The organism is Bacillus sp. FSL R5-0560, from assembly GCF_037966305.1.
GTDB lineage: Bacteria > Bacillota > Bacilli > Bacillales > Bacillaceae > Bacillus > Bacillus mojavensis.
In genome coordinates this window covers 35,001-150,343 of record NZ_CP150195.1, presented here as the reverse complement: position 1 = coordinate 150,343, position 115,343 = coordinate 35,001, and the positions used below count along the sequence as shown (strand labels likewise).

The 115,343-nt window shown below is 43.5% G+C and carries 121 protein-coding genes, 11 tRNA genes, 6 rRNA genes, 2 pseudogenes and 2 other annotated features (1 of these 142 only partly in view); of the genes and pseudogenes, 1 reads left to right on the top strand and 139 read right to left on the bottom strand.

What is annotated here, in order from left to right:
* The 126 genes and pseudogenes from NST56_RS00875 to metG form a co-directional block, all read right to left on the bottom strand.
* Window positions 1-373, bottom strand: the beginning of a protein-coding gene (locus tag NST56_RS00875) for an energy-coupling factor ABC transporter ATP-binding protein (RefSeq protein ID WP_010332784.1). Its footprint begins 473 nt before the window's first position; the window shows 373 of its 846 coding nt (coding positions 1-373); it begins with the start codon at window positions 371-373; the stop codon falls past the left edge of the window.
* Between the two features lie 128 nt (window positions 374-501).
* Window positions 502-864, bottom strand: coding sequence for a 50S ribosomal protein L17 (gene rplQ, locus NST56_RS00870; RefSeq protein WP_003225836.1), 363 nt, complete (start codon window positions 862-864; stop codon window positions 502-504).
* 77 nt (window positions 865-941) lie between these two features.
* Window positions 942-1,886 (bottom strand): DNA-directed RNA polymerase subunit alpha, encoded by a 945-nt coding sequence (locus NST56_RS00865; RefSeq protein ID WP_010332783.1) that lies wholly within the window; start codon window positions 1,884-1,886, stop codon window positions 942-944.
* 176 nt (window positions 1,887-2,062) lie between these two features.
* Window positions 2,063-2,458 (bottom strand): 30S ribosomal protein S11, encoded by a 396-nt coding sequence (gene rpsK / locus NST56_RS00860; protein WP_010332782.1) that lies wholly within the window; start codon window positions 2,456-2,458, stop codon window positions 2,063-2,065.
* A gap of 20 nt (window positions 2,459-2,478) precedes the next feature.
* Complete coding sequence (rpsM, locus tag NST56_RS00855; RefSeq protein ID WP_003156545.1) at window positions 2,479-2,844, bottom strand: 30S ribosomal protein S13; 366 nt, start codon at window positions 2,842-2,844, stop codon at window positions 2,479-2,481.
* A gap of 22 nt (window positions 2,845-2,866) precedes the next feature.
* Complete coding sequence (rpmJ, locus tag NST56_RS00850; protein ID WP_003156543.1) at window positions 2,867-2,980, bottom strand: 50S ribosomal protein L36; 114 nt, start codon at window positions 2,978-2,980, stop codon at window positions 2,867-2,869.
* A 32-nt stretch (window positions 2,981-3,012) separates the two neighbouring features.
* Complete coding sequence (infA, locus tag NST56_RS00845) at window positions 3,013-3,231, bottom strand: translation initiation factor IF-1 (RefSeq protein WP_003156508.1); 219 nt, start codon at window positions 3,229-3,231, stop codon at window positions 3,013-3,015.
* Window positions 3,209-3,451: pseudogene (locus tag NST56_RS00840) on the bottom strand (KOW domain-containing RNA-binding protein); the annotation flags it as partial. The gene infA and the pseudogene NST56_RS00840, both read right to left, overlap by 23 nt.
* Before the next feature lie 102 nt (window positions 3,452-3,553).
* Window positions 3,554-4,300 (bottom strand): type I methionyl aminopeptidase, encoded by a 747-nt coding sequence (gene map, locus NST56_RS00835; RefSeq protein ID WP_010332781.1) that lies wholly within the window; start codon window positions 4,298-4,300, stop codon window positions 3,554-3,556.
* Window positions 4,297-4,950: an adenylate kinase gene (locus NST56_RS00830; RefSeq protein ID WP_010332780.1), complete on the bottom strand. Its 654-nt coding sequence runs from the start codon at window positions 4,948-4,950 to the stop codon at window positions 4,297-4,299. The genes map and NST56_RS00830 overlap by 4 nt, the downstream gene beginning before the upstream one ends.
* Before the next feature lie 54 nt (window positions 4,951-5,004).
* On the bottom strand, window positions 5,005-6,300 hold the full coding sequence (gene secY, locus NST56_RS00825) for a preprotein translocase subunit SecY (protein ID WP_010332779.1): 1,296 nt from the start codon (window positions 6,298-6,300) through the stop codon (window positions 5,005-5,007).
* 1 nt (window position 6,301) lies between these two features.
* Window positions 6,302-6,742, bottom strand: coding sequence for a 50S ribosomal protein L15 (gene rplO / locus NST56_RS00820; RefSeq protein WP_003225819.1), 441 nt, complete (start codon window positions 6,740-6,742; stop codon window positions 6,302-6,304).
* Between the two features lie 30 nt (window positions 6,743-6,772).
* The gene (rpmD, locus tag NST56_RS00815) at window positions 6,773-6,952 is read right to left on the bottom strand and encodes a 50S ribosomal protein L30 (RefSeq protein WP_003156497.1); all 180 of its coding nucleotides are present in this window, start codon (window positions 6,950-6,952) and stop codon (window positions 6,773-6,775) included.
* A gap of 13 nt (window positions 6,953-6,965) precedes the next feature.
* On the bottom strand, window positions 6,966-7,466 hold the full coding sequence (rpsE, locus tag NST56_RS00810; RefSeq protein WP_003156493.1) for a 30S ribosomal protein S5: 501 nt from the start codon (window positions 7,464-7,466) through the stop codon (window positions 6,966-6,968).
* A gap of 24 nt (window positions 7,467-7,490) precedes the next feature.
* A complete protein-coding gene (rplR, locus tag NST56_RS00805; protein ID WP_010332778.1) occupies window positions 7,491-7,853 on the bottom strand; it encodes a 50S ribosomal protein L18 in 363 nt (120 codons plus the stop codon).
* A gap of 32 nt (window positions 7,854-7,885) precedes the next feature.
* Complete coding sequence (rplF, locus tag NST56_RS00800; RefSeq protein ID WP_010332777.1) at window positions 7,886-8,425, bottom strand: 50S ribosomal protein L6; 540 nt, start codon at window positions 8,423-8,425, stop codon at window positions 7,886-7,888.
* Window positions 8,426-8,455: 30 nt separating this feature from the next.
* Window positions 8,456-8,854: a 30S ribosomal protein S8 gene (rpsH, locus tag NST56_RS00795; protein ID WP_010332776.1), complete on the bottom strand. Its 399-nt coding sequence runs from the start codon at window positions 8,852-8,854 to the stop codon at window positions 8,456-8,458.
* A 31-nt stretch (window positions 8,855-8,885) separates the two neighbouring features.
* Window positions 8,886-9,071 (bottom strand): 30S ribosomal protein S14, encoded by a 186-nt coding sequence (gene rpsN / locus NST56_RS00790; protein ID WP_003156488.1) that lies wholly within the window; start codon window positions 9,069-9,071, stop codon window positions 8,886-8,888.
* Window positions 9,072-9,093: 22 nt separating this feature from the next.
* On the bottom strand, window positions 9,094-9,633 hold the full coding sequence (rplE, locus tag NST56_RS00785) for a 50S ribosomal protein L5 (protein WP_010332775.1): 540 nt from the start codon (window positions 9,631-9,633) through the stop codon (window positions 9,094-9,096).
* Between the two features lie 25 nt (window positions 9,634-9,658).
* Window positions 9,659-9,970, bottom strand: coding sequence for a 50S ribosomal protein L24 (gene rplX / locus NST56_RS00780; RefSeq protein WP_003156486.1), 312 nt, complete (start codon window positions 9,968-9,970; stop codon window positions 9,659-9,661).
* A 36-nt stretch (window positions 9,971-10,006) separates the two neighbouring features.
* Window positions 10,007-10,375 carry a 50S ribosomal protein L14 gene (rplN, locus tag NST56_RS00775; protein WP_003225805.1) on the bottom strand — a complete coding sequence of 123 codons (369 nt, stop codon included), beginning with the start codon at window positions 10,373-10,375 and terminating at the stop codon, window positions 10,007-10,009.
* Window positions 10,376-10,416: 41 nt separating this feature from the next.
* A complete protein-coding gene (gene rpsQ / locus NST56_RS00770; RefSeq protein ID WP_003178345.1) occupies window positions 10,417-10,680 on the bottom strand; it encodes a 30S ribosomal protein S17 in 264 nt (87 codons plus the stop codon).
* Between the two features lie 22 nt (window positions 10,681-10,702).
* A complete protein-coding gene (gene rpmC / locus NST56_RS00765; RefSeq protein WP_003156482.1) occupies window positions 10,703-10,903 on the bottom strand; it encodes a 50S ribosomal protein L29 in 201 nt (66 codons plus the stop codon).
* Window positions 10,893-11,327 (bottom strand): 50S ribosomal protein L16, encoded by a 435-nt coding sequence (rplP, locus tag NST56_RS00760; protein WP_003225801.1) that lies wholly within the window; start codon window positions 11,325-11,327, stop codon window positions 10,893-10,895. The genes rpmC and rplP overlap by 11 nt, the downstream gene beginning before the upstream one ends.
* Before the next feature lies 1 nt (window position 11,328).
* Complete coding sequence (gene rpsC / locus NST56_RS00755; protein WP_010332773.1) at window positions 11,329-11,985, bottom strand: 30S ribosomal protein S3; 657 nt, start codon at window positions 11,983-11,985, stop codon at window positions 11,329-11,331.
* Between the two features lie 3 nt (window positions 11,986-11,988).
* Window positions 11,989-12,330: a 50S ribosomal protein L22 gene (rplV, locus tag NST56_RS00750; protein ID WP_010332772.1), complete on the bottom strand. Its 342-nt coding sequence runs from the start codon at window positions 12,328-12,330 to the stop codon at window positions 11,989-11,991.
* 16 nt (window positions 12,331-12,346) lie between these two features.
* A complete protein-coding gene (gene rpsS / locus NST56_RS00745; protein ID WP_003156472.1) occupies window positions 12,347-12,625 on the bottom strand; it encodes a 30S ribosomal protein S19 in 279 nt (92 codons plus the stop codon).
* Window positions 12,626-12,682: 57 nt separating this feature from the next.
* Window positions 12,683-13,516 carry a 50S ribosomal protein L2 gene (gene rplB, locus NST56_RS00740; RefSeq protein WP_010332771.1) on the bottom strand — a complete coding sequence of 278 codons (834 nt, stop codon included), beginning with the start codon at window positions 13,514-13,516 and terminating at the stop codon, window positions 12,683-12,685.
* A gap of 31 nt (window positions 13,517-13,547) precedes the next feature.
* On the bottom strand, window positions 13,548-13,835 hold the full coding sequence (gene rplW / locus NST56_RS00735) for a 50S ribosomal protein L23 (protein ID WP_003225793.1): 288 nt from the start codon (window positions 13,833-13,835) through the stop codon (window positions 13,548-13,550).
* A complete protein-coding gene (rplD, locus tag NST56_RS00730; protein ID WP_003242004.1) occupies window positions 13,835-14,458 on the bottom strand; it encodes a 50S ribosomal protein L4 in 624 nt (207 codons plus the stop codon). The genes rplW and rplD overlap by 1 nt, the downstream gene beginning before the upstream one ends.
* Before the next feature lie 27 nt (window positions 14,459-14,485).
* The gene (gene rplC / locus NST56_RS00725; RefSeq protein WP_010332770.1) at window positions 14,486-15,115 is read right to left on the bottom strand and encodes a 50S ribosomal protein L3; all 630 of its coding nucleotides are present in this window, start codon (window positions 15,113-15,115) and stop codon (window positions 14,486-14,488) included.
* 39 nt (window positions 15,116-15,154) lie between these two features.
* Complete coding sequence (gene rpsJ / locus NST56_RS00720) at window positions 15,155-15,463, bottom strand: 30S ribosomal protein S10 (protein ID WP_003156464.1); 309 nt, start codon at window positions 15,461-15,463, stop codon at window positions 15,155-15,157.
* A 256-nt stretch (window positions 15,464-15,719) separates the two neighbouring features.
* Window positions 15,720-16,661: an alpha/beta hydrolase gene (locus tag NST56_RS00715; RefSeq protein ID WP_339179313.1), complete on the bottom strand. Its 942-nt coding sequence runs from the start codon at window positions 16,659-16,661 to the stop codon at window positions 15,720-15,722.
* Window positions 16,662-16,753: 92 nt separating this feature from the next.
* Window positions 16,754-17,944, bottom strand: coding sequence for an elongation factor Tu (gene tuf, locus NST56_RS00710; protein WP_010332768.1), 1,191 nt, complete (start codon window positions 17,942-17,944; stop codon window positions 16,754-16,756).
* A 119-nt stretch (window positions 17,945-18,063) separates the two neighbouring features.
* Entirely contained in the window at window positions 18,064-20,142 is a 2,079-nt protein-coding gene (fusA, locus tag NST56_RS00705; RefSeq protein WP_010332767.1) for an elongation factor G, read from the bottom strand.
* A 52-nt stretch (window positions 20,143-20,194) separates the two neighbouring features.
* A complete protein-coding gene (gene rpsG / locus NST56_RS00700) occupies window positions 20,195-20,665 on the bottom strand; it encodes a 30S ribosomal protein S7 (RefSeq protein WP_003225784.1) in 471 nt (156 codons plus the stop codon).
* A 41-nt stretch (window positions 20,666-20,706) separates the two neighbouring features.
* Window positions 20,707-21,123, bottom strand: a complete 417-nt coding sequence (gene rpsL / locus NST56_RS00695; protein ID WP_003156445.1) for a 30S ribosomal protein S12 — start codon at window positions 21,121-21,123, stop codon at window positions 20,707-20,709.
* A 114-nt stretch (window positions 21,124-21,237) separates the two neighbouring features.
* A complete protein-coding gene (locus tag NST56_RS00690) occupies window positions 21,238-21,486 on the bottom strand; it encodes a 50S ribosomal protein L7ae-like protein (protein ID WP_010332766.1) in 249 nt (82 codons plus the stop codon).
* 178 nt (window positions 21,487-21,664) lie between these two features.
* Window positions 21,665-25,264, bottom strand: coding sequence for a DNA-directed RNA polymerase subunit beta' (gene rpoC / locus NST56_RS00685; protein ID WP_268447480.1), 3,600 nt, complete (start codon window positions 25,262-25,264; stop codon window positions 21,665-21,667).
* Window positions 25,265-25,325: 61 nt separating this feature from the next.
* On the bottom strand, window positions 25,326-28,907 hold the full coding sequence (gene rpoB, locus NST56_RS00680) for a DNA-directed RNA polymerase subunit beta (RefSeq protein ID WP_010332764.1): 3,582 nt from the start codon (window positions 28,905-28,907) through the stop codon (window positions 25,326-25,328).
* A gap of 245 nt (window positions 28,908-29,152) precedes the next feature.
* The gene (locus NST56_RS00675) at window positions 29,153-29,758 is read right to left on the bottom strand and encodes a class I SAM-dependent methyltransferase (RefSeq protein WP_106021663.1); all 606 of its coding nucleotides are present in this window, start codon (window positions 29,756-29,758) and stop codon (window positions 29,153-29,155) included.
* Window positions 29,759-29,848: 90 nt separating this feature from the next.
* Window positions 29,849-30,220, bottom strand: coding sequence for a 50S ribosomal protein L7/L12 (rplL, locus tag NST56_RS00670; protein WP_003156436.1), 372 nt, complete (start codon window positions 30,218-30,220; stop codon window positions 29,849-29,851).
* A 44-nt stretch (window positions 30,221-30,264) separates the two neighbouring features.
* On the bottom strand, window positions 30,265-30,765 hold the full coding sequence (gene rplJ, locus NST56_RS00665; protein WP_010332762.1) for a 50S ribosomal protein L10: 501 nt from the start codon (window positions 30,763-30,765) through the stop codon (window positions 30,265-30,267).
* A 64-nt stretch (window positions 30,766-30,829) separates the two neighbouring features.
* Window positions 30,830-30,969 (bottom strand) — a sequence feature (ribosomal protein L10 leader region).
* Window positions 30,970-31,017: 48 nt separating this feature from the next.
* Window positions 31,018-31,716 (bottom strand): 50S ribosomal protein L1, encoded by a 699-nt coding sequence (gene rplA, locus NST56_RS00660; protein WP_003225765.1) that lies wholly within the window; start codon window positions 31,714-31,716, stop codon window positions 31,018-31,020.
* Window positions 31,717-31,810: 94 nt separating this feature from the next.
* Complete coding sequence (rplK, locus tag NST56_RS00655; RefSeq protein WP_003156430.1) at window positions 31,811-32,236, bottom strand: 50S ribosomal protein L11; 426 nt, start codon at window positions 32,234-32,236, stop codon at window positions 31,811-31,813.
* Window positions 32,237-32,403: 167 nt separating this feature from the next.
* Window positions 32,404-32,937 (bottom strand): transcription termination/antitermination protein NusG, encoded by a 534-nt coding sequence (gene nusG, locus NST56_RS00650; RefSeq protein WP_010332761.1) that lies wholly within the window; start codon window positions 32,935-32,937, stop codon window positions 32,404-32,406.
* Window positions 32,938-33,120: 183 nt separating this feature from the next.
* On the bottom strand, window positions 33,121-33,300 hold the full coding sequence (secE, locus tag NST56_RS00645; protein ID WP_010327716.1) for a preprotein translocase subunit SecE: 180 nt from the start codon (window positions 33,298-33,300) through the stop codon (window positions 33,121-33,123).
* 33 nt (window positions 33,301-33,333) lie between these two features.
* A complete protein-coding gene (rpmG, locus tag NST56_RS00640) occupies window positions 33,334-33,483 on the bottom strand; it encodes a 50S ribosomal protein L33 (RefSeq protein ID WP_003156421.1) in 150 nt (49 codons plus the stop codon).
* A gap of 92 nt (window positions 33,484-33,575) precedes the next feature.
* Window positions 33,576-34,232: an RNA polymerase sporulation sigma factor SigH gene (sigH, locus tag NST56_RS00635; protein WP_003225758.1), complete on the bottom strand. Its 657-nt coding sequence runs from the start codon at window positions 34,230-34,232 to the stop codon at window positions 33,576-33,578.
* A 62-nt stretch (window positions 34,233-34,294) separates the two neighbouring features.
* Window positions 34,295-34,807 carry a ribosome-dependent mRNA decay endonuclease Rae1/YacP gene (rae1, locus tag NST56_RS00630; RefSeq protein ID WP_010332760.1) on the bottom strand — a complete coding sequence of 171 codons (513 nt, stop codon included), beginning with the start codon at window positions 34,805-34,807 and terminating at the stop codon, window positions 34,295-34,297.
* Between the two features lie 6 nt (window positions 34,808-34,813).
* Window positions 34,814-35,563, bottom strand: a complete 750-nt coding sequence (gene rlmB / locus NST56_RS00625; RefSeq protein WP_010332759.1) for a 23S rRNA (guanosine(2251)-2'-O)-methyltransferase RlmB — start codon at window positions 35,561-35,563, stop codon at window positions 34,814-34,816.
* Window positions 35,556-35,979, bottom strand: a pseudogene (locus NST56_RS00620) (mini-ribonuclease 3). The gene rlmB and the pseudogene NST56_RS00620 overlap by 8 nt, the downstream one beginning before the upstream one ends.
* Before the next feature lie 3 nt (window positions 35,980-35,982).
* Window positions 35,983-37,383: a cysteine--tRNA ligase gene (gene cysS / locus NST56_RS00615; RefSeq protein ID WP_168746774.1), complete on the bottom strand. Its 1,401-nt coding sequence runs from the start codon at window positions 37,381-37,383 to the stop codon at window positions 35,983-35,985.
* Window positions 37,380-38,033: a serine O-acetyltransferase gene (cysE, locus tag NST56_RS00610; protein ID WP_010332756.1), complete on the bottom strand. Its 654-nt coding sequence runs from the start codon at window positions 38,031-38,033 to the stop codon at window positions 37,380-37,382. The genes cysS and cysE overlap by 4 nt, the downstream gene beginning before the upstream one ends.
* Window positions 38,034-38,114: 81 nt before the next feature.
* Window positions 38,115-38,345, bottom strand: a binding site (T-box leader).
* Between the two features lie 2 nt (window positions 38,346-38,347).
* Window positions 38,348-39,799 (bottom strand): glutamate--tRNA ligase, encoded by a 1,452-nt coding sequence (gene gltX / locus NST56_RS00605; protein ID WP_010332755.1) that lies wholly within the window; start codon window positions 39,797-39,799, stop codon window positions 38,348-38,350.
* 88 nt (window positions 39,800-39,887) lie between these two features.
* Window positions 39,888-40,364: a 2-C-methyl-D-erythritol 2,4-cyclodiphosphate synthase gene (gene ispF, locus NST56_RS00600; RefSeq protein WP_010332754.1), complete on the bottom strand. Its 477-nt coding sequence runs from the start codon at window positions 40,362-40,364 to the stop codon at window positions 39,888-39,890.
* The gene (gene ispD / locus NST56_RS00595; protein ID WP_010332753.1) at window positions 40,357-41,055 is read right to left on the bottom strand and encodes a 2-C-methyl-D-erythritol 4-phosphate cytidylyltransferase; all 699 of its coding nucleotides are present in this window, start codon (window positions 41,053-41,055) and stop codon (window positions 40,357-40,359) included. The genes ispF and ispD overlap by 8 nt, the downstream gene beginning before the upstream one ends.
* Window positions 41,056-41,069: 14 nt before the next feature.
* Window positions 41,070-42,170: a PIN/TRAM domain-containing protein gene (locus tag NST56_RS00590; protein WP_168746772.1), complete on the bottom strand. Its 1,101-nt coding sequence runs from the start codon at window positions 42,168-42,170 to the stop codon at window positions 41,070-41,072.
* 119 nt (window positions 42,171-42,289) lie between these two features.
* Complete coding sequence (disA, locus tag NST56_RS00585; protein WP_003242042.1) at window positions 42,290-43,372, bottom strand: DNA integrity scanning diadenylate cyclase DisA; 1,083 nt, start codon at window positions 43,370-43,372, stop codon at window positions 42,290-42,292.
* A gap of 3 nt (window positions 43,373-43,375) precedes the next feature.
* Window positions 43,376-44,752 (bottom strand): DNA repair protein RadA, encoded by a 1,377-nt coding sequence (gene radA / locus NST56_RS00580; RefSeq protein ID WP_010332751.1) that lies wholly within the window; start codon window positions 44,750-44,752, stop codon window positions 43,376-43,378.
* Between the two features lie 91 nt (window positions 44,753-44,843).
* A complete protein-coding gene (gene clpC, locus NST56_RS00575; protein ID WP_010332750.1) occupies window positions 44,844-47,276 on the bottom strand; it encodes an ATP-dependent protease ATP-binding subunit ClpC in 2,433 nt (810 codons plus the stop codon).
* On the bottom strand, window positions 47,273-48,364 hold the full coding sequence (locus NST56_RS00570; RefSeq protein WP_168746771.1) for a protein arginine kinase: 1,092 nt from the start codon (window positions 48,362-48,364) through the stop codon (window positions 47,273-47,275). Before NST56_RS00570 ends, clpC begins: the two co-directional genes overlap by 4 nt.
* A complete protein-coding gene (locus NST56_RS00565) occupies window positions 48,364-48,921 on the bottom strand; it encodes a UvrB/UvrC motif-containing protein (protein ID WP_326218816.1) in 558 nt (185 codons plus the stop codon). Before NST56_RS00565 ends, NST56_RS00570 begins: the two co-directional genes overlap by 1 nt.
* Before the next feature lie 13 nt (window positions 48,922-48,934).
* Window positions 48,935-49,399 (bottom strand): transcriptional regulator CtsR, encoded by a 465-nt coding sequence (gene ctsR, locus NST56_RS00560; protein ID WP_010332747.1) that lies wholly within the window; start codon window positions 49,397-49,399, stop codon window positions 48,935-48,937.
* A 243-nt stretch (window positions 49,400-49,642) separates the two neighbouring features.
* Window positions 49,643-49,758, bottom strand: a 5S ribosomal RNA gene (rrf, locus tag NST56_RS00555).
* Between the two features lie 53 nt (window positions 49,759-49,811).
* Window positions 49,812-52,739, bottom strand: a 23S ribosomal RNA gene (locus NST56_RS00550).
* Between the two features lie 169 nt (window positions 52,740-52,908).
* A 16S ribosomal RNA gene (locus NST56_RS00545) occupies window positions 52,909-54,458 on the bottom strand.
* Window positions 54,459-54,632: 174 nt separating this feature from the next.
* Window positions 54,633-54,708 (bottom strand) — tRNA-Ala (locus NST56_RS00540).
* A gap of 7 nt (window positions 54,709-54,715) precedes the next feature.
* Window positions 54,716-54,792: transfer RNA gene (locus NST56_RS00535), tRNA-Pro, on the bottom strand.
* 23 nt (window positions 54,793-54,815) lie between these two features.
* Window positions 54,816-54,892 (bottom strand) — tRNA-Arg (locus tag NST56_RS00530).
* Between the two features lie 9 nt (window positions 54,893-54,901).
* A tRNA-Leu gene (locus tag NST56_RS00525) sits at window positions 54,902-54,987 on the bottom strand.
* Between the two features lie 14 nt (window positions 54,988-55,001).
* Window positions 55,002-55,076, bottom strand: a tRNA-Gly gene (locus NST56_RS00520).
* A gap of 40 nt (window positions 55,077-55,116) precedes the next feature.
* Window positions 55,117-55,199, bottom strand: a tRNA-Leu gene (locus tag NST56_RS00515).
* A gap of 7 nt (window positions 55,200-55,206) precedes the next feature.
* Window positions 55,207-55,282: transfer RNA gene (locus NST56_RS00510), tRNA-Lys, on the bottom strand.
* Window positions 55,283-55,319: 37 nt separating this feature from the next.
* Window positions 55,320-55,395 (bottom strand) — tRNA-Thr (locus NST56_RS00505).
* Window positions 55,396-55,398: 3 nt separating this feature from the next.
* Window positions 55,399-55,474: transfer RNA gene (locus NST56_RS00500), tRNA-Val, on the bottom strand.
* Between the two features lie 22 nt (window positions 55,475-55,496).
* Window positions 55,497-55,612: ribosomal RNA gene (gene rrf, locus NST56_RS00495) — 5S ribosomal RNA — on the bottom strand.
* Between the two features lie 53 nt (window positions 55,613-55,665).
* Window positions 55,666-58,593 (bottom strand): 23S ribosomal RNA (locus NST56_RS00490).
* Between the two features lie 169 nt (window positions 58,594-58,762).
* Window positions 58,763-60,312 (bottom strand): 16S ribosomal RNA (locus NST56_RS00485).
* The 16S, 23S and 5S rRNA genes sit together here with 9 tRNA genes alongside, the layout of an rRNA operon.
* A 310-nt stretch (window positions 60,313-60,622) precedes the next feature.
* Window positions 60,623-62,122 carry a lysine--tRNA ligase gene (lysS, locus tag NST56_RS00480; protein WP_010332730.1) on the bottom strand — a complete coding sequence of 500 codons (1,500 nt, stop codon included), beginning with the start codon at window positions 62,120-62,122 and terminating at the stop codon, window positions 60,623-60,625.
* Window positions 62,123-62,213: 91 nt separating this feature from the next.
* Window positions 62,214-63,215 carry a tRNA dihydrouridine synthase DusB gene (gene dusB, locus NST56_RS00475; protein WP_339179289.1) on the bottom strand — a complete coding sequence of 334 codons (1,002 nt, stop codon included), beginning with the start codon at window positions 63,213-63,215 and terminating at the stop codon, window positions 62,214-62,216.
* A 13-nt stretch (window positions 63,216-63,228) separates the two neighbouring features.
* Window positions 63,229-63,447, bottom strand: a complete 219-nt coding sequence (locus NST56_RS00470; protein WP_010332728.1) for a helix-turn-helix transcriptional regulator — start codon at window positions 63,445-63,447, stop codon at window positions 63,229-63,231.
* Window positions 63,399-63,902, bottom strand: coding sequence for a 2-amino-4-hydroxy-6-hydroxymethyldihydropteridine diphosphokinase (gene folK, locus NST56_RS00465; protein WP_168746770.1), 504 nt, complete (start codon window positions 63,900-63,902; stop codon window positions 63,399-63,401). The genes NST56_RS00470 and folK overlap by 49 nt, the downstream gene beginning before the upstream one ends.
* Window positions 63,899-64,261: a dihydroneopterin aldolase gene (folB, locus tag NST56_RS00460; RefSeq protein WP_010332726.1), complete on the bottom strand. Its 363-nt coding sequence runs from the start codon at window positions 64,259-64,261 to the stop codon at window positions 63,899-63,901. The genes folK and folB overlap by 4 nt, the downstream gene beginning before the upstream one ends.
* Window positions 64,254-65,111, bottom strand: coding sequence for a dihydropteroate synthase (gene folP / locus NST56_RS00455; RefSeq protein WP_010332725.1), 858 nt, complete (start codon window positions 65,109-65,111; stop codon window positions 64,254-64,256). Before folP ends, folB begins: the two co-directional genes overlap by 8 nt.
* Window positions 65,112-65,125: 14 nt before the next feature.
* Window positions 65,126-65,974 carry an aminodeoxychorismate lyase gene (pabC, locus tag NST56_RS00450; protein ID WP_339182017.1) on the bottom strand — a complete coding sequence of 283 codons (849 nt, stop codon included), beginning with the start codon at window positions 65,972-65,974 and terminating at the stop codon, window positions 65,126-65,128.
* On the bottom strand, window positions 65,974-66,558 hold the full coding sequence (gene pabA / locus NST56_RS00445) for an aminodeoxychorismate/anthranilate synthase component II (RefSeq protein WP_168746768.1): 585 nt from the start codon (window positions 66,556-66,558) through the stop codon (window positions 65,974-65,976). The genes pabC and pabA overlap by 1 nt, the downstream gene beginning before the upstream one ends.
* Window positions 66,559-66,571: 13 nt before the next feature.
* On the bottom strand, window positions 66,572-67,981 hold the full coding sequence (locus tag NST56_RS00440) for an anthranilate synthase component I family protein (protein ID WP_168746767.1): 1,410 nt from the start codon (window positions 67,979-67,981) through the stop codon (window positions 66,572-66,574).
* 162 nt (window positions 67,982-68,143) lie between these two features.
* A complete protein-coding gene (gene cysK / locus NST56_RS00435; RefSeq protein ID WP_010332721.1) occupies window positions 68,144-69,070 on the bottom strand; it encodes a cysteine synthase A in 927 nt (308 codons plus the stop codon).
* A 75-nt stretch (window positions 69,071-69,145) separates the two neighbouring features.
* Complete coding sequence (locus NST56_RS00430) at window positions 69,146-70,039, bottom strand: peptidyl-prolyl cis-trans isomerase (RefSeq protein WP_010332720.1); 894 nt, start codon at window positions 70,037-70,039, stop codon at window positions 69,146-69,148.
* A gap of 48 nt (window positions 70,040-70,087) precedes the next feature.
* Window positions 70,088-70,963: a redox-regulated molecular chaperone HslO gene (gene hslO / locus NST56_RS00425; protein ID WP_339179281.1), complete on the bottom strand. Its 876-nt coding sequence runs from the start codon at window positions 70,961-70,963 to the stop codon at window positions 70,088-70,090.
* A gap of 11 nt (window positions 70,964-70,974) precedes the next feature.
* Window positions 70,975-71,751, bottom strand: a complete 777-nt coding sequence (locus NST56_RS00420; RefSeq protein WP_101865154.1) for a type III pantothenate kinase — start codon at window positions 71,749-71,751, stop codon at window positions 70,975-70,977.
* Between the two features lie 187 nt (window positions 71,752-71,938).
* Window positions 71,939-73,852, bottom strand: coding sequence for an ATP-dependent zinc metalloprotease FtsH (gene ftsH / locus NST56_RS00415; RefSeq protein ID WP_010332717.1), 1,914 nt, complete (start codon window positions 73,850-73,852; stop codon window positions 71,939-71,941).
* 97 nt (window positions 73,853-73,949) lie between these two features.
* The gene (hpt, locus tag NST56_RS00410) at window positions 73,950-74,492 is read right to left on the bottom strand and encodes a hypoxanthine phosphoribosyltransferase (RefSeq protein WP_010332716.1); all 543 of its coding nucleotides are present in this window, start codon (window positions 74,490-74,492) and stop codon (window positions 73,950-73,952) included.
* Window positions 74,493-74,494: 2 nt separating this feature from the next.
* A complete protein-coding gene (gene tilS / locus NST56_RS00405) occupies window positions 74,495-75,907 on the bottom strand; it encodes a tRNA lysidine(34) synthetase TilS (protein WP_339179275.1) in 1,413 nt (470 codons plus the stop codon).
* Window positions 75,908-76,010: 103 nt separating this feature from the next.
* The gene (locus NST56_RS00400) at window positions 76,011-77,033 is read right to left on the bottom strand and encodes a serine/threonine-protein kinase (RefSeq protein ID WP_339179272.1); all 1,023 of its coding nucleotides are present in this window, start codon (window positions 77,031-77,033) and stop codon (window positions 76,011-76,013) included.
* Window positions 76,999-77,736 carry a VWA domain-containing protein gene (locus NST56_RS00395; protein ID WP_339179269.1) on the bottom strand — a complete coding sequence of 246 codons (738 nt, stop codon included), beginning with the start codon at window positions 77,734-77,736 and terminating at the stop codon, window positions 76,999-77,001. The genes NST56_RS00400 and NST56_RS00395 overlap by 35 nt, the downstream gene beginning before the upstream one ends.
* Window positions 77,737-77,820: 84 nt before the next feature.
* A complete protein-coding gene (gene spoIIE, locus NST56_RS00390) occupies window positions 77,821-80,304 on the bottom strand; it encodes a stage II sporulation protein E (protein ID WP_268506019.1) in 2,484 nt (827 codons plus the stop codon).
* 199 nt (window positions 80,305-80,503) lie between these two features.
* Window positions 80,504-80,575, bottom strand: a tRNA-Glu gene (locus tag NST56_RS00385).
* Between the two features lie 9 nt (window positions 80,576-80,584).
* Window positions 80,585-80,661 (bottom strand) — tRNA-Met (locus NST56_RS00380).
* A gap of 167 nt (window positions 80,662-80,828) precedes the next feature.
* Complete coding sequence (locus NST56_RS00375) at window positions 80,829-81,215, bottom strand: S1 domain-containing RNA-binding protein (RefSeq protein ID WP_003218379.1); 387 nt, start codon at window positions 81,213-81,215, stop codon at window positions 80,829-80,831.
* An 80-nt stretch (window positions 81,216-81,295) separates the two neighbouring features.
* Entirely contained in the window at window positions 81,296-81,673 is a 378-nt protein-coding gene (divIC, locus tag NST56_RS00370; RefSeq protein ID WP_010332711.1) for a cell division protein DivIC, read from the bottom strand.
* A 17-nt stretch (window positions 81,674-81,690) separates the two neighbouring features.
* Window positions 81,691-82,326, bottom strand: a complete 636-nt coding sequence (gene yabQ / locus NST56_RS00365; protein WP_010332710.1) for a spore cortex biosynthesis protein YabQ — start codon at window positions 82,324-82,326, stop codon at window positions 81,691-81,693.
* The gene (gene yabP, locus NST56_RS00360) at window positions 82,323-82,625 is read right to left on the bottom strand and encodes a sporulation protein YabP (protein ID WP_004264638.1); all 303 of its coding nucleotides are present in this window, start codon (window positions 82,623-82,625) and stop codon (window positions 82,323-82,325) included. Before yabP ends, yabQ begins: the two co-directional genes overlap by 4 nt.
* 78 nt (window positions 82,626-82,703) lie before the next feature.
* Window positions 82,704-82,964: an RNA-binding S4 domain-containing protein gene (locus tag NST56_RS00355; protein WP_010332709.1), complete on the bottom strand. Its 261-nt coding sequence runs from the start codon at window positions 82,962-82,964 to the stop codon at window positions 82,704-82,706.
* Between the two features lies 1 nt (window position 82,965).
* On the bottom strand, window positions 82,966-84,435 hold the full coding sequence (gene mazG / locus NST56_RS00350) for a nucleoside triphosphate pyrophosphohydrolase (RefSeq protein ID WP_339179260.1): 1,470 nt from the start codon (window positions 84,433-84,435) through the stop codon (window positions 82,966-82,968).
* A complete protein-coding gene (locus NST56_RS00345) occupies window positions 84,425-86,023 on the bottom strand; it encodes a polysaccharide biosynthesis protein (protein ID WP_339179257.1) in 1,599 nt (532 codons plus the stop codon). Before NST56_RS00345 ends, mazG begins: the two co-directional genes overlap by 11 nt.
* A 181-nt stretch (window positions 86,024-86,204) precedes the next feature.
* Entirely contained in the window at window positions 86,205-86,741 is a 537-nt protein-coding gene (gene spoVT, locus NST56_RS00340) for a stage V sporulation protein T (RefSeq protein WP_010332706.1), read from the bottom strand.
* A 136-nt stretch (window positions 86,742-86,877) separates the two neighbouring features.
* Window positions 86,878-90,411: a transcription-repair coupling factor gene (gene mfd, locus NST56_RS00335; protein WP_326204042.1), complete on the bottom strand. Its 3,534-nt coding sequence runs from the start codon at window positions 90,409-90,411 to the stop codon at window positions 86,878-86,880.
* 69 nt (window positions 90,412-90,480) lie between these two features.
* Window positions 90,481-90,711 carry an anti-sigma-F factor Fin family protein gene (locus NST56_RS00330; protein WP_010332704.1) on the bottom strand — a complete coding sequence of 77 codons (231 nt, stop codon included), beginning with the start codon at window positions 90,709-90,711 and terminating at the stop codon, window positions 90,481-90,483.
* Window positions 90,712-90,771: 60 nt separating this feature from the next.
* A complete protein-coding gene (pth, locus tag NST56_RS00325; RefSeq protein ID WP_229150221.1) occupies window positions 90,772-91,338 on the bottom strand; it encodes an aminoacyl-tRNA hydrolase in 567 nt (188 codons plus the stop codon).
* A 105-nt stretch (window positions 91,339-91,443) separates the two neighbouring features.
* Window positions 91,444-92,061 carry a 50S ribosomal protein L25/general stress protein Ctc gene (locus NST56_RS00320; RefSeq protein WP_168746755.1) on the bottom strand — a complete coding sequence of 206 codons (618 nt, stop codon included), beginning with the start codon at window positions 92,059-92,061 and terminating at the stop codon, window positions 91,444-91,446.
* Window positions 92,062-92,147: 86 nt separating this feature from the next.
* Window positions 92,148-93,101, bottom strand: a complete 954-nt coding sequence (locus NST56_RS00315; protein WP_010332701.1) for a ribose-phosphate diphosphokinase — start codon at window positions 93,099-93,101, stop codon at window positions 92,148-92,150.
* A gap of 22 nt (window positions 93,102-93,123) precedes the next feature.
* A complete protein-coding gene (glmU, locus tag NST56_RS00310) occupies window positions 93,124-94,494 on the bottom strand; it encodes a bifunctional UDP-N-acetylglucosamine diphosphorylase/glucosamine-1-phosphate N-acetyltransferase GlmU (protein ID WP_010332700.1) in 1,371 nt (456 codons plus the stop codon).
* A gap of 191 nt (window positions 94,495-94,685) precedes the next feature.
* Window positions 94,686-94,979, bottom strand: coding sequence for a septation regulator SpoVG (spoVG, locus tag NST56_RS00305; protein WP_003218346.1), 294 nt, complete (start codon window positions 94,977-94,979; stop codon window positions 94,686-94,688).
* A gap of 194 nt (window positions 94,980-95,173) precedes the next feature.
* Window positions 95,174-95,551, bottom strand: coding sequence for a 2-iminobutanoate/2-iminopropanoate deaminase (gene ridA, locus NST56_RS00300; RefSeq protein WP_003226738.1), 378 nt, complete (start codon window positions 95,549-95,551; stop codon window positions 95,174-95,176).
* A complete protein-coding gene (gene purR, locus NST56_RS00295; protein ID WP_168746753.1) occupies window positions 95,548-96,405 on the bottom strand; it encodes a pur operon repressor in 858 nt (285 codons plus the stop codon). Before purR ends, ridA begins: the two co-directional genes overlap by 4 nt.
* Window positions 96,406-96,460: 55 nt before the next feature.
* Window positions 96,461-97,330 (bottom strand): 4-(cytidine 5'-diphospho)-2-C-methyl-D-erythritol kinase, encoded by an 870-nt coding sequence (ispE, locus tag NST56_RS00290; protein ID WP_268445226.1) that lies wholly within the window; start codon window positions 97,328-97,330, stop codon window positions 96,461-96,463.
* 147 nt (window positions 97,331-97,477) lie between these two features.
* Window positions 97,478-97,663: a small, acid-soluble spore protein, alpha/beta type gene (locus NST56_RS00285; RefSeq protein WP_010332697.1), complete on the bottom strand. Its 186-nt coding sequence runs from the start codon at window positions 97,661-97,663 to the stop codon at window positions 97,478-97,480.
* A 161-nt stretch (window positions 97,664-97,824) separates the two neighbouring features.
* The gene (locus NST56_RS00280) at window positions 97,825-98,085 is read right to left on the bottom strand and encodes a Veg family protein (RefSeq protein WP_010332696.1); all 261 of its coding nucleotides are present in this window, start codon (window positions 98,083-98,085) and stop codon (window positions 97,825-97,827) included.
* 201 nt (window positions 98,086-98,286) lie between these two features.
* Window positions 98,287-99,159, bottom strand: a complete 873-nt coding sequence (prtG, locus tag NST56_RS00275) for a sporulation-specific protease PrtG (protein ID WP_010332695.1) — start codon at window positions 99,157-99,159, stop codon at window positions 98,287-98,289.
* Window positions 99,160-99,319: 160 nt separating this feature from the next.
* On the bottom strand, window positions 99,320-100,198 hold the full coding sequence (gene rsmA / locus NST56_RS00270; RefSeq protein WP_229150218.1) for a 16S rRNA (adenine(1518)-N(6)/adenine(1519)-N(6))-dimethyltransferase RsmA: 879 nt from the start codon (window positions 100,196-100,198) through the stop codon (window positions 99,320-99,322).
* Complete coding sequence (gene rnmV / locus NST56_RS00265; protein WP_339179247.1) at window positions 100,191-100,751, bottom strand: ribonuclease M5; 561 nt, start codon at window positions 100,749-100,751, stop codon at window positions 100,191-100,193. Before rnmV ends, rsmA begins: the two co-directional genes overlap by 8 nt.
* Before the next feature lie 144 nt (window positions 100,752-100,895).
* Complete coding sequence (locus tag NST56_RS00260) at window positions 100,896-102,119, bottom strand: G5 and 3D domain-containing protein (RefSeq protein WP_229150235.1); 1,224 nt, start codon at window positions 102,117-102,119, stop codon at window positions 100,896-100,898.
* Window positions 102,120-102,364: 245 nt separating this feature from the next.
* Window positions 102,365-103,132: a TatD family hydrolase gene (locus NST56_RS00255; RefSeq protein WP_010332691.1), complete on the bottom strand. Its 768-nt coding sequence runs from the start codon at window positions 103,130-103,132 to the stop codon at window positions 102,365-102,367.
* A gap of 78 nt (window positions 103,133-103,210) precedes the next feature.
* A complete protein-coding gene (metG, locus tag NST56_RS00250; RefSeq protein WP_326197401.1) occupies window positions 103,211-105,205 on the bottom strand; it encodes a methionine--tRNA ligase in 1,995 nt (664 codons plus the stop codon).
* A gap of 496 nt (window positions 105,206-105,701) precedes the next feature.
* On the opposite strand from metG, the gene abrB reads away from it, so the two are divergent.
* Window positions 105,702-105,992: a transition state genes transcriptional regulator AbrB gene (gene abrB / locus NST56_RS00245; RefSeq protein WP_003226760.1), complete on the top strand. Its 291-nt coding sequence runs from the start codon at window positions 105,702-105,704 to the stop codon at window positions 105,990-105,992.
* Between the two features lie 49 nt (window positions 105,993-106,041).
* Here the strand turns inward: abrB and rsmI are convergent, their stop codons facing one another.
* From rsmI to NST56_RS00180, 13 genes are all read right to left on the bottom strand, one after another.
* On the bottom strand, window positions 106,042-106,920 hold the full coding sequence (gene rsmI / locus NST56_RS00240; protein WP_026014644.1) for a 16S rRNA (cytidine(1402)-2'-O)-methyltransferase: 879 nt from the start codon (window positions 106,918-106,920) through the stop codon (window positions 106,042-106,044).
* Window positions 106,895-107,194: a GIY-YIG nuclease family protein gene (locus tag NST56_RS00235; RefSeq protein WP_339179241.1), complete on the bottom strand. Its 300-nt coding sequence runs from the start codon at window positions 107,192-107,194 to the stop codon at window positions 106,895-106,897. The genes rsmI and NST56_RS00235 overlap by 26 nt, the downstream gene beginning before the upstream one ends.
* A complete protein-coding gene (locus tag NST56_RS00230; RefSeq protein WP_010332688.1) occupies window positions 107,181-107,924 on the bottom strand; it encodes a tRNA1(Val) (adenine(37)-N6)-methyltransferase in 744 nt (247 codons plus the stop codon). The genes NST56_RS00235 and NST56_RS00230 overlap by 14 nt, the downstream gene beginning before the upstream one ends.
* Before the next feature lie 60 nt (window positions 107,925-107,984).
* Window positions 107,985-108,344, bottom strand: a complete 360-nt coding sequence (yabA, locus tag NST56_RS00225) for a replication initiation-control protein YabA (RefSeq protein WP_010332687.1) — start codon at window positions 108,342-108,344, stop codon at window positions 107,985-107,987.
* A gap of 14 nt (window positions 108,345-108,358) precedes the next feature.
* A complete protein-coding gene (gene ricT, locus NST56_RS00220; RefSeq protein ID WP_010332686.1) occupies window positions 108,359-109,186 on the bottom strand; it encodes a competence/sporulation regulator complex protein RicT in 828 nt (275 codons plus the stop codon).
* A gap of 2 nt (window positions 109,187-109,188) precedes the next feature.
* Window positions 109,189-110,178, bottom strand: a complete 990-nt coding sequence (holB, locus tag NST56_RS00215) for a DNA polymerase III subunit delta' (protein ID WP_010332685.1) — start codon at window positions 110,176-110,178, stop codon at window positions 109,189-109,191.
* An 11-nt stretch (window positions 110,179-110,189) separates the two neighbouring features.
* A complete protein-coding gene (locus tag NST56_RS00210; protein ID WP_010332684.1) occupies window positions 110,190-110,630 on the bottom strand; it encodes a YaaR family protein in 441 nt (146 codons plus the stop codon).
* Between the two features lie 12 nt (window positions 110,631-110,642).
* Entirely contained in the window at window positions 110,643-110,972 is a 330-nt protein-coding gene (gene darA, locus NST56_RS00205; RefSeq protein WP_003218295.1) for a cyclic di-AMP receptor DarA, read from the bottom strand.
* A gap of 74 nt (window positions 110,973-111,046) precedes the next feature.
* Window positions 111,047-111,685, bottom strand: a complete 639-nt coding sequence (gene tmk / locus NST56_RS00200; RefSeq protein ID WP_010332683.1) for a dTMP kinase — start codon at window positions 111,683-111,685, stop codon at window positions 111,047-111,049.
* Window positions 111,682-113,121: an aminotransferase class I/II-fold pyridoxal phosphate-dependent enzyme gene (locus tag NST56_RS00195; protein ID WP_339179233.1), complete on the bottom strand. Its 1,440-nt coding sequence runs from the start codon at window positions 113,119-113,121 to the stop codon at window positions 111,682-111,684. The genes tmk and NST56_RS00195 overlap by 4 nt, the downstream gene beginning before the upstream one ends.
* An 84-nt stretch (window positions 113,122-113,205) precedes the next feature.
* Window positions 113,206-114,363 carry a toxic anion resistance protein gene (locus NST56_RS00190; RefSeq protein WP_339179230.1) on the bottom strand — a complete coding sequence of 386 codons (1,158 nt, stop codon included), beginning with the start codon at window positions 114,361-114,363 and terminating at the stop codon, window positions 113,206-113,208.
* An 18-nt stretch (window positions 114,364-114,381) separates the two neighbouring features.
* A complete protein-coding gene (locus NST56_RS00185; protein WP_268445223.1) occupies window positions 114,382-114,996 on the bottom strand; it encodes a 5-bromo-4-chloroindolyl phosphate hydrolysis family protein in 615 nt (204 codons plus the stop codon).
* Between the two features lie 142 nt (window positions 114,997-115,138).
* The gene (locus NST56_RS00180; protein WP_024123601.1) at window positions 115,139-115,333 is read right to left on the bottom strand and encodes a sigma factor G inhibitor Gin; all 195 of its coding nucleotides are present in this window, start codon (window positions 115,331-115,333) and stop codon (window positions 115,139-115,141) included.
* Window positions 115,334-115,343: the final 10 nt, after the last annotated feature.

Here is a 115,343-nt window from a genome sequence, read left to right as displayed (position 1 = left end):
AATCTACTCTCTCAATCATTTCTTCCCGCGGTACACCATTGTTTTCTAAACCAAAAGCCACATCATCGCGAACTGTCGTTCCGACAAATTGGTTATCCGGATTTTGAAAGACCATACCAATCTTCTTACGCACTTCCCACACTGACTCCTCTGTCAGTTGAATCCCAGCAACCTTTATGTCGCCTGATTCAGGAAGGATTAAACCATTCAATGCCCGGGCCAGTGTTGATTTCCCTGAACCGTTATGACCTACAATTGCAAGCCATTCACCCTCATACACCTGCAGGGAGACGCTATCTAGTGCTCGTCTTTCTGCGTCTTTCCGATATCGAAAAACGATATCCTCTACCGATATCAACTGATTTTGATTCACGGACAACCGGCCTCCTCTCAGCTCATACTCTGCTTGTCTCTCTATTGAAAAAGTTGAAGTATCTAAAAAAAGGGCATAGATCCAGTTAGAAACTGTCCCGCCCTTCTTTAGATACACAAAATATGTGATTAAACCAATTCGATAATTGCCATTGGTGCTCCGTCACCACGGCGAGGACCAAGCTTCATAATACGTGTGTATCCACCTTGGCGCTCCTCGTAACGAGTTGCAATGTCAGAGAATAATTTTTGAAGTGCATCTTGGTTATTTTCTTCGTTAGCAACCTCGTTGCGGATGTATGCAGCAGCTTGACGGCGAGCGTGAAGATCACCGCGTTTGCCAAGCGTGATCATTTTTTCAACTACAGAGCGAAGTTCTTTCGCACGTGTTTCAGTTGTTTCGATTCTTTCATTGATGATCAAATCAGTTGTAAGATCACGAAGCATAGCCTTACGCTGTGCACTCGTACGTCCTAGTTTTCTGTATGACATATGATGTCCCCTCCTTTATTGGAATGCTTTTTCTGAATTATAAACACACGAAAATCCTAGTTCACAAGGGAAACTAGTCAATCGTCTTTGCGAAGTCCGAGTCCAAGTTCTTCTAGTTTCGCTTTCACTTCTTCAAGTGATTTGCGTCCTAGATTACGAACTTTCATCATATCTTCTTCCGTCTTGTTCGCAAGCTCTTGAACCGTGTTGATACCCGCACGCTTTAAGCAGTTGTAAGAACGAACAGAAAGATCTAGTTCTTCAATCGTCATTTCAAGAACTTTCTCTTTTTGATCTTCTTCTTTTTCAACCATGATTTCAGCATGCTGAGCTTCGTCAGTTAAACCAACGAATATATTAAGGTGTTCAGTTAAAATCTTTGAACCAAGCGCAATTGCTTCTTTTGGTCCAGTGCTTCCATCAGTCCAAACATCAAGTGTAAGTTTGTCATAGTTTGCAACCTGGCCTACACGAGTGTTCTCTACTTGATAAGATACACGAGAAACTGGCGTATAGATTGAATCGATCGGAATCACGCCGATAGGCTGATCGTCTCTTTTGTTTGCGTCGGCAGGCGTATACCCACGTCCTCTTTGAGCAGTAAGGCGAACTCGGAAACTCGCATTCTCACCCAGAGTCGCGATATGAAGATCAGGATTTAAGATCTCTACATCACTATCGTGTGTAATATCAGCTGCTGTTACAGTTCCATCACCCTGTACATCAATTTCTAGCGTCTTCTCTTCATCAGAGTAGATTTTCAATGCAAGCTTTTTAATGTTTAAGATAATCGTTGTAACATCTTCCACAACGCCTTCAATTGTCGAGAATTCGTGCAGTACACCATCTATCTGGATTGATGTTACAGCGGCACCAGGGAGTGAGGATAAGAGGATACGACGTAAGGAGTTACCCAGAGTTGTACCATATCCACGCTCAAGTGGCTCTACGACAAACTTACCAAATTTGGCATCGTCGCTGATTTCAACCGTTTCGATTTTTGGTTTTTCAATCTCGATCATTACTTAAAACCCTCCTTCAAAACGTCGAAACCTCGAATAGAATCATATGAGATTCCATCCGAAATTCCCCATTGTTTAGTCCCGTATGTGCTCAGGCAACGAGTCGGTGCATTCGTTTAATAAATAACTGTATCATAACCCATTATTGACAGGGACACAAAATCTATACAAACAAATTACACGCGGCGACGTTTTGGTGGACGGCATCCGTTATGAGGAACAGGAGTTACGTCTCTGATAGCAGTGACTTCTAATCCAGCAGCTTGAAGCGCACGGATAGCAGCTTCACGACCTGAACCAGGGCCTTTAACAGTAACCTCAAGAGTTTTAAGTCCATGTTCGATTGAACCTTTAGCAGCTGTTTCTGCAGCCATTTGCGCAGCAAAAGGAGTAGATTTACGAGAACCTCTGAATCCTAGAGCTCCGGCACTAGACCAAGAAAGAGCATTACCATGAGTGTCAGTGATCGTAACGATCGTGTTATTGAAAGTTGAACGAATATGAGCAATTCCAGACTCAATATTCTTTTTCACGCGACGTTTACGCGTGTTAGATTTACGAGCAGCAGCCATTGTTTAGGTACCTCCCTTACTTATTTTTTCTTGTTAGCTACAGTACGACGCGGACCTTTACGAGTACGCGCATTGTTTTTAGAGTTTTGTCCGCGAACAGGCAAACCTCTGCGATGGCGGATTCCGCGGTAGCTTCCGATTTCGATCAGACGCTTAATGTTAAGAGAAACTTCACGGCGAAGGTCACCTTCTACTTTCAGTTTGTCAATAACATCACGGATTTTACCAAGTTCTTCTTCAGTAAGATCACGCACACGAGTATCTTCTGAAACACCAGCCTCTTTCAAGACTTGCTGAGCCGTTGTGCGGCCAATTCCGAAGACATATGTTAAAGAAATAACAACACGTTTGTCACGTGGGATATCTACACCAGCAATACGAGCCATTCTCTGGGCACCTCCTTATAAATTATCCTTGTTTTTGTTTATGCTTTGGATTTTCACAGATCACCATTACTTTTCCTTTTCTGCGAATAACTTTACATTTTTCGCAGATTGGTTTAACTGATGGTCTCACTTTCATGTGTTTCCAACCTCCTTCAGTTTCCGGAGTGCTTATTTGTAACGGTACGTAATCCTGCCACGAGTTAAGTCATATGGAGATAATTCTACCGTAACTTTGTCTCCAGGTAAAATGCGAATGAAGTGCATGCGGATTTTACCAGATACGTGAGCCAAAACAGTGTGTCCATTCTCGAGTTCAACTTTGAACATCGCGTTTGGCAATGTTTCAACTATCGTACCTTCCACTTCAATTACATCGTCTTTCGCCATTCAAGTGTTCTCCCTTCTTCAAATCAGTAACTTGCTTTCTGACAAATTTCAAAAGAGAAAATCTCAGTTTTCTGTTTGTCACACGCCCTGTTTCGTTTATACTGTTCTGAACTTCCGGAGATACGCAATCATAAAGGGTAAAATGATTGATATTCTTTTTCTTAGGAGAATGAAATGTACGCTTTTCTCCGTCTGCTATTAGTACATGATGATCAACAATTCCACCGAAAATGGCAAGATGAATTCGTTCCTGCCAATGTTAAACCGAACCTTCTGCCCTATCAAGCCGGAAAAACATCTGCTTTCGGAATGATGTTATCATCTAGACCTTTGTCAGTATATCAAAACCCGTTTCCGTAATCGCAATTGTATGTTCAAAATGAGCACACTTTTTCCCATCTACCGTTACAACCGTCCAGTTATCAGCCAAAGTTTTCACATAGCGGCTGCCAGCGTTCACCATAGGTTCAATAGCGAGAACCATGCCAGGTTTGAGCCGTGGTCCTTTGTTGGGCGGACCGTAATGAGGGATTTGCGGGTCCTCATGCAAGTCTTGACCAACACCATGTCCGACATACTCCCTAACAACTGAAAACTGCTCATTTTCGACATACGTTTGTATTGCGTGGGAAATATTCGACAAACGTTCACCTGGTTTTGCTTCCTGCAAGCCTTTATATAAAGATTCCTCTGTCACTTCCAGAAGTTTTTTATCATCATCGCTGATGGTTCCTACCGGATATGTCCATGCAGAGTCACCATGATAACCATTTAATTTAGCACCGATATCAATACTGATGATGTCACCGTCACGCAGCACCCTGCTGCCAGGAATGCCGTGAACGAGTTCTTCATTCACTGATACGCAAATGCTCCCGCGAAACCCATTATACCCCTTAAAAGATGGGATTGCACCCTGCTTCTTAATAAAACGTTCGGCAATTTGATCCAATTCTTTTGTCGAGATTCCTGGTTTAATGTGCTTTTTTAACTCTTCGTGAGTCAAAGCCACGATTCGCCCTGCTTCCCGCATGATACCAAGTTCACGAGGGGTTTTACAGATAATCATTTTTTTAATCCTCCAAGAAGATCCTTCACATCTGCATAAACATCTTGAATGTCCTGCTGGCCATTCACGTTTACAAGATAACCTTTCTCAGAATAGAAATCGAGTAAAGGCTGAGTCTGCTTCATGTTTACCTCAAGCCGTTTAGAGACTGTTTCCTCATTATCATCTGCCCGTTGATAGAGTTCGCCTCCGTCTTTATCACAAACACCCGGCGTTTTCGGCGGATTAAATACTAAATGATAGGTTGTGCCGCAAACACTGCAAATTCTGCGTCCAGTCAGACGTTCCATTAAAGAATCTTTATCAACTTTAATGTTAATGACATAATCAATCGGCTTGCCGTATTCTTCAAGAATTTCTTCAAGAGCTTCGGCTTGAGCGACTGTTCGCGGAAATCCGTCCAGAAGAAAACCTCTTTCACAATCATCTTTGCCAAGTCTTTCTTTGACAATTCCAATTGTGACTTCGTCAGGTACGAGCTCTCCCTTATCAATATAAGATTTTGCTTCGAGTCCGAGTGATGTTTCCTCTTTCATAGCAGCACGGAACATATCTCCTGTTGAGATGTGAGGTATTCCATAATCCTCAACAATTCGTTCGCCCTGTGTACCTTTACCGGCACCAGGAAGCCCCATTAAGACTAAGTTCATTCGGATTTCCCCCGTCCTCTCTTAATTAAGAGGGAATGGATAAATCCATTTCCTCTAGTTTTTCATAAATCCACGGTAGTTTCGTTTCACCAACTGGCTTTCTAGTTGTTTCATTGTCTCCAAGGCTACCCCGACAACAATTAACAAAGATGTTCCGCCAATTTGTGCACTTTGAGGCAATCCAGCGAATTGAATGAAAAAGATAGGAAGAATGGAAATCACGGCTAAGAATAAAGCACCCACAAACGTAAGTCGATACAAAATGCTCGTAATTCTATCTTGAGTCATTTTCCCTGGACGAACCCCCGGGATATAGCCACCCTGTTTTTTAAGGTTATCAGCCATTTGTTCAGGATTAACCTGGACAAAAGCATAAAAGTACGTAAAGGCAATAATTAACGCAACATATATAGTCATACCCACCGGATGTGTATTGTCAAAGTTGGCTTGAATCCACTTTGTCACATCGTTTGTTCCAAAGAATGACGCGATCGTACGCGGCGTTATTAAAAACGCAACCGCAAAGATTACAGGAATAACCCCGGCAGGATTCACTTTCAATGGAAGGTGTGTAGACTGACCTCCGCCAGCAGGTGAACGACCTGTGCCTTTAGCATATTGAATCGCAATTTTCCGTACGGCTTGCTGAATGAAAATAACTCCAACAATAACTGCTAAAATCGCAATCACAAGAAGAGCGACTTTCACAATATGAATAAACAGCTGATCGTCGCTGCCGACAAATTGAGTCTCATATATTTGTCCAACCGTTTTCGGAATACTAGATACAATCCCCGCGAAGATAATGATCGATATTCCGTTGCCTACTCCATGAGATGTGATTTGTTCCCCAAGCCACATTAAAAAGGCAGTTCCGCCAGTGAGTACTAAAGCGATGATCAGATATGTGGATACGCCGGATTTTTCAATTAGCAATCCGTTAGCTAAATTGTTAAATCCGTATGACATACCCAGCGCTTGGATAAATCCAAGGACAATCGTAAAGTATCTTGTGAACTGAGCCAATTTACGGCGGCCAACTTCACCTTGCTTAGACCACTCTGTAAACTTCGGCACAACATCCATCTGAAGCAGCTGGATGATGATTGAAGCTGTGATATAAGGAGTAATCCCCATTGCGAAAATAGAGAATTGGTAAAGCGCACCGCCGCCAAATGTATTAAGAAGATCAAATACACCCATTTGAGACTGTGCCTGTAACACATCAGCGTTAACATACGGCACAGGAATAAACGCACCTATGCGAAAGACGATAAGCATGAGTAAAGTGAATATGATTTTATTCCGGATATCACTCACACGCATAAAGTTGGAGATTGTTTTAAACAAGTTAGATCACCTCAGCTGTACCGCCAGCAGCTTCAACAGCTTCTTTCGCAGAAGCAGAGAATTTATTGGCTTTTACAGTTAATTTTTTCTCTAATTTACCGTTGCCAAGAATCTTTACTCCTGCATTAAGTTTGCTTATAACACCAGTCTCAAGAAGAAGTTCAGGAGTGACTTCCGTTCCTTCTGCAAAACCGTTCAATTTGTCTAGGTTGACTACAGCGTATTCCTTACGGTTAATGTTAGTAAAGCCGCGTTTAGGAAGACGTTGGAATAAAGGCATTTGTCCCCCCTCGAACCCTGGGCGTACACCGCCGCCAGAACGAGCGTTTTGACCTTTGTGACCTTTACCAGCTGTTTTACCGTTGCCAGAACCAATACCACGACCTACGCGATTACGCGTTTTGCGTGAACCTTCTGAAGGTTTTAATTCATGAAGTTTCATTAGGACACCTCCTTATCCGATCAATTATTTTTATTGTTCTTTAACAGAAACTAAATGAGATACTTTATTAATCATACCACGAATCGCAGCGTTGTCTTCATGAACAACAGTTTGGTTTGTTTTCTTTAAACCAAGTGTTCTCACAGTAACGCGTTGATCTTCCGGGCGACCGATTACACTTCGTTTGAGGGTAATTTCTAATTTAGCCATTAATATTCCCTCCTTATCCTAACAGTTCTTCTACAGATTTTCCACGAAGCTTCGCAACCTCTTCAGCGCGCTTAAGTTCACTTAAGCCTTGAAGTGTTGCACGAATCATGTTGATCGGTGTGTTAGAACCTAGAGACTTAGAAAGGATGTCAGCTACGCCAGCAAGCTCAAGTACCGCACGTACAGGGCCTCCAGCGATAACTCCAGTACCTTCAGAAGCAGGTTTTAACAAGATGTTACCTGCACCGAAACGTCCGATGATTTCATGTGGAATTGTAGTTCCAACCATTGGTACTTCAATTAAATTCTTTTTCGCATCTTCAACAGCTTTGCGGATTGCTTCTGGTACTTCTTGCGCTTTACCAGTACCGAATCCTACGTGTCCGTTTTTGTCACCGACAACGACTAGAGCTGCGAAGCGGAAACGACGACCACCTTTAACAACTTTCGCTACGCGGTTAACCGTAACTAAGCGTTCTTCTAACTCTAATTTGCTTGGGTCAATACGACGCATAATCATGTGTCCCTCCTTCTTTTATTAAAATTTAAGTCCAGCTTCACGAGCGGCATCAGCCAAAGCTTTTACACGTCCATGGTATAAGTATCCGCCACGGTCAAATACTACGTCAGAAATGCCTTTTTCAGCAGCGCGTTTTGCAACTAATTCTCCAACTTTAGCAGCAGCTGAAGTATCTCCAGTGCTTTCAACGTTCAAGTCTTTATCGAGAGTAGATGCACTAGCAAGTGTTACACCATTTACATCATCGATGATTTGAGCGTAAATGTGCTTGTTTGAACGGAAAACGTTCAGACGCGGTCTTTCAGCAGTACCAGAAAGTTTAGCGCGAACACGAGCGTGTCTTTTAAGACGAGCAGCATTTTTGCTAGTTTTCGTAATCATCTAGGTCACTCCTTTCTTCACTTTAAGCGATCTTACTTAGCAGATTTACCTTCTTTACGGCGAACAACTTCACCTTCGTAGCGGATTCCTTTACCTTTGTAAGGCTCTGGAGAACGGACAGCGCGAATGTTAGCAGCAATAGCTCCTACGCGTTCTTTGTCTGTACCTTTAACGACTACTTTCGTTTGAGAAGGAACTTCGATATCGATGCCTTCCTCAGGGACGATCTCAACAGGGTGAGAGTATCCAACGTTTAAAACAAGTTTATTTCCGGATTTAGACGCACGGTAACCGACACCGACTAATTCCAAACCTCTTTCAAATCCTTTAGATACGCCCTCCACCATGTTGCCAAGCAGACTGCGAGTTGTACCATGCAGAGCACGGTGCTCTTTTTGATCAGAAGGACGAGCGACTGTAAGCACATTGTCCTCTATTTTAATCTCCATATCAGGGTGAAACGTACGAGTTAATTCTCCTTTTGGTCCTTTCACAGCTACAGTATTGTTATCATTTAACGTTACTGTAACATCAGAAGGAATCTCAAGTAGCTTCTTACCTACACGAGACATACCAAACACCTCCATTCATGTTAAACTTTTTTACCAAACGTATGCTAATACTTCTCCACCAGCTTGTTTTGCACGGGCTTCTTTGTCCGTTAAAACGCCATGTGATGTAGAAAGAATTGCGATTCCAAGACCGTTAAGTACACGAGGTACTTCATTAGATTTAGCATAAACACGCAAACCAGGTTTGCTGATTCTTTTAAGACCAGTGATTACGCGCTCGTTGTTTTGTCCGTATTTCAAGAAAACGCGGATGATACCTTGTTTGCTGTCTTCTACGAACTCAACGTCACGAATGAAACCTTCACGCTTTAAAATTTCAGCAATTTCTCTTTTCAATTTAGAAGCAGGAATTTCAAGCTTCTCATGACGTACCATGTTTGCATTACGAATACGAGTCAGCATATCTGCAATTGGATCTGTCATAACCATTATATAATTACCTCCTTCCCTTTCTTGGGGATTACCAGCTGGCTTTTTTCACGCCAGGAATTTGTCCTTTATATGCAAGCTCACGGAAACAAATACGGCAAAGTTTAAATTTACGAATGACTGAATGCGGACGTCCGCAGCGTTCACAGCGAGTGTACTCTTGTACTTTAAACTTTGGTGTACGTTGTTGTTTCGCAATCATTGACTTCTTAGCCACGATTTCGCCTCCCTTTCATTGATTATTTCTGGAACGGCATACCTACTTGAGTTAATAGCTCACGAGCCTCTTCATCAGAATTAGCAGTCGTTACAATAACGATGTCCATTCCGCGAACCTTTGTTACTTTATCGTAGTCAATTTCAGGGAAGATTAACTGTTCTTTGATACCAAGTGTGTAGTTACCGCGACCGTCGAAAGATTTTTTAGAAACCCCACGGAAGTCACGCACACGCGGTAAAGATACAGAAATAAGTTTATCAAGGAAATCATACATGCGCTCTCCGCGAAGAGTTACTTTCGCACCGATAGGCATTCCTTCACGAAGACGGAATCCAGCAATTGATTTCTTCGCACGAGTAACGACAGGTTTTTGACCTGCGATAAACGTTAATTCTTCAACAGCACTGTCGATTGCTTTTGCGTTTTGAACAGCATCACCAACACCCATGTTGATTACGATTTTTTCAATTTTAGGCACTTGCATAACTGAGTCATAGCTGAACTTAGTCATTAAAGCAGGTGCAATTTCTTTATTGTACTTTTCTTTAAGGCGGTTCATGAGATAGACCTCCCTTCCTTTAATACTATTTATCTAGAACTTGCCCAGATTTTTTTGCCACACGAACTTTTTTGCCATCTTCCACTTTGTATCCTACGCGAGTCACTTCACCTGTTTTAGGATCGAGCGGCATAACGTTTGATACATGAATTGGCGCCTCTTGATTAGAAATACCGCCTTGAGGGTTAGCTTGAGTTGGTTTAGAGTGTTTCTTTACCATGTTAACACCTTCAACTAAAACGCGGTCCTTTTTAGGGAAAGCAGCAAGGATTGTTCCTTGTTTACCTTTATCTTTACCAGAGATAACCATAACTTTATCGCCTTTTTTTACATGCATCCTGATCGCACCTCCTTGAGTAAGGCATTTATTTCATTAGATAACTTCTGGAGCTAGAGAAACAATTTTCATAAAGTTGTTTTCACGCAATTCACGAGCAACTGGTCCGAAGATACGAGTTCCACGCGGGCTCTTGTCGTCACGGATGATAACACATGCATTCTCATCGAAGCTGATGTATGAACCGTCACTTCTGCGCGCTCCACTTTTAGTGCGAACGATAACAGCTTTTACGACTTCACCTTTTTTGACAACGCCTCCTGGTGTTGCTTGTTTAACCGTGCAAACAATTACATCACCAATATTAGCTGTTTTACGACCAGAACCACCAAGAACTTTAATAGTAAGTACTTCACGTGCGCCAGAGTTGTCAGCTACTTTTAAACGAGTCTCTTGTTGAATCATTTTTTGTTACCTCCCTTCGGAAAGAAGAATTCCGAACTTTATTAGATAATAACAGCTTCTTCGACAACTTCAACTAGACGGAAACGTTTAGTTGCAGACAATGGACGAGTTTCCATGATCTTTACGATGTCACCGATTTTCGCTTGATTATTTTCATCATGTGCTTTGAATTTCTTTGAGTATTTTACGCGTTTACCGTAAAGTGAATGTTTCTTGTATGTTTCAACAACAACAGTGATGGTTTTATCCATTTTGTCAGAAACAACACGGCCTTGGTAAACTTTGCGTTGGTTACGTTCGCTCATGCTCACGACCTCCCCTCAGTGATTATTTATTAGCAGCAATTTCTCTTTCACGAATCACAGTTTTCATGCGCGCGATAGCTTTGCGCACTTCACGAATGCGAGCAGTATTTTCAAGTTGTCCTGTCGCTAATTGAAAGCGAAGATTGAAAAGTTCTTCTTTAAGAGACTTTACTTTTTGTTCAATTTCAGCAGTGGTAAGGTCACGAATTTCATTAGCTTTCATTTGATTCACCACCAATTTCTTCACGTTTTACGAACTTCGTTTTAATTGGCAATTTGTGAGATGCAAGACGAAGCGCTTCACGAGCAACCTCTTCAGATACACCAGAAATTTCAAATAAAACTTTGCCCGGTTTTACAACAGCTACCCAACCTTCTGGAGCCCCTTTACCGGATCCCATACGTACCTCTAGTGGTTTAGCAGTGTAAGGTTTAGAAGGGAAAATTTTGATCCAAACTTTACCGCCACGTTTCATGTAACGAGTCATCGCAATACGGGCAGCTTCGATTTGACGGTTAGTGATCCAAGAAGCTTCTAGAGCTTGGATACCGAACTCACCGAAATGTACTTCAGTACCGCCTTTCGCACGGCCACGCATTTTTCCGCGATGCTCTCTGCGATATTTAACGCGTTTAGGTAATAACATATTATTTTCCTCCTTCCTCAGTTTTCTTCTTAGTAGGAAGAACCTCTCCACGATAGATCCAGACTTTCACACCAAGCTTACCATAAGTAGTGTCAGCTTCAGATGTTGCATAGTCAATGTCCGCACGTAATGTGTGCAATGGAACAGTTCCTTCACTGTAGTATTCAGAACGAGCGATATCTGCACCGCCAAGACGACCAGAAACCATTGTTTTCACACCTTGTGCTCCAGCACGCATTGTGCGTTGGATTTGTTGCTTCTGCGCACGGCGGAAAGAAACACGGTTTTCTAATTGACGAGCGATGTTGTCAGCAACTAGTTGTGCATCAAGATCTGCTCTTTTGATTTCAAGAATGTTAATGTGTACACGCTTGCCAGTTAGGCTGTTAAGGGCTTTACGAAGTGCTTCAACTTCAGAACCGCCTTTACCGATAACCATACCAGGCTTAGCTGTGTGGATCGTAATGTTAACACGATTTGCTGCGCGTTCGATTTCAACTTTAGAAACAGAAGCGTCAGAAAGTCGTTTGCTAATGTATTCACGAATTCTTAAATCTTCGTGCAGGAAGTCAGCGTAATCTTTACCAGCGTACCACTTAGATTCCCAATCACGAATGACTCCGATACGAAGACCGACTGGATTTACCTTTTGACCCACTACTTATCCCTCCTTCTTTTCTGATACAACGATTGTAATGTGGCTCGTACGTTTGTTGATTTGGCTCGCACGTCCCATAGCACGTGGGCGGAATCTTTTTAACGTAGGGCCTTCATCAACGAATGCTTGAGTAATAACCAGGCTATTAGCGTCCATTTCGTAGTTATGCTCAGCATTTGCAATAGCGGATTTTAATACTTTCTCGATAATTGGAGAAGCAGCTCTCGGTGTTAGGTTCAAGATTGACACTGCTTCACCTACTTGCTTGCCTCGAATCAGGTCCATTACTAGACGTGCTTTACGAGGAGCAATACGGACTGTTCTTGCAACAGCTTTAGCTTGCATTTAAAAGCCTCCTCTCTTAGCGTCTTGTTTTTTTGTCATCACTAGCATGACCTTTGTACGTACGAGTTGGAGCGAATTCACCCAACTTGTGCCCTACCATATCTTCAGAGATGAATACAGGCACGTGTTTACGTCCGTCATAGACTGCGATTGTGTGACCAATAAACTGTGGGAAAATAGTAGAACGACGAGACCAAGTTTTAACGACTTGTTTCTTGTCAGTTTCATTTAATTTCTCGATTTTTGTCATCAAGTGTCCATCGACAAATGGTCCTTTTTTCAAGCTGCGAGCCATTTTGGAACCTCCCTTCGTGATTGCACTACGGTCCGATATGAACCGTAGACAACCCCGTTATTTATTTTTACGACGACGTACGATAAATTTATCAGATTTGTTCTTTTTCTTACGTGTCTTGAATCCAAGAGTTGGTTTGCCCCATGGAGACATTGGTGATTTACGTCCGATTGGCGCACGTCCTTCACCACCACCGTGTGGGTGATCGTTAGGGTTCATTACAGAACCACGAACTGTTGGACGGATGCCTTTCCAGCGAGAACGTCCAGCTTTACCAATGTTGATAAGTTCATGCTGTTCGTTACCTACTTGACCGATAGAAGCACGGCAAGCAGAAAGAATCATGCGAACTTCTCCAGAGTTAAGACGTACAAGAACGTATTTGCCTTCTTTACCAAGAACCTGAGCAGATGTACCAGCTGAACGTACAAGCTGTCCGCCTTTACCAGGTTTTAATTCAATGTTATGCACAACTGTACCAACAGGGATGTTGATAAGTGGTAGTGCATTACCTACTTTGATGTCAGCTTCTGGACCTGACATGATTTCAGTACCCACTTGAATTCCTTTAGGAGCAAGAATGTAACGTTTTTCTCCGTCTGCATAGTTGACTAGAGCGATGTTAGCTGAACGGTTTGGATCGTATTCAACTGTAGCAACGCGTCCAGGTATACCATCTTTATCGCGTTTAAAATCGATAACACGGTATTGGCGTTTATGTCCGCCACCTTGGTGACGTACAGTCAATTTACCTTGGTTGTTACGTCCGCCTTTTTTGTGAAGGGGAGCAAGCAAGGATTTTTCCGGCTTGTCAGTCGTGATTTCAGCAAAATCTGAAGTTGTCATGCCACGACGTCCATTAGAGGTCGGTTTATACTTTTTAATCGCCATTTTGAATTTCCCTCCTTCTTTTTACAGATAATTAAGCTTCAAAAATTTCGATTTCTTTGCTGTCTGCAGTAAGTTTCACGATCGCTTTTCTGCGACGGCTAGTCATACCAGTGTAGCGTCCGACACGTTTTGATTTACCTTTGTAGTTCATGATGTTGACTTTGTCAACTTTCACACCAAAGATGCTTTCAACCGCGTCTTTCACTTCTGTTTTGTTAGCTCTTACATCAACTTCAAAAGTATATTTCTTTTCAGCCATTAAATCAGCCGAACGTTCAGTAATGACGGGGCGCTTTAGAACATCACGAGGATCTTTCATTATGCAAGCACCTCCTCTACTTTTTCAACCGCTGCTTTTGTAATCAGAAGCTTCTCGTGGTTGACAACGTCTAAAACGTTGATTCCGTTCGCTTCAACTACAGTAACTCCAGGAATGTTGCGAGCAGATAAAGCCACTGCTTCGTTAGCATCCGCAGTTACGATTAAAGCTTTTTTCTCAACAGATAACCCTTTAAGGATAGCTGCCATTTCTTTTGTTTTAGCCGTATCAAGAGTAAGATCTTCAAGAACGATGATATTGTTGTCGTTCACTTTAGAAGACAATACTGATTTGATTGCCAAGCGGCGAACTTTTTTAGGTAATTTATAAGAATAGCTGCGTGGTGTTGGGCCGAATACGACACCACCTCCGCGCCATTGCGGTGAACGGATAGAACCTTGACGGGCACGTCCAGTACCTTTTTGACGCCATGGTTTACGACCTCCGCCGCGTACTTCAGAACGATTTTTTACTTTATGAGATCCTTGACGTAAGGAAGCTCTTTGCATAAGAATAGCGTCGAATACAACACTTTCATTTGGCTCAATTCCAAATACAGAAGCGTTTAATTCGATGTCACCAGCAGTAGAACCGTTTTGGTTGTATAATGCTACTTTTGGCATGATCAATTTCCTCCTTTCCTAAGAGAGTTATTTAGATTTAACAGCACTTTTAACAGTGATTAAAGATTTTTTCGGACCAGGCACGTTACCTTTGATCAAAAGAAGATTGCGTTCTGCATCAACTTTTACGATTTCAAGGTTTTGAACAGTGATTTGCTCTCCGCCCATACGTCCAGGTAATAATTTACCTTTGAATACACGGTTAGGATCTACAGGTCCCATTGAACCAGGACGACGGTGGTAGCGTGAACCGTGAGACATAGGTCCGCGAGATTGTCCGTGGCGCTTGATTGCACCTTGGAAACCTTTACCTTTAGATACTCCTGTTACATCTACAATTTCTCCAGCAGAGAAAATTTCAACCTTGACTTCCTGACCAACTTCATACGCATCCATTTCCACTCCGCGTAATTCTTTTACGAAGCGCTTAGGAGCAGTTTCCGCTTTTGCAACGTGTCCTTTTTCAGGTTTGTTAGAAAGCTTTTCACGCTTGTCGTCAAAACCAAGCTGGATTGCTTCGTAGCCATCGTTTTCAGCTGATTTCTTTTGAAGAACAACGTTCGGAGCAGCCTCAATAACAGTTACCGGAATAAGATCACCATTTTCAGCGAATACTTGCGTCATACCAATTTTTCTTCCTAAGATTCCTTTGGTCATTCGTCACACCTCCTATTAAGATCATTCTATATTTTAGAATTAAAGTTTAATTTCAATATCGACACCAGATGGTAAGTCTAATCGCATGAGTGCATCAACAGTTTGTGGTGTTGGGTTCACAATGTCGATTAAACGTTTATGTGTACGCATTTCAAATTGCTCACGAGAATCTTTGTATTTGTGCACCGCACGCAGGATTGTGTAAACTGATTTTTCAGTTGGCAACGGAATCGGACCAGATACGCTGGCACCAGAACGTTTTGCCGTTTCAACAATCTTCTCTGCAGATTGATCAAGGATTCTATGATCATATGCTTTCAAACGAATACGAATTTTTTGTTTTGCCATTATTTTCCCTCCTTTTCGCCTACTTCACGTTAGACAGTTCTCCGTGAGAAAAACCTGAACACCTTGCCATGGCAAAGCGGCCGGGTGTGTCAGCAACCTCTCACTTCATCGCAGTCAAAGACCAACATACACCATTATACAGAAAATAGACGTATGTTGCAAGACTTATTTAGAATATGCATGATTTGCACACTTTTAGTATTATACATGTGTTTTTCTTATTTATCAAGAAGCGAGTGAATAAGGGAATTTTCTTCTATTTTTTGTGGTACACTGCGTGTTTACTCAGAGTATTGGCAAATAATGAAGGCTCCTCGATATGCGGCGTGTGGGCGGAGTTTTTAAAATAATGCCAGTGCTTTTCAGGAGCATCAACAAATCGATAATACTGTTTCGATATTTCAGCAGGAACGATCAAATCATGACTGCCTGAAATGAAGAAACACGGTACTTTAATAGAAGAAACTGATTTGAAAGCATCAAAACGATGTAAATCATCAGATAAATTCTTCGCACTGAAACGATGTCCTCTGATGAAACGAGAGATGTTTTTTATTCCATACTCATTGCCAGCAAGCAATTGACACAATACTGTAAGAATGTGTCGGCGATGATGAGTGAATCCTCCCCTGCTCAATTCAATGCAGACTCGAAAGATGAAATGATGAATCTTCTTGTTCCAAGGTGGCGGGCCAAGTAAACCTAAGGTTAATGATAGAAAGCGATTTGAATTACATACAGAATGATAGGCCATTTTTTCTTCCAGCTGAGTATTAGTGACCTGACTGATTCCATAGTAAGCGTGAAAAAGATCCGGCCTCTCTTGCAGTACATGAAGAGCCAGCAGCGATCCCCAGGAGTGTCCTGCAAGGTACACTTTTGTTTTTGAAAAATGATCTAAGAGCCATTCAGTAACTTGAATCGTGTCTTTAATGATTTGACTGATTGTCATTGAACTTTGTGGAATTTGTTTAGTATAGGAAAGACCTGAACCCCTTTGATCCCAATTTACAACTGTAAAGTGCTGTTCCAGTTCCCTTTGAAAGTTCCTGATAAATCCGATTTGGGATGCTCCGGGTCCACCATGTAAGAAAAGCAGCAATGGGTTCGATATATCATTTCCATTGATCATGAGCATTTGCTTCGTATTATCGATTCTCAGTTCTTTCATGAAAGAAATTGATGTGTTTTCACTCATAACCCATAGCTCCTCAAATAGAATAAACCTTATTATAAAACAAAAAAGCATAAAAAAAACGAGACCCAAAGGGCCTCGTTTTCAATATACTATTACTCAGTGATTGTAGAAACAACGCCTGAACCAACAGTACGTCCGCCTTCACGAATAGAGAAACGAGTTCCTTCTTCGATAGCGATTGTAGAGATAAGCTCAACGTTCATTTCAGTGTTATCTCCAGGCATAACCATTTCTACGCCTTCTGGAAGATGGATGATACCAGTTACGTCAGTTGTACGGAAGTAGAACTGAGGACGGTAGTTAGAGAAGAATGGAGTATGACGTCCACCCTCTTCTTTAGAAAGAACGTAAACTTCAGCTTTGAATTTGCTGTGTGGAGTGATTGTACCTGGTTTAGCAAGTACTTGACCACGTTGGATATCTTCACGAGCTACACCGCGAAGAAGGGCTCCAATGTTGTCTCCAGCTTCAGCGTAATCAAGAAGCTTACGGAACATTTCAACACCAGTAACAGTTGTTTTGCTGTTTTCTTCTTGAAGACCGATGATTTCAACTTCGTCACCGACTTTAACTTGTCCGCGTTCTACACGTCCAGTAGCAACTGTTCCACGACCAGTGATTGAGAATACGTCCTCAACTGGCATCATGAATGGTTTTTCAGTGTCACGTTCTGGAGTTGGGATGTACTCATCAACTGCATCCATAAGTTCGAAGATTTTAGCTTCGTACTCAGCATCTCCTTCAAGAGCTTTAAGAGCAGAACCTTTGATAACTGGTACATCATCACCAGGGAAGTCATATTCGCTAAGAAGATCGCGAACTTCCATTTCAACTAGTTCAAGAAGCTCTTCGTCGTCTACCATGTCGCATTTGTTTAAGAATACAACGATGTATGGTACACCAACGTTTTTAGAAAGAAGGATGTGCTCACGAGTTTGTGGCATTGGGCCATCAGCAGCAGATACTACTAGGATAGCTCCGTCCATTTGCGCAGCACCAGTGATCATGTTTTTAACATAGTCAGCGTGTCCTGGGCAGTCAACGTGTGCATAGTGACGAGTTTCAGTTTCATACTCAACGTGTGCAGTAGAGATTGTGATACCGCGCTCACGTTCTTCTGGTGCACCATCAATTTGATCGTACGCCATAGCTGTACCTTTACCAGATTTCTTATGAAGTACTGTTGTGATAGCAGCAGTTAAAGTTGTTTTACCATGGTCAACGTGTCCAATTGTACCGATATTGGCATGTGATTTGGAACGGTCGAATTTTTCTTTAGCCATTCTAAAATCCTCCTTAAGAGCTTTTAATTAGTAATGTATAGAGTGATAGGAAGTGAAAGAAAGCTTTCACTTCCTCATCTTACAATAGTAGTTATACTTGAGTTAAGAGGCAAAATCAATTATTCGCCTTTATTTTTTTTGATAATTTCTTCAGCAATGCTCTTCGGCACTTCTTCGTAGTGATCCATGTGCATAGTGAACGTACCGCGACCTTGCGTGTTAGAACGAAGGGCAGTAGCGTAACCGAACATTTCAGCAAGAGGAACCATCGCACGAACAACTTGCGCGTTACCGCGAGCTTCCATACCTTCTACGCGTCCGCGACGAGAAGTAACATCACCCATGATGTCTCCCATGTATTCTTCAGGAATAACCACTTCTACTTTCATGATTGGTTCAAGAAGAACTGGGTTACATTTGCTGACTGCATTTTTCAATGCCATAGAAGCAGCAACTTTAAATGCCATTTCGTTTGAGTCAACATCATGGTAAGAACCATCAAAAAGTTTTGCTTTAATGTCGATAAGCGGGAATCCAGCTAATACACCATTTTCAAGTGAATCTTCTAGACCTGCTTGAACAGCTGGGATGTATTCACGAGGAACAACCCCACCGACAATCGCATTTTCGAATTCAAAGCCAGCGCCTTCTTCGTTTGGTTCGAATTCAATCCAAACGTGACCGAACTGACCGCGTCCACCAGACTGACGTACGAATTTACCTTCAACTTTTGCACCGGAACGGAATGTTTCACGGTACGCAACTTGAGGTGCACCAACGTTAGCTTCTACTTTGAATTCACGCTTCATACGATCAACAATGATATCAAGGTGAAGCTCACCCATACCAGAGATGATTGTCTGACCAGTTTCCGGGTTTGTTTGAGTACGGAAAGTTGGATCCTCTTCAGCAAGTTTTGCTAAAGCGATACCCATTTTATCTTGGTCAGCTTTTGATTTAGGCTCAATTGCAACGTCGATAACTGGTTCTGGGAATTCCATTGATTCAAGGATAACTAGATCCTTTTCGTCACATAGAGTATCTCCAGTAGAAGTATCTTTTAGACCTACAGCAGCTGCGATATCTCCTGCATATACAGTAGAGATTTCTTCACGGCTGTTGGCGTGCATTTGAAGGATACGTCCAACACGCTCACGTTTGCCTTTAGTTGAGTTTTTCACGTATGAACCAGAATCAAGTGTTCCAGAGTACACACGGAAGAACGTCAGCTTACCAACGTAAGGGTCAGTCATAACTTTAAATGCTAGTGCAGAGAATGGCTCTTCATCAGAAGAATGACGCTCAATCTCTTCATTTGTATCAGGACGTATACCTTTGATTGCAGCAACGTCTGTTGGTGCAGGAAGGTAGTCAAGAACAGCATCAAGTACTAATTGAACACCTTTGTTTTTGAAGGCAGAACCAACAAGAACAGGGTAGAATTCAACATTTAATGTACCTTTACGGATACCTGCTTTTAACTCGTCAATAGTGATTTCTTCACCCTCAAGGTATTTGTCCATAAGCTCTTCATCAAGCTCACATACAGCTTCAATGAGGCTGTTGCGAAGCTCTTCAGCTTGCTCTTTGTACTCTTCAGGGATTTCTTTCGCGTCAGAACGAGTTCCAAGGTCATCTTCGTAGAAATACGCAACGTTTTCTACTAGATCAATGATACCTTCGAAGTTGTCTTCAGCACCGATCGGCAATTGAATTGCATGAGCGTTAGCTTGAAGACGATCTCTTAAAGTTCCTACAGAGTAAAGGAAGTCTGCACCGATTTTGTCCATTTTGTTAACGAAAACGATACGCGGTACTCCGTAAGTTGTTGCTTGACGCCAAACAGTTTCTGTTTGAGGCTCAACGCCAGACTGTGCGTCAAGTACAGCAACAGCACCATCAAGTACACGAAGAGAACGTTCAACTTCAACTGTGAAGTCTACGTGTCCTGGAGTATCGATGATGTTTACGCGGTATCCTTTCCACTGTGCAGTTGTCGCAGCGGAAGTGATTGTGATACCACGCTCTTGTTCCTGCTCCATCCAGTCCATTTGTGAAGCTCCTTCATGAGTTTCACCAATTTTGTGGATACGACCAGTATAGAACAAGATACGTTCTGTAGTAGTCGTTTTACCGGCATCAATGTGAGCCATGATCCCGATATTACGAGTTTTGTCTAAGGAGAACTCTCTTGCCATTGGGTAATTTCTCCTTCCTTATTGGGAAATTGTGTTTTTTAGTATATAAATCCTACCAACGATAGTGAGCAAATGCTTTGTTTGCTTCAGCCATCTTATGCGTATCTTCACGTTTCTTAACAGCAGCACCAGTGTTGTTAGCTGCGTCAAGGATTTCGTTAGCTAAACGCTCTTCCATCGTTTTTTCTCCGCGAAGACGAGCGTAGTTAACTAACCAGCGAAGTCCAAGAGTAGTACGACGTTCAGGACGAACTTCTACAGGAACTTGGTAGTTCGCACCACCTACACGGCGTGCTTTTACTTCAAGTACAGGCATGATGTTTTTCAATGCTTGTTCGAAAACCTCCATTGCATCATTGCCAGTACGTTCTTTAATGATATCGAATGACTTGTATAGGATTGTTTGAGACTTACCTTTTTTACCGTCGATCATCATTTTGTTGATTAGACGAGATACAAGCTTAGAGTTGTAAATCGGATCAGGTAAAACGTCTCTTTTTGCTACAGGACCTTTACGTGGCATCTGAATATCCTCCCTTCTCAAATTATACGTTTATTCGTTTATTATTTTGCTTTAGGACGTTTCGTACCGTATTTAGAACGGCCTTGCGCACGGTTTTCAACTCCAGCAGTGTCAAGCGCACCACGAACGATGTGGTAACGTACCCCTGGTAAGTCTTTTACACGTCCGCCGCGGATAAGTACAACACTGTGCTCTTGCAGGTTGTGACCGATACCAGGAATGTAGGCAGTAACCTCAATTCCGTTAGTTAAACGAACACGAGCATATTTACGAAGTGCTGAGTTCGGTTTTTTCGGTGTCATTGTACCAACACGAGTACATACCCCGCGTTTTTGTGGAGAAGATACATTAGTGTGCTCTTTTTTAAAGCTGTTGTATCCTTTGTTAAGTGCAGGAGACTTTGAGTTTTCTACTTTACTCACGCGTCCTTTGCGAATTAGCTGATTAATTGTAGGCATGTTTTGTTCCTCCCTTCATTACGTTTTATAACCCACATACCCAGGTGGTTCATCAATAGGCAAAAAACAATGTCTTTACACAAGAATAAATCTCACGCAAAAACAAAAAGTACGTTATAACATAATGGCAACAGCTGCTGCTCCTACTTCAATTCCGCAGGCTTTGCCGAGCTTTTTCATGGATTCAACCATTGAGACAGCAATCCCTTGATCTTTCGCTAGTGTTATTACACTTGACGTAAGAATAGGATCTGCGTCTATTGCAACGACTACTTCCTTTACTGAACCTCGTTTTAGAGCTTTCACTGTTTGCTTCGTACCAATAATAATTGATTTGGCCTGTGATACTTTATCATAAGACATAAACATATCCTCCAAAGTAACAGGTTTATTCGAGCACCTTGGTTATATTATCATTCTAGGAGACGAATGTCAACAAGGTATGACATTTTTTAGTTTCTATCTTCTCATAGAGTGATTTTTTTATTTGAATATGACTGCTGAAAGACTGTTTTGCAGTCTCTCAGCAGCATAATATCAGTTATTCAACCGGAATCATGTCCTCAGTCGATTGAACATTTGAAACAGGTTTTGCTTTTCGGTATTTCATCATTCCAGTACCAGCCGGAACAAGCTTACCGATGATAACATTCTCTTTCAGGCCGAGAAGTTCATCACGCTTACCTTTGATCGCTGCGTCTGTAAGGACACGTGTTGTCTCCTGGAAGGAAGCAGCAGATAAGAATGAATCCGTTTCAAGAGAAGCTTTGGTAATACCGAGTAAGACAGGACGGCCTGTAGCAGGACGTTTGCCTTCCAGCAATACCTTTTTGTTCGCTTCAGTAAATTGGTGAATATCAAGTAATGAGCCAGGAAGCACATCAGTATCACCGGCATCAATCACACGTACTTTACGAAGCATTTGGCGAACCATTACTTCTACGTGTTTATCGCCGATTTCAACACCCTGCATACGGTAAACCTTTTGAACCTCATGAAGAAGATACTCTTGAACAGTAGTCAGGTCAGTCACTTTAAGAAGTTCTTTCGGATCGATTGAACCTTCTGTCAGCACTTGGCCGCGAGTAATTTTATCTCCTTCCGCTACTTTTAAGCGGGAGTTATATGGTGCCGTATAAGAGCGTGTTTCAACTGCGCCTTGAACCACAATTTCCTGCTGTTTGTCGCGAACTTCATTGATTTCAACGACTGTACCGTCGATTTCGGTAATTGTTGCCTGACCTTTTGGATTACGCGCTTCGAAAAGCTCTTGGATACGCGGAAGACCTTGTGTGATATCGTCTCCTGCAACCCCGCCTGTATGGAATGTACGCATTGTTAACTGTGTACCAGGCTCACCGATTGATTGGGCAGCGATGATGCCGACTGCTTCACCGACTTCTACATCGGTACCAGTCGCAAGGTTTCGGCCATAGCATCGTTTACATACACCATGAGGCGTATTACATGTGAAGGCAGAACGGATCCACACTTCTTCAATGCCGGCTTCTACAATTTCAATCGCTTTATCCTCATCAATCAGTTCGTTTTCGTTTACAAGCACTTCACCTGTTTCAGGATGTTTCACTTGTTTTCTTGCAAAACGGCCGATTAAGCGTTCTTCTAAGCGCTCAATGATTTCAGTGCCTTCTCTAAGCGGTTGAGCAAGGATGCCTCGGTCAGTTCCACAATCAGTTTCACGAATGATAACATCCTGTGCAACGTCAACAAGACGGCGTGTAAGGTAACCTGAGTCAGCAGTTTTAAGGGCGGTATCGGCAAGACCTTTACGCGCACCGTGAGTGGAGATAAAGTACTCCAATACTGTCAGACCTTCACGGAAACTAGATTTGATTGGTAACTCAATGATACGTCCAGCCGGGTTGGCCATCAGGCCGCGCATTCCGGCAAGCTGAGTAAAGTTAGACGCGTTACCACGGGCACCAGAGTCACTCATCATGTAGATCGGGTTGAGCTCATCAAGTGATTTCATCAGTTTGCCTTGGATAACATCTTTTGCAGAACTCCAGATAGAGATGACTCTCTCATAGCGTTCTTCTTCAGTGATCAGACCACGGCGGAACTGCTTCATAACGTTATCAACTTTGCCTTGTGCTTCTTCAAGAATTTCTTGTTTATCATCGAGAACGACGATGTCAGAAACCCCAACTGTAATACCAGCTTTTGTTGAATATCTGAAACCTAGGTTTTTCATGCGGTCAAGCATTTTAGACGTTTCCGTAATGTGGAATCGTTTAAAGATTTCCGCGATGATTTTACCCAGAATACCTTTTTTAAACGGTGCATTGATTGGCTGCTGTGCGATGGCAGCTTTTACATCGGCACCTTTTTCTAAGAAGAAACGGTCAGGTGTTTTCTCTTCAATGTTGCTCTTCGTTGGTTCATTCATGTAAGGGAATGATTCTGGAAGAATTTCATTGAAGACCAGTTTACCGACAGTTGTAATTAACAATTTTGAGCGCTGCTCTTCGGTAAATGTCACGTTCTTAAGGGAGTTCGCTGCAACAGCCACTCTCGTATGAAGATGAACATATCCGTTTTGATAAGCAAGAAGCGCTTCATCCGTATTCTTGAAGACCATACCTTCACCGACAGCACCGGCACGCTCTAGAGTCAGGTAATAGTTACCCAGTACCATATCCTGAGACGGTGTTACAACCGGTTTACCATCTTTAGGGTTCAAGATGTTTTGAGCGGCAAGCATCAAGATGCGTGCTTCAGCTTGAGCTTCTGCAGATAATGGTACGTGAACCGCCATTTGGTCACCGTCAAAGTCAGCGTTATAAGCTGTACATACGAGCGGGTGAAGACGGATTGCGCGTCCTTCAACAAGTGTTGGTTCAAACGCTTGGATACCTAATCTGTGAAGCGTAGGGGCACGGTTCAGAAGTACCGGATGCTCCTTGATAACTGATTCTAGTACATCCCATACTTCAGGCTGTACGCGCTCAATTTTACGTTTCGCACTCTTAATGTTGTGAGCAAGACCCTTTTCAACAAGCTCTTTCATAACGAAAGGTTTGAAAAGTTCGAGCGCCATTTCCTTCGGTAATCCGCATTGGTACATTTTCAAATGAGGACCAACGACGATTACAGAACGTCCGGAGTAATCGACACGTTTACCAAGAAGGTTTTGACGGAAACGTCCTTGCTTCCCTTTCAGCATATGAGAAAGAGATTTTAATGGTCTGTTACCAGGACCTGTTACAGGGCGTCCGCGACGGCCGTTGTCAATTAAAGCATCGACAGCCTCTTGAAGCATACGCTTTTCGTTTTGAACGATAATGCTAGGCGCACCAAGGTCTAAAAGGCGTTTCAAACGATTGTTACGGTTGATGACACGACGATAAAGGTCGTTCAAATCAGAAGTCGCAAAACGTCCGCCATCAAGCTGAACCATCGGTCTGAGCTCAGGAGGAATAACAGGAAGCACATCTAGGATCATCCAAGAAGGCTTGTTTCCTGAGTTACGGAAGGCTTCTAACACTTCAAGGCGTTTGATCGCACGAGTACGACGCTGTCCTTGAGATGTTTTCAGCTCTTCTTTTAACATATCAACTTCTTTTACAAGATCGATATCTTGAAGAAGTTTATGAATCGCTTCAGCACCCATAGATGCTTGGAACTTATTGCCGTACTTATCAAGATACGCACGGTATTCCTTTTCAGATAGAAGCTGTTTCTTTTCAAGCGGTGTATTTGCCGGATCAGTTACAACATAAGAAGCAAAGTAAATAACTTCTTCCAATGCACGAGGCGACATATCCAACACAAGACCCATACGGCTTGGAATACCTTTGAAATACCAAATGTGGGAAACTGGGGCAGCCAGTTCAATGTGCCCCATTCTCTCACGACGGACTTTAGCCCGTGTTACTTCAACTCCGCAGCGGTCACAAACTACGCCTTTATAACGAACTCGCTTGTACTTCCCGCAATGACATTCCCAGTCCTTAGTCGGTCCGAAAATGCGTTCGCAGAATAGACCGTCCTTTTCAGGTTTTAACGTACGATAGTTTATCGTTTCAGGCTTTTTCACTTCACCAAAAGACCATGAACGGATTTTATCCGGTGAAGCAAGACCGATGTTCATATACTCAAAATTGTTCACATCTAGCAAGGGGCCTACCTCCCTTTTTATCTTCGGATTAACCGATGTCACTTGCCTTTATAACTAGAGATTATTCTTTTGTTACTACATCGCGTTCAACGTCTGCAGATGCTGTTTCTTCCGGCTCTTCATCACCTGATAACGCCAGGCCGTCAGCTTGTTTTGCATCTTCTTCGTCTTCTAAATCTCTCATTTCTATTTCTTCTTCATCGCTAGAAAGGATTTTCACATCCATACCTAAACTTTGAAGTTCTTTAATTAATACTTTGAATGATTCCGGAACACCAGGTTCAGGAACGTTGTCGCCTTTAACAATGGCTTCGTATGTTTTCACACGTCCAACCACGTCATCAGACTTAACAGTCAGAATCTCTTGAAGAGTGTACGCTGCACCGTAAGCTTCAAGTGCCCAAACCTCCATCTCACCAAAACGCTGTCCGCCAAATTGAGCTTTACCGCCAAGAGGCTGCTGCGTAACAAGTGAGTAAGGACCTGTAGAGCGTGCATGAAGTTTATCGTCAACCATGTGAGCCAGTTTAATCATGTACATGATACCAACAGATACACGGTTATCAAACGGCTCTCCGGTACGTCCGTCGTAAAGAACAGTTTTAGCGTCACGAGACATTCCGGCTTCTTCAAGTGTTTCCCAAACATCCTCTTCACGCGCTCCGTCAAATACCGGTGACGCAATGTGGATGCCGAGGTAACGAGCGGCCATACCCATGTGAAGCTCTAATACCTGCCCGATGTTCATACGTGATGGTACGCCCAGCGGGTTAAGCATGATATCAATTGGTGTGCCGTCAGGAAGATAAGGCATATCTTCTTCAGGAAGAATCTTAGAGATAACACCTTTGTTACCGTGACGACCGGCCATTTTATCCCCTTCAGAAATTTTACGTTTCTGAACGATATATACGCGCACTAACTGGTTTACACCTGGAGGAAGTTCGTCTCCGTCCTCACGGTTGAAGACTTTAACATCGTGAATAATTCCGCCGCCGCCGTGAGGCACACGAAGAGAAGTATCACGAACCTCGCGGGCTTTTTCACCAAAGATGGCGTGAAGAAGGCGCTCTTCTGCAGTAAGTTCTGTTACACCCTTAGGCGTTACTTTACCAACAAGAAGATCTCCGTCTTTTACTTCTGCCCCGATACGGATAATTCCACGGTCATCAAGATTGCGAAGCGCATCTTCACCGACGTTTGGAATATCGCGAGTGATTTCTTCAGGCCCAAGTTTTGTATCTCGTGCTTCTGATTCATATTCTTCAATGTGAATAGATGTATAAACATCATCTTTCACAAGGCGTTCACTCATGATGATGGCATCCTCATAGTTGTAGCCATCCCATGTCATAAAGCCGACCATTACGTTACGGCCAAGTGCAAGTTCACCAAGCTCCATAGAAGGACCGTCAGCAAGGATTTCTCCTTTTACCACTTCATCGCCGACACTTACGATCGGACGCTGGTTGTAGCAAGTACCTTGGTTAGAGCGGACAAATTTCAGCAAGCTGTATTTATCCAGATTTCCTTTTACTTTTTGACCGTCTACATCTTCATAGCGGCGAACCCAAACGTTTTTCGCTTCTACACGTTCAACGATACCAGGGTGTTTACAAATAACAGCGGCACCAGAGTCTTTACCTGATACGTATTCCATACCAGTTCCTACAAATGGCGCTTCCGGCTGCATCAAAGGCACAGCCTGACGCTGCATGTTCGCTCCCATTAGGGCACGGTTCGAGTCATCGTTTTCTAGGAACGGGATACATGCTGTCGCAGCAGAAACTACCTGCTTAGGCGATACATCCATGTAATCAACACGGTTTCTAGGAACAACGGTGTTCTCTCCGCGGAAACGGGCTACAATGCTGTCATCCACAAACGCACCTTCGTCATCGAGTCGGGCATTTGCCTGAGCGACAACGTAGTTATCTTCTTCATCAGCAGTTAAGTAATCGATTCTTGGCGTCACTTTTCCTGTTTCAGGATCAACGCGGCGATATGGCGTTTCAATAAAGCCAAAACGGTTTACTTTTGCATATGATGATAGTGAGTTGATCAAACCGATGTTCGGTCCCTCAGGCGTTTCAATCGGACACATACGGCCATAGTGGGAGTAGTGAACGTCACGCACTTCCATTCCGGCACGCTCACGTGTCAATCCGCCCGGTCCAAGAGCCGACAGACGGCGCTTATGTGTTAATTCAGCAAGCGGGTTCGTCTGGTCCATGAATTGAGAAAGCTGAGAGCTTCCAAAGAACTCTTTAATGGACGCAATAACAGGACGAATATTGATCAGCTGCTGAGGTGTAATTGTATTCGTATCTTGAATTGACATTCTCTCACGAACCACACGCTCCATACGGCTTAAACCGATACGGAATTGGTTCTGGAGAAGTTCACCTACAGAACGTAAACGGCGGTTTCCAAGATGGTCAATATCATCTGTGTCGCCTACTCCGTGCAGCAAGTTGAAGAAGTAGCTGATAGAAGAAATAATATCAGCAGGTGTAATGTTTTTAATCTCTTCTTCAACGTAAGCATTGCCGATGACATTAATAACCTGTTCTCCTTCTTGATCAGTAGGAGCAAAGATTTTAATGGATTGAAGCGTTACTTCGTCCTCAACAACACCGCCGTTCGGATACAGCTTTCTGAAGCCGATTCCGTTTTCTAAGTATGGCAGTACTTTATCAAGTGTTCTTCTATCAAGAATCTGACCTTTTTCAGCCAGGATTTCTCCTGTTTCAGGATCAACAAGCGTTTCAGCAAGTCTCTGATTAAAGAGGCGATTTTTAATATGAAGCTTTTTATTAATTTTATAGCGTCCTACATTGGCAAGATCGTATCGTTTCGGATCAAAGAAACGAGAATCAAGCAAGCTCTTCGCATTTTCCACTGTAGGCGGCTCTCCAGGACGGAGGCGCTCGTAGATTTCAAGCAGCGCTTTATCGCTGTTTTCTGTGTTATCTTTATCAAGCGTATTTCGCAGGTATTCGTTTTCTCCTACGAGATCAAGAATCTCTTGATCGGAGCCGAAGCCGAGAGCACGCAAAAGAACCGTAACCGGCAACTTACGTGTGCGATCAATGCGTACATAAACAACATCTTTCGCATCAGTTTCGTATTCTAACCATGCGCCACGGTTTGGAATGACAGTTGCGGTAAAACCTTTTTTACCGTTTTTGTCTACTTTACCACTGAAATATACACTTGGAGACCGAACAAGCTGGGAAACGATAACGCGTTCCGCACCGTTTATGATAAAAGTACCTGTATCTGTCATAATAGGGAAATCACCCATGAAGACATCTTGGTCTTTTACCTCTCCAGTTTCTTTGTTAATTAAACGAACCTTCACTCTTAGCGGAGCTGAGTAAGTCACATCACGTTCTTTTGATTCCTCTACTGGATATTTAGGCTCCCCTAAACTGTAATCAATGAACTCAAGAGAGAGGTTACCAGTGAAATCCTCAATTGGCGATATGTCTTGAAACATCTCTCTAAGACCCTCATCAAGAAACCACTGATAAGAAGAGGTTTGAATTTCAATGAGATTTGGTAATTCTAACACTTCGCTAATGCGAGCATAGCTTCTGCGCTGGCGGTGTCGTCCATACTGAACTAGTTGACCTGTCAACTGATTCACCCCTCAAATCATGCGTATTATATGTGTAATAAGCATCTCTTTCAAAGAAAGAAAACACTTTTACAAGACAAAAGAAAAAAGGGTTTCTAATTAAGAAAACCACATCCAAAAACAAATACCGATTTTATTAGCATTTCCATACTTGTATAATTTATACATAGATATTGACATTTCATCATATCAATCTAAATATATACATTGGCATTTTATAATATTAACATAGCCAAAATACCGAGTCAAACTTTTTTTGCTTTTATGATATAATAGCCTTTCTTTTTTTGAACGACAGAAACTTCTTCGAACAGTTCCTCAAGCTTTTCAATGGCAGAAGGCGCACCTTGTTTTTTCTGTATGACGATCCACAATTCACCTGAAGCTTTTAAGTGTTCAGCGCTTTTCTCAAAGATAGCATGGACAACTTTTTTTCCGGCTCGGATTGGGGGATTTGTAAGAATAGAAGCAAATGTTTGAGCAGAGTCTACGTTTGAAAACAAATCGCTTTGGTAAATCTCAACGTTTGTTATCCCGTTTCGTTCTGCATTTTCATTTGATAACTCTACGGCTCTTTCATTAACATCAATCATGTGGATGGTCCGGTCTTTAAAGTCACTAGCCAGCGATAATCCAATCGGGCCATAGCCGCAGCCTACATCTAAAAAGCTGCCCTCAACTTCAGGCTCTTCAAATGATTCGACCAGCAGGCGTGAGCCAAAATCGACTTCTTTTTTAGAAAAAACACCGCTGTCACTGGTAAACGTAAACTCCTTGTTTCGAAGCCTAAAAGACCATGTTTGTTTGTTGCTTTTTACTGAAGGTTTTTCTGAATAATAGTGCTCACTCATTATTAGAACCTCCTTTTTTTCATTACTTAAAGAATGGCAAAGAAAAAGCCCGCCTCATAAAAGCGAGCTTCCCCTACAGGCAATTGAAGATTACTTAACTTCTACAGAAGCGCCAACTTCTTCAAGTTTAGCTTTAAGCTCTTCAGCTTCTTCTTTAGCAATACCTTCTTTAAGAGGTTTTGGAGTGTTGTCAACAAGTTCTTTAGCTTCTTTCAAGCCAAGACCAGTGATTTCACGTACAACTTTGATAACTTTGATTTTTTGTGAACCTGCACCAGCAAGGATAAGGTCGAATTCGCTTTGCTCTTCAGCAGCTCCGCCAGCAGCAGCTCCGCCAGCTACAGCTACAGGAGCAGCAGCAGTTACGCCAAATTCTTCTTCGATTGCTTTTACTAGGTCGTTCAATTCAAGTACAGTTGCTTCTTTAACGGAAGCAATGATTTCTTCGATATTTAAAGCCATTTGTAATTCCTCCATTTTGTTTTGATTTTTAAAAACTGATTAGATTAAGCGCCTTGTTCTTCCTTTTGATCTGCCACAGCTTTTGCAGCAAGAGCAAGGTTACGAACTGGAGCTTGAAGTACGCTAAGCAACATAGAAAGCAAGCCTTCGCGTGATGGAAGTTCAGCAAGAGCTTTCACTTCTTCAACAGTAGAAACTTTACCTTCGATAACGCCAGCTTTGATTTCAAGAGCTTCATGCTGTTTAGCAAACTCGTTAATCACTTTAGCTGGAGCGACAACATCCTCAGTACTGAATGCAATTGCATTCGGTCCAGTTAAGACATCATTCAAACCATCAAGTTCAGCTTGTTCAACCGCACGGCGAGTCATTGTGTTTTTGTAAACTTTGAACTCAACGTTAGCTTCACGAAGCTGTTTACGAAGTTCTGTTACTTCAGAAACGTTAAGTCCGCGGTAATCAACGATGATCGTTGATTTGCTTTCTTTTAATTTAGAAGTAATTTCTTCAACAACAACTTTTTTTGTTTCAATTGCGCTGCTCATGGTTACACCTCCTGTAGATTCTTGTGTAACACTTATACCGTCAGGTGATCACGACTGAGAAACGGATTCCATATAAAAAGCCTCCATGAGACATGGAGGCTGTATATACAAGCATACGTAACGTAATAGCTGTGATAATATACACCTCGGTAGGATATTAAGCTGTTAAGCCCCTACTGTCTACGGTATAAATGATATATTATATTTTACAACATTTTGAATCATATCAGAATGTTGATGTCATGTCAAATATTATTTTACGTTGAAAGTTGAAGCGTCTACTTTGACACCAGGTCCCATAGTAGAAGTTACAGCAACGTTTTTCACGTAAACACCTTTTGCTGCAGCAGGTTTTGCCTTCAGGATTGTATCATACATTGTTGTGAAGTTCTCAACAAGTTTTTCATCCTCGAAAGAAACTTTACCGATAGGAACATGGATATTTCCAGCTTTATCTACGCGGTATTCAACTTTACCAGCTTTGATTTCGCCGATTGCTTTTTCAACTTCGAAAGTAACTGTACCAGTTTTAGGGTTTGGCATTAAACCTTTTGGTCCAAGCACACGACCGATTTTACCAACTTCACCCATCATGTCAGGTGTAGCTACGATTACATCGAAATCGAACCAGCCTTGTTGAATTTTGTTGATGTAGTCAGTATCTCCAACGTAATCTGCACCAGCAGCTTCAGCTTCTTTCGCTTTTTCGCCTTTTGCGAAAACGAGAACGCGCTGAGTTTTACCAGTTCCGTTTGGAAGCACAACTGCTCCGCGGATTTGCTGGTCGTTTTTACGAGGGTCAACCCCTAGACGGAATGCAACTTCAACTGTAGCGTCGAATTTAGCTGTGTTTGTTTTTTTAACGAGAGCTACTGCTTCAGAAACATCGTAAGCTTTCGCACGATCTACAAGCTTAGCAGCTTCTGCGTACTTTTTACCTTTTTTAGCCATTTTAAAATTTCCTCCTTATGTGGTTATAGCGGAATAACCTCCCACGAATAAGGGTTGCGAACTTGTGAAAACTCGCAACCCGACAAGAAACAAATTAATCCTCGATTACAATACCCATACTGCGTGCAGTACCTTCAACCATGCGCATTGCCGCTTCAACGTCTGCTGCGTTTAAGTCAGGCATTTTCGTTTCAGCGATTTCGCGTACTTTATCGCGCTTAACGGTTGCCACTTTATTACGGTTTGGTTCACCAGAACCAGACTCAATTCCAGCTGCTTTTTTAAGCAATACTGCAGCAGGTGGAGTTTTTGTAATAAATGTAAATGAACGGTCTTCGTAAACCGAAATTTCAACAGGAATGATTAAACCAGCTTGGTCAGCTGTACGAGCGTTAAACTCCTTACAGAATCCCATGATATTAACACCGGCTTGACCTAGTGCAGGTCCAACTGGCGGCGCTGGGTTAGCTTTTCCAGCAGGAATTTGCAATTTTACAACTTTTACTACTTTTTTAGCCACGAGACACACCTCCTTAAGTCCGTGATGTGGTAATAGGGTAAACCCTCCCACTCAAGGTTTCATTCTTTATATGAATGATGAAATATCAAGCTAGCTGCCTTGGATAAGTCCAAGACGTACCTTTGCTATATTATCATTTATATATAGCAATTTCAAGTTTTTTCACATTACAATTTGTCGATCTGGGTAAATTCCAGCTCAACCGGCGTTTCACGGCCGAACATATTAACGAAAACTTTAACCTTGCTTTTATCGTAGTCAATCTCTTCAATTGATCCAGTAAAGTTGGCAAAAGGTCCGTCTATCACTTTCACTGTCTCTTTTAATTCAAAGTCAATGTCAGTTTTGCGTTCGTCCATACCCATTCTCTTCAGAATGGTTTCTGCCTCGCCAGGAAGAAGCGCCGTCGGTTTTGAACCAGAGCCGGCGGAACCTACGAATCCAGTAACACCAGGTGTGTTGCGGACAACATACCAAGAATCATCCGTCATGACGATTTCAACAAGGACATAGCCAGGGAATACTTTCTTTTTGACGACTTTTTTCTTGCCGTTTTTGATATCCGTCTCTTCTTCTTCAGGTACGACTACACGAAAAATCTTATCCTGCATCCCCATTGATTCAACACGTTTTTCCAAGTTGGCTTTTACTTTGTTCTCATAACCAGAGTACGTGTGAACAACATACCAATTCTTTTCCATTCTCTTCAGGACTGTCCAGTCCTTCCCTCCCCGCATTTGGTTTTAGTGTACTACCATAACGCTTCATGCAAAAAATAGGCGGTAAGCCTATGATAACTTTCATTTTTAACCCACAATAAAAAACCCGCTGAACGGGTTTTGGCAAGTGATATTATGATCTATTATAGCACGTATTGCTGATCATTATTCAACTATTAAACGAATTAATTGAGAAATTCCTGTGTCAAGGAGGGCAAAAAAGATAATAAAAAAGATAACCGTTGAAATAACCGTGATGGTATAGCGAGTTAACTCTTTTCCTTTAGGCCAGCTTACCTTTTTCATTTCTTTCCCAACATCTTTAAAGAATCTCATAATACGCATGTAAAAGACCTCCACAATTTAAAAGCGCAAACACTATTTTGTTTCAAGATGAGCTGTATGTGAATTGCAAGTACTGCAGTATTTCTTTACTTCTAATCGCTCAGCCGCTGATGCAGAGCTCTTCATTGTCGTATAATTACGGTTTCCGCATGTCTTGCATGCTAACGTAATCTTTTTTCTCATGTCATTACACCTTTTTCTAAATAGACATTAGTTCTTATCTTAAGTAACATATCATAGTCGGAAAAATACTGTCAATATACCATAAATACCTATTACAAACTGATCTCACGAATTTCCAGGTACTTCTCCAGCTTGCGTTTCACTCGCTGAAGAGCGTTATCGATCGATTTCACATGGCGGTTCAGCTCATCTGAAATCTCTTGATAGCTTCTTCCGTCTAGATATAATACAAGTACTTTTCTCTCTAAATCACTTAAAAGTTCTCCCATTTTCATTTCTATATCATCAAATTCTTCCTGATTGATAATCATTTCTTCTGGGTTTAATGTTTTCGCTCCCGAAATAACATCAAGCAGCGTTCGGTCTGATTCTTCATCAAAAATCGGTTTATCTAATGAGACGTAGGAATTCAAAGGAATGTGTTTCTGGCGAGTAGCTGTCTTTATTGCGGTAATAATTTGGCGGGTAATACATAATTCTGCGAAAGCTTTGAAAGAGGTAAGCTTGTCCTCTTTGAAGTCACGAATAGACTTATAGAGGCCTATCATTCCTTCCTGAACAATATCTTCTCTGTCCGCACCTATTAAAAAATAGGATCTTGCTTTTGCACGAACAAAGTTTCGGTACTTCGTAATCAAGTAATCTAACGCATCACTGTCCCCAACATGAACCTTTTCAATGACCTGCTCGTCCTCCAACTGGCAAAACTGCTCTTTGTTGAATTTTCCCTTGTTGTTCTGTAGATTCACTCCGATCCCCCCGGCGCACGTAGATAGAAATATTATACATTATTGGACAAAAAAGCGTCAACTTAATCTAAGTCGCCCCTCCGCCATTTTTCAAACGTTTTCAAAACCTCTTCCGATAAAGCAATTTTACCCGCTGGCTTTTCGGAAGTGATCTTTCTTACCCGCCTTTCGATTCGCCTTTCGATTGCTTCTACCTCTCTCAAGAGCTCACGGGCTGATTTTCGCAATGCCCCCTGTCCGAAAATCGCCCACTGCTCAGTGTAGTCAGAGGTCGCAACATGAATTTGAGTCGAAATGTTATTCAGAGCCTGTGCCAGCTTTTCTATCCGCTCATCCGCAGTCTCATTCTCTTTTGTGAAAATCACTTCAACTCTGTGATTGGTCTGTTTTTTCTCAAGCCCCTTCACAAGATGTGCGTCAAATACGACAATAACCCTGTTTCCTGTATACGATTGATATTCAGCCATTTTCTGAATCAGTACGTCTCTCGCCTCTTCAAAACTGTTCGCTTTTAAATCCTTCAGCTGCGGCCAGGCTCCAATCATGTTGTATCCGTCTACTAACAGGATATCCATTAATCATTATTCTCCCAGAGGATTTCGTTTCCGGTAGACTTCATACATCAAAAGCCCCGCCGCTACAGACGCATTGAGTGAAGTAACTTTACCGGCCATCGGGAGTTTAATAAGAAAATCACATTTTTCTTTAATCAGGCGCCCCATTCCTTTTCCTTCACTTCCGATGACGAGAGCCAAAGGCATGCCGCCGTCCATTGTGCGGTAATCCTCCCGCGCGGATGCATCCGTTCCGACAACCCAGATTCCCCGCTCTTTCATTTCCTCTAGTGTTCGCGCCAAATTAGTGACCTTTGCCACTGGAATATGCTCAATTGCGCCTGTTGAAGCCTTCGCCACCGTAGTTGTCAGACCGACAGCTCTGCGTTTTGGAATCACAATGCCATGGGCGCCGACTGCATCGGCTGTTCTCATAATTGAACCGAGATTATGAGGGTCCTCAAGCTCGTCCAGAATGAGAAAGAAAGGCTGTTCATTTCTTTCCTCTGCCGCTTTATATAAGTCGTCCAGTTCCGCGTACTCATATGCTGCGACCTGTGCCACTACGCCTTGATGCTGCCCTGTAACCATTTGGTCGAGTTTTTTTCTGGGGACGTATTGAATGGTGATGCCCTGCTTTTTCGCAAGCTCAATCACCTGCTGTGCTTGTCCTTTTACGGTGTTTTCCGCCATCCACAGCTTATACAGCTTACGATCTGATTTTAACGTCTCGATCACTGCATTTTTTCCTATGACGTAATCATGTTGCTCACTCATTTGTTTTCCTCCCTGACCGTCCCGAATTGTATAGCTTCAGCAACAAGCTGATTCAGTCTTTCTTCTTTTTTCTCAAGAAAAAGATAGCCCAGCAGTGCTTCAAATGCTGTACTATAGCGGTACGTCTGAACATCTGTATTTTTAGGTATCGTTCCCGACTTGGCATTTCTGCCTCTTTTCAGCACCGCTTCCTCTTCTTCCGTGAAAAATGATTGATTCCGCAGAAAGAAAAGGATCTCAGCCTGTGACTTTGCCGATACGATCCGACTTGATTTTTTGTGAAGATCATTTGGTTTGGTAAATCCCTGCTTAAGCAGGTGATGCCTCACATAAACTTCAAAAATGGCATCACCTATATAAGCAAGCGCAAGACCGTTAAGCTGCTTTGAATCTTTTATCGTTTCAAAATCAAGCATCCGTTATTCTCCCCGTTTCCAGCGAGTGCCTTGAGCCGTATCTTCAAGAATGATATTCATGCTTTTCAGCTGGTCGCGGATCTGGTCTGACAGAGCAAAATCACGATTGCGGCGCGCTTCATTTCTTTTTTCAATCAAATCTTCAATCTCTTGATCCAGAAGCTCCTGCTCACCCAGTGAGAAACCGAGGACAGAAACAATTCGGTCAAACATGTCAATAAACGCTGTAATCACATGATCTGCCGTATGATCTTCCTGAAGATAATAGTTCGCATTTTTCGCCAAATCGAACAAAACAGAAATGGCATTCGCTGTATTAAAATCATCATCCATTGCTTCTTCAAATGCTTTTCGATGTTCTTCAATCTTTGCAAGCCATTTATCATCATCTTCTGTTAAATTCGTGCTGCTGTTTAAACGGTGCTGAAGGTTGCTGTACGCTGTTTTCAACCGGTTAAACGCGCTCTTTGTGTTCTCCAGAAGCTCTTCTGAATAGTTGATTGGGTGACGATAGTGAACAGACAGCATAAAGAATCTGAGGAGCTGCGGATCATGCTGTTTAATAATGTCATGCACAAGCACAAAGTTGCCGAGTGATTTTGACATTTTTTCATTATCGATATTGATATAGCCATTATGAAGCCAGTATTTCGCAAATGTTTTGCCAGTCAGCGCTTCAGATTGTGCAATTTCATTTTCATGGTGAGGGAAGGTTAAATCCTGGCCGCCTGCATGGATATCAATCTGATCACCTAAGTACTTTTTCACCATAGCAGAGCATTCAATGTGCCAGCCTGGACGTCCTTTCCCCCAAGGGCTATCCCAGGAGATTTCTCCTTCTTTAGCCGCTTTCCACAGAGCGAAATCAAGAGCATCTTCTTTTTTCTCGCCAACTCGGATGCGTGCGCCAGATCTCAATTCATCAATCGATTGCTGCGAAAGCTTTCCGTATCCCTCGAATGCTCTTGTTTTGAAATACACATCTCCTTCAGATTCATAAGCATAGCCCTTTTTCACCAGCTGATCTATGAAATCAATAATCGCGTCCATGTTTTCCATGACGCGCGGATGAAGGTCTGCTTTTCTGCAGCCAAGAGCGCCCACATCTTCAAAGTATGCCTTAATAAAACGCTCAGAAATGGTTGGAACATCTTCACCGAGTTCATTTGCCGCTTTAATTAATTTATCATCTACATCTGTGAAGTTAGAGACATACTGGACATCGTAGCCTTTATACTCCAAATAGTTTCGTATCGTGTCATAAACGATGGCCGGACGGGCATTCCCTATATGAATATAATTGTAAACCGTCGGTCCGCACACGTACATTTTCACTTTCCCCTCTTCAAGAGGAACGAATGTTTCCTTCTGTCTGGTCAATGTATTATAAAGAGTGATTGTCATTTTTGATTAATCCTTTCTTTTCTGTCTTCAAGTTCCGCCTTCAGCTCTAAAATCTGCAGTTCCAAAGACTTAAACCGGTCAGCAACAGGATCAGGTAAATCCTGATGGTTTAGATCCCGTTTGATTTTCTTGCCGTTTTGAACGACAACCCTTCCCGGGATGCCGACAACTGTGGAGTAGTCCGGAACATCGTGCAGCACAACTGAACCAGCCCCTATTTTGGAGCCTTCACCGACAGTAATCGAACCGAGCACTTTAGCACCTGTTGCTATCAATGCGTCATCTTTAATTGTCGGATGCCTTTTTCCCCTTTCTTTCCCCGTTCCTCCAAGGGTAACTCCCTGAAAAACGGTTACGTTATTGCCAATTTCACATGTCTCCCCAATGACAACCCCCATCCCATGGTCTATGAAAAATCTTCTTCCGATCGTAGCCCCTGGGTGGATTTCAATTCCTGTAAAAAATCGGCTCACCTGAGATATAAGGCGTGCAAGGAAATAAAATTTTCGTTTATATAAAGCATGTGCAATCCGATGCGCCCATATAGCATGTAAACCGGAATAAGTTAAAATCACTTCAAAATAACTTCGTGCTGCAGGATCTTGATCGAACACCGTATCAATGTCTTCTTTGAACATTTTAAAAAACACATGCTTCCCCCCATTCTACACGCTATCCTCTATCTATTTCCTCTAGACACCAATAAAAAAAGCGCCTCTGCATGTAAACATGACAGAGACGCTTTAACCGCGCGGTTCCACTCTGTTTGAAAAGCAGACTCCTGCTCTCCCAACTTCAGCCTGTAACGGCGGCGGCCGCCTTTGAATACTGATTTCGAAAAACGTTCTTCAAAGGTCTTAAGGGCGCACTTCTAAAACCCGACTCTGGGATCTCTCTCAGCCAATGAAGATCCTTTCTGTATTGGTCTAAAGCTTTATACTCTTCCCTGTCAACAATCATCTATTTAGATATTTTTCAACCGCTGAATTGCAGATTCTTTTCCGATCAGTTCAATTGATTGCGGAAGCTCAGGACCGTGAGTTTGGCCTGTTACAGCAACACGGATCGGCATAAACAGCTTTTTCCCTTTATGACCTGTTTCTTTCTGCACTGCTTTGATAGAAGCTTTGATCTGGTCCGGAGTGAACTCCTCTAGCTCTTCAAGCTTCGCAGCGAATGTGCTAAGCACTTCAGGCACCTGCTCTTCTTCTAGAACAGCTTTTGCTTCTTGATTATACTCGATCTCATCCGTAAAGAACAAATCAGTCAGCTCAACAATTTCTGCACCGTAGCTCAATTGCTCATGATATAGAGAAATCAGTTTGCGAACCCATTCTTGTTCTTCAGGAGAAAGCTCATTGCCAACTTTGCCGGCTTTTTGAAGATGCGGAAGCGTAAGCTCAACAACCTGATCAAGATCCAATTTTTTTACATATTGGTTGTTGACCCATTTTAGCTTATGCATATCAAACAGAGCTGGTGATTTAGATAACCGGTTTACATCAAAAATGTCAATAAACTCTTCTTTTGTGAAAAGCTCTTCTTCTCCCACCGGCGACCAGCCCAGCAGGCCGATAAAGTTAAACAGCGCTTCCGGCAAGTAGCCAAGCTCTTTATATTGCTCAATGAATTGGATAATGGATTCATCACGTTTGCTGAGCTTTTTACGGCTTTCATTTACAATCAGCGTCATGTGGCCGAACTGAGGAATATCCCATCCAAATGCTTGATAGATCATGATCTGTTTTGGTGTATTCGAGATATGATCCTCACCGCGCAGCACGTGCGTCATTTTCATTAGATAGTCATCCACAGCTACTGCAAAGTTATAAGTCGGCGTGCCGTCTTTTTTCACAATAACAAAGTCGCCGATGCCATCAGATTCGAAAGAAATTTCACCTTTTACAATATCATTGAACGCAATGATTTTTCCTTCAGGGACGCGGAAACGAATACTCGGCTTTCTGCCCTCTGCAAGGAATTTTTCCTGTTCTTCCTGAGTCAGATCTCTGTGCTTTCCGGAATAACGCGGCATCTCTCCGCGGGCAATCTGCTCTTCACGTTCTTTTTCAAGTTCTTCTTCCGTACAGAAACATTTATAAGCAAGCCCTTTTTCAAGCAGCTCTTCATAGTAAACCTTATAGATATCGTTACGCTCGGACTGACGGTATGGGCCGTAATCTCCGCCGACATCCACACTCTCATCCCAGTCGATGCCAAGCCATTTTAAATAGTTAAGCTGGCTTTGTTCTCCGCCCTCAATGTTGCGTTTTTTATCCGTGTCCTCAACACGAATAATAAACTTACCGCCTTGGTTGCGGGCAAATAAATAATTAAAAAGCGCCGTTCTGGCATTTCCAATATGCAAATGTCCTGTTGGACTCGGTGCATAACGAACGCGTACTTCGTTTCCCATTTCAAATACTTCCTTTCATCTCATGTATGGCCTCAGGCTAAATCTATGCATCTATTCTACCACCAAATAGACCGGGCATCAAAACAAGTTAGCCTTTTTGTATCAGCACTGTCGCTTGAGCTGCTATTCCTTCCGCTCTTCCTGTAAATCCAAGCTTTTCGGTCGTGGTCGCTTTTACATTCACTTGGGAAACCTCTGCCTCCAGCCCTTCGGCGATTCTTTTTCTCATGTCTTCTATGTACGGCGCCATCTTTGGCTTCTGTGCAATGATCGTGCAATCAATATTTCCGAGTACATATCCTTTCTGTTTCACAATCCCCCAGACATGCTGAAGTAATTGAAACGAATCAGCATCCTTGAACTCAGGATCTGTATCAGGAAAGTGCTTGCCGATGTCGCCCTCCCCGACAGCTCCGAGGCATGCGTCAGCAACGGTGTGCAATAATACATCCGCGTCAGAATGTCCGAGCAATCCTTTTTCATACGGAATTTCAACTCCGCCGATAATGAGAGGCCGGCCCTCTACTAATTGGTGCACATCAAAACCTTGTCCGATTCTAAACATGTTTATTCCCACTTTCTGCTTCCATGATAGCTTCAGCTGACGTTAAATCATCAGGAGTTGTCAGCTTAATATTTGTATAGTTACCTTCTACAACACGGACCGAACCGCCCTCAAGCTGTTCGACGAGACTGGCGTCATCCGTTCCTAAAAATCCTCTGCGCTCTGCCTCAGCGTGAGCCTCCATCAATAAAGAAAGACGAAAAGCTTGTGGCGTTTGGACAGCCCACAAGCTTGAACGTTCAATCGTCTCACTGACTTCTAAACCTTGAACGCGTTTAATCGTATCTTTTACCGGAACAGCCAGGATGGCCGCTCCTGCCTGCTCCGCTTCAACGATCAGTTCGTCAATCTGTTCATGCTTTATAAAAGGACGAGCGCCGTCGTGAACGAGCACAATCTTTTCTTGTTTAATGGCTTTGAGTCCTTTATAAACACTGTGCTGGCGTTCATCTCCGCCTGCAACAAGCTCGATAGCGGTTTGAAACGGATATTGGCTCAGCAATTGCTGAAAGTCTTCACGTTCGCGCTCGTTAATCACCAAAATGATTCGGTCGCACGGACGATGGCTGTCAAACACCCGTAAAGTGTGAATGATAACCGGATCTCCTTTCAGCTCGATAAACAGTTTATTTCTCCCTGCCTTCATCCGTTTCCCCTGTCCGGCCGCAGGAATAACCACATCATAATTCATTGTTCTTTCTCCCTTTACAGCGCCTTCTCCAACAGCTTAGGCTTGGCAAAAATCATTCGTCCCGCTGCTGTCTGCAGCACACTTGTGACGAGAACATCAATGTGTTTGCCGATATAATTCCGTCCTTCTTCAACGACAATCATAGTGCCGTCATCCAAGTAAGCGACTCCCTGATTATGCTCTTTGCCGTCTTTAATGACCTGAACATTCATTTCCTCACCCGGAAGCACAACGGGCTTGACCGCGTTGGCGAGGTCATTAATGTTCAATACTGCTACCTTCTGAAGCTCGCATACTTTATTTAAATTAAAATCATTCGTCACAACGACTCCGGATGTCAGTTTAGCGAGTTTGACAAGCTTGCTGTCAACCTCCTGAATATCTTCAAAGTCACCTTCATAAATTTCAACTTTAATATCTAATTCTTTTTGAATACGGTTCAGGATATCAAGACCGCGGCGCCCTCTGTTGCGTTTTAACACATCTGAGGAGTCAGCGATATGCTGCAATTCCTCAAGGACAAACTGCGGAATCACGATGATTCCCTCTAAAAAACCAGTCTGACAAATATCTGCAATTCTCCCATCAATAATAACACTTGTGTCCAGGATTTTCAGCTTTTTGTCTTGGACCTCGTGCTCTTCATCGGCTGCTCCTTTTTTCTTTTGCATTCTGGCGGAAATGGAGAATAGGCTGATCAGTTCATCCTTTTTCTTAAAGCCCACCTGAAAACCAAGATAACCGAGAAAGAAAGCTAAAAACACAGGGATGATTGTGCTGAGTATGCGGTAAGGTATATTGTCTAAAGGAATAACGTTTACGATAAGATAAGCAATTATAAGTCCAAATACTAAGCCAAGACTTCCAAATAACAAATCTGGAACCGGCGCTTTTAATAATGAATCCTCTATCCACTTCACCCAGTTCACAACGTAATCTGTACCCCATATACTGATGAGAAAAAAGATAATTGCACCTATTGCCGCAGACGTATATGCGTTTGTTATTAAAGGTATGTCCTGTAAACTTAACAGTACAAACAATTCAGGTATTAAAAATATACCAACAACGCCGCCGAAAATAATGAAGAACGCCTGAACTATTCGTTTTAACATACCCCCACCTCCTTTAAAGAAAATTGTTATATTTCATAAGATTTTATGCAACCTACGAATATCAGAATAAACAAAAACCAACAATAATATACCCGTAATGATATGGTTTTAACCGAAAATCATAGCTGTCTGTCTAAATAATGCTTCTCTTGAAGACGTTTTAAGCCCTTTTTGATTTTTTGGGCTCGTACTTCACCGATACCCTCTACTTCATCTAATTCTTCTGCACTTGCCTCAATTATTCTCGGCAGGACGCCAAATGCTTCCACCACATTTTCCACAATTGGCATCGGAAGGCGCGGTATCTTATTTAGCAGCCTGTATCCTCTAGGCAGAACATAGTCATCAAGATTTGTAGAAGCCGGGTAACCAAGAAGCTTATAAACAATGGAATCATCAAGCAAATCGTAGCTGGACATATCCTGCAGTTCTTTTAAAAGGACAAACGGATCTTTAATTTTTTCCTTCACGTAATCCTTAATAAATAAAGCAGCCTCTTCTTCCATATCAGTAATCAGTTCGATGACCTGCAACTTAATCAAATGACCTTCTGTTCCCAGCTCCCTGATATACATGTTGATTTCATTTTTAATTCGCAGCACCATTTCATAACGGTGCATCACAGACAGAACATCGCTGAAAGTAACGAGTTCCTCAAACTCTAATGCGTTTAGTGCATTAATCGTTTTGTCCAGAATTGTTTTATATTTTTCTAGAGTTTGAATGGCTTGGTTCGCTTTTGTTAAAATGAATCCTATGTCTTTTAGTGTATACTTCATACTTTCCTGATATAACGTTATGACATTTCTTCTCTCAGAAATTGCGATAACGAGACAGCCGGTTTGCTTAGCTACTCTTTCGGCGGTGCGGTGCCGCATTCCTGTTTCTGACGAAGAAATTGTGGCTTCAGGCATCAATTGTGTATTGGCATATAGGATCTTTTGACCAGAATCACTTAAGATAATTGCACCATCCATTTTAGCCAGTTCATATAAATGCGCCGGCGAAAAAGCAGTGTTAATGTGGAAACCGCCATCCACCACTTCTTTTACTTTATCATTATATCCAACAACAATCAGACCGCCTGTATTTGCTCTCAGCACATTTTCTATCCCCGCTCTGAGCGGTGTTCCAGGAGCAACAAACTGCAAAATAGAAGACAGATCTAACTCATGTTTCGCCCCTTTTTTCTCTTTTTCCATCTATTATCCTCCTAATGAAGTACGAAGTGCCTCTGAAACATTTGCTACTCCGATGACCTCAATCCCTTTTGGTTTCGTCCATCCATCCAGATTTGCCGCAGGTATGATCATGCGTTTAAAGCCAAGCTTTGCCGCTTCTTTTACACGCTGTTCAATTCTTGATACCCGGCGGACTTCTCCGGTTAATCCCACTTCTCCTATAAAGCAATCTGCAGGATTTGGAGGTGTATCTCTAAAGCTCGATGCGATACTTACCGCTATAGCAAGATCAATCGCAGGTTCATCTAGTTTGACGCCGCCCGCTACCTTCAAATATGCATCCTGATTTTGCAGCAGCAGCCCTACTCTTTTTTCTAATACAGCCATTAACAGTGACACCCTGTTATGATCTATCCCTGTTGCCATGCGCCGCGGATTGCCAAAGCTCGTTGGCGAGATGAGTGCCTGAATTTCAACAAGAATAGGCCTTGTACCTTCCATAGAAGCCGTTATGCTCGACCCCGAAGATCCCGCCGAACGCTCTTCTAAGAAGATCTCTGAAGGATTCAGTACCTCAGTGAGCCCTTCTTCCCGCATTTCAAAAATACCCATTTCGTTTGTAGAACCAAAACGGTTTTTTACAGCCCGTAAGATTCGGAAAGTATGGTGACGTTCTCCTTCAAAGTATAAAACAGTGTCAACCATATGCTCCAGCAGTCTCGGCCCCGCGATGGACCCTTCTTTCGTTACGTGACCTACAATAAATATCGGAATACCTTTTGTTTTTGCAATTTTCATCAGCGCGGCTGTACATTCTCTTACTTGTGATACACTGCCGGGAGCCGATGTGATATCACTTTGATAAACCGTTTGAATCGAGTCGACAACGACAAACGCTGGATTCATCTCTTCTATAGCAGACGAAATATACTCCATATCGGTTTCGGATAAAACATGCAGTGAGGGATTATTTATGCCCAGACGGTCTGCTCTTAATTTCGTTTGTTTTACCGATTCTTCTCCTGAAATGTATAGAACATGACGCGATGAACCAGATAGCTGAGCGGATACTTGCAGTAGTAAGGTCGATTTCCCGATACCGGGGTCCCCGCCAATTAAAACAAGTGATCCCTTTACCACTCCGCCTCCGAGCACTCTGTTAAACTCGCCGAGCTGTGTTTTAACCCGAGGTTCTTCTGATGTTTCGATTGATGTTATGGGGGAAGGTTTCTGTACGGTTTGAACAGAATGAGAAAAAGCCGCTCTCCGATTGGCCGGTGCTTTTTTAATCATTTCTTCCACCATTGTATTCCAAGCACCGCAGCCCGGACATTTCCCCATCCATTTTGGAGACTCGTAGCCGCAGGATTGGCAGATGAATTTGGATTTTGTTTTAGCCATAAATAGTGTAAGACCTCTCCCTTGTTCTATTTCTTGATACGAAATTGAGGCATACACTTACATGCTGTATGCCTCATTTTCGTCTTCTATATTAATTCGTTTTAGCAGTCGTTTTTACGACAAATTCGCCATCTTCTACATCAAGAACGATATGGTGCCCTTTATGAATGTTACCTCTGAGCAACTCTTCAGATAAACGATCCTCCACATGTTTTTGAATGGCTCTTCTGAGCGGGCGGGCACCGTATTCAAGGTCTACGCCCTCTTCCGCGACTTTTGCTTTCGCAGCTTCCGTCAATTCTATAGAAAGATCCTGTTCTTTAAGACGTTTCGTTAATTGATCAGACATCAATGACACGATTTCAGCCAGATGTTTTTTCTCGAGTGAATGGAAGACGATAATTTCATCAATACGGTTGATGAATTCCGGTCTGAACGCACGTTTCAGCTCACCCATCACTTTATCCTTCATGTCTTTATGATTTTGCGTCTCATCCTGAACGTTGAAGCCGACATATTTGTTGCGTTTCAGCTCACTTGCTCCGACGTTTGATGTCATGATCAGAATCGTGTTGCGGAAATCGACTGTACGGCCTTTAGAATCAGTTAATCGTCCGTCTTCAAGAACTTGAAGGAGGATATTGAAGACGTCAGGGTGCGCTTTCTCAATTTCATCAAGAAGCACAACAGAGTATGGTTTTCTTCTTACCTTCTCTGTTAATTGGCCGCCCTCATCGTAACCCACATACCCTGGAGGTGAACCTACAAGTCTAGAAGTCGAGTGTTTTTCCATGTATTCAGACATATCAATTCTGATCATGGCTTCTTCATCACCGAAGATAGACTCAGCAAGCGCCCGTGCAAGCTCTGTTTTACCTACGCCTGTAGGGCCTAAGAAAATGAATGAGCCGATTGGACGTTTAGGATCTTTTAGCCCTGCTCTCGCACGTCTGACCGCTTTAGCAACGGCTACAACAGCTTCATCTTGGCCGATGACACGGGAATGAAGAATGCTCTCCATATTAAGAAGCTTATCTGTTTCAGTTTGAGCGATTTTTGAAACAGGCACCCCAGTCCAGCTGGATACAACCATCGCAATATCATCCACAGAAACCTCTGAGTTTTCCTGCCCCTGCTTCTCTTTCCATGATTTTTTCGTATCCTCCACCTGTTCACGCAAACGCTGTTCCGTATCACGCAGGGAAGCGGCTTTTTCAAATTCTTGGCTTTGCACCGCAGCATCCTTCTCTTTACGAACTTCATCAAGTTTCTGTTCAAGCTCTTTTAAATTAGGAGGCGTTGTAAATGAACGCAATCTGACCTTTGAGCCCGCTTCATCGATCAAGTCAATAGCTTTATCGGGAAGGAAACGGTCAGAAATATATCTGTCAGAAAGCTTAACCGCAGCTTCAATGGCTTCATCAGTGATAGAAACGCGGTGGTGAGCTTCATATCGGTCACGCAAGCCTTTTAAGATTTGAATGCTCTCGTCTACCGACGGCTGATCAACCTGGATTGGCTGAAAACGGCGCTCCAGAGCTGCATCTTTTTCAATATATTTACGGTACTCATCAAGAGTTGTCGCACCGATACACTGAAGTTCTCCGCGAGCAAGTGAAGGTTTCAAGATGTTGGATGCGTCAATGGCACCTTCTGCTCCGCCCGCTCCGATTAGTGTATGGAGCTCATCAATGAATAGAATGATGTTTCCTGCCTGACGGATTTCATCCATAACTTTTTTCAAACGATCCTCAAATTCACCGCGGTATTTTGTACCGGCAACAACTGTTCCCATGTCTAATGTCATAACGCGTTTATCGCGTAAAATTTCGGGAACTTCATTATTAATAATCTGCTGTGCGAGACCTTCTGCGATAGCCGTTTTACCTACGCCCGGTTCCCCAATCAGAACAGGATTGTTTTTCGTTCTGCGGCTCAGCACTTCAATAACACGCTGAATTTCTTTGCTTCTGCCGATAACCGGATCAAGGCTGTCTTCCTTCGCAATCGCTGTTAAATCTCTTGCCAGGCTATCTAGTGTAGGCGTATTCGCATTGCTGTTTGTTCCAGCCGCTGATGAACCTGTTTCATTACTTCCAAGAAGCTGAAGCACTTGCTGTCTTGCTTTATTTAAGCTGACTCCGAGATTGTTAAGCACTCTCGCAGCCACACCTTCACCTTCGCGAATAAGACCAAGAAGAATATGCTCTGTACCCACATAAGAATGGCCGAGTTTTCTGGCCTCATCCATTGATAACTCAATGACTTTTTTAGCTCTCGGAGTATAATGAATCGTTTGAGACATTTCCTGTCCGCGCCCGATTAAGCTCTCAACTTCTTTTTGAATTTTATCTGAACCAAGTCCAAGCGCTTGAAGTGCTTTAGCAGCGATGCCCTCTCCTTCTCGCACCAGTCCTAATAAAATATGTTCAGTGCCGATATTGTTATGACCTAAACGAAGTGCTTCTTCCTGTGCAAGCGCCAGTACCTTTTGAGCTCGTTCTGTAAATCTTCCAAACATCATATCGATTCATCCTCCTGTCTATTCCCATTCATTTCCAAATGAAGCCGTTCTCTGATAAGAGCCGCTCTTCGTATATCTCTTTCGTTCGGACGCAAAGCGCCTCCCGAGTATTGCTGTAAAAATCCCGGCTGTGTTAAAATCATCAGTTCATTAAGTATATTGCTTGAAAGTCCTTTTATAATGCCTAAGTCTATACCTAACCGAACATCTGAAAGGCACTTTGCAGTTTCTTTCGATTCAATCATCCGGCAATTGGACAAGACTCCATAGGATCGATACACACGATCCTCAAGCTCAATCTTAGAGGTTTGGTAAAGCGCTTCTCGAGCAGATCGTTCCTGTTCAATCAGCTGGGCAGCTACGCTGTTAAGGTCATCGACAATATCCTGCTCCGACTTTCCAAGCGTGATTTGATTTGAAATTTGAAAGATATTTCCTACTGCTTCGCTGCCTTCCCCATAAATTCCTCTAACAACTAAGCCTAATTGATTAATAGCTGGTATAATTCGATTTATTTGCCTAGTTAAAACCAGTGCCGGAAGATGCATCATGACTGAAGCCCTTAGGCCCGTACCTACATTTGTAGGACAGCTGGTTAAGTAACCTCTTTGCTCACTAAATGCATAATCAACCTTTTCCTCAATCCAGTCATCAACTTGGTTTGCGGCTTTCATTGCTTGTGGAAGCTGAAATCCTGGGAAAAGACACTGAATTCTAATGTGGTCCTCCTCATTCAACATGACGCTCACTTCCTCATTTTCAGAAAGCAAACAGCCGCCAAAAGGAGACTCTGTCAAATTAGGGCTGATGAGATGCTTTTCAACAAGCACCCGTTTTTCTAAAGGCTGTGCGTCGTTCATTCTAATTAAAAGGAATTTGCCGACACCGGGTATTTCATGTTCTGAAAACTGTTCTTCAAACTGTTGCAAGATGGATGAGGCTTCTTCATTGGAATATCGCGTAGGGAACCGAATATTCTCAAAGTTTCTAGCTAAACGTATGCGGCTGCTGAGTACAATGTCACTTTCAGGGCCTTTCTGCTTCATCCAACTGCTTAATGCGTCCTGAATAAAATGCTTTAGCGACATTACCCCTGTTCCTCCTCACTATCTGTACTTTTGAGTGACTGTTCTAATGAACGAATTTGATCTCTCACATGGGCTGCGTTTTCAAATTCTTCTTGGTGTATTAAAGCTTCTAATTCTTTTTTCAGCATTTCGATCTGTCGTCTGACGTGCAGGTTGCCACCTATACGTTTCGGTATTTTCCCGCCATGCACAGTGTTTCCGCTGTGAACTTTGCGTAAGATCGGTGTAATGTTGCTATGAAATGTTTTATAACATTCGGCACAGCCAAATCGGCCGGTTTTTCTAAATTGCTGAAATGTCATTCCGCACTTCGGACAAGCAGATATTTGCTCGGAAGGGCTGAACATTTGAGTTCCAGCATTCTGAAATGAAGAATCCATGTTCAGTAAGCCTGATAGTAAATTATGAATAGAGAAACCATGACTTGCACTTATACCATATGAGTCGCTGTGTTCTTTTGCACATTGTTCGCAGATGTGAACCTCTTTTTTCTCTCCGTTAACAACCTTTGTAAAGTGAAAAGTGGCTGGTCTCTCATTGCACTCTTGACAAATCAATCTTTTCACCCGCTTATTTTAATTTTAAAGCGGTCAGCATAGCTTTCATCATTCTCGCTCTCAATTCATCACGTTCAGGCAAATCAATGTACAGTACTGAGCGATCCATCACGCTGACCATCATTTTTGCTTCTCTCTCAGAGATCACCTTGTCTTCTAATAGCCTTAAAATAATGTCATCAGAGGCTGCTTGAGACAAATGGGTATTAATTTGAGAAATAATATTATTGATTAGGACAACTTCATTATTCATTTTAATTTTAATGATTCTGATGTAACCGCCGCCCCCGCGTTTGCTCTCAACAATATATCCTCTCTCGCTTGTAAATCTGGTGTTGATGACATAATTTATTTGGGAAGGAACACATTGAAATTTATCTGCAATTTCACTCCGTTTAATTTCTAAAATTTCCTTGCCATTTTGATCTAACACTTGTTTCAAGTACTGTTCAATGATGTCAGAAATATTATGTCCCACTCAACCCCCTCCTTTATTGACTTTGACTATATTTGACTTTAATCTTACTATAAGGTGTTTTTCGAGAATTTTCAACTTTATCGCTCTATCTTAAGTATTTCCATTTTCTAAATTCATAAAACCTGATTATTCACTTAAATTTCTCTGTGAAGTTATTATATTATATAACTAAATGAAATTTTATGATACCAATAAAGGAGAACGCAAAAAGGACAGCTCATATGAGCTGTCCTTTTATTAATTGCTTGGCGGCGTCCTACTCTCACAGGGGGAAACCCCCGACTACCATCGGCGCTGAAGAGCTTAACTTCCGTGTTCGGCATGGGAACGGGTGTGACCTCTTCGCTATCGCCACCAAACAATTGAGAGTGTTCTCTCAAAACTAGATAACAGATGTGACATCATTAGAAATTAGGTTAAGTCCTCGATCGATTAGTATCTGTCAGCTCCATGTGTCGCCACACTTCCACCTCAGACCTATCAACCTGATCATCTTTCAGGGATCTTACTTCCTTGCGGAATGGGAAATCTCATCTTGAGGGGGGCTTCATGCTTAGATGCTTTCAGCACTTATCCCGTCCGCACATAGCTACCCAGCGATGCCCTTGGCAGAACAACTGGTACACCAGCGGTGCGTCCATCCCGGTCCTCTCGTACTAAGGACAGCTCCTCTCAAATTTCCTGCGCCCGCGACGGATAGGGACCGAACTGTCTCACGACGTTCTGAACCCAGCTCGCGTACCGCTTTAATGGGCGAACAGCCCAACCCTTGGGACCGACTACAGCCCCAGGATGCGATGAGCCGACATCGAGGTGCCAAACCTCCCCGTCGATGTGGACTCTTGGGGGAGATAAGCCTGTTATCCCCGGGGTAGCTTTTATCCGTTGAGCGATGGCCCTTCCATGCGGAACCACCGGATCACTAAGCCCGACTTTCGTCCCTGCTCGACTTGTAGGTCTCGCAGTCAAGCTCCCTTGTGCCTTTACACTCTGCGAATGATTTCCAACCATTCTGAGGGAACCTTTGGGCGCCTCCGTTACCTTTTAGGAGGCGACCGCCCCAGTCAAACTGCCCACCTGACACTGTCTCCCCGCCCGATAAGGGCGGCGGGTTAGAAGGTCAATACAGCCAGGGTAGTATCCCACCGATGCCTCCACCGAAGCTGGCGCTCCGGTTTCCAAGGCTCCTACCTATCCTGTACAAGCTGTACCAACATTCAATATCAGGCTGCAGTAAAGCTCCACGGGGTCTTTCCGTCCTGTCGCGGGTAACCTGCATCTTCACAGGTACTATAATTTCACCGAGTCTCTCGTTGAGACAGTGCCCAGATCGTTGCGCCTTTCGTGCGGGTCGGAACTTACCCGACAAGGAATTTCGCTACCTTAGGACCGTTATAGTTACGGCCGCCGTTTACTGGGGCTTCAATTCGCACCTTCGCTTACGCTAAGCGCTCCTCTTAACCTTCCAGCACCGGGCAGGCGTCAGCCCCTATACTTCGCCTTACGGCTTCGCAGAGACCTGTGTTTTTGCTAAACAGTCGCCTGGGCCTATTCACTGCGGCTCTCTCGGGCTTGCACCCTAACAGAGCACCCCTTCTCCCGAAGTTACGGGGTCATTTTGCCGAGTTCCTTAACGAGAGTTCTCTCGATCACCTTAGGATTCTCTCCTCGCCTACCTGTGTCGGTTTGCGGTACGGGCACCTCTCACCTCGCTAGAGGCTTTTCTTGGCAGTGTGGAATCAGGAACTTCGCTACTAAATTTCGCTCGCCATCACAGCTCAGCCTTATGGGAAACGGATTTGCCTATTTCCCAGCCTAACTGCTTGGACGCGGATATCCAATACCGCGCTTACCCTATCCTCCTGCGTCCCCCCATTGCTCAAATGGTGAGGAGGTGGTACAGGAATATCAACCTGTTGTCCATCGCCTACGCCTTTCGGCCTCGGCTTAGGTCCCGACTAACCCTGAGCGGACGAGCCTTCCTCAGGAAACCTTAGGCATTCGGTGGAGGGGATTCTCACCCCTCTTTCGCTACTCATACCGGCATTCTCACTTCTAAGCGCTCCACCAGTCCTTCCGGTCTGGCTTCACAGCCCTTAGAACGCTCTCCTACCACTGTTCGAAGAACAGTCCGCAGCTTCGGTGATACGTTTAGCCCCGGTACATTTTCGGCGCAGAGTCACTCGACCAGTGAGCTATTACGCACTCTTTAAATGGTGGCTGCTTCTAAGCCAACATCCTGGTTGTCTAAGCAACTCCACATCCTTTTCCACTTAACGTATACTTTGGGACCTTAGCTGGCGGTCTGGGCTGTTTCCCTTTCGACTACGGATCTTATCACTCGCAGTCTGACTCCCAAGGATAAGTCATTGGCATTCGGAGTTTGACTGAATTCGGTAACCCGGTAGGGGCCCCTAGTCCAATCAGTGCTCTACCTCCAAGACTCTTACCTTGAGGCTAGCCCTAAAGCTATTTCGGAGAGAACCAGCTATCTCCAGGTTCGATTGGCATTTCACCCCTACCCACACCTCATCCCCGCACTTTTCAACGTGCGTGGGTTCGGGCCTCCATTCAGTGTTACCTGAACTTCACCCTGGACATGGGTAGATCACCTGGTTTCGGGTCTACGACCACGTACTCATGCGCCCTATTCAGACTCGCTTTCGCTGCGGCTCCGCATCTTCTGCTTAACCTTGCACGGGATCGTAACTCGCCGGTTCATTCTACAAAAGGCACGCCATCACCCGTTAACGGGCTCTGACTACTTGTAGGCACACGGTTTCAGGATCTCTTTCACTCCCCTTCCGGGGTGCTTTTCACCTTTCCCTCACGGTACTGGTTCACTATCGGTCACTAGGGAGTATTTAGCCTTGGGAGATGGTCCTCCCGGATTCCGACGGAATTTCACGTGTTCCGCCGTACTCAGGATCCACTCTGGAGAGAACGAAGTTTTGACTACAGGGCTGTTACCTTCTATGGCGGGCCTTTCCAGACCTCTTCATCTACCTCGTTCCTTTGTAACTCCGTATAGAGTGTCCTACAACCCCAAGAGGCAAGCCTCTTGGTTTGGGCTAATCCCGTTTCGCTCGCCGCTACTCAGGGAATCGCATTTGCTTTCTCTTCCTCCGGGTACTTAGATGTTTCAGTTCCCCGGGTCTGCCTTCTCATATCCTATGAATTCAGATATGGATACCACTCCATTACGAGTGGTGGGTTTCCCCATTCGGAAATCTCCGGATCAAAGCTTGCTTACAGCTCCCCGAAGCATATCGGTGTTCGTCCCGTCCTTCATCGGCTCCTAGTGCCAAGGCATCCACCGTGCGCCCTTTCTAACTTAACCGTTAAAAAGAATCACTATGTGATATCTTGTGTTACTAATTGAATGTGATGTCTACTGTTATCTAGTTTTCAAAGAACACGTTTCGAAGGAATGATCCTTCAAAACTAAACAAGACAGGGAACGTTCTGTTTATAAGACCCAAGGTCTTATATTCCGTAAATATCCTTAGAAAGGAGGTGATCCAGCCGCACCTTCCGATACGGCTACCTTGTTACGACTTCACCCCAATCATCTGTCCCACCTTCGGCGGCTGGCTCCATAAAGGTTACCTCACCGACTTCGGGTGTTACAAACTCTCGTGGTGTGACGGGCGGTGTGTACAAGGCCCGGGAACGTATTCACCGCGGCATGCTGATCCGCGATTACTAGCGATTCCAGCTTCACGCAGTCGAGTTGCAGACTGCGATCCGAACTGAGAACAGATTTGTGGGATTGGCTTAACCTCGCGGTTTCGCTGCCCTTTGTTCTGTCCATTGTAGCACGTGTGTAGCCCAGGTCATAAGGGGCATGATGATTTGACGTCATCCCCACCTTCCTCCGGTTTGTCACCGGCAGTCACCTTAGAGTGCCCAACTGAATGCTGGCAACTAAGATCAAGGGTTGCGCTCGTTGCGGGACTTAACCCAACATCTCACGACACGAGCTGACGACAACCATGCACCACCTGTCACTCTGCCCCCGAAGGGGACGTCCTATCTCTAGGATTGTCAGAGGATGTCAAGACCTGGTAAGGTTCTTCGCGTTGCTTCGAATTAAACCACATGCTCCACCGCTTGTGCGGGCCCCCGTCAATTCCTTTGAGTTTCAGTCTTGCGACCGTACTCCCCAGGCGGAGTGCTTAATGCGTTAGCTGCAGCACTAAGGGGCGGAAACCCCCTAACACTTAGCACTCATCGTTTACGGCGTGGACTACCAGGGTATCTAATCCTGTTCGCTCCCCACGCTTTCGCTCCTCAGCGTCAGTTACAGACCAGAGAGTCGCCTTCGCCACTGGTGTTCCTCCACATCTCTACGCATTTCACCGCTACACGTGGAATTCCACTCTCCTCTTCTGCACTCAAGTTCCCCAGTTTCCAATGACCCTCCCCGGTTGAGCCGGGGGCTTTCACATCAGACTTAAGGAACCGCCTGCGAGCCCTTTACGCCCAATAATTCCGGACAACGCTTGCCACCTACGTATTACCGCGGCTGCTGGCACGTAGTTAGCCGTGGCTTTCTGGTTAGGTACCGTCAAGGTACCGCCCTATTCGAACGGTACTTGTTCTTCCCTAACAACAGAGCTTTACGATCCGAAAACCTTCATCACTCACGCGGCGTTGCTCCGTCAGACTTTCGTCCATTGCGGAAGATTCCCTACTGCTGCCTCCCGTAGGAGTCTGGGCCGTGTCTCAGTCCCAGTGTGGCCGATCACCCTCTCAGGTCGGCTACGCATCGTTGCCTTGGTGAGCCGTTACCTCACCAACTAGCTAATGCGCCGCGGGTCCATCTGTAAGTGGTAGCCGAAGCCACCTTTTATGTTTGAACCATGCGGTTCAAACAAGCATCCGGTATTAGCCCCGGTTTCCCGGAGTTATCCCAGTCTTACAGGCAGGTTACCCACGTGTTACTCACCCGTCCGCCGCTAACATCAGGGAGCAAGCTCCCATCTGTCCGCTCGACTTGCATGTATTAGGCACGCCGCCAGCGTTCGTCCTGAGCCAGGATCAAACTCTCCGATAAAGTAGTTTGACTGACTACGCACATCGCTGTGCGATTTATTTAAAACTTGAATTAACAGGTACGTTTTGTCTTGTTTAGTTTTCAAAGATCATTTTGTTTATCGCCTTGTTAAAGCAACTTTATTAGTATACAACGTCGCTTTCTCAAAGTCAACAACTTTTTTAAATCTTTTTTTGGTGGAGCCTAGCGGGATCGAACCGCTGACCTCCTGCGTGCAAAGCAGGCGCTCTCCCAGCTGAGCTAAGGCCCCATAAAAATGGTCGGGAAGACAGGATTCGAACCTGCGACCCCATGGTCCCAAACCATGTGCTCTACCAAGCTGAGCTACTTCCCGATTCCTCATATTAAAATAATATATGGCGCGCCCGAGAGGAGTCGAACCCCTAACCTTTTGATCCGTAGTCAAACGCTCTATCCAATTGAGCTACGGGCGCAAATGATAATGCCGAGGGCCGGACTTGAACCGGCACGGTAGTCACCTACCGCAGGATTTTAAGTCCTGTGTGTCTGCCAATTCCACCACCCCGGCGTGGATGGTATAGTTGGAGCGGAAGACGGGATTCGAACCCGCGACCCCCACCTTGGCAAGGTGGTGTTCTACCACTGAACTACTTCCGCAGACAGGATGTCCAGTTTTTATAACTGTCATCCTATATAATGCGGGTGAAGGGACTTGAACCCCCACGTCATAAAGACACTAGATCCTAAGTCTAGCGCGTCTGCCAATTCCGCCACACCCGCTTAAAAATGGTGAGCCATGAAGGACTCGAACCTTCGACCCTCTGATTAAAAGTCAGATGCTCTACCAACTGAGCTAATGGCTCTTCTTACAAGAGACTTGAATATTATATCATATAAAAGTGGTGCCGGCAAGAGGACTTGAACCCCCAACCTACTGATTACAAGTCAGTTGCTCTACCAATTGAGCTACACCGGCAAATGGTGGAGGATGACGGGCTCGAACCGCCGACCCTCTGCTTGTAAGGCAGATGCTCTCCCAGCTGAGCTAATCCTCCATAATTGCACTAACGTGCAATTGCTTGGCGGCGTCCTACTCTCACAGGGGGAAACCCCCGACTACCATCGGCGCTGAAGAGCTTAACTTCCGTGTTCGGCATGGGAACGGGTGTGACCTCTTCGCTATCGCCACCAAACAATTGAGAGTGTTCTCTCAAAACTAGATAACAGGTGTGACATCATTAGAAATTAGGTTAAGTCCTCGATCGATTAGTATCTGTCAGCTCCATGTGTCGCCACACTTCCACCTCAGACCTATCAACCTGATCATCTTTCAGGGATCTTACTTCCTTGCGGAATGGGAAATCTCATCTTGAGGGGGGCTTCATGCTTAGATGCTTTCAGCACTTATCCCGTCCGCACATAGCTACCCAGCGATGCCCTTGGCAGAACAACTGGTACACCAGCGGTGCGTCCATCCCGGTCCTCTCGTACTAAGGACAGCTCCTCTCAAATTTCCTGCGCCCGCGACGGATAGGGACCGAACTGTCTCACGACGTTCTGAACCCAGCTCGCGTACCGCTTTAATGGGCGAACAGCCCAACCCTTGGGACCGACTACAGCCCCAGGATGCGATGAGCCGACATCGAGGTGCCAAACCTCCCCGTCGATGTGGACTCTTGGGGGAGATAAGCCTGTTATCCCCGGGGTAGCTTTTATCCGTTGAGCGATGGCCCTTCCATGCGGAACCACCGGATCACTAAGCCCGACTTTCGTCCCTGCTCGACTTGTAGGTCTCGCAGTCAAGCTCCCTTGTGCCTTTACACTCTGCGAATGATTTCCAACCATTCTGAGGGAACCTTTGGGCGCCTCCGTTACCTTTTAGGAGGCGACCGCCCCAGTCAAACTGCCCACCTGACACTGTCTCCCCGCCCGATAAGGGCGGCGGGTTAGAAGGTCAATACAGCCAGGGTAGTATCCCACCGATGCCTCCACCGAAGCTGGCGCTCCGGTTTCCAAGGCTCCTACCTATCCTGTACAAGCTGTACCAACATTCAATATCAGGCTGCAGTAAAGCTCCACGGGGTCTTTCCGTCCTGTCGCGGGTAACCTGCATCTTCACAGGTACTATAATTTCACCGAGTCTCTCGTTGAGACAGTGCCCAGATCGTTGCGCCTTTCGTGCGGGTCGGAACTTACCCGACAAGGAATTTCGCTACCTTAGGACCGTTATAGTTACGGCCGCCGTTTACTGGGGCTTCAATTCGCACCTTCGCTTACGCTAAGCGCTCCTCTTAACCTTCCAGCACCGGGCAGGCGTCAGCCCCTATACTTCGCCTTACGGCTTCGCAGAGACCTGTGTTTTTGCTAAACAGTCGCCTGGGCCTATTCACTGCGGCTCTCTCGGGCTTTCACCCTAACAGAGCACCCCTTCTCCCGAAGTTACGGGGTCATTTTGCCGAGTTCCTTAACGAGAGTTCTCTCGATCACCTTAGGATTCTCTCCTCGCCTACCTGTGTCGGTTTGCGGTACGGGCACCTCTCACCTCGCTAGAGGCTTTTCTTGGCAGTGTGGAATCAGGAACTTCGCTACTAAATTTCGCTCGCCATCACAGCTCAGCCTTATGGGAAACGGATTTGCCTATTTCCCAGCCTAACTGCTTGGACGCGGATATCCAATACCGCGCTTACCCTATCCTCCTGCGTCCCCCCATTGCTCAAATGGTGAGGAGGTGGTACAGGAATATCAACCTGTTGTCCATCGCCTACGCCTTTCGGCCTCGGCTTAGGTCCCGACTAACCCTGAGCGGACGAGCCTTCCTCAGGAAACCTTAGGCATTCGGTGGAGGGGATTCTCACCCCTCTTTCGCTACTCATACCGGCATTCTCACTTCTAAGCGCTCCACCAGTCCTTCCGGTCTGGCTTCACAGCCCTTAGAACGCTCTCCTACCACTGTTCGAAGAACAGTCCGCAGCTTCGGTGATACGTTTAGCCCCGGTACATTTTCGGCGCAGAGTCACTCGACCAGTGAGCTATTACGCACTCTTTAAATGGTGGCTGCTTCTAAGCCAACATCCTGGTTGTCTAAGCAACTCCACATCCTTTTCCACTTAACGTATACTTTGGGACCTTAGCTGGCGGTCTGGGCTGTTTCCCTTTCGACTACGGATCTTATCACTCGCAGTCTGACTCCCAAGGATAAGTCATTGGCATTCGGAGTTTGACTGAATTCGGTAACCCGGTAGGGGCCCCTAGTCCAATCAGTGCTCTACCTCCAAGACTCTTACCTTGAGGCTAGCCCTAAAGCTATTTCGGAGAGAACCAGCTATCTCCAGGTTCGATTGGCATTTCACCCCTACCCACACCTCATCCCCGCACTTTTCAACGTGCGTGGGTTCGGGCCTCCATTCAGTGTTACCTGAACTTCACCCTGGACATGGGTAGATCACCTGGTTTCGGGTCTACGACCACGTACTCATGCGCCCTATTCAGACTCGCTTTCGCTGCGGCTCCGCATCTTCTGCTTAACCTTGCACGGGATCGTAACTCGCCGGTTCATTCTACAAAAGGCACGCCATCACCCGTTAACGGGCTCTGACTACTTGTAGGCACACGGTTTCAGGATCTCTTTCACTCCCCTTCCGGGGTGCTTTTCACCTTTCCCTCACGGTACTGGTTCACTATCGGTCACTAGGGAGTATTTAGCCTTGGGAGATGGTCCTCCCGGATTCCGACGGAATTTCACGTGTTCCGCCGTACTCAGGATCCACTCTGGAGAGAACGAAGTTTTGACTACAGGGCTGTTACCTTCTATGGCGGGCCTTTCCAGACCTCTTCATCTACCTCGTTCCTTTGTAACTCCGTATAGAGTGTCCTACAACCCCAAGAGGCAAGCCTCTTGGTTTGGGCTAATCCCGTTTCGCTCGCCGCTACTCAGGGAATCGCATTTGCTTTCTCTTCCTCCGGGTACTTAGATGTTTCAGTTCCCCGGGTCTGCCTTCTCATATCCTATGAATTCAGATATGGATACCACTCCATTACGAGTGGTGGGTTTCCCCATTCGGAAATCTCCGGATCAAAGCTTGCTTACAGCTCCCCGAAGCATATCGGTGTTCGTCCCGTCCTTCATCGGCTCCTAGTGCCAAGGCATCCACCGTGCGCCCTTTCTAACTTAACCGTTAAAAAGAATCACTATGTGATATCTTGTGTTACTAATTGAATGTGATGTCTACTGTTATCTAGTTTTCAAAGAACACGTTTCGAAGGAATGATCCTTCAAAACTAAACAAGACAGGGAACGTTCTGTTTATAAGACCCAAGGTCTTATATTCCGTAAATATCCTTAGAAAGGAGGTGATCCAGCCGCACCTTCCGATACGGCTACCTTGTTACGACTTCACCCCAATCATCTGTCCCACCTTCGGCGGCTGGCTCCATAAAGGTTACCTCACCGACTTCGGGTGTTACAAACTCTCGTGGTGTGACGGGCGGTGTGTACAAGGCCCGGGAACGTATTCACCGCGGCATGCTGATCCGCGATTACTAGCGATTCCAGCTTCACGCAGTCGAGTTGCAGACTGCGATCCGAACTGAGAACAGATTTGTGGGATTGGCTTAACCTCGCGGTTTCGCTGCCCTTTGTTCTGTCCATTGTAGCACGTGTGTAGCCCAGGTCATAAGGGGCATGATGATTTGACGTCATCCCCACCTTCCTCCGGTTTGTCACCGGCAGTCACCTTAGAGTGCCCAACTGAATGCTGGCAACTAAGATCAAGGGTTGCGCTCGTTGCGGGACTTAACCCAACATCTCACGACACGAGCTGACGACAACCATGCACCACCTGTCACTCTGCCCCCGAAGGGGACGTCCTATCTCTAGGATTGTCAGAGGATGTCAAGACCTGGTAAGGTTCTTCGCGTTGCTTCGAATTAAACCACATGCTCCACCGCTTGTGCGGGCCCCCGTCAATTCCTTTGAGTTTCAGTCTTGCGACCGTACTCCCCAGGCGGAGTGCTTAATGCGTTAGCTGCAGCACTAAGGGGCGGAAACCCCCTAACACTTAGCACTCATCGTTTACGGCGTGGACTACCAGGGTATCTAATCCTGTTCGCTCCCCACGCTTTCGCTCCTCAGCGTCAGTTACAGACCAGAGAGTCGCCTTCGCCACTGGTGTTCCTCCACATCTCTACGCATTTCACCGCTACACGTGGAATTCCACTCTCCTCTTCTGCACTCAAGTTCCCCAGTTTCCAATGACCCTCCCCGGTTGAGCCGGGGGCTTTCACATCAGACTTAAGGAACCGCCTGCGAGCCCTTTACGCCCAATAATTCCGGACAACGCTTGCCACCTACGTATTACCGCGGCTGCTGGCACGTAGTTAGCCGTGGCTTTCTGGTTAGGTACCGTCAAGGTACCGCCCTATTCGAACGGTACTTGTTCTTCCCTAACAACAGAGCTTTACGATCCGAAAACCTTCATCACTCACGCGGCGTTGCTCCGTCAGACTTTCGTCCATTGCGGAAGATTCCCTACTGCTGCCTCCCGTAGGAGTCTGGGCCGTGTCTCAGTCCCAGTGTGGCCGATCACCCTCTCAGGTCGGCTACGCATCGTTGCCTTGGTGAGCCGTTACCTCACCAACTAGCTAATGCGCCGCGGGTCCATCTGTAAGTGGTAGCCGAAGCCACCTTTTATGTTTGAACCATGCGGTTCAAACAAGCATCCGGTATTAGCCCCGGTTTCCCGGAGTTATCCCAGTCTTACAGGCAGGTTACCCACGTGTTACTCACCCGTCCGCCGCTAACATCAGGGAGCAAGCTCCCATCTGTCCGCTCGACTTGCATGTATTAGGCACGCCGCCAGCGTTCGTCCTGAGCCAGGATCAAACTCTCCGATAAAGTAGTTTGACTGACTACGCACATCGCTGTGCGATTTATTTAAAACTTGAATTAACAGGTACGTTTTGTCTTGTTTAGTTTTCAAAGATCATTTTGTCACTTCGTCTAAGCGACTTTATTATTATAACTCTTTGTCTTGTTGAAGTCAATAACTTTTTTGAAGTTATTTTTTTGTCATCGCCTTGTTTAGCGGCAACGAATAATAATATACCACCTTGTAAATAATAGTGCAATAGTTTTTTTGAAGAAAAACTATAGGAATTATAAAAGAGCGTCATCCTTCTATTAGAAAGGTTGACGCTCTTTAACATTAGCGCTGTCTCATTTGCGGGAATAACAGTACATCTCGGATCGAAGGAGCATTCGTAAGCAGCATGACGAGGCGATCGATCCCGATGCCTAAGCCTCCTGTTGGCGGCATGCCATACTCCAGGGCTTCAACGAAGTCTTCATCCATTAAATGAGCTTCATCATTACCCTCTTCTCGTTCTTTTAATTGGGCTTCAAAACGCTCTCTTTGATCAATAGGGTCATTTAGCTCTGTGAATGCATTTGCATGCTCACGGCCTACGATAAACAGTTCAAAACGGTCTGTGAAGCGCGGGTCCTCTGGATTTTTCTTAGCAAGAGGAGAGATTTCTACTGGATGTCCATAAATAAACGTCGGCTGGATAAGCGTTTCCTCGATTTTTTGTTCGAAGAATTCGTTTATAATATGGCCCACTGTCATAGAGTCTTTAATCTCTACACCATGCTCTTTTGCATATTCACGGGCCTGCTCAACAGTTACCTCTTCCCAGAAGTCAACGCCTGTCGCTTCTTTGACTGCGTCAACCATATGGATTCTTTTCCACTCAGGTTTCAGTTCAATTTGTTCTTCGCCGTATTGGATTGTCGTCGTGCCAAGCACTTCTTGTGCGATATGTGCGACAAGGTTTTCAGTTAAGCTCATGATATCTTTATAGTCAGCATACGCTTCATATAATTCAATCATTGTGAATTCTGGGTTATGGCGTGTAGAGACGCCTTCATTACGGAAAACACGGCCGATTTCATATACTTTTTCTAAACCGCCGACAATCAAGCGTTTCAGATGCAGTTCAATCGCAATACGCATGTAGAGCGGAATATCTAAAGCATTATGATGGGTAATGAACGGACGCGCGGAGGCTCCCCCTGGAATGCTGTGCATAGTTGGTGTTTCTACTTCTAAGTATCCGTGATCATCAAGGTATCTTCTCATCGCTTGAATGATCTTGCTTCGTGTGATGAACGTATGTTTGCTGTCCGGATTTACGATAAGATCCAGGTAGCGTTGACGGTAGCGCTGCTCAACGTCTTTTAAACCATGATATTTATCCGGCAGCGGACGAAGCGCTTTTGTCAGCAAATCAAATGATGTTGCTTTTACAGACAGTTCGCCTACATTTGTTTTGAACACTTTTCCGGTTACGCCGATAAGGTCACCAAGGTCGGAAGATTTAAAGATTTCATATTGGTCGTCACCGACACTGTCTTTTCTTACGTAGATTTGAATTTGACCTTCTAAATCCTGAAGGTGCGCGAAGCCAGCTTTTCCTTTACCGCGCTTTGTCATCATACGGCCTGCGATTGTGACTTCAATCGCTTTTTCTTCTAACTCTTCTTTCGTTAGATTTTGATATGCCGCAATAATTTGCTCAGATTGATGAGTTCTTTCAAAACGTGCGCCGAATGGATCTATACCGTTTTCTCTCATCTGATTCATTTTGTCGCGTCTGACTTGCAGCTGGTCGTTTAATTCTTCATGATTATGCTCTTCTTGACTCATTGTTATCACTCCATTACAGATATTGTCTCATGAAAAAAGCAGAAAAACTGCCAGCATAAAACTGGCAGTGAGCAGCAAATAGAGGTGAGTATTATCCTACTTTTGCGTCTTGAAGCCCTTTTGCCTCAACTTCAGCAGTAAATGCATCTAAAAGCTGTACAAGCTCTTCTCTTGTCTCGCAATGATTGATTCCATTCCGAACCTCCGCATTGCCTCTTACGCCTTTTAGATACCACGCAGCATGTTTTCTCATTTCTCTTACCGCTACATTTTCACCTTTTAAGTTAATCAAGCGGTCAAGATGCAGTTTGCATACCGCCATTTTTTCACGTACTTGCGGCTCTTCTTTTAATTCACCTGTTTCAAGGTATTGAACTGTACGGTAAATCATCCACGGATTGCCCAGTGCGGCGCGACCGATCATGACACCGTCCACTCCTGTTTCATCAAGCATACGCTTAGCATCCTGCGGCGTCTTGACATCGCCGTTTCCAATGACCGGAATCGATACAGACTGTTTTACTTCTTTGATAATATCCCAGTTTGCAGTTCCTTCGTACATCTGCACTCTTGTACGGCCATGAAGCGCAACTGCTTTTCCGCCCGCACGCTCAACAGCCTGTGCGTTTTTCACGGCAAAAATGTGGTCTTCATCCCAGCCCATTCTCATTTTCACTGTAACTGGTTTATCAACGGCATCTACTACTGCAGCAACCATTTCGTAAATCTTATCAGGATTCAGAAGCCATTTCGCTCCCGCATCACATTTTGTAATCTTGGGTACCGGGCATCCCATGTTAATATCAATGATATCAGCAGTTGTGTTCTGGTCTACAAACTTCGCCGCTTCCACAAGGGTTTCCTTTTTTCCTCCGAAGATTTGAAGGCTGAGCGGTTTTTCACGTTCATCAATATAAAGCATACCCATTGTTTTGGCATTGTTGTAAAGGATCGCTTTGTCGCTGACCATTTCAGCGCATACCAATCCGGCTCCGAATTCCTTTACAGTCAATCTGAATGCTGAGTTGCAGACACCAGCCATAGGGGCCAGCACAACCGGATTTTTCAATTGAATATCACCGATTTTAAACATTTTTCCCCTCCTTTCATTTGTTATTATTTTCTGGCGGCGCTAATTCGTCCGCGCTTATATTTAAAACATCTGCTGCGCTGTGAATAATGGCAGCTGACGGCAATCGGTTTCCGCGTTCAATTTCGCCGAGAATGGAAACTGATATACCTAATGCTTTTGCAAATCCTTCTTGAGTATAACCTTTCAGCTTTCTGAATGCACGAATTCGTCTACCCCAGATTTCTGCTTCCATACTCTTACACCTTCTTGGTCGGTTTCCGCGCTTTTTGCCTCTTTTTCAACCCACTTGCATATTTCCGCAAGCGGCGCAAGGACAAATAAACGCTCATACATTCTCGGATGCGGAACAATTAGTTGCTCTGTTTCAATATTTTCACGATTAAACAGTAAAATGTCAAGGTCTGCCGTCCTCGGACCCCATCTGACTTCTCTCGTCCTGCCCAATTCATTTTCTATATGCTGAGTTAGCTCAAGGAGCTGAAACGGATTCAGCGACGTCTCGATTTCAACTGCCATATTTAAAAATTCATCTTGGGCTTCGTATCCGACTGGGTCTGTTTCGTAAATAGAAGACACTTTCGTGACTGTTACTGCCTCATGGTGATGGAGCATCTCCACCGCTCGCCGTAAATACGTTTCTCTATCTCCAATATTAGATCCAAGTGCAATATAAGCGATATTGTTCATGATTTTTTTCTCGTGATTTCTATTGCTACTGATTTATAGTGGCCGGGAATGGGCGGATCTGGCTTAATCACTTTTACAGTACATTGCTGTACCCGATGAAATTTCTTCAGGACAGTGTCCGCAATACGTTCTGCCAGTGTTTCCACCAGTTTCACAGGCTCACCTTCGACGATATCTTTACATACATGGTAAAGCTCGGCATAGTTAATAGTTTGCTCAAGGTCGTCTGTTTGTCCCGCCTTGCTTAAATCCAATTCTGCAGTTAAATCGACTTTAAAACGCTGTCCGAGCTTGTTCTCCTCTTTGAACACACCGTGATAGCCGTAAAACTCCATGCCTTCTACGTAGACTTTATCCATGATGCATCCCTCCCTTGTTCAGCATTGCATCCATCATTTTTGCCATTCTTGCTATTTGTTTTACATCATGGACTCTCACAATGTCACAGCCCTTTTGAATGCCTAGACACACAGTTGCACCTGTGCCCTCAGCCCGCTCCTCAGGAGGAAGATCCAGCACACGGCCGATAAATCTTTTTCGGGAGGTTGCAAGGAGAACCGGATAGCCAAGTCCGCTGAAAACCTCTAGCTTGTTCATGACTGCCAGATTATCGTGATAGTCCTTCGCAAAACCAATACCGGGATCGAGGATAATGTTCTTCTCCTCTACACCTGCTTCAACAGCAATCTTTACACTTTCCATTAAATCTGACAGCATATCCGGTATTAAGTCGTTGTAGTTTCTTTCTTTACGGTTATGCATGAGAACGATTGGAACATTGTGTTCAGCTGCGACAGACGCCATTTTCGGATCATACTTTGCTCCCCAAATATCATTGATAATCGAAGCGCCGGCTTTAACAGCTTCATCCGCGACAGAAGCCTTGTACGTATCTACAGAGATCGGCACTGCCAGCTCTTTTGTAATCCGCTCAATCACAGGAATTACTCTGGCCATTTCTTCGTCCTCGGACACATATTCGGCACCGGGTCTTGTCGATTCGCCTCCGATATCAATAATATGCGCACCGTTATCAATCATCTCTTTCGCGTGCAACAGGGCCTTGTCCAGGCTGTCATATTTTCCGCCATCCGAGAAAGAGTCAGGCGTTACGTTTAAAATACCCATCACCAGCGTCTTTTCTTGATATGATAATGCGCTGGGTTTGGTATGGATTACTTGTGTTTGGTTTATCGTTTGCTGCGCCATTCTCTTCCTCCCTGTCATGAATTCATGTTCTTTATTTCTTGATGGTATAGCGTTTGTAAAGCGGAAGTTATTTCTCCGTTTCTGCCCGGATAGGTCACTTCTTCTATTTGAGAAAACGGAATGATCTCAAGAACCGAGTTGGTCATCCATGATTCATCTGCCGTCAAAAGGGCTTCAAGCTGGTAGCGGCCGGTTTTGACATCCATTCCTATTCTCTTAGCGTTCTCCATGACAAAACGTCTCGTGACGCCGTCAAGAATTCCGGTATCAAGTGATGGTGTATAGATACAGCTGCCTTTTCTCCAGAAGACATTCGAAATGATGCCCTCTGCTACAGCGCAATCCCCTGTTAAAAAGATCCCTTCAAACCGCGGATCATTTCCGATCTCCCGTTTCGCATACATATTATTTAGATAGTGATGAGATTTTAACCGGAACGGCCCCTCCGGTGTGTTTCTCCGTATCGACAAAACCTTCCCTTCCTTTTGCAAAGGAAGACTTTCTGGTTTTAGCTGGTTAACAAAACATAAGACAGTCGGCTTATCGTAAGTTTGAGCAGCGAAGCCTTTATCACTGATGCCGGCTGATATGTTCAGCCTGACGCGGGCATTGCCGTCTTTGATATCATTCAGCCCGAGCAGCTTGTCCAGCATCTCAATAACCTCTTGTTTTGTCACAGTGTACTCGATCTGCAGATCCTTAAGTGCGTGTTCAAGCCGTTCTAAATGCCAATCTAGCAGGAACGGTCGCCCTTCATAAAGCCTGAAAGTCTCAAAAACACCAATCCCATATAAAAAACCATGGTCAAAAGGAGAAAGAACTGCATCTTTCTCCTCTATGAATCGGCCGTTTACATATATCATCACGCAATGACTTCCTTGCGGTACGTTTCAATAAAATTTCTGAGCATTTCTTTTCCAAAGGAAGTCATAATAGACTCTGGATGAAATTGAACGCCTTCTATCGGAAGATCATTGTGCCGTATAGCCATGATTTCTCCCTCTTTCGTTTGTGCCGTTACTGTGAAACAGCTTGGCAGCGTTTCAGACTTTACGATCAGTGAGTGGTATCGTGTCGCCACAAGCGGGTTTTGCAAACCTTTAAAGATCGTCTTGCCATCATGCTCGATTTCTGAGGTTTTCCCGTGCATCAGCCGCTCTGCTCTGACCACGTCTCCGCCAAACACCTGTGCGATAGACTGATGTCCGAGACATACCCCAAAAACGGGGATTTTGCCTGCGAAGTGTTTAATTGCTTCAAGGCTGATCCCAGCTTCATCAGGACTGCACGGTCCGGGTGAAATCATTAAGAAATCCGGTGACAGCTCTTCAATTTGCTCTATTGTGATATCGTCATTGCGTTTTACAATCAGCTCTTCTCCAAGCTCGCCCAAATACTGCACTAAGTTGTACGTGAAAGAATCATAGTTATCAATCATTAAAATCATTTCTCTGCTCACCTCATCTAATTTTTGTCTCTACTTCGCTCAGCTCTAACGCCTTTTGCATCGCAAAAGCTTTTTTGAATGATTCTCTGTATTCATGCTTAGGGACAGAATCAATCACAACTCCTGCTCCGGATTGCATAAACGCCTGCCCTCCGGTTGCATAAATGGTTCGGATCACGATATTAAACTGAAGATCCTGATTATACCCAAACCACCCTATAGATCCAGTATAAAGCCCACGGCGTGTCGGCTCAAGTTCTTCTATAATTTCCATTGTCCTTACTTTAGGCGCACCTGTAATCGTCCCTCCAGGAAATACAGCATGAATAATATCGACAGCGTCGTATCCATCCTGCAGTTCACCTTGGACATTAGACACAATGTGCATGACGTGGGAGTATTTTTCAATTGCCATGAATTCATTAACCCGCACTGATCCGTAACGGGAAACTCTGCCCAGATCATTTCGTTCCAGATCAACCAGCATGACGTGCTCAGCGCGTTCTTTTTCATTATGGATCAATTCGTTTGCGAGCGCTTCATCTTCCTCATCCGTTTTCCCTCTGGAACGAGTGCCTGCGATCGGTCTTGTCTCTAACAGTTTGCCCTTTTTACTGACAAGAAGTTCAGGAGATCCGCAAATAATTTGGAAATCCGGTGTTTCTAAATATGCCATATACGGAGAAGGATTCACTTCTCTCAGCTTTTTGTAGATTTCATACGGGTGAGCAGACAGTGACTGCGACTGCCTGATCGATAGGTTAACTTGAAAAACATCTCCGCTTGCAATGTATTGCTTGATTTTCTCTACAGCCTGAGAAAAGCTTTCTTCAGTAAATGGCGCTGCAAAGGAACCGTCAGCTGTATATGTCATCTCTTGTAACGGCTCACCGGGAAGCTCAGTCAGCCACATATGTTCGAGCTGGGACAGCTTTTCGTCCGCTGATTCGTTCTCGTCATTCACATGGGTGACCAGCCAAAGAGATTGTTCTTCATGGTCATAGACGGCTATATCATCAAAGACAAGAAAATAGATATCAGGTGTCTCCAGGTCATCTAATGAGAGCATTTTGAAGTTTTCAATGTAGCGGGCGTAATCATAGCTGAGAAACCCGATTGCCCCGCCTTGAAAATCTGGGAGCTCGTGATCTGTTTCTGTTTCCAGCGTTTTAAACCAGCTGTGGAAGGCACGTAGTGGATCACCTTCTTCAAACAGCATCTCATCCCCATGCTTAATGGTTGTAATTCCGTCTTTTCCTTTTACAGTCGCAATTGGATCGAGACCGGCTATACTGTATCTGCCGCCTCTTGCACTTTCAAGAAGCACGTGCTGTTTTCTGGATTGTGAAAGTTTCTCATATTGTTGCAAGAATGAATCTTTTTGAAAAGGTACTTTTCTGCCTGCCGGTCTGCGTTGTGCCATTTATATCATTCCTCTGTTTTCTTTTTCTGCTTTTTTTATTGTAAAGCAATATCATGAGTGAAAAAAGTGAATTTCTCTTCCAAGAATAAGATTCGTCGCGGACACGGCATATTTGATGCACAAATAAAAAAACTCCCGGGCACCGGGAGTTTGTCGGATTTTTTAATCGAATTGATACAGCGGCGTACTCAAATAACGTTCGCCGTTACTCGGAATGATAGCTAATACTTTTTTGCCCTTTCCGAGTTTTTTCGCTACTTGAATAGCTGCATAGATGGCCGCACCTGATGAGATGCCTCCGAGAATTCCTTCTTCACGGGCAGCTCTGCGCGCATATTCAAATGCTTCTTCATTCTTCACAGGGAAGATTTCATCGTATACTTCAGTGTTTAAGATGTCAGGCACAAAGCCAGCTCCGATTCCCTGAATTTTGTGGGGGCCTGGTTTTCCTCCTGAAAGCACTGGGGAATCTGACGGTTCAACAGCGTAGATTTTGACGGAAGGATATGCTTCCTTCAGGACTTCACCCGCTCCTGTAATCGTTCCGCCTGTTCCAATTCCGGCTACAAATGCATCAAGCTGGTCATCACCGAATTGCTCAACAATTTCTTTACCTGTTGTTTGGCGATGGATTTCAGGGTTCGATGGATTGTTAAACTGCTGCGGCACGAAGTATCCGTGTTTTTCTGCAAGCTCTTCCGCTTTCTTAATGGCACCTTTCATGCCTTCCGCACCCGGCGTCAGCACAAGCTCAGCACCATACGCGCGAAGAAGGTTGCGGCGCTCCATGCTCATTGTGTCAGGCATAACCAAAATCGCTTTTAAACCTTTAGCTGCAGCAACCATTGCCAGCCCAATTCCTGTATTTCCGCTTGTCGGTTCAATGATTGTATCGCCAGCTTTTAATTTCCCTTCTTTTTCAGCGGCTTCAATCATCGCTAAACCGATACGGTCTTTTACACTGCTTCCAGGGTTCATGTATTCAAGCTTTAAATATACATCCGCACTGTTTTCATCAACAAGGCGATTTAATTTAACGATTGGCGTATTCCCAATTAATTCAGTAATGGAGTTTGCTACACGTACCATTCTTGACACCTCAATTTCCGACTATTTGTATTGGTATTATGTATATAATCTATCAATTTCAAAATTTTTTGTCAATCATTTAGTTCTTTTTTCCCCATAGAACCAAGACACGTCAGCTTCTTTCCAAAGCGATTTTACAGTGGCTTTATCACCTAACTGATCCATGGCGATCTGCCGTTTAATCTGATTCTTCACTTCTTCGTATGAGAACGTTCTCGCATTTAACTTTTCTTTCAGTTGAATAATCGCATAGCCGTTGTTTACCTTGATCGGTTCGTCTGACCATTCATCTTGTTTTAGTGTCTTTGCTTCTTCAATGTATGATGACGGAATGTTGTCTGATGCTTCAGTGACAAACCCTAAATCTCCGCCGTATGGTGACGTATATCTGTCCGTGGATCGTTCCGCCGCAACAGCTTCAAAGCTTGAGCCGCCTTCAAGCTCTTTTAAAACTTGTCTGGCTTCTTCTTCATCCTTTACAACAATATGCCGAATACGATACGAATCATCAAACTGATACAGTTCTTTATTTTGATTATAAAATGATTTCATTTCTGTCTTTGAAATATCAATATCCCTTGTTAATAATTCTTCAAGAAGAATATTATAGCGAATTTGGTCTTTCCACTCTTTTTCAGTTGTATGCTCGTCTTCGTAAAATGAATTGTTTACCGCCTTAATCAGCAGAAATTCCCGATCAATTTCGTTCTTAGATACTTTGAGATCGTTCTTTTTGGCAAGCTGCTCAACCACGCGGACATTGATCATATCTTCGAGTGTTGATTTTCCGTATTCATCTTCCATTTCCTTCAGCCATTCTTCTCTTGTGACGCTTTTGCCTCCAATAGTAGCAATGGACTCGTTGGACGGGGAAGCGCTGGCTTGAGATTTCGTCAGTGTGTATGCTACCGCGATACAGCATACCAGCAGCGCGCCCCAAATGATTGTCCAGATTGTTCTTGATTTCAAATTTACTGTCAGCCCCTTTTCTTAAATTCAAAAAACCCGCTAAAGAGCTTAGCGGGTCGTTTGGTCTCGAAGCTCTTCCAGCTCTTCTTTTGTAAATAAGTACTTTTCATTACAAAAATGGCATACTGCTTCGGCTTGTCCATCTTCTTCTATCATATCTTGAATTTCTTTTTTGCCTAGTCCTAAAACGGCTGTTTCAAAACGCTCTTTTGAACAAGGGCAATGGAATTTAACAGGCATGTTCTCCAGAATCTCAGGCTTTTCTCCTAAGACTTCTTCCAGAATTTCTTCCGGTGTAAGCCCTTTTTGAATCAGTTTAGAAATAGGTTCTACTACAGATAGACGCTGTTCAATTTTTGTGATGGCTTCATCATCTGTTCCCGGAAGAAGCTGAAGAATAAAACCTCCTGCCGCCAAAATGGTATTGTCTGGGTTAACAAGCACGCCGACACCTACAGATGAAGGAACCTGCTCCGATGATACAAGATAGTACGTGAAATCTTCTCCCAGTTCTCCGGAAACAATTTCTACTTGTCCTGTGAAGAATTCGCGCAGGCCTAAATCTTTTACAACACTTAATGTTCCATCTGTTCCGACAGCGCGTCTGACATCCAGCTTGCCGTGTTCATTCAAGTCAAAATGAACATGCGGGTTTGAGACATATGCCCTGACTTCCCCTTTAGCATTCGCATCAGCAACAATCGCGCCGATTGGCCCGCCGCCTTCCACTTTCACTGTCAGCTTATCATCACCTTTCAGCATAGAACCAAGCATGAGTGAAGCTGTCATTGTACGGCCCAGTGCAGCGGATGCTGTCGGCCATGTGTCATGCCGTCTCTGCCCTTCATTCACCATATCAGTTGTCCTTGCAGCATATGCGCGAACTTTTCCGTCATATGCCAGTGCTTTTACTAAATAATCCATTACAAAACCTCCTATACACTTCCCACGCGGTTTCGTTCATAAATCAATTCCAGCCCTTTTAGGGTTAAGAATGGGTCAACGATGTCTATACAATCTGATTCGTTTGCGATTAATGGCGCAAGGCCGCCTGTCGCAATGACTTTCGGTTCTTGTTTTGCCTGCCATTTCATTCGTTTTACGATTCCTTCCACTTGACCGACATAGCCAAATAAAATTCCTGATTGCATCGCGCTTACAGTGCTTTTTCCGATAATATTGTCAGGACGGGCGATTTCAATACGCGGAAGCTTTGCCGCACGCGAGTACAGCGCCTCTGTCGAAATTGTAATTCCTGGCGCAATCGCTCCGCCCATATATTGTTTGTTTTCATCGATATAACAGTACGTTGTGGCTGTACCAAAATCAACAACAATCAAAGGATTGCCGTATAAGTGGATTGCCGCAACAGCATTAACGATTCTGTCAGCTCCGACTTCTTTCGGATTGTCGTACTTTATATTTAAACCGGTTTTCATACCAGGACCGACAATTTGCGGCTCGATATGAAAGTATTTTGTGCACATTCTCTCTAACGAAAACATGATTGGCGGCACAACTGAAGAAATGATAATGCCTTCTATTTGTTCAAACATGAGACCGGAGTGATCAAATAAAGAGCGCAGAATCATCCCAAACTCATCTTCTGTTTTATGCCTGCTTGTTTCTATACGCCAGTGATATTCTAATTCACCATCATGATATACACCAAGTACAGTATTGGTGTTCCCCACATCAATAACAAGTAACAACCTCTATCACCACTTTTGAATAGTTTCTCTATCATTACTTTTACAAACATTCTACAATACCATACACGATCGGCGGCTCATTTGTAAACAAATCGATACCATGATTGGCTGATTGAAAAGACGGCAGCAGAGGCTGATTCACATAAAAAAACTGCCAGCGTCAGCCGGCAGTTTTTATCAGAAAGCGTTACTCTTTTGTATCGTCTTTCTTTTCTTCTGTTTTTGACAGAATGTTTACTTTCACATCATCGTTCTTCTCATCATCTGAGAACTTACGCTCAGGCAATGTTCCGTGATCGACAAGGTGTTTGATTTGTTCGGCATCCAGGGTTTCAACTTCCAGAAGCGTCTGAGCAATCAATTCAAGCTTGTCACGATTTTCTGTCAGGATTGTTTTCGCACGCTCGTAACACTCTTTGATAATGCGCTGAATTTCCTGATCAATTTCGTAGGCAATTTGATCACTGTAGTTTTGTTCGTTGTTGAAATCACGGCCTAAGAATACCTGGCCACCCTGAGACTGTCCAAATTGCAGCGGTCCCAGTTTCTCTGACATACCGAATTCTGTAACCATTCGTCTTGCAATATTCGTCGCACGCTGGAAGTCATTGTGTGCTCCTGTGCTGACTTCACCAAAGATAATTTCTTCAGCAACACGTCCGCCCAAGAGACCGACAATTTTATCAAGCAGCTCCGGCTTTGTCTGGAAGTAACGGTCTTCTCTTGGAAGCATAACGGCATAACCGCCAGCCTGACCCCGAGGAACAATCGTTACTTTATGAACCATATCAGCCTCATCTAAAACGAGTCCGATAACGGTGTGTCCGCCTTCATGATATGCCACGATATTGCGTTCTTTCTTCGAAATGACGCGGCTTTTCTTAGCTGGTCCGGCAATAACCCGGTCCGTAGCTTCATCAATGTCGCGAGCATCGATTTTTTTCTTATTTTGACGAGCCGCCACAAGAGCAGCTTCATTCAATAGGTTTTCTAAGTCAGCGCCTGAGAAACCAGGTGTTCTCATGGCAATCGATTTAAGGTTTACCGTTTCATCCAGCGGTTTGTTTCTCGCATGGACTTTCAATACAGCTTCACGTCCGATTACATCTGGGCGGTCCACTGTGATTTGACGGTCAAAACGTCCCGGACGGAGTAAGGCTGGGTCCAAGATGTCCGCACGGTTCGTTGCGGCAATGATGATAATTCCTTCATTGGCACTGAATCCGTCCATTTCAACAAGCAATTGGTTGAGCGTCTGTTCACGTTCATCGTGTCCACCGCCGAGACCCGCTCCACGCTGGCGTCCAACTGCGTCAATCTCATCAATGAAGATCAAACAAGGCGCATTCTTTTTCGCGTTTTCGAACAAGTCACGCACACGGGAAGCACCGACACCTACAAACATTTCAACGAAATCAGATCCGCTGATGCTGAAGAATGGCACACCGGCTTCACCGGCTGATGCTCTTGCAAGAAGTGTTTTACCGGTACCCGGAGGTCCGACTAAAAGCACACCTTTAGGAATTCTTGCGCCAAGCTCGGCAAACTTGCGGGGATCTTTCAGAAATTCAACAACTTCCACGAGTTCTTGTTTCTCCTCGTCTGCCCCTGCAACGTCTTTAAATTTGACGCGTTTCTTTTCCTCTGTATATAGCTTCGCCTTACTCTTACCAAAGTTCATGACACGGCTGCCGCCGCCTTGAGCTTGATTGAGCAGGAAGAAGAACAGAATAAAGATAATGACAAATGGAATGATGGTCGTCAGGAACGTTACCCATCCGCTTGTTTCTTGAGCGGGATCAACCTTTACATCTGTCTTTTTTAAAGCATTAAAGATCTGGTCTGCTCCCTTTCCTTCAGGAACATGAGTCAAAAAGTATTGATCCTTGTCGTAATTTTTCAGCTGTCCTTTTACCTCATAAACACCTCTGACAGGCTGAACCGACACGCTATCAACTTTCCCGTCATCCAGGTTTTTGATGAACGTGCTGTACGACATATTTTCTGTTTTCGGATTTGAGGTCTGGAAGTAGCTCACAACCCCGATTACTACTAATAAAATAAGTAAATAAAAAATGGTATTACGGAAGACCCGATTCATTCCTTACCTCCTCCCACAGTAAGCACAACTATGTTCAATAGTACCATAGAAAATCATTCCAATACAACCAATAACCATCTCGGAAGCAGGCTGCCGATCAGCTTTCATAAACTGCCGGTTTTAACACTCCGATATAAGGCAGATTGCGATAGCGCTCAGCATAATCAAGTCCGTAACCCACTACAAACGCGTCTGGAACTTTAAAGCCGACGAAGTCTGCTTTAATGTCCGCTTTTCTTCCGCTTGGTTTATCCAAAAGGGTAACAATCTTAATTGATTTTGCTTTACGGTATCGGAAGAGCTCTACTAGATAACTTAAGGTTAACCCACTGTCGATAATATCTTCAATAATTAAGATGTCCCGGCCCTCTACAGATGTATCCAAATCTTTAATGATTTTTACTTCTCCAGATGAGACCGTGGAATTTCCGTAGCTTGATACATCCATGAAATCCATTTCCAAATATGTATCAATATGTTTCAGAAGATCCGCCATAAAAGGAAGAGCTCCTTTTAATACACCAATTGCCAACGGAAATTTATCTTGATACTCGCTTGTTAAGTCTGCACCTAACTCTTTTACTTTCTCTTGTATCTCTTCCTCTGAGATCAGAACTGTTTCAATATCATGTTTCATCATGATTATGCTTGCCCCCTACACTTTTCATGCTGTCTATATTGTAATACAATGCGGTCACTGTTTGGAATCACAAGATCTTCAAAAATGGATTTTTTCAAGCCCGGTATCCAGATAATTTCACCGCTTGCATCCGTCACAACCGGCCAGTTGTCTCTTTCTTGCAGAGGCAATTTTTTATCAATAAATATATCCTTTACCTTTTTCGAGCCGTTCATCCCTTTTAGTTTTATCCGATCGCCGGCTTTTCTTGTCCGGATCGTTAAGGGAAATCTCACCTTATCTTGACTTGTAATAAAAACTGAATTCCCGTGTCCTTCAAGAGATTCCGCGTTACGCTTTGCCTCTATCAGAAATCCGTTTGGAAGCAATGCCGTCTCATCGGCAGCTCCGCTTATTTGATATTCAAAGGGAACATTATTGCACTGCCATTGTTCAAATGTAAACAAACATGTCTGATATGATTTGACCACCTTCAGTCCTTTCGGAAAGTCCAGTACACCTGAAGGACCGCCCTTATCCGCCCAATTCAAGAACTGCTGAATATGATGAGCTGAAAAGGATGATGGAACGTTTTCATAAAGATAGTTTAATATTAGTTGAACTCCTCTTCTTTGTAAAGGCATCGGGAGGGCAAGCAATTGAGAGGAATTGATTTCAACTGATATTTTAGACTGGCTTGTGATTACTTTATTCATTTCTTCTTTCGTTAATGACTGTAAGAATTGCTCATCTTCAGTCAGTGCTTCGCTTACTTTCTGAAACCTTTTATGCACATCCGGTGATTCTTGTTTCAAAAAAGGGAGCACTGCTTTTCTGAATCTGTTTCTAGTGTAATCATCTTTGGCGTTGCTTTCGTCCGTCCGGTAGCTCAAAGCGTTTTCATGGCAATAATGAAGGATCTCTTCTTTTGTAATGGCTAGAAATGGTCTGATAATCCGTCCCGTTTCAAACCGCCTTACCGGCTGCATGCCGGCTAGTCCAGCTCCGAGTGTGCCTTTGGCTAGTCTCATAAGCATTGTTTCAACCTGATCATCTCCATGATGAGCAAGTGCAAGATAATCCGCTTGATGCTTGGACATCACTTCCTTTAAAAACTGATATCGGCAATCACGGGCAGCTGCCTGCTTATTGAGACCGTTTTTCTCAGCATACGCAGTTACATTGATTTGAGCCGTTTCACATTTGATCTGTTCAGCCTCACAATACGCTTGGACAAAACGCATGTCTTCCTCAGATTGCGCCCCTCTGAACCGGTGGTCAACATGAGCTGCAACCACATTGGCTGAACGGCCGTATAACGCATGAAGCACGTGAAGGAGAGCCATCGAATCCGGACCGCCGGAAACGCCTACAATAATTGTCGCCCCTTTTAACGTAAGATTGTGTTTGATAAAAAAATCTTTGACACTGTTCACAATGTCCTCCTCACAATGAGCAGGTATTTTAAAGATATTCATATCCTATCACTTTCAATCCTTCCAAGCAAAGAAGAAGCATGGGTATTGCAGATTGCGGCTATCAAATAAGGAAAAAGATAATGTAAGCGAAATAAAGCGCCAATACACTGATTACGATAAGAGCCGTTTCGAATAACCCTCCGGACTTCGAGCCTTTCTTTTTAGGTGCATATCTCGTCTGTGTAACTTTTCCCTGGCGCATATTTTGCTGTCTTTGTCTTGAGATAGATTGCGTCGGAGTTGGTTTTTTTCCAGCTTGTTTTCTTTGCACTGCCTTTTGCCCTGCTGTGAGCATCTCTCTTTTCATCTCGTCAGCGGAATCATAATGGCCATTCAGAGCAGCAACAAGCACTTTTTTATACTTTCGCAGCACCGGACTGCCTTCGATTAAAGTTTGCAGCTGTTCCTTTGGCTGGCTTGTTTTTTTGAATTCCTTTTTATGTACGCAGTTGATCATAATCATAGCAACCGCAAACAAGTCGTAAGAGGGCTCTGCTTTTCTTGTCCCATACCCCCAATATCCTCTGTCGTAAAACTCGGTATACTCTTTTATTGCCCGGCCCTCCTTGGTTGTTCCCCCTACATCTATGCAGCGGATTCTTGCCGGCGGGCCAGTGACAATCAGATTATCCGGCTTAAGGTCGCCGAATATCCATCCTTGCTGATGAAGCACGGATAAGCTGGTTAACAGCTGAATCATCAAAACCGGAATCCATTCTGCTCCTTTGTCACTGACAAATTGTAAAAGCAACGGGCCTTTTATGTATTCCATTGCATAAAACGAAACCTTTGTATTAGCGCTGGGAATAAAGACATCATCAGTGTCAAAAAAAGAAGGCCCCATCGTTACGGACTGGGCCTTTGAAAAAGATTTTAAGACATTCACTTCAGAAGTAATAGACAGGCTGTCATCACTTACCTTTAAGGCAACATGTCCATCTGATGCTTCTGCCAAATACACAATTCCATTGGCCCCTTTTCCAAGCTGTTTACGCAATGTGTAAGTATTTCCATTCCACTTGCCTTTCACTCTCGTTCCCGGCTTGAGGCTACATGCCAAACTCGTCAAAGTGTCGTTCATCATCTGCCAGCATGCTCCTTCTTGAGCGGATTTTTTCGAATTGCTGTGTTGCTTCACGAATCGCCGGACCTGTCGGCGTGATGCCGCCTGTCGATAGCTTCGCAAAGAGTGTGGAAAGAGATTGCAGCTTCGGTGTCCAATTTAGCACAAGCTCGACCTCTTGTTTTTTCCCGGGAAATATACACATCGCAAATTCGTTATTCCCTATTCGGGAGTTAAGACTCACGGACAAGTCAATCAGTGCTTCTTTCACTGTAGGGAGCTTTGGCGCCATACTAGCGCTTGTATCAACGAGAACCAAAACCTGAAGGTACACCGTTTCTCCCAGTTCATCTACCACTTCCATGACTTCGCCGCGTTTTTCCGGAGAAAGCTCCTCCATTTCCACATTCTTTCCCAAGATTTGCTTCAGTTCTTGATTCACCACCCCTTGCAGGGTTTGCGTCATTGCTTTTTTTGTTACCATCTGAACCGTTTGCGAAAGCTGTGATGCGTAGACGACCTGATGCACGCCGCCTCCAGCAAGCGCAATCCCTTCGACTTCTTTCATAGCCTCTTGGTCAATTTTGTTTTCTTCCATTATACCTATGACATTTACTGTAATCCCTTGCTCTTTAGCAAAAGCAGCCATAGCAAGCGGGTCTTCACCGTGATTTGAGCAGCCATCCGTTATCAGCAGAATTTGATTCAAACGTCCGTTGTTCACATTCATTCCTCCTGGAGAATACGATGATTCTCAGATTCATATAGTTCCATCATCGCCAGAAGAAAATTGATTTATACGGAAGCGTTATGAAATTTCTTGTTTGCTTTGAAAGATGGCCGGAACTGGAATAGAAGCCCACTTTGGTGTATTGTGATCAATTCGGACGACAACAACTGTCATATCATCATCAATTTGGCCTGACCTTGTGCGAATCACTTCCTCCATAAGTAAGTCAGCAATTTCCTGCGGATCATCCGTTTTTAACCCTTTCATTTTGCGCTTCATCCATAAATCATGATTTTCCACATGTTTAGGGCCTTCGAAAATACCGTCACTCATCATGATCAGGAGGTCTCCCGCCTTCAGCTGTTCACTCACAACCTCAACATCGAACTCGTTAATAATGCCGATTGGCAGATTGCTCGCTTGGACTTTCATCACCTGCTCACCCCGTTTGATAAAGCTCGGTGTTGATCCAACCTTTAAAAACTTACAGCTCGCATCCTGCAGATCGATAATAGAAAGATCGAGCGTGGAATATATCTCATCCGTTGTCCGCAGAGACAGTATGCTGTTGATTGTTTTGATTGCTATTTTTTCATCTATTCCTGATTCAAGGATCTTTTCAAGAAGTTTAATCGTTTCATTGCTTTCAAAGTGAGCCCTCGCGCCATTGCCCATCCCGTCACTGATAGCAGCTGCATATTTTCTTGCGCCCAGCTCCATCATGCTGTAGCTGTCGCCGGAGACAAGGCCGCCGCCCTTCGCTGCATGAGCCGCACCGGTAGACACTCTGTACGATTTGGTTGAGCCAAACGCGACATGGCTGTATCCATTTGGATGAGGAGAATGCTGCTCGGCTTTCACGAGAACCTGCTCTTCCAAAATGTCAGAAAGCATAGGCGCTATGATTTTTTCACTTTCTCCATGTCCGCTGAATGGGATTGTCATTTCTATATCAATGTTCCCCTGTTCAAGGCTGTAAATCTCCACCTGCTGAATCTCTATTCCAAAATGCTGAAGCGCATCAATAATTTGTTCTTCTTGGATAAAGTGCTGCTCCCTCTCCCTTTTTATTTCCCGAGAAAAGTCTGCCATGACCTCTGAAACACCTAAGAGCTGTTCAGCCACAAGCCGCCTGCTGTCCTGCACTTTCTTCTTAAGGGTTAAATGCGCATGATGATAGGCAAGTTCATCCTCTATCAGCTCTTCAACCTGACGCGATTTAGAGCAATACTGGTGAAACTCTTTTTTCAGCCTTCGGTTTGAAGCATACTGTTTTTCCTCTGTTTCAAGCATAACTTGTTTCATTAAATCATATGTTTTATCAAAGTTCTGAACCCAGCACCTGTTTTTCTTGTAGCACGTTTGACAGGAATGCTCTGTAATTTTGCTTAAAAACAGATCGACCTCGCTGTCATCTGTTTGTTCGTCAGATGCTTGATAAAAGGTTGCAAAGCTTTCTGACAATGCCTGAAATACATTGGAGAACTGGTCCACCTTTTGAGCAGTGACATCTCTGATTTTTCTCGCGTATTGCTGCTGCTCCTGAAGATGTTCCACAGTGCCCGGAATATATCTCGCCACTTTTCTTGTAATGGACTGTGGCGTAAGCAGGAACAGGCCGACCGCTATTAATGACTCATAGAGCGTTGTCATCAGACCGGCAGAGCCTTCTCCATATAAAGAAATAAGAAGCGATCCGATAATCAGCCCGATTGCCGCACCTGCTTTTTTTCCTTCTTTCAGCAAACCGCCTAATAAGCCCGAAAAAGCGAGCAGACTCATTTGATAGAGATTTCCGATATTGGCCAAGCCGAGAATCAGGCCCGTCACGACACCCACTGTACAGCCGATGCTTGCACCGCCGATGAAGGAAAAGCTTAATACAACATAACGGGCCAGTATATGTTCTGCCTGCATCCCTTGATAGGACAAGCCTGCTAGTCCGGTCAGCACCGAAGCAATCAAAATCATAAAGCAAATGATTTCTTCTATTTTTAAGGATTGTTTTACTTTCTTCACTGTAAAAATCGGAAGGCTCTGGAGGAAAATCAGCGTTAAAATAAAGGAAAGCCCCGCTTCTACAACAGCCATCACATAATCATAGGTTGTAAACGCGCCATTCTGGGCGTAAACAAACCCGAATCTTGCCGCCGCCATGGAGAAGAACACGACAATCGGAAGTGCTTTCACACGATCATCTGTGATAAAGGATGCTACTTTAGAAAACACGAAGAATGCAAGCAACGCCGCTAATATCAGTAATGAGTGCTTCGGAGAAATTGTCATTGCACCTGCAAGCACAGCCAGCACTGCATACAGCGCCTTGTCTCTTCTGATCAGAAGCATTGCCCCAAAGAAAGGAAGGGCGAAAGGAAGGACCTCGGATAATATGAAAGCTCGTCCAAGCAAAAATCCGATGACGACATAAATGAATCCTTTATAGAAAAACAGTGAATGCAAATGATGAGTCACCAGCTTCGCTCCCCTGTTAAAAAACGATTGGAGTTTTTCAAAAGCTTGTCCCGCCATTGGCCCGTTCACTCTTCTTTCTGCTTTTTCCATTTCTCTCATCTCCCACCTGTTATATTCGTTGCCTGTCATTATAGCGAAAGCACAGATAGGATTTTGTCAAAAGAAGGTAAGTATACCAAAGAAGTCTTCGACGGTTTCTGCCCTGAAATTCGTTTATGCGGAGAATTTCCAGAAAGATGTCTAAAAATGAAAAAAATCGGCTTCTGTAACAGAAACCGATTTTTCAGTATGACCCGTACGGGATTCGAACCCGTGTTACCGCCGTGAAAGGGCGGTGTCTTAACCGCTTGACCAACGGGCCTAACAAATATGGTAGCGGCGGAGGGGATCGAACCCCCGACCTCACGGGTATGAACCGTACGCTCTAGCCAGCTGAGCTACACCGCCATAATGTTTGGTGCTTCTAAGCACAAGTTATATGATACAAAGGTTTGTCCTTTTCGTCAACAGAAACTTTAATGTTATAATTTTCTGACTCTTACCTTGAAAGAGCATATAAAAAAAGCACCCGTTGGGAAGAACGGATGCTTCATTTATTTATAGAAAGCAGCAAGTTATCCTCTTCTTGCTCCGCGCCCTCCACGTTTTGATTCCGTATTGCGTTTTAAAGATGACAAGCGATCTTCGCTATCTTTTAAAAACTTGTTCATTTTCTGTTCAAAAGATTCTTTCGGACGGAAATCATTTCTAGGTCTGGCTTGCGGACGGTCTTTAGCTTTTTTAATAGATAAACCAATTTTCCCGTCTTTTTCAACGTTGATGACTTTCACTTCAACTTGGTCGCCGACTTTTAAGTGATCATTAATGTCTTTAACATAATTATCGGCTACCTCACTGATATGAACGAGACCGGTTGAGCCTCCAGGCAATTCAACAAATGCTCCAAAATTTGTAATACCTGTAATTTTCCCTTGCAACTTGCTGCCCACTTCAATCGACATAAAAAAAGTGCTCCTCCTTAGGCTTATAAAAAGATCGTTTGCTTAATTATACCTAAATAAAAATTTAAGTGTCAACAAGGCTACTTGTTCTTCTTCTCCACATTAAAGATTATTTCACCGTCTCCAGACATGAATAAGTCCCTTCTGGCAAGCTCTGTGACATAATCTTCATCTTTTAATTTGGATATTTCTTCTTTTAAATCTGTTTGCTTTGTCTTTAAATTCTTCAGTTCTTTTTCAAGCTGTTCTTTCTTTTCTTCTTTTGCGCTAAGGGAAGATGTTTGGCTCCATACTGAACTTGCCAGTACAATTGCCGTCAGAAATACGAGGGCGCCGAATACAGTCAACCGTCTGTACAGCCCTTTTCTTCTTCTTTTCTTCAGCTGATTTTGCCGCTCTACTTTTTCTTTATAGTCGTTTTGTATTTCAGTTATCGTTCGTTCCCTGGAAAAATTCAAATCAGACGGTCCTCCTTTCATCTCTTCAAAAAACGTGTAATGGTCGTTCTTATGGTTACCAATAGTTTCTTCTTCTTTTTTAGAAATCCTGCACCTTTTTGAAAATATCGTCTGAAAGTTAGACGCAGTTTTTCAGGAAGAAGTTTCATACATTGTTTAACGATAAAGCGGATCGGAAAACACAGAACCATGACTATTTTATAAAGACATAACAAGAGAAACACGATCAGGCGGTATGTTCTCTGAAAGAGAAACGTGACCAGCCAAATGATGACTCCGCATGTCCACACAATAGGACGAAATAACACGTGCTGAATGAGCTTTTTAAAGAATTGATAAACAGAAACAACAAGATAAATGACGAATTTCAGTATTTTTATATAGATTCGTTTGCAAAGGCTTTGATACGTCGCAACGCCCAGCAGAACCGCCAAAAAAATGTACAGCCTGAATTCTCCCTCATTTACATGAAGCAAGACATAAAAGAAGAGCAGCCCTTGCACAATCCAGAAAAGAATATCATGAATAAATAAAAGCCATCTGGCTGTTCTGGCACGAATAACAAAGAGCCTGTACGTATCAAGCGACGCGCCAAGCCAGAGGCCCATACCGGACATCGCCAGCATTGTATAGAATTGTGTCGTCAGCGTCATTTAAACAACTTGCTAAAAAACCCTTTAGCTTTATCCCCTTGTTGCTCGTCTAAATACACTAAATCAAATACCCTGCCTTTGATCGAAACAATCCCTTTTTCTACATCTAGATTTTTCATTTGAAGGTTTTCGCCTCTGACTGAGAGCATTCCCATCACTGTTTCCAGCAGGAATTCTTCGTTATCAAAGCTTTCAACATGCTTAACCCCAGAAATATCTAAATGTTTCCGGCCTTTCATTGTCACATCATGCTGTTCCGGAACAGACGAAGAACCTTTTTGCTCATAATATGAATTCATCTATTCAGCCCCCATATCCTCGATACTTTTAGCATTATTACTGCATTGTATGAGGCGGGGGATTCTTTTAGAACAAGCCTATTCGCCGAGTTTTTCTTCCTTTAGCACTGTATACATGTTTGCGGCTTCTTCTTTTTTCGTTGTGTCTTTAAGCTCATTTATTTGAACCGTTACAAGCTTTTGGCCGAAGCGGACCGTTAATTCATCTCCAGGTTTTACGTCTGAACTTGCTTTAGCCTGATTTCCGTTAATGGAGATTCTGCCTTGATCAGCTACTTCCTTCGCTAGTGTACGTCGTTTAATCAGCCGTGATACTTTTAAAAATTTATCTAATCTCATTTTATGATCCCCTCTCAGTTTCTTTTGCTTCATTCCACAGGTTGTCCATGTCCTCAAGAGACATATTAGCCAGCTCGATTCCCTTTTCCTTCGCTGTTTGCTCAATATAAGAAAAACGTCTCCTGAATTTATCGTTCGTCATCGCCAATGCTTCCTCCGGTTCTATCTTGTAGAAGCGGGCTACATTCACCAAGGCGAAGAGAACATCGCCAAATTCAGCCTTGAGATTGTGTTCATGAGGGTCTTCAGTAGCCTCTGAAGAAAATTCCTTTATCTCCTCATTCACCTTTTCCCACATATCACTCACATCTTCCCAGTCAAAACCGACTTTTGCCGCTTTTTTCTGCAATTTAGCGGCTTTAGAAAGCGCAGGAAGGGTTTTCGGGACGGTGTCTAACAAGGATGCATCAGATGTATGTTTTTCGGCTTTTTTAATATCTTCCCAATTTGCTAAAACATCGTTTTCATCCTGAACCTTAACATCTTTAAACACATGGGGATGTCTTCGGACCATTTTTTCACTGATCCCTTTAATGACATCATCTATTGTGAAATAACCATCATCTTCACCAATTTGCGCGTGAAGCAGGACCTGAAGCAAAACGTCGCCAAGCTCTTCGATCATATGGTCTGTGTCTTCTTCGTCAATTGCTTCGAGAAGTTCATAACACTCTTCAATCATGTATTGTTTTAAAGACTGATGAGTCTGCTTTTTATCCCACGGACAGCCGTTGGGCCCGCGAAGCTCTCTAATGATGCGCCGAAACTCGGAGAACTCCTGGTACAGCAGCTTCTCTTCTTTAATCGGCGGAATATACACACTTGTTAAGTTATTCATGGCGACATTGCGGTCCAGTTCAAATAAGGGCACTCTCCGAATATCCTCATCACGGCTTCCGGCTGCTGTTACAATCACAACTTCATAATCATCCGGCAGCTTCTCCATTAATGTCAGCTTCACTTCGGATGCAGTCATTTGATCGTATACCTGACAAATGATCAGGTGATGTCTGAGCTCAAGCTCATCCGCGCTCAATGTCCCGGCATCCACAAATTGAAAGCCTTCAATGGGATCAATTTGCAAGGCATTAAAAGTGGCATCAAGAAAGCTTTGTCCTCCCGCGACTTTCACCTGAATGTTTTTTTCTTCCTGCCGCTCCGTCAGCAGCTGTACTGTTTTTTCTGCTACAAATGGATGCCCCGGAACAGCATAAACAACGTCCTGATGCTTCGCTTCTTCAAAGAGAATATCAGTAATTTCCTCGTATACCGCATCAAACTGGTCGTGTTTCTCATATATATCATCAAAATAACGAATGTTCTGCGTTTCGCTTTCTAGCTCTTGAATTAAAGGATGGTCTTTGGTTCTGACAAACAGAGTGTCCGCCTTTGTCAGCAGCTTATGTATGCCAATTGTCAACTGGTCCATGTCTCCGGCGCCAAGCCCGACGACTGTAATATTACCTGCCATTTTGTTCTCTCCTTCTGGTGAGTTTGCTTAACTTGCTGCCAAAAGGCACACTGTTAAGCTCTTCATTCGTAAATATTCCCAACTTCATCATACAATAAATAAACACCGCGCCTCCAATGGCGACAGCCGAAACACTTTCAACTGCCGCATATCCTCTTCCTTCCGCATCAAACAGAAAAGACCAAAGGCGTAAATAAGCAAGCAAGACAGCCGACATTAATATAGCGGATCCAATAATTGGAAGCATAGTGCTCTTTAGCTTGTCCATCCATTCTTTTTGCCGCAAGCGATAGAGATTGAGGCCTGCGACAGTTGCAAAAGAAGCCGCTGTTGCAAATGCCGCCCCTTCAATTCCATAGTGCGGAACCAAAAAGGTATTTAACACCCATTTCACAGCCACACCTGCGCCTACTGCTATTGCAGGGAACACCGTGTTTCCCGCTCCCTGTAAGACAGCTGCAGCCGTGACCGCCAAAGACGCAAACAAAATGGAGCAGCTAAATATCTGCAACGCAGCTGTTCCTTCGCCATTTTGAAACAGCATAATGTTGACCGGCTTGAGGATGCAGATGAGGCCAGTAGACGCCGCAACGCCTATCGCAAGACACAGCTTTAAGGAAGACGTCACTTTTTGTTTCATCACCTGCACCTGATTCTCCTTTACCGCCTTTGAAATCAACGGTACGAGTGAGGTCCCGATGCTCATTGCGAAAACAGAACCGAGTTGCAACAGAGGCTGCCCCCGGTCATAAATTCCTTTCAGCCGCTTTGCCTCTTCACTCACCTCACCGCCAGACAGCAAAGAATATAAATTCAGTGCATCGACAAGCTGGATAAACAAAAGCAGCAGGCTGCTTACACAGATCGTTACTGAATATAAAAGCAGTTTCTTCATTAATTGATTTGTTGTAATGTAATTTTCTTTTTCTATTTCCGCTTTTTCAGGCTTTTTCGTTTTGAACCAAAAAAAGACGAGGATGATAAGTGCAATCAAACTCCCGGCAAGAGAACCAGAAGCAGCTGCCGCTCCCGCAGCATAAAGCGAGGCACCTTTTTTGATGAGCCAAAAAGATAACCCTAAGAGCACCGCCACCCGCAGAAACTGTTCCATAATTTGCGATAAAGCGGATGGGAGCATGTCGTGTCTCCCTTGAAAAACGCCTCTGAGCAACGCGACAAATGGAAACAGAAGAAACGCATATGCAGTTACTTGAATTAACTGGGCGAGATGAGAATCACCCATAAACAGGGCAATCGGAACAGCCCCCATATATAAACACAGAAATAAAAGACCGCCTATTACCGATAAAACCAGCGATGACATTTTCATTATGGTGTTATGGCTTTTTTCACTATAATCATTCATCAGTTTAGAAATAATCACCGGAAATCCTGATGTTGAAAGCATGACGGCAATACCAAGAAAAGGGTATACCTGCTGATATATATAAAATCCAACATCGCCGACAATGTTTTGAAACGGGACTCTGTAAACGGCGCTCAATATTTTTGAAATAACGCCTGCCAGAATTAAAACAAAAGCCCCCTGCCACATCCAATGCCGTTTGACGCGTATTGAATCATCCATCCAAAAGCTCCTTCCCAACGTCAGGGGCAATGCAAAGTTTGCAATGACCTTGGTACACATAAAAACGTGGTTATTATACCATATCCCAACCCTTGGAATCCTTTTTCGGCCTGCACAAAAAAGAACAGCATCCCAAGGAGAGCTGTTCTTCTTATACCTATTTTGATAATTGTAATAAGACCTACTGTTCCATTTGACGAGCCAAAAACCCAGCTGCTGTTTCAACGGCTTTATGCTCAACTTCGCCCATCGTCTGATCCTTTGAAAAAATCACGACAGCACCTATCGGGTCGCCATTCGCGACAATCGGGCCGACAGTATACGAACTCATATCTTCATCTATGCCATTTACAAGCTGCACGGATTTTGTATCACTCTCAAGCACAGAACTTCTCTGATCCATTGTTCTTTCCAGCATTTCGCTGATCGGCTTGTTTAAGTAGTCTTTTTTGGAACTTCCGGAGACGGCAATGTAGACATCTCGGTCACAGATAAGCACTGAATGGCCAAGACTGTCATAAAGCGCGTCTGCATACTCCTTTGCAAAGTCTCCAAGCTCACTTATCGGAGAGTATTTTTTCAAAATGACTTCTCCGTCACGATCTACAAAAATCTCAAGCGGATCCCCTTCCCTGATCCTCAGCGTTCTGCGAATTTCTTTAGGAATCACGACCCGTCCTAAGTCATCAATACGACGTACGATACCGGTTGCTTTCATCTCTGGTGCCTCTCTTTCATTTGATGGTATATACAATGTGGGAAAGACCTAAAGCAGTTACTTTATGTACCTTCCGCCTCGCTTGAAATTAGTATCCGTCACATCAAATGTAATATACACCAGAGAGTAACAAAATTTACGTTGATGAAATGGTTTGTTTTTTCACATCTTTAAGGCCCTTCAGCATGCCCAGCACGGTTTCGAGCCACTCATCCGTACTCTTGCCTTTCGTTTGAACGGAAATTTTGAGCTTTTTCCCTTCCATTCCCAGTCCGATTTGTCTGCCGTATTTGTTGCCAAGCTCAAACAGTTTCTGGCCGTCAATATCAGCACTAGCCTCTTCAGAAATGGTCAGCCTGACTGCATCTTTATCTTGCTTAATCAATTCGACCCGTTCATTTCTCGCATAGACCTTCATTTCAGCTACGGTAAACAAGTATTCAACTTCTTTTGGATAATTCCCAAATCTGTCAATCATCTCATCTTGGAGTTCATTTTTTTCGTCAATTGCAGCCACAGATCTGAAGCGTTTATACATATCAATTTTCTGTTTGCCGTCTTGAATGTAGGTTTCCGGAATGTACGCATCAAGCTCAAGATCAATTTCTGTTTCAAATTGCTCGGTTTTCGCTGTATCGCCTTTCCGCTCTTCAATGGCCTCCTTCAGCATTTGCGAGTAGAGGTCAAATCCGACCGAATCGATAAAGCCGTGCTGCTGAGCGCCAAGAAGGTTTCCGGCTCCGCGAATCGTTAAGTCACGCATGGCGATTTTAAAACCAGATCCCAGTTCCGTAAATTCTTTAATTGCCTGCAGCCTTTTTTCAGCTACTTCAGTAAGCACTTTATCCCTGCGATACGTGAAATACGCATACGCTACACGGTTAGAACGGCCGACACGTCCCCGCAGCTGATAAAGCTGAGAAAGACCCATCTTGTCGGCGTCAAACACGATCAGCGTATTCACGTTTGGAATATCTACACCCGTTTCAATAATTGTTGTGCTGACGAGAACGTCTGATTCCCCTTCTAGGAAGCTCAGCATGACAGCTTCTAATTCATTTTCTGTCATTTTTCCGTGTGCATACGCAACCTTCGCGTCAGGGACAAGCATTGAAATCTCATCTGCTTTCCGTTCGATATCCTCTACCCTGTTGTATAAGAAATAGACTTGGCCTCCGCGCGCAAGCTCGCGCTCAATTGCCTCTCTGACAAGGGCACCATTGTATTCCACAACATACGTCTGTACAGGGAAGCGGTTTTCCGGCGGAGTCTCGATCACCGAGAGATCCCTTACGCCAAGCATAGACATATGCAGCGTACGGGGAATCGGCGTCGCTGTTAGTGTTAATACATCCACATTGGCTTTAATCTGTTTGATCTTTTCTTTATGGGTGACCCCAAAACGCTGCTCCTCATCAATGATGAGCAGCCCTAAGTCTTTATAAACAACATCTTTTGATAACAATCGGTGCGTCCCGATGACGATATCAACTGTTCCGTTTTTCAATCCTTTAATCGTTTCGTTTGCTTCTTTTCTTGTTCTGAATCGGCTAAGCAGGCCGATATTCATCGGGTAGTCCTGAAAGCGCTCTGTAATGGTCTCATAGTGCTGCTGAGCCAAAATGGTTGTCGGGACAAGCAATGCGACCTGTTTTCCATCAGCAATCGCCTTAAACGCCGCACGGATGGCAACCTCTGTTTTACCGTAGCCTACGTCTCCGCAAAGCAGGCGATCCATCGGCCGCTCTCTTTCCATGTCTTTTTTGATTTCGTGAATAGAGCGGAGCTGATCTTCCGTCTCTTGATAAGGAAACGCCGATTCAAATTCACGCTGCATTTCATGATCAGGAGAAAACGCGTAGCCCTTGCTCGCTTCCCTTTCGGCATACAGTTTAATTAAATCATCAGCGATGTCTTGAACCGATGTTTCTACTTTTTTCTTAACCCGCTTCCATTCGCTGCCGCCTAATTTATACAGCTTCGGTTCTTTTCCTTCAGAGCCGACATACTTCTGTACCTGGTCAATTTGTTCAACCGGCACATAAAGCTTGTCGCTTCCCTGATAGTGAATGTTTAAATAGTCTTTGTGAATTCCATTGATCTCAAGGGTTTCAATCCCTAAATACTTTCCGATCCCGTGATTAATATGAACGACATAATCACCGATTTGAAGCTCAGAATAGCTTTTGATGCGCTCTGCATTCGTAAGCTTCTGTTTTCGAGGCTTCTTTTTCACGCGGTTTTTAAATAATTCCTCTTCAGTAATGACAGCAAGCTTCATTAACGGCAGCTCAAATCCTGATTGAAGCTCGCCCTCCATGATATAAACCTGTCCCTGAACAAGCGCTTTTTTGCTGTCCGTCACGGCAGCTTCTATTTCATAATCAGCCAGAACAGATGATAATTTTTGTGTACGTTCCTTGTTTGCTCCTAAGAATACAACGGTGAAATTTGATTTTTTAAAGCGCTCCATTTCACCCGAAAGCACGTTCATTTGGCCATGAAAACTCTGCATTTGTCTGCTTGACACATTGACGATATTTTGCGGACTCGTATGCTGTACGTGCCGCAAAAACAAAGAATAGTACAGCAGAGGCCGTTTTTGCTCAGCCACTATTTTTTGGAAGCTGAATGACAAACTGATGTCATGCAAAATCTTCCCTTCCTCGAGAAGGTTTGTTATGAACTCCGCTTCTTCTTTCTGCAGCTGATCTTCCATCTCATGAATCCGGCTGACCTCATCCAAAATCAGAAGTGTGTTATCAGGTGTATAATCTAGTAAACTAGCGGGCTTTTCATAGAAATACGAGAGATACTTCACCAATTCTTGATCTGTCTGGCCTTCAGATAAACGCTCTTTATCATGAGAAATATTCATATGCAGGATTTCTTTTTGCTTGTCGAGCTTTAATTTTTTCAAGCTATCGGCAAGGCCTTTATCCATCTTCTCTATTGCACGTGCTTTTTCTTCAGCTCTGATAATCAGTTCCTTTGCCGGACCGATACGGATAGAGGTCAAGGTCTCAATTGACCGCTGATCATCGGAGTTAAAGCTGCGGATGGAATCAACCTCGGTATCGAATAATTCGATTCTGACCGGATGCTCAGAGGTCAGCGGATAAATGTCGATAATTCCGCCGCGAATACTGAATTCACCGGGTGCAGAAACCATATCAGACCGCTCGTATCCCACCTCTACCAGTCGGGATGCCAGCTGATCCGGTTCGATATCATGACCCACCTGAATGAGCATTTGGCTGTTTTTCCACACCTCTACCGGCGGCAGCATTCTTCTGACAGCCGCCACCGGAGCCACAACTATAGGCGTTTCTCCGTTTGTTAATCTATTAATGACATCTAAGCGCTGCGCCCGCAGTTCAGGGCTAGCCACCGCGATTTCTGATGATATGAGTTCATTGACGGGGTACAGAAGGACAGACCGATCCTCAAGAAGTGAAGTCAGATCATCCGTTACTTTTTGAGCTTGGTATAAATTATGGGTGATTAGAAAGATAGGCTTATTCGTTTCATTAGCCAAAGCAGAAGTAAAAACAGAACGCGCGGAACCTGAAAGACCCGCGAGCAGCTGCTCCTTCAGCCCCTCGTTTAAACCGTTGACGATGGATTTGAAGTCATCGCTTTCTTTAATAAAGGTTTGAATGTTGTCCATATGGCCCCTCCTCTCTGTTTTCTGTAAGAACAGAAAAACGCTTTGGTCTAGTGTCTACACCAAAGCTTTTTATTGAATAAATGTGTGATGTTCGTGGTAATGCGGATTTCGTTCAAGTGCCTCTTGGCAATCTTCACATATGGTATGAACATGGACATCTCCATTGTCTTTATATGAAATCATATCGTTTCTTTCCTCGTTTGTTAAGTGGTGAAACCCAAGTGAATTTGTCGATACCATGGAAGATTCCAGACTTCCAACTTTTACTCCGCAATGACGACAATAATAATGCAAAGCCATACAAGGGACCCTCCTGATGAAAAAGTCATTTTGGTGTAGTATGGACTCTGATTATGTATTTTATACCTTCGCGTTGAATTCGTTCATAACCTCTAAAAACGGTTTGCTGAGAGAAGCCTCACAAGCCTTAACGGACCTTTCAATCGCTTCTTCAATTGCTGGTGTTTCATCCTTTGAAAAAGCGCCTAAAACATAATCAACCACCTTCATCCCGTTCACAGGCCGCCCGATTCCGATGCGGATGCGATCAAACTCAGGCGTTCCGAGATGCTGGATCAGTGATTTGATGCCATTATGCCCGCCCGCACTGCCTTTCGTTCTTAGACGGATCTTGCCAGTCGGCAGATCAAGGTCATCATAAATAACTTTTAAATCTTCGTTGTCTACATCATAATAATCCATTAAAGGCCGCAAACATTCTCCTGATAAATTCATATATGTAAGCGGTTTAACAAGTAGAACCTTTTTGCCGGAAACAAATCCGGTTCCATATAATCCGTTAAATTTGCTCTGGTTCAGCTCAATATTCCATTCCTTCGAAAGCTGGTCTATTGCCATAAATCCGACATTATGCCGTGTATTTTCATAGTTCTTTCCCGGGTTTCCGAGGCCGGCAATTACAAGCATGGAAAATCCTCCCTTAGTCACATAAGCTCCCGCTCTAATACGGGCTATAATTCTTCTCATTCTAGCACAAAAGACGTAACCGCGGGAGGGTTACGCCTTAAGCTATTATTGATCTTTGTTTTCACCTTCAGGCTGAGCATCGGCAGTTTCCTCAGCATCTGTTTCTGCAGCATCCTGCTGCTGCGGAGGAAGAATGGAAGCCACAACCTCATCTGATTCGTGATTAAAGGAGTAGTCACCGCCAGCAGGCAAGTCCTCAATCGTGAGTACATCATTTACATCAAGACCAGAAATGTCTGCCTCGATTGATTGCGGAATTGCTTTTGGCTTAGCCTTCACAGTAAGAGCGTAAAGCGGCTGCTGCAATACGCCTCCATTTTTCACTCCAATTGCTTCTCCAGTCAGATGAATCGGCACTTCCACTTCAATTTCCTCACTCATATTAACGACTTGGAAGTCAGCATGAGTGACCTCATTTTTCAGCGGGTCCGTTTGCAGCTCTGTTACCATGACAGCGTGCTTCTCTCCGTTGACGTCAAGAGTAAGGACTGTATTCTTGCCTTCATCCCTCAGTGTTTTAATAAGTTCCACACTGTCTAAGGATACCGGTTTGTTTTCCGTGTCTTTTCCATATATGATACCTGGAACATGTCCTGAAGTACGAATATCCCGAAGAGACGAACGGGTGAAACCTGTTCTTTCTTTTGCCGTTAACGTTGCCATATTCAGCACCATCCTATTATCGTTTTATTGTCTTATTAGAAACAATACCCAAAACGATAAAGGTTTAAACCTTTTAAAACATCGGTTTAGCTGAACAGGTAGCTGACAGATTGCTGCTCATGAACGCGAATAATCGCTTCAGCCAGAAGCGGTCCGACTGAAAGCTGCTTAAACCGTTCAATTTTCTTTTCTTCAGGGAGCTTGATGCTGTTTGTCACAACAAGCTCTTTAATTGTTGAGTTATTAATTCGTTCTACAGCAGGTCCTGATAGTACCGGATGTGTACAGCATGCATATACTTCTTTTGCTCCGTTTTCAACAAGCGCATTAGCTGCAAGTGTAATGGTGCCGGCTGTATCAATGATATCATCGATAAGAATAGCGATCTTCCCTTCGATATTACCGACAATATTCATGACTTCTGCCACATTCGGTCTCGGACGGCGCTTATCAATGATCGCAATCGGCGCTTTTAGTCTGTCAGCCAGCTTGCGGGCGCGTGTCACACCGCCGTGGTCTGGTGAAACAATGACGATATCTTCAAGGTTTTTGCCTTCAAAATATTCTCCTAAAATCGGAACACCCATTAAGTGGTCAATCGGTATATCAAAGAATCCTTGAATTTGCGGTGCGTGCAGATCAAGCGCGATGACACGAGTCGCACCAGCAGTCTCAAGCAGGTTTGCGAAAAGTTTTGCTGTGATTGGCTCACGGGATCTAGCTTTTCTGTCTTGACGCGCATAACCGTAATAAGGAATCACAATGTTAATGGTTTTTGCTGAAGCGCGTTTCAGCGCATCTACCATAATCAACAGTTCCATAATATGCTCGTTAACGGGGTCACTTGTAGACTGGATGATGTAACAGTCACATCCGCGAATACTTTCTTCGATATTAATTTGGACTTCCCCATCACTAAATCTTGTGACAGAACACTTCCCTAATTGAACTCCAACTATATCTGCGATTTCTTTTGCAAGCTCTGGATTAGAATTCAAAGAAAAAATCTTTAAATTCTTATCTCCGTATTGATTAGACATGGATAAACCTCCGAATTTAGGATTATTTTTTATGAATTTTTTTCACATAATCGTCTTTATTTACTTGTCTCGCTCTGGCGATAGCAAGTGCTTTTCCAGGTACATCTTCCGTAACAGTTGAGCCTGCCGCTACATAAGCGCCTTCTCCGACTGTGACAGGGGCAACCAAATTGGAGTTGCAGCCGATAAATGCGCCGTCTTCAATTTTCGTTAAATATTTATTCTTTCCATCATAATTAACAGTAATTGAACCGCAGCCCAAGTTGACGTCTTTGCCTACTTCGGCATCCCCGACATAGCTTAAATGAGAAGCCTTGCTTCGGTCTCCGAATTGCGTCTTTTTGATTTCAACAAAATTCCCGATCTTCACTTCATTCCCGATGACAGAATCAGGTCTGATGTGAGCAAAAGGTCCTATGTTTACATCATTCCCCACTTTACTGTTGTTGACTACCGATTGTTTAATCACAGTACGGCTTCCAATGGAACTATTCATAATCTCAGTATGAGGGCCGATAATCGTATCTTCTCCGATTTGCACCTCACCTTTAATCACAGTTCCAGGATAAATCACAGTATCGCTTCCGATGACAGCTTCAGGAGAAATATACGTATTCATCGGGTCAATCAGCGTAACACCATTTTGCATATGCCGTTTATTAATCCGCTCTTTCATAAACAATTCAGCCTGAGAAAGAGCAACTCTATCATTAACTCCGAGCGTTTCTTGGAAGTTACCAGTCTGGTAAGCGGCAACAGTTTCGCCTTCATTTTTGAGGATCTCTATCACATCCGGTAAATAATACTCGCCTTGAACATTATCGTTCGATACTTGGTCAATGGCCCGGAATAGAGCTTCATTATCAAAACAATACGTTCCAGTATTAATTTCAGTCACAAGACGTTCTTCTTCTGAAGCGTCCTTGTGCTCCACGATTTTTTGAACCGCTCCGCTCTCACCGCGAATGATTCGGCCGTATCCAGTCGGATCTTCTGCAACAGCTGTCAAGATTGTAGCTTTTGCTTCTTTTTGTGTATGTTCTTTCAGCATAGCTTCCATTGTCTCCGCTGTTAAAAGCGGCGTATCTCCGCAAATGACAATCGTTACACCTTTTTCGTCAGCAAGAAATGGCTGTGCCTGTTTTACAGCATGAGCAGTGCCAAGCTGTTCTGCTTGAAGCGCATACTCGCTTTTATCACCAAGCTGCTTTTTCACTTCTTCCGCACCATGTCCGACAATCGTGACAAGCTTCGTTAAAGATAGCTTTAAAGCTTCGTCTACGACGTGCTCTACCATAGGCTTACCACAAACTGGATGAAGGACTTTATAAAGCTTTGATTTCATTCTCGTTCCTTGTCCAGCCGCTAAAACAACTGCAAACCGCTTATCCATTTAATGGCCTCCAATATCCCTTTTATCCATAGAAAAATATATCCTAAATATCAGTTGATTTCAAGGAGACTTCATGAAGTGCAAGAATTTTCTATTGGTGCATTTTAGTTTGAAAAATCAGAATTAAAAAAGGACTGCCGGAAAAAGGCTTGTCTCAGCCCCATCAGCAGTCCTTGCTTTTTGGTTATTTTTTAAGAAGCTCCAGCTTCTTCGAATTCTAATGCTTCAGTGTCACCCAGACGATGATACTCATTTAACACGGCATCTTGAATCTTTCCACGCGTGCTTGAATTAATAGGATGAGCAATATCGCGGAACTCTCCATCAGGGGTGCGTTTACTCGGCATCGCAACGAAAAGACCATTGTTTCCATCAATCACACGAATATCATGTACAACAAATTCGTGATCCAGCGTGATGGATGCAATCGCTCTCATGCGACCATCGGTATTCACGCGGCGTAATCTTACGTCAGTAACTTCCACAGTAGTTCACCACCTTTTCCCTATATAAAAGCATTAGTGTATCAATTCCACGATTTTTTCTGAATTCCTGCTGTTTTTTAAAATATTTTTTGAAAAATTAGGATATAAATACACAATTAGGTCATAACGCTTTTATTTCAGGCATAAGGTAAATAAAAAAGTGATTCCGAGCAAACCCAGAATCACTTTTCTTATTATTTTACTAACGCAATCACTTCGATTTCGACTAATGCGTCCTTTGGAAGTCTCGCAACTTCAACGCAAGATCTAGCCGGTTTGTGCGTGTCAAAATATTGCCCGTACACTTCGTTCACTTCCGCAAACTGTTCCATGTCCGCGATAAATACAGTTGCCTTTACGACTGTTTCAAAAGAAGCACCTGCTTCTTCCAACACCGCTTTTAAGTTGCTGAACACTTGATGCGTCTGCTCCTTAATATCACCGTTCACCATTTCACCTGAAGGCGTCAAAGGAATTTGGCCTGAGCTGTAAAACATATTATTGACGATGATCCCTTGTGAGTAAGGTCCGATTGCCGCTGGGGCATGTTTTGTGTGGACTGCTTTTGTCATGATTCTGTCTCTCCATTCTTCAAAAGATTGTCTTTAAAAAAACGCAGAAAATTGCCATTCTGGATTTCAATGGACTTATCTTTCATGTTGATCGTTGAAAGAGTTAGAAGTGACATATATTCATCAACAAGACGTTCATTTACTCCTTCGGCTTCGACCAAGACGCCGATCCCCGCTACATTCGCATTAAACTCATCCAACAGGCTAATCATACCATTAATTGTGCCGCCTGCTTTCATAAAGTCATCAATAATGAGTACGTTTGAACCCGTCTTCATGCTTCTTTTTGCAAGTGACATCGTTTGAATGCGATTTGAGGAGCCTGACACGTAATTAATGCTGACCGTGGAGCCCTCAGTTACCTTGTTATCCTTGCGCACAATGACGACAGGCACATTCAGATAACTCGCAGCTGCATACGCGAGAGGGATGCCTTTCGTGGCAACTGTCATGACAACGTCAATTTCGCGGTCCGCAAATACAGAAGCAAACAGCTTTCCAACCTTGGAGAGTACAGATGGCTTTCCTAGGATATCCGTTAGATACACATAACCGCCCGGAAGGATACGCTCAGGATTTGCCAAAGACTGTCCAAGTGTCTGAACGAATTCTTCAGCTTCAGCCTGCTTCATTTTCGGAATATATTTGACACCTCCGGCAGCACCGGGAACAGTAAGCAAAGTACCGATCCCTTGCTGCTCAAAGGTTTGCTTTATAATTGTTAAATCTTCACTGATCGATGATTTTGCAGATTCATACCGCTCAGAAAAAAAGGTTAACGGTATTAACTCGTGCGGATGGGTTAACAAATAATTTGTTAAGTCCACCAATCTGCCGCTGCGACGAAACTTCATGAACTTACCCCCAAAATCCGAATATTTTAAGATCAATATAACTTAACATACGGATTTAATCAAGAGCGTTCTGTTCGCCGATCATTCTCACCGCATATACCTGATCGCAGAAGCCTCTTAACCCGTTATAAATCCTCTGTACCTTAGACTCATATTGAACCAGTCCAAACACAGTCGGACCGCTTCCGCTCATTAACACGGCATCTGCGCCAAAGCGTTTCATCTGGTTTTTGATCATCGCGACTTCTGGATGCATATCAAGCGTTACAGACTCAAGCACATTCCCCAAACGGCTGCACATGTTTTGAAAGCTCTTTTCCTCAATCGCGTCAATCATACCGTTTACATCCGGGTGTTCCACCTCATCAAGCTTTAGCTGTCTGTAGACCTCGGCCGTAGAAACTCCAATTGTTGGCTTCGCCAAAATGACCCAGCAATGCGGAGGCGGGCTGATGTGTTTGATCTTTTCACCGCGTCCAGTGGCAAGCGCAGTTCCGCCATAGACGCAAAACGAGACGTCTGAGCCAATTTCCGCTCCCAGCTCTGCCAGCGTTTCTGCAGAAAGATTTAAATTCCACAGTCTGTTCAGTCCTCTGAGCGTTGCGGCCGCATCACTGCTTCCGCCGGCAAGGCCGGCAGCCACGGGAATCACCTTCGTGATCATGATGGAAACTCCCTTTTTCACGTTGTATCTGTCTTTGACGAGCTTGGCAGCCTGATAAGCTAAGTTTCTCTGATCATCGGGCACAAAGCGGTTGTGGGATGAAACCCTTACTACATCTTCTGCCAGCTCCGTCAATTCAATCCGATCCGCTAAATCAATTGTCGTCATAATCATTTCGACTTCATGATAACCATCCGGGCGTTTTCGGGTAACGTCAAGTGACAGATTGATCTTGGCTGGCGCTTTTTCTAAAATACGCATAGCTTTCACCTACTTCTCCATCTAAACATAAGTATGAACATTGTATCACATTTGAAGTGCGGGATGAACATATCCATATTGGAGCTATTATGTATTTACAACCAAAATCAAAAACCGGGGAACCATACGTCCCCCGGGTCACATTCCTTATCGGTTATTCTGATTCTGAGCCATCTGCTGTTCGGCGATTTCAATTGCCCGTTTTACCATGTTACCGGCATCGCGGGCACGAATGCCTCCCCAACCTTCATTTTTTACAGTGTCGTAAAAACCAAGGTCCTTAGCCAGCTCATATTTAAACTCATCTGACATAACTCCACGACGTCTGCCCAAACGAAACAACCCCTTTTTTAGAGATGATAACGATTCGTGCACGTCACGATAAAATGTGACCGTTTTTATCTTTTGTTTAATGACAGTGAAAGTATCGAGAGAATTAATGGAAATCAAAAAAAGACAAAACAAAAAGCAGTAAACAAAAAGTTCACTGCCCGTTAAAATGCTACTGAGCTTGCTGCGTCATCATTAAATGTCAGTTCAACAGTCTCAGTCAAAATATCAGCATAACTGTATGAAACTCTTTCAAACGAGTTCTCGTCTTGATCTAGTTGTATCACAAAAACAGCAGGGTACGTCTCAGCTAAAATGCCCGAACGCTCAATCGTTTTTCGGCGGCCACCGTTTGCTTTTAACGTCAGCCTTCTACCTAAATTCCCATCAAGCGACCTTTTAATATCGGACAACGTCTTCGCCATTGCATCCACCTCACTACATTTATTGTACAACACGAGCCTATTTTTGTCAAATAAAATTTAAATTATATCAACGTTAATAAGACGTTGTCAACAAAATTATTTTGACAAAATTCTATGATTCCTTAAATATTTTCCGCAAGTTTCGGTAAATTATGTATCATTATGTAAAATAAAAACCCCGAATAAATCATCTATCCGGGGCTAATTGGACTTATAAGGCATTCCGACCCTCAATACTCCTCTTGTTTCAATGCCTCCAAGTCCTTTCTCTCTTGTCAGTGTATTCCGGAGCACTTCCCATACGTTGACTCTTTCCATAAAAGGCGTAAAGCTGATTTTCGCCACGATATATACAGGATCAAGAGCATGAATGTTTACTCTTGAAGGAGAACTCGCGAAATTAGCTCCCGCTCTTATAAGTGATTCAAAATGGGATTGGCAAGCCCCCGCAAAAATAACAAGCTGATCTAAGTGAGGGATTTTTTTTCGGGCTTTCTGAACTGTTTCGACAAAGTGTTTCGAATGTCTGTATGCGCTCAAATCATCAATGCCGCCCTTTTGCTTGGAGTATGCATCATGGCCGGTAATCACCAGGATGTCAGGTCGATATTTGTCGAGCAATTCTTCTATAGAAGCAGACATTTTCTTTTCGTGACAATGAATGCCGTAAACCGGCACACCGATCTTTTTATAGACACTCAGGCATTTTTTCAAGTACGCCTCATCACCGTCCATATGAAGCACCTTGCCCGGCATATGAAAATAATGCTCCTGATGCTGGTACTGGCTTGTTGCATAGTACTCCTGTTTCTCTCTCAGCAGCTTATAATCCTGACGGAGCAGCTCAAGTGATTCATTCATTCTGCTCTCATCTTTCTTTTTTCGCATCAGCTGCTCATCTTTTTGCACAGCCACCAAATCAGAAAAATCCGCATCAGCAATCAGCCTGACTTCGTCACCATGCAAAATGGCGATTGAATTCCCTGTACTTGTTTGTTCTATCGCTAATATGCGAAACAAAACATCCATTTGATAGGATTTTCTGGCTACCATATCCCCTATTTTAAATTGCACGTTCCTCACTCCACACATAGACTAAGCCTCATCATGAAAGAAAGAGCCTTGAGAAAAGCGCCTTTTTTCGCTGAGTGCAAGTTTTTCTTATCATTGAATTTAAGGTCCTTCTCTAGCCTATGTAGCGGCAGTCCATGTGGTGCGAAAACAAAAAGCCCTTTTAGAAAAGGGCTTTGTACAATCCGTTAGACAGCGCAGCGAATTCCTCAATAGACAAGGATTCACCTCGGCGCTTGCCGTCAATATTCGTTTCTTCCAGCACTTGCTCAATCATTGGTTTTTTTGCTTTACCATCAGGCAGATTGTTCACTAAGTTATTAAGCAACGTTTTGCGGCGCTGAGCAAAGCTCGCCTTAATTAACTGAAAGAAAAAGGCTTCGTTTTCTACATCCACTGCCGGGCCGTCGCGACGAATCAGCCGAATGACTGCTGAATCTACATTAGGCTGAGGAACAAATACCGTTTTCGGAACGATCATCACCGTTTTGGCTTCTGTATAAAATTGCACAGCAATAGAAAGTGAACCGTACTCCTTAGATGAAGGATCAGCAGCCATACGTTCAGCTACTTCCTTTTGCAGCATAACGACAATCCCTTTCAGCGGGAGGTTTTCTTCAAGCAACTTCATGATAATCGGCGTTGTCACATAATAAGGAAGGTTGGCTACAACCATTACCTCATCACAGTCTTTAAATTGCTCTTCAATGACCGATTTCACGTCTGCCTTAAGTACGTCTTGATGAATGACAGTGACATTGTCATAGGGGGAGAGCGTGTCTTTAAGGATCGGCAATAAACGCTGATCAATTTCAAATGCCACGACCTTTTTCGCCCGCTTGGCAAGCTGTTCAGTCAAAGCCCCGATTCCCGGGCCGATTTCAATGACACCGGTTTTCTCCGTCACTTCGGCATGGTCGACAATTCTGTCTAAAATGTTCGTATCAATTAAGAAATTCTGTCCCAAACTCTTTTTAAAAGAAAAACCGTATTTTTTTAGTATCTCTTTCGTTCTTATCGGTGTCGCAATATCTTTATTCATCCTGTTCCTCCCGCATGAGGGTATCGAGCGCACTCATAAAATCACTTTTTTTAATTTGAAACATTTGCAGCCGTTTTTGAAGCTGTTTGCCATTTGTATATCCGATTTTCAGCAGATCACCAAGACGTTCACGGCGGCGTTTTGCTTCAGATCCGCCAATCAGCCCGGCGTGAATTAGGTCTTCAGCAGAAATTTCACTCGGCTGAGCTTCCATTTCTTCATGCACGTTTTCTAAACATGCCCGGATGCTTTCAATTGATGCGTGTTCTACGCCAATTCCCCGTTTGTTTTTAGGTTTCGCAAGGTGCTTTGGCAAAAATGCATGCTTACAGCCGGGTACAGCTTCGGAAATGGTTTTGCGTATTTTTTCTCCCGGGAAATCCGGGTCCGTTAAGATGATAACGCCTCTGGTTTCCTGAGCCAAACGGATTTGTTCAATCACATGATCACCGATGGCTGAACCATTTGTTTCAATTGTGTCTGCATCAACAGCCAATTTGATGCGGGCCGTATCGTCACGCCCCTCGACCACAATGATCTCTTTAATTTTCATTATTTCCTCCAAGACAAAATAAAAACTTTTGTATATTGATGAAACTTTTTCATATGTCGAGCGTCTAATAAGCAGAAAATACACTTCGTCTATTATAACGAAAAAAACAGAGGGCGCAAAACCCTCTGTATAGATAAGTATATATTAATTCAAGATTTTAATTTTGACTGTTTTATTTCCCCATCGGTAAGCCGATGATTTCTCAGGGAAAAAGACGTCTATTTTATTCCCTTTAATCGCTGAGCCCGTATCAGCAGCAACGGCGTATCCATATCCTTCAACGTGGACTTTTGAGCCTAGCGGAATGACATTTGGATCTACTGCGATGACTTTTGCATTAGGATTATTTTTCAGATTAACGCCTGTAGCCGTATGTCCTGAACATCCGCTGCAGCTTGCCGTATAAGCTGTAGATGATACTGTCATGACTTTACCTGTTGATTCATTGCTCCGAGAGACAACTGGTTTTGAATCACCGGAAGCACTGACCTTTTCAATCTTCGGACTGCTTTGCTTTGTGCCGATCGCAACCACTTTATCTTTGCTTTGCTCGGCTGTTTCTTCTTTTACAAGCTCTCTGGAAACTTCTTCGCCGTTTTCCTTTACGACTTCATAATGTTTTTTGAGCTTGCCTTCTTTTCCTTTTTGGACGACCTTTTCTTGCCCTTTTTCAAGAGAAGCATCTTCTTGTTTTTTCACATCAAACGCTATTTTCTCTTCAACTACATCGGTGACCTTTTCGATACGAGTTATTGTAATATCAGCCTTTCCTTTCGTTAGCTTTTCGTCTAACGCAGGCTTGATTTTATCTTCGTCTTTTATGTTCATCTTTTGCTGTTTTAAAAAGTCAGCGACCGTAGTCGAAGTCGTCCAGATCTTCTTTTCTTTCCCTGCATCATTCACAGTGACTTGGAACGCAGGTTCTATGTTAATTTTCATGTCTTTCGAAACTTCTGTATCTATTGCGGGATCAATCTGATCGTGTTCTTTTACATCAACATCTTGTTCGTCCAGTAATGCACCGACCGTTTTTGCTGTTGACCATAATGTCTTTTCTTTCCCGTTTAAAGTAAGCTTCACAGGTTTTGCAGCCTCATACACAACATTCATATCTGCTGTTATCTGTGTCTGTTTAGCAGGCGTGATCTTGTCTTCATCTCTTGTCTTTATATCAAGTGCTTCTAAAAGATCACCGACTGTTTTTGCATGTGTGCGTATATTTTTCTTTTTGCCGTTGATAGAAACTGAGACTGATTGTTTCGTCAGCTCATGAGCTGCGTACGCAGTCCCGCCTCCCGCCAGCAGCAAACAAGCAGCAACCAGAATGACTTTGCTTTTGCTAAGCTTTACGGAAAACAGCTTTTTCATTTTTTGTGTGATGAAAAACGCCTCCTTCTCCTCGGAGAGATTATATAGAGTATCTAAAAGGCTGTCAACCCTCCCTTCTCCTTCCCCTAAAAGCTCAGTGTCTTCTTCATTATCCTGAAACACACCGAGAAACGGAAGAAAGACTTGTCGACAAACCTATCCTATGAGGAGAAGAAAGCATGTAGAACATTTATGGAAAAACACCGGAACGGACAAGCTCTTACAAAACCCGCTAGCGTTTTTTGTCAGTTTATACGGAAAAGTCTTTTTGCATTTTCAGTCGTAATTGATGCAATTTCTTCAAAGGTTGTTCCTCTTAATTCAGCAATCTGTTCTGCCACATATTTCACATAGCTTGGCTCATTTCTTTTCCCTCGAAAAGGAGTTGGGGTAAGAAACGGACAGTCAGTTTCAATCAGCAGCCTATCATTCGGAATTTCCTTTACAACTTCCTTTGGTTTCTTCGCATTTTTGAAGGTGACAGGACCGCCAAATGACAAATAAAAATTCATCTTCATACATTCTCTTGCCACTTCAATACTGCCCGTAAAACAATGCATGATGCCGCCGACTTCGTCTGCGCCTTCCTCTTTCAAAATGGTAACGACATCCTCTGTTGCATCACGGTTGTGGATAATAATAGGGAGATTGACCTCTTTTGCGAGGGCAATTTGTTTTCTAAATACTTCTTTTTGAACTTCTTTAGGAGATTTATCCCAATGATAATCCAGACCCATTTCACCTATCGCTACCACTTTTTCATGAGCAGAAAGCTCTTTAATCCAAGCCAAATCTTCCTCTGTCATGTCAATGGCGTCAACTGGGTGCCAGCCGATGGCAGCATATATAAAATCATATTCCTCAATCATTTCCATCGCCCGGGTAATGGTCGGCCGGTCAAAACCGACGACTACAATCCGGTCCACTTTTTCAGCTTTCGCCCGCTCAATAACCTCTTCTAGATCTGTATTGTATTGTTCTGCATTTAAATGCGCATGTGTGTCAAATAACATAAATGAAAAACTCCTTTCTTGTCGAAACACAAAAGGTGTTCGACGAATTGTTACACGTGAAACACCTTTTGTTTATCATTATTTAATTCTTGTGCCCTTCGGTAAGGACTGATCGATGGATACGACTTTTAATACGCCGTCTGCTTCTCCTGCAAGGATCATTCCTTGAGAGAGCTCTCCTCTCAGCTTAACCGGTTTTAGATTTGTTACACATACGAGTTTTGTTCCAATAAGCTGTTCAGGTTTATAATGTTTTGCAATACCGGAAACGACTTGGCGTTTCTCAAAGCCAAGGTCAAGCTGGAGTTTCAGTAAACGATCTGCTTTTTTCACCGGCTCTGCTTCTATAACCTCTGCCACACGAAGTTCTACATTCATGAACTGATCAATCGTAATTTCAGGTAAACGGTCGACCTCTTGCGGCTCTTCTTCTTTTTTCTCTTCTTTAGCTGGAGCTGAGCCCTGCATTTTTCCTTTAATGTACGCAATTTCTTCTTCTGCTTCTAAACGCGGGAATAAAGGTTCGCCTTTTTGTACTTTTGTGTCTTTAAGCTGACCGAAAGCTGTAATGCTGTCCCAGGCTTTTAAAGCATCATCCGTGATGCCCAGCTGCTCAAACATTTTTACCGGTGTTTTTGTCAGGAACGGCTGAAGCAGTACGGCTGAAATACGCAATGATTCAGCAAGGTGATACATAACCGACTGCAGTTCATTTTCTTTTTCTGGATCTTTGGCAAGAACCCATGGAGCCGTTTCGTCAATGTATTTATTAGTTCGGCTGATCAACTGCCATAATGTTGAAAGAGCGACCGAGAATTCCATCTTTTCCATTGCTTTTTCATAGGATTTCACTGTTTCCTCAGCCACGGAAGAAAGCGTCTGGTCAAATTCCGTTACGGCACCTTTATAAGAACCGATTTGCCCGTCAAAGTATTTATTGATCATGGCAACAGTACGATTCAAAAGGTTACCTAAATCATTCGCTAAGTCATAGTTAATTCGTTCAACAAAACCTTCCGGCGTGAAAACACCGTCAGATCCAAATGGCACTTCGCGAAGCAGGTAATAACGAAGCTCGTCTAAACCGTAGCGTTCGATGAGCGTGACTGGATCAACAACATTCCCTTTGGATTTCGACATTTTTCCATCTTTCATCAAAAGCCAGCCATGCGCAAATACTTGCTTCGGCAACGGAAGGTCCAGAGCCATTAGCATGATCGGCCAATAAATGGTATGGAACCGTACAATTTCCTTACCAACTAAATGAACATCAGCTGGCCAATATTTTTGATAAAGCTCATCATTTTCTGTATCATAACCGAGTGCTGTTAAATAGTTGAATAGTGCGTCGATCCAAACATATACAACATGTTTTGGATTTTCCGGCACCTTCACACCCCAGTCAAATGTGGTGCGTGAAACAGCTAAATCCTCAAGGCCGGGTTTGATGAAGTTGTTAATCATCTCGTTTTTACGTGACTCCGGCTGAATGAAGGTTGGATTTTCTTCATAGAATTTCAAAAGACGGTCAGCATATTTCCCCATACGGAAGAAATAGGATTCCTCTTTGATCAATTCGACAGGGTGGCCGCTGTCAGGGCTTTTCCCGCCAATAACCTCACCCTTTTCATTTCGTTCAATATCTACAAGCTGAGTTTCCGTGTAGTATGTTTCATCAGGAATACTGTACCAGCCCTCGTATTCATCAAGATAGATGTCCCCGTTTTCAAGAAGTTTTTGGAACACCTTTTCTATGACAACTTTATGCCGTTTTTCAGTTGTGCGGATAAAGTCATCGTTTGAGATTTCAAGCTGTTTCCACAGTTTCTGAATATCTGCCGCTGCGCGATCCACATACTCTTGAGGCGTAATGTTTTCCTGTTCAGCTTTTTGTTGGATCTTCTGCCCATGCTCATCCGTTCCCGTTAAATAGCGCACATCAAAGCCTTTTAATCGTTTGTAGCGAGCCATTGCGTCACCAGCGACTGTTGTATACGCATGGCCGATATGTAATTTTCCGCTCGGATAATAAATCGGTGTTGTAATGTAAAATGTATTGTTTTCTTGCGGCATCTTGAAACCTCCCAATCAGAATGTCAAAAAGCTCCCGCCCAAAGGACGAGAGCGGCGAAAAGTGCAAAACATATATGATTACCTATTTTTATATTTATCCTTTATCTATGATACCATCTTAGCCTTTAAGATCAAGGATATATACGTATGCCCCTAAAAAGAATAATTAAAATTAAAAACCTTTAATAAAAATAAAAAAAGTCTGTTCATGTCGAATTTTGTCGTATATAATCATACGGTATAAAAAACCTTGGTTCGAAAGTCTTGATTTAAAAGGATTTTTCATAGGATAATAGCTTTATTAGAAAATTATAAAATGCTGTTAATCCGGTAGTTTCAAAGCCATTACTGACTATAAGAACTAAATCTTACAATCAATAGTAAACAAAAGGATTGACGATTATTGGAAACCTTGTTATGCTATGAAGGTAAGGATTTTGTCGAATAATGACGAAGAAAAATATAACTTAAACAATAATTATCTCTTGGGAGGAGAATGTTTATGAAATCTACTGGTATTGTACGTAAAGTTGATGAATTAGGACGTGTAGTGATTCCTATCGAATTGCGTCGTACTCTTGGAATCGCAGAAAAAGATGCTCTTGAAATTTATGTTGATGATGAAAAAATCATCCTTAAAAAATATAAACCAAACATGACTTGCCAAGTAACTGGTGAAGTTTCTGACGATAACCTTAAACTTGCCGGCGGCAAATTGGTACTAAGCAAAGAAGGCGCTGAGCAAATCATCAGCGAAATCCAAAACCAGCTTCAAAACCTTAAATAATCATTTTTTACACAAAAAACGTTCTTGTTATGACACAAGAACGTTTTTTTTATTGCTGAATATGGTATGCATCATACATTTCACGTTTTGGGACGTTACGATCTACGGCCGCTTTTTTAATGGCTTCTTTTGAGGTTGCTCCCTTTGAGATATAATGCTCGACATGTTCTTTTGCAGAGAGGTTCTCCCACCAATGTGTTTCTTCATCTTGTTCCTCAGAGTTATTGCCCTCGACCACAAGACAAAACTCTCCGCGGATCTGATCCTCATTTGCCCAGTCTATCACTTCTGATATCGTTCCTCTTATAAACTCTTCATATTTCTTAGTAAGTTCACGCGTCACCGCAATGTCCCGGTCTCCTAATATCTCTAACATCACAGACAAGGTTTCCTTCAATCGGTGAGGTGCTTCATAAAAAATAATCGTTTCTTGTCGTTTTTTGAGGACATCGAGTTCTTTTTTCTTTTCTTTTTTCTGCCTGTTGAGAAATCCGTAGAAAAAGAAAGGCTGCGGTACAATTCCTGAAGCAATAAGCGCTGTTAATGCGGCATTGGCCCCCGGCAGAGGAACAACATAACCGCCCATTTCTGTAAAGTCCTTGACGATTTCCGCTCCCGGATCAGAAATTGTCGGCAGCCCGGCGTCACTGACCAGCGCTATGTTCTTCCCGGACTTCAGCCATTCAATGATTTTATGGCCGCTGCTTTCTTTATTGTGTTCGTGATAACTGACAAGCGGGGTTTCAATTTCATATACATGGCAAAGCTTTTTTGTTTGCCTCGTATCCTCTGCAGCAATCGCATCCACTGATTTCAGTGTTTCGATCGCTCGAAACGTCATATCCTCTAAATTTCCGATAGGTGTCGGAACCAAATAAAGAATCCCCATATCCGACTTACCATTAAAGCTCATCTGGCGCCTTAACATATACAGCCTCCTTGCTGTTCCGTTTTTCTTCTATATAAAGCTCTTTTTTTCTGCGGGTCAGTTTTTTAAAGTAATATTCCGCCTGCATGGCTTCCCGCTTCGTTGCAAATGCCTCAGCAAAAATTAAATCAACCGGGCGTCTCGCTTTTGTATACTTTGCGCCCTTTCCATCGTTGTGAGTTTTCAGCCGTTTCTGCAGATCGTTGGTATACCCTGCATACCAGCTGTTGTCTTTGCACTGTACAACATAAAAGAAATGGTTATTTATCTCCATATAAAATGGTCCTGATTTCTTTTGTGTATTCGTTTTGTTCGTTATACACGAACAGCGGAGGAAGTATTTTCAAATCTGGCCGCCCGCCTTTTATGCCTTCAACCAAAATAGTATTGGCTTCCTTCCCTTGTTTCGGATAGACAAACTGAACACGCTTCGGCTCAATTTGATAAGCCTTCATCAATTCAAAAATTTCGAGAAGCCGGCCCGGCCGGTGAACGAGCGCTGCCTTTCCGCCTTGCTTTAGCAATTTACTGCTGACAGAAATGACATCTTCCAATGTACAGTGAATTTCATGTCTTGCGATACGGAGATGTTCATTCAGATTTTGTTCGGCCTGTTTCGGTGTTTTAAAATAAGGCGGGTTGCAGGTAACAACATCATATCTATTATGCCCCAGCTTTTCAGGCATGTTTTTCAGATCATCATGTATGATTTGAATTTGATCCTGCAGCTCATTATACGCCACACTGCGGACAGCCATATCATGGAGTCTTTCCTGAATTTCAACTCCGAGAATTTCGGCTTTTGACCTTGTACTCAGCAGCAGCGGCACAATGCCGTTGCCAGTGCACAAATCAACAATTTTTCCTTTTTGAATCGGAACATAAGCAAATTTGGAGAGAAGCACAGCGTCCAATGAAAAAGCAAACACCGTTGGACTTTGTATGATCTTCATGTCCTCTGCCAGCAAATAGTCTAATCTTTCATCGTCATGTAATGAAACCATTTTCTTATCCTTTCCAGCACCTTTGAAAAAGGCTTCCGTCTGATGCGGAAGCCTTTTTCCTTATTTTTTATTTAAGAATGACAGACAGAAGAGACAATCTTCTTTTCTGACGCTTCCATAGTGGACGTTACAGATATGGAACCCTTCCTGATACAGACGTGCCAGATTATCATATCCTTCCCCTATATCAGCTTGCTCTGTCTTCTGTGTTTTTGATTCTTTTTTATCAGCTTTAAACTTTTCAATCTGTTGCGTCGTATCGTCCAGCCGTTTACGCAAATGCTTATTTTCAAGCTGTAGATGATGATTTTCTTCAATCATCTCACCGATATGCTGCTTTAAATCCCCCAGCTGCCGGTAAAGCGAGCCGATTTGTTCTTCTAAGTTAATGACGGTATCAAATAACTCTTTTTTATCCAAGGTTCCACACCTCGTTAATCTGTGGTTTGTGCGGATACGACGCCCTCTTCCAAGAGCTCTTCCCAAGTATATTCTATCACTTTTTCACGGTTCATCAGTTCCACCTGAAGCACCCGTTCCAGAATATTCAGCCCGACGACTTTCGCAGGCCCGTTTGCTGTCGTAATCATTTCCCCTATATCCGGAAGCTGTTCCTTTGCAGTCTCATACTCATCGTTTTCGTATTTCAGACAGCACATCAGACGTCCGCAAAGACCAGAAATCTTTGTTGGATTTAAAGATAAGTTCTGATCCTTCGCCATCTTAATAGACACAGGTTCAAAATCCCCGAGGAATGTTGAACAGCAAAGCATTCTGCCGCAAGGGCCAATTCCTCCGAGCATTTTTGCCTCATCTCTCACTCCAATCTGGCGAAGCTCAATCCTTGTTTTGAAGATGGAGGCTAAATCCTTTACAAGTTCTCTAAAGTCTACTCGGCCGTCAGCAGTGAAGTAAAAAATCACTTTATTGCGGTCGAACGTAAACTCCACATCGACCAGCTTCATATCCAAGCCGTGATCTATTACTTTCTTTTGACATATTTCAAATGCTGATAAAGCTTCTTGTTTATTTTCTTCTACAATGAGAAGATCGCGCTCGTCAGCCACGCGTATCACTTTACGGAGCGGAAGCACAACATCATGCTCATCCACCTGTTTATTCGCGACAACTACCTGGCCGTACTCAACGCCTCTGACAGTTTCTACAATGACGCAACTGTCTTGTTCTATATGAAATCCATTCGGATCGAAATAATATATTTTACCCGCTTTCTTAAAGCGGACGCCAATTACATTGTACAAGCTTATCCCTCCTGCAACATTAACACCAAGTGCTCCATTAGTCCCTGCACATTCACATTGGAATGAAGCCGTTTCTTTGCTTCTAAAACAGCAAGTATCTGGTTCGTGACGCTTTGTTGTGTTGATTGTAGCGCATGCTGTTTTATTGATTGGAATAAGTCTTGATAAATCAATTTATCTTCATTTCCTATTTGGATGGACAACACATCGCGGTATATCAATAAGAGCATATCAAGACCCATTTCTTGATGGGTTTTTTCTTTGAAAAAGGGCATCCATTGATCTTGAATAAAGAAAAAGGCATGTCCTTTCCGCTGGTGTAAGACTTCATACAATTTTATCACTTTCGCTCTAGACTCTGCAAACTCATCATTTCGACTTAATTCGACTGCTTCTGCTACATTGTTGGTCATGTTCGCCAGAAGCCTCGCCATATAAGGCGAGACGTCCTGTTCTATCAGTCGGTCTTCAATTGCTTTGGGCTGCAAAGGCTGAAAAGGAAGGGTTTGGCATCTTGAAATGATGGTATCCAATAACCTTTGAGGCTGCTCAGTGATAAGGATGGCCATTGTGTCTCTGTTCGGTTCCTCTAAAAACTTCAGCAGGCTGTTTGCCGCATTAGCCGTCATTTGATCTGCATGTGATATGATATACAGCTTTTTATGCGATTCAAGCCCTGTTTTTGAAAACTCTTCTTGCAGCGCTTGAATTTGCGCCTTTTTAATCGATAATCCATCAGGCTGGACCAGATGGAGATCAGGGTGGTTCCCCGACTCAATCCGCTTACAATTTCTGCAGTTCTCACAAGGCTCTGCTCCGGCTTCCAGACAAAAAAAGCTTTTCGCAAGAAGCATTGCGGCCTCCAGCTTGCCTGTGCCTTTTTTGCCCTCAAATAAATAAGCGTGTGATAATCTGTCCTTCTCAATACTATTATATAAAAGCTTCATTACTCTGGGCTGAAGCTCGGTCATTTCCTTCCAGGATATTGCCATTGTATCACTCTCTATGTGTAAAGGTTAATCAATAAACCTTTTATTTCGCCAATACGCTCCAGCAAATCAATTGCCGGTTTTTCCAGATCCATCATCTCTTCTGTAAGCTTTATCAATTTCTCGTCTATTTCTTTCACAAGTCCCAGTGTTCTGCTGTTTCCGTAAAGATCAAAGCTTTTCGACGTTTCATGTGAAAGGCCGCTGTCAACAGCTTCTTTGACAAAACGTTTCACAAGCCCTTTAAATCTTGCCAAGTCTTTAAAATTCCGTGATTTCGTCAGTCTTTTCCCAAATGCTTCTATGTCTGTTAACAGCCTGGTCAGCTGATCAAACTTTAATTTGCTGCTTTGGTTCTCCATTGATGTTTTAAAAGATGCTGAAATCTCAGCTGTTTTCATAGAAGGAAGCTGCTTATTATCTATAAATGTGCGTATATCTTTATTGATTTTCACAGTTTCAAATCCTTAAAATTGATGAAATTCATCGACTGGAAGGACAAATACTGTCGCTCCGCCAACTTCAACTTCGACTGGATAAGGGACATATGAATCAGCATTTCCGCCCATTGGAGATACAGGAGCAATCATCTGATCACGTTTCTGTCCGTTTTCTTTAATGAGACTCAATGCTTTATCGACGCGTATATCCTCGACACCAATCATAAACGTTGTATTGCCTGATTTAAGAAATCCTCCTGTCGTCGCAAGCTTTGTGACTCTAAAGTTGTGATCTGTTAAAGTTTTCAAAAGTCGGTTGCTGTCCTGATCTTGTACAACTGCCACTATTAATTTCATCTGTAAAGGCCTCCTTTAGATTGGAAACAACAATGATCTCGTTTACATTATTATATCAACTAATGAGAAACAGGTCACAATTGAATTTTTTTCAACGCTTCATTGATAACCTTTTGAACGTCCTGAACAACGAGGTCTTTCGATTGAGCGGCATCAACCGAATGGAATCTTTCTGGAAAACGCTTCATCAGCTCCCGATAACCTTCCTGAACTTTTGTATGAAAGCTCAACTTTTCCAGATCGAGCCGATTTTTCTCCCGAGAGCCGTTCGCATCAATACGCTTCAGGCCCTCTTCCGGATCAATTGAAAAATATATTGTGACATGAGGCATCATATCCCCAATGGCGAATTGGTTAATTGAAAGAACCTCATCAATCCCAAGGCCTCTTGCATATCCTTGGTATGCGAGTGAACTGTCAATGAATCTGTCACAAAGTACAATATTCCCCTGCTCTAAAGCAGGTTTTACTTTTTCAACTAAATGCTGACGTCTTGCAGCTGCATATAAGAGAGCTTCTGTTTTCGGATCCATTAACGTGTTGTTCTCGTTTAGAATAACTTCTCGAATTTGTTCTGCGATATCTATGCCGCCTGGTTCCCGTGTTGCTGTAACCTGAAGGCCCTCTGCTGTCAGTATCTTTTTCATTTCCTGTAATACTGTTGTTTTTCCCGCGCCTTCAGGACCTTCAAATGTAATAAATAAACCGCTCATGATTTCTCCTCTTCTATATAAACAAGTAATTGCTTCTCATTGATTTTCATATTCCCTTGAACATGCGTTTTCATGCTGATCAAGCGGCTGAGCTTTTGCACGCTTTCTCTTGTGATTCTTTCGCCTGCCATAATCATCGGAATTCCCGGCGGATAAGGTGTAACATCCTCTGCATTCAGCCGGCCCGCCGCTTCATTGAAATTCACATATTCTTTCTGTAACGTGTTTAAAACCTTTCTTTGATAAGGCAAGACAGTAATAGGTTGTGCTACCCATTCTGCTGAAACATTTATCTGATCAGATGGAGTCTTTTCGATCTCATGATCAATGTTCTTAATTGTTTCCGCATCGATTCTCCGTTTTCCTCCCAAAGGGAGAACAAGCAAAACCTGATTTTCATCGGCAAGCTCTGTGAATATGTTGACACGCTCTAACATTTTTTGCAGTGTAAAACCTGAATGGCCGCATTTGGAACGAATGGTGAGCTTCAGCGGATCAGTGGAAAGCCGTTGATTGGCCGGTTCAACCGTTTCAGCATATGTAAGTGAATCAAACGTTTGTTTAATCGATTGAATATGCTGCAGAACGTCAGAAAGCTTATGTTCCTCTATCATATGCTGCACATAAGCGCGAGCAAGATCCAATGAAGCCATTATCGGATAAGACGGGCTGCTGCTTTGTAAACGATTCAAGTAATCCGCTACCCTGTTTCGTTCAATCCTGTTGCTATTGAGGTGCAAATAAGACCCCATCGTCATGGCAGGCAGCGTTTTGTGCGCCGACTGGACAACAATATCTGCTCCCATTTGCAACGCTGAAGCCGGAAAAGGCTCCCCTAAAACAAAGTGCGCGCCATGCGCTTCATCCACCAGCACAGGAATCTCGTATTGATGGGCCTCTGAAATGATTTCAGTCAAATCCGCGCTATGTCCATAATAAGTCGGATTGGTCAGCACCAGTCCCTTCGCATCTGGATATGCCTTTAGAGCTTCTTTTATCTTATCAAGCGGAACATGCGTAGGCACATGCATGAATTCATCAATGTCAGGTGCGAGATAAACCGGCTCAGCTCCAGCCAAATCTACAGCATGAAAGACAGATTTATGGCAGTTTCTTTGGATCAGGATCGTATCTCCAGGATCACAAACTGATAAAATCATCGCTAAGTTGCCGACAGTCGTGCCATTTACAAGAAAAAAACTTTCTGCCGCTCCATACAATTGGCTGACAAGATCTTGGGCTTCCTTAATTACTCCTGAAGGATGATGCAAATCATCAAGCCCCGATAGCTCAGTCAGATCAATTGTAAGAAGCGGGTTGTATATGGTCTTAGCCTCATCAAAAAAGACATCTCCATTGTGATGTCCCGGAACGTGAAATGAATGAGAATTCCTTCTCGCATGTTGAATCAGTGCATGATATAAAGGTGTGTTCATTAAAACAATCCTTTTGAATGTGTATTCTTACTCTTTATTATATCGTTCCTATGACAGAACTTAAAGCTAAGTCTTACTGGTAAACTACCTTTCCTTTATCGCAAGCAGCTTTTGCTTCAAATCGCCTTCCATCATCATGAGCTCTTCTTCAGCCTGGCGGCGTTTGATCCGCCCTTCTTCTTGAATCGTCAGCGTTTCTTCAAGCGTACTGATTAAGCTTTCCTGTACCTTCTTTAAGGTATCAATATCAACAAGCCCTCGTTCATTTGCTTTCACTGTTTCAATTGTATTGGTTTTTAAAAGCTCCGCGTTTTTTAGCAAAAGTTCATTGGTTGTATCGGATACTTTTTGCTGTGCATCCACAGCGTTTCGCTGCCGTAAAAGTGTCAATGCAATTGCTACTTGGTTCTTCCAGAGCGGGATTGCGGTTACAATGGATGACTGGATTTTTTCAGCTAATGCCTGATTGGTATTTTGAATTAATCTGATTTGCGGAGCGCTTTGTATAGTAATTTGCCTGCTCAATAGCAAGTCGTGCACCCTTTTATCCAATCGGTCAGCAAACTGGATCAAATCGTTTACTTCTTGAACGGCCATTTGATTATGATCGCTTGATTCGGCCTGTCGTTTCAGTTCAGGAATTGTTTTTGTTCTTAATTCATCCAGCTTCAATTCACCAGCAGCAATATAAACATTCAGTGCAGAAAAATATTCTTTATTTTTATCATATAACTGCTCTAACAGCTTATTATCACTGAGTAATGCATTTTTTGAATGTTCAAGTTTTAAACTGATTCTGTCTATCTGCACGCTGGTCTTTTGATACTTTGACAGAACCTCCTGAAGAGAATGAGACACTTTCCCAAACATGCGTGCCAAGAAACCTTTTTTCTTAGTCTGCAGTTCATCTGGGTTTACTTGCTCCAGCTTTTTCATCAGTTCACCAAGGATTTCACCGATTTCGCCGACGTCCTTCTTTTGAACATGATCAATCATCGTATGAGAAAAATTCAGCAGCTTAGACTGGGCTTGTGAGCCGTACAAGACAATACTGTTCATATTGTTATGATCGATCTGTTTAGACAACTGGTATGCTTTTTCTTTGTTTTCTTCAGGCAGAACATCGACAAGACGCACTGGCTGCTTCTCTGATTCAACAGCCTCCCCCTTTGGTATTTTGATATCTCCAAAAGGGTCTGCCAACACTCCGTCTATTTGAAGGTCACTTCGATCTTTATTCACCGTCCTTGCTCCCTTCCACTATTTTTTCAAAGAATGCTTTGCTGCATCTAATTCAAATTGCAGTTCACCAATTTCGTCGCCCATTAATTGAGTTAAATCTTCTTCTAAACGCTTCGTCAATTCAGCAAGTGTGATACGTGCTTCACTCAAAGACATCGAAAGTTCTTTGTTTTTTTTCGGATGAGAAGAAAGAAAAGCATATTTCTCCGTCAGTTCCACAACAGAATCTAGAGTCTGATAAAAGAAACGCTCAGCCCGATAAAACCGTTTTGGCTCTTTTTTGGTTAACATATAGATCCTTCTCACAAGTCTAAGCATTTCTGCATTTTGCTTAAACATCTGGATATTTTTCGCTTGAAATAAGGCTTTTCTTAGACGGATTATCTTTTGTCTTGCTTCCTCAAGATTTTTCTTAATGTACGCATATTCTCTTCCCGTCAGTTCATGTCTTTTAAGAAATAACCGCCTAGAATTCCACAAACCCACTGTGTATACGAGAGTTGCTGATGAGACGCCATATACAAAAGATAAAAAAAGTGTTTGGTTAAAACCAAAAAAACTCAATAACCCTATGAAAACAAAAGTCGCACTGCTTGTGAAACTCCATATCAAAAATTGAAGAATTCTATGCATCAACATCATCGACTCCTGTGAGTATTTCATATTTAACATTATTATCTACTACGTTCAGTCCCTAAACAAGTTTCATGTTCTTTTATCGTATCCATTGCTTGATATAAAGTGAAAAATGGTACAAAAAAAGACCTTCTCAGGTCTAAGAGTATAATGGCGGTGTATGAATGCTCTTTAGTTTCTTGACATAAAAGGCATAGTCAGGATCGGAAGTTGCTGTAGAAATTACTTTTCTCTCACAATCTAAGCATATGAATTTTGTATAAAGATGAATCCCTCTGCTTTTCTCTTGTTCGCATATTATACATGTTTGATGGTGTTTAACCGTTTCGTCCATCGTCCCCACC

Excerpts from the sequence above, each read along its gene's own strand:
- folB (WP_010332726.1), bottom strand. The coding sequence starts at position 64,261 with ATGGATAAAGTCTACGTAGAAGGCATGGAGTTTTACGGCTATCACGGT.
- NST56_RS00400 (WP_339179272.1), bottom strand. The coding sequence starts at position 77,033 with ATGATGAACGACACTTTGACGAGTTTGGCATGTAGCCTCAAGCCGGGA.
- pabC (WP_339182017.1), bottom strand. The coding sequence starts at position 65,974 with ATGATATATGTAAACGGCCGATTCATAGAGGAGAAAGATGCAGTTCTT.
- NST56_RS00715 (WP_339179313.1), bottom strand. The coding sequence starts at position 16,661 with ATGAGTGAAAACACATCAATTTCTTTCATGAAAGAACTGAGAATCGAT.
- rplX (WP_003156486.1), bottom strand. The coding sequence starts at position 9,970 with ATGCATGTAAAAAAAGGCGATAAAGTTATGGTTATCTCTGGTAAAGAT.
- rplN (WP_003225805.1), bottom strand. The coding sequence starts at position 10,375 with ATGATTCAACAAGAGACTCGTTTAAAAGTAGCTGACAACTCTGGCGCA.
- hpt (WP_010332716.1), bottom strand. The coding sequence starts at position 74,492 with ATGATGAAACATGATATTGAAACAGTTCTGATCTCAGAGGAAGAGATA.
- NST56_RS00315 (WP_010332701.1), bottom strand. The coding sequence starts at position 93,101 with ATGTCTAATCAATACGGAGATAAGAATTTAAAGATTTTTTCTTTGAAT.
- NST56_RS00690 (WP_010332766.1), bottom strand. The coding sequence starts at position 21,486 with ATGTCTTATGATAAAGTATCACAGGCCAAATCAATTATTATTGGTACG.
- rplQ (WP_003225836.1), bottom strand. The coding sequence starts at position 864 with ATGTCATACAGAAAACTAGGACGTACGAGTGCACAGCGTAAGGCTATG.
- rpsS (WP_003156472.1), bottom strand. The coding sequence starts at position 12,625 with ATGGCTCGCAGCTTGAAAAAAGGACCATTTGTCGATGGACACTTGATG.
- rplR (WP_010332778.1), bottom strand. The coding sequence starts at position 7,853 with ATGATTACGAAAACTAGCAAAAATGCTGCTCGTCTTAAAAGACACGCT.
- rplO (WP_003225819.1), bottom strand. The coding sequence starts at position 6,742 with ATGAAACTTCATGAATTAAAACCTTCAGAAGGTTCACGCAAAACGCGT.
- nusG (WP_010332761.1), bottom strand. The coding sequence starts at position 32,937 with ATGGAAAAGAATTGGTATGTTGTTCACACGTACTCTGGTTATGAGAAC.
- ispE (WP_268445226.1), bottom strand. The coding sequence starts at position 97,330 with ATGCGTATTTTAGAAAAAGCGCCAGCCAAGATCAATCTGTCACTTGAC.
- NST56_RS00260 (WP_229150235.1), bottom strand. The coding sequence starts at position 102,119 with ATGAAAAAGCTGTTTTCCGTAAAGCTTAGCAAAAGCAAAGTCATTCTG.
- NST56_RS00345 (WP_339179257.1), bottom strand. The coding sequence starts at position 86,023 with ATGGATGATTCAATACGCGTCAAACGGCATTGGATGTGGCAGGGGGCT.
- NST56_RS00355 (WP_010332709.1), bottom strand. The coding sequence starts at position 82,964 with ATGAGATTAGATAAATTTTTAAAAGTATCACGGCTGATTAAACGACGT.
- abrB (WP_003226760.1), top strand. The coding sequence starts at position 105,702 with ATGTTTATGAAATCTACTGGTATTGTACGTAAAGTTGATGAATTAGGA.
- rpmC (WP_003156482.1), bottom strand. The coding sequence starts at position 10,903 with ATGAAAGCTAATGAAATTCGTGACCTTACCACTGCTGAAATTGAACAA.
- clpC (WP_010332750.1), bottom strand. The coding sequence starts at position 47,276 with ATGATGTTTGGAAGATTTACAGAACGAGCTCAAAAGGTACTGGCGCTT.
- rpsG (WP_003225784.1), bottom strand. The coding sequence starts at position 20,665 with ATGCCACGTAAAGGTCCTGTAGCAAAAAGAGACGTTTTACCTGATCCG.
- secE (WP_010327716.1), bottom strand. The coding sequence starts at position 33,300 with ATGCGTATTATGAGATTCTTTAAAGATGTTGGGAAAGAAATGAAAAAG.
- rpsQ (WP_003178345.1), bottom strand. The coding sequence starts at position 10,680 with ATGAGCGAACGTAACCAACGCAAAGTTTACCAAGGCCGTGTTGTTTCT.
- lysS (WP_010332730.1), bottom strand. The coding sequence starts at position 62,122 with ATGAGTCAAGAAGAGCATAATCATGAAGAATTAAACGACCAGCTGCAA.
- NST56_RS00320 (WP_168746755.1), bottom strand. The coding sequence starts at position 92,061 with ATGGCAACGTTAACGGCAAAAGAAAGAACAGGTTTCACCCGTTCGTCT.
- hslO (WP_339179281.1), bottom strand. The coding sequence starts at position 70,963 with ATGGATTATTTAGTAAAAGCACTGGCATATGACGGAAAAGTTCGCGCA.
- metG (WP_326197401.1), bottom strand. The coding sequence starts at position 105,205 with ATGCCGCAAGAAAACAATACATTTTACATTACAACACCGATTTATTAT.
- rplE (WP_010332775.1), bottom strand. The coding sequence starts at position 9,633 with ATGAACCGCCTTAAAGAAAAGTACAATAAAGAAATTGCACCTGCTTTA.
- NST56_RS00255 (WP_010332691.1), bottom strand. The coding sequence starts at position 103,132 with ATGTTATTTGACACACATGCGCATTTAAATGCAGAACAATACAATACA.
- rplL (WP_003156436.1), bottom strand. The coding sequence starts at position 30,220 with ATGGCTTTAAATATCGAAGAAATCATTGCTTCCGTTAAAGAAGCAACT.
- fusA (WP_010332767.1), bottom strand. The coding sequence starts at position 20,142 with ATGGCAAGAGAGTTCTCCTTAGACAAAACTCGTAATATCGGGATCATG.
- rpsE (WP_003156493.1), bottom strand. The coding sequence starts at position 7,466 with ATGCGTCGTATTGACCCAAGCAAATTAGAGTTAGAAGAACGCTTAGTT.
- holB (WP_010332685.1), bottom strand. The coding sequence starts at position 110,178 with ATGGCAATATCCTGGAAGGAAATGACCGAGCTTCAGCCCAGAGTAATG.
- spoIIE (WP_268506019.1), bottom strand. The coding sequence starts at position 80,304 with ATGGAAAAAGCAGAAAGAAGAGTGAACGGGCCAATGGCGGGACAAGCT.
- rpsM (WP_003156545.1), bottom strand. The coding sequence starts at position 2,844 with ATGGCTCGTATTGCTGGTGTAGATATCCCACGTGACAAACGTGTTGTT.
- radA (WP_010332751.1), bottom strand. The coding sequence starts at position 44,752 with ATGGCTAAAACAAAATCCAAATTCATCTGCCAATCCTGCGGCTACGAG.
- gltX (WP_010332755.1), bottom strand. The coding sequence starts at position 39,799 with ATGGGAAACGAAGTACGCGTTCGTTATGCACCGAGTCCAACAGGACAT.
- rpsK (WP_010332782.1), bottom strand. The coding sequence starts at position 2,458 with ATGGCTGCTGCTCGTAAATCTAACACGCGTAAACGTCGCGTGAAAAAG.
- dusB (WP_339179289.1), bottom strand. The coding sequence starts at position 63,215 with ATGTTTAAAATCGGTGATATTCAATTGAAAAATCCGGTTGTGCTGGCC.
- folK (WP_168746770.1), bottom strand. The coding sequence starts at position 63,902 with ATGAACAATATCGCTTATATTGCACTTGGATCTAATATTGGAGATAGA.
- mazG (WP_339179260.1), bottom strand. The coding sequence starts at position 84,435 with ATGGCAGGTAATATTACAGTCGTCGGGCTTGGCGCCGGAGACATGGAC.
- disA (WP_003242042.1), bottom strand. The coding sequence starts at position 43,372 with ATGGAAAAAGAGAAAAAAGGGGCGAAACATGAGTTAGATCTGTCTTCT.
- rplW (WP_003225793.1), bottom strand. The coding sequence starts at position 13,835 with ATGAAAGATCCTCGTGATGTTCTAAAGCGCCCCGTCATTACTGAACGT.
- NST56_RS00865 (WP_010332783.1), bottom strand. The coding sequence starts at position 1,886 with ATGATCGAGATTGAAAAACCAAAAATCGAAACGGTTGAAATCAGCGAC.
- rpsJ (WP_003156464.1), bottom strand. The coding sequence starts at position 15,463 with ATGGCAAAACAAAAAATTCGTATTCGTTTGAAAGCATATGATCATAGA.
- NST56_RS00230 (WP_010332688.1), bottom strand. The coding sequence starts at position 107,924 with ATGGTTTCATTACATGACGATGAAAGATTAGACTATTTGCTGGCAGAG.
- rsmA (WP_229150218.1), bottom strand. The coding sequence starts at position 100,198 with ATGAATAAAGATATTGCGACACCGATAAGAACGAAAGAGATACTAAAA.
- NST56_RS00330 (WP_010332704.1), bottom strand. The coding sequence starts at position 90,711 with ATGGCTTTGCATTATTATTGTCGTCATTGCGGAGTAAAAGTTGGAAGT.
- NST56_RS00180 (WP_024123601.1), bottom strand. The coding sequence starts at position 115,333 with ATGGACGAAACGGTTAAACACCATCAAACATGTATAATATGCGAACAA.
- rplC (WP_010332770.1), bottom strand. The coding sequence starts at position 15,115 with ATGACCAAAGGAATCTTAGGAAGAAAAATTGGTATGACGCAAGTATTC.
- rplJ (WP_010332762.1), bottom strand. The coding sequence starts at position 30,765 with ATGAGCAGCGCAATTGAAACAAAAAAAGTTGTTGTTGAAGAAATTACT.
- cysS (WP_168746774.1), bottom strand. The coding sequence starts at position 37,383 with ATGACAATCACTCTTTATAATACATTGACCAGACAGAAGGAAACATTC.
- NST56_RS00375 (WP_003218379.1), bottom strand. The coding sequence starts at position 81,215 with ATGTCGATTGAAGTGGGCAGCAAGTTGCAAGGGAAAATTACAGGTATT.
- NST56_RS00195 (WP_339179233.1), bottom strand. The coding sequence starts at position 113,121 with ATGAACACACCTTTATATCATGCACTGATTCAACATGCGAGAAGGAAT.
- pabA (WP_168746768.1), bottom strand. The coding sequence starts at position 66,558 with ATGATTTTAATGATTGATAACTATGATTCTTTCACGTACAACTTAGTG.
- yabP (WP_004264638.1), bottom strand. The coding sequence starts at position 82,625 with ATGAATTCATATTATGAGCAAAAAGGTTCTTCGTCTGTTCCGGAACAG.
- map (WP_010332781.1), bottom strand. The coding sequence starts at position 4,300 with ATGATTATCTGTAAAACCCCTCGTGAACTTGGTATCATGCGGGAAGCA.
- rpsL (WP_003156445.1), bottom strand. The coding sequence starts at position 21,123 with ATGCCTACAATTAATCAGCTAATTCGCAAAGGACGCGTGAGTAAAGTA.
- NST56_RS00570 (WP_168746771.1), bottom strand. The coding sequence starts at position 48,364 with ATGTCGCTAAAGCATTTTATTCAGGACGCATTAAGCAGTTGGATGAAG.
- darA (WP_003218295.1), bottom strand. The coding sequence starts at position 110,972 with ATGAAATTAATAGTGGCAGTTGTACAAGATCAGGACAGCAACCGACTT.
- rnmV (WP_339179247.1), bottom strand. The coding sequence starts at position 100,751 with ATGAAAATTAAAGAGATCATTGTGGTCGAGGGGCGTGACGATACGGCC.
- NST56_RS00675 (WP_106021663.1), bottom strand. The coding sequence starts at position 29,758 with ATGAGTGAGCACTATTATTCAGAAAAACCTTCAGTAAAAAGCAACAAA.
- rplV (WP_010332772.1), bottom strand. The coding sequence starts at position 12,330 with ATGCAAGCTAAAGCTGTTGCAAGAACAGTCCGTATTGCTCCTCGTAAA.
- rplF (WP_010332777.1), bottom strand. The coding sequence starts at position 8,425 with ATGTCTCGTGTAGGTAAGAAGCTACTTGAGATTCCTTCTGATGTTACA.
- ridA (WP_003226738.1), bottom strand. The coding sequence starts at position 95,551 with ATGACAAAAGCAGTCCACACAAAACATGCCCCAGCGGCAATCGGACCT.
- ispF (WP_010332754.1), bottom strand. The coding sequence starts at position 40,364 with ATGTTTAGAATCGGACAAGGTTTTGATGTGCACCAATTAGTAGAGGGC.
- NST56_RS00185 (WP_268445223.1), bottom strand. The coding sequence starts at position 114,996 with ATGCATAGAATTCTTCAATTTTTGATATGGAGTTTCACAAGCAGTGCG.
- tuf (WP_010332768.1), bottom strand. The coding sequence starts at position 17,944 with ATGGCTAAAGAAAAATTCGACCGTTCCAAATCACATGCCAATATCGGT.
- infA (WP_003156508.1), bottom strand. The coding sequence starts at position 3,231 with ATGGCGAAAGACGATGTAATTGAAGTGGAAGGTACGATAGTTGAAACA.
- rlmB (WP_010332759.1), bottom strand. The coding sequence starts at position 35,563 with ATGAGTGAGCAACATGATTACGTCATAGGAAAAAATGCAGTGATCGAG.
- rplA (WP_003225765.1), bottom strand. The coding sequence starts at position 31,716 with ATGGCTAAAAAAGGTAAAAAGTACGCAGAAGCTGCTAAGCTTGTAGAT.
- purR (WP_168746753.1), bottom strand. The coding sequence starts at position 96,405 with ATGAAGTTTCGTCGCAGCGGCAGATTGGTGGACTTAACAAATTATTTG.
- rpmG (WP_003156421.1), bottom strand. The coding sequence starts at position 33,483 with ATGAGAAAAAAGATTACGTTAGCATGCAAGACATGCGGAAACCGTAAT.
- rae1 (WP_010332760.1), bottom strand. The coding sequence starts at position 34,807 with ATGGATATCCTGTTAGTAGACGGATACAACATGATTGGAGCCTGGCCG.
- glmU (WP_010332700.1), bottom strand. The coding sequence starts at position 94,494 with ATGGATAAGCGGTTTGCAGTTGTTTTAGCGGCTGGACAAGGAACGAGA.
- ftsH (WP_010332717.1), bottom strand. The coding sequence starts at position 73,852 with ATGAATCGGGTCTTCCGTAATACCATTTTTTATTTACTTATTTTATTA.
- rplD (WP_003242004.1), bottom strand. The coding sequence starts at position 14,458 with ATGCCAAAAGTAGCATTATACAACCAAAACGGTTCTACTGCTGGTGAC.
- NST56_RS00830 (WP_010332780.1), bottom strand. The coding sequence starts at position 4,950 with ATGAACTTAGTCTTAATGGGGCTTCCTGGTGCCGGTAAAGGTACACAG.
- NST56_RS00590 (WP_168746772.1), bottom strand. The coding sequence starts at position 42,170 with ATGTTAAAACGAATAGTTCAGGCGTTCTTCATTATTTTCGGCGGCGTT.
- ispD (WP_010332753.1), bottom strand. The coding sequence starts at position 41,055 with ATGAATTATGATGTGGTTATTCCTGCGGCCGGACAGGGGAAACGGATG.
- pth (WP_229150221.1), bottom strand. The coding sequence starts at position 91,338 with ATGCTTGTAATTGCCGGCCTCGGAAACCCGGGAAAGAACTATGAAAAT.
- rsmI (WP_026014644.1), bottom strand. The coding sequence starts at position 106,920 with ATGTTAAGGCGCCAGATGAGCTTTAATGGTAAGTCGGATATGGGGATT.
- NST56_RS00235 (WP_339179241.1), bottom strand. The coding sequence starts at position 107,194 with ATGGAGATAAATAACCATTTCTTTTATGTTGTACAGTGCAAAGACAAC.
- rpsH (WP_010332776.1), bottom strand. The coding sequence starts at position 8,854 with ATGGTTATGACAGATCCAATTGCAGATATGCTGACTCGTATTCGTAAT.
- folP (WP_010332725.1), bottom strand. The coding sequence starts at position 65,111 with ATGGCGCAGCAAACGATAAACCAAACACAAGTAATCCATACCAAACCC.
- NST56_RS00470 (WP_010332728.1), bottom strand. The coding sequence starts at position 63,447 with ATGGAAGCAGAAATCTGGGGTAGACGAATTCGTGCATTCAGAAAGCTG.
- NST56_RS00280 (WP_010332696.1), bottom strand. The coding sequence starts at position 98,085 with ATGGCGAAGACGTTGTCCGATATTAAAAGGTCGCTTGATGGGAATTTA.
- NST56_RS00440 (WP_168746767.1), bottom strand. The coding sequence starts at position 67,981 with ATGGCACAACGCAGACCGGCAGGCAGAAAAGTACCTTTTCAAAAAGAT.
- spoVT (WP_010332706.1), bottom strand. The coding sequence starts at position 86,741 with ATGAAAGCAACCGGTATCGTACGTCGTATTGATGACTTAGGACGGGTC.
- rplB (WP_010332771.1), bottom strand. The coding sequence starts at position 13,516 with ATGGCGATTAAAAAGTATAAACCGACCTCTAATGGACGTCGTGGCATG.
- cysK (WP_010332721.1), bottom strand. The coding sequence starts at position 69,070 with ATGGTACGTGTAGCAAACTCCATTACTGAATTAATTGGGAATACGCCA.
- tmk (WP_010332683.1), bottom strand. The coding sequence starts at position 111,685 with ATGAGCGGTTTATTTATTACATTTGAAGGTCCTGAAGGCGCGGGAAAA.
- rpmD (WP_003156497.1), bottom strand. The coding sequence starts at position 6,952 with ATGGCTAAATTAGAAATTACCCTCAAACGAAGTGTAATCGGTCGCCCG.
- rplP (WP_003225801.1), bottom strand. The coding sequence starts at position 11,327 with ATGTTATTACCTAAACGCGTTAAATATCGCAGAGAGCATCGCGGAAAA.
- mfd (WP_326204042.1), bottom strand. The coding sequence starts at position 90,411 with ATGGACAACATTCAAACCTTTATTAAAGAAAGCGATGACTTCAAATCC.
- rpmJ (WP_003156543.1), bottom strand. The coding sequence starts at position 2,980 with ATGAAAGTGAGACCATCAGTTAAACCAATCTGCGAAAAATGTAAAGTT.
- yabQ (WP_010332710.1), bottom strand. The coding sequence starts at position 82,326 with ATGACGCTGACGACACAATTCTATACAATGCTGGCGATGTCCGGTATG.